89 protein-coding genes, 2 tRNA genes and 1 pseudogene (1 of these 92 running past the window's edge) are annotated in these 115,343 nt (G+C 68.8%); 45 read left to right on the forward strand and 47 right to left on the reverse strand.

The window, feature by feature from the left end; translation table 11 throughout:
* The first annotated feature begins 278 nt into the window (after nt 1-278).
* From BLS85_RS09020 to BLS85_RS09045, 6 genes are all read left to right on the forward strand, one after another.
* A complete protein-coding gene (locus BLS85_RS09020) occupies nt 279-800 on the forward strand; it encodes a hypothetical protein (protein WP_092785454.1) in 522 nt (173 codons plus the stop codon).
* Between the two features lie 170 nt (nt 801-970).
* Complete coding sequence (locus BLS85_RS09025; RefSeq protein ID WP_092785456.1) at nt 971-1,735, forward strand: SAM-dependent methyltransferase; 765 nt, start codon at nt 971-973, stop codon at nt 1,733-1,735.
* Entirely contained in the window at nt 1,722-2,567 is an 846-nt protein-coding gene (locus BLS85_RS09030; RefSeq protein WP_092785458.1) for an ABC transporter permease, read from the forward strand. Before BLS85_RS09025 ends, BLS85_RS09030 begins: the two co-directional genes overlap by 14 nt.
* A 159-nt stretch (nt 2,568-2,726) precedes the next feature.
* Nucleotides 2,727-3,125, forward strand: a complete 399-nt coding sequence (locus BLS85_RS09035; protein ID WP_092785460.1) for a ferritin family protein — start codon at nt 2,727-2,729, stop codon at nt 3,123-3,125.
* A 3-nt stretch (nt 3,126-3,128) separates the two neighbouring features.
* Nucleotides 3,129-3,938 carry a family 1 encapsulin nanocompartment shell protein gene (locus BLS85_RS09040; protein ID WP_092785462.1) on the forward strand — a complete coding sequence of 270 codons (810 nt, stop codon included), beginning with the start codon at nt 3,129-3,131 and terminating at the stop codon, nt 3,936-3,938.
* 8 nt (nt 3,939-3,946) lie between these two features.
* Complete coding sequence (locus BLS85_RS09045; RefSeq protein ID WP_092785856.1) at nt 3,947-4,537, forward strand: GNAT family N-acetyltransferase; 591 nt, start codon at nt 3,947-3,949, stop codon at nt 4,535-4,537.
* Between the two features lie 839 nt (nt 4,538-5,376).
* Here the strand turns inward: BLS85_RS09045 and BLS85_RS09050 are convergent.
* Nucleotides 5,377-5,829 (reverse strand): c-type cytochrome, encoded by a 453-nt coding sequence (locus tag BLS85_RS09050; protein ID WP_176793539.1) that lies wholly within the window; start codon nt 5,827-5,829, stop codon nt 5,377-5,379.
* A 651-nt stretch (nt 5,830-6,480) separates the two neighbouring features.
* On the opposite strand from BLS85_RS09050, the gene BLS85_RS09055 reads away from it, so the two are divergent.
* From BLS85_RS09055 to BLS85_RS09065, 3 genes are all read left to right on the forward strand, one after another.
* On the forward strand, nt 6,481-7,839 hold the full coding sequence (locus BLS85_RS09055; RefSeq protein ID WP_092785466.1) for a class I adenylate-forming enzyme family protein: 1,359 nt from the start codon (nt 6,481-6,483) through the stop codon (nt 7,837-7,839).
* Between the two features lie 267 nt (nt 7,840-8,106).
* The gene (gene dusA, locus BLS85_RS09060) at nt 8,107-9,111 is read left to right on the forward strand and encodes a tRNA dihydrouridine(20/20a) synthase DusA (protein ID WP_092785858.1); all 1,005 of its coding nucleotides are present in this window, start codon (nt 8,107-8,109) and stop codon (nt 9,109-9,111) included.
* A 130-nt stretch (nt 9,112-9,241) separates the two neighbouring features.
* Nucleotides 9,242-10,936, forward strand: a complete 1,695-nt coding sequence (locus tag BLS85_RS09065) for a penicillin-binding protein activator (RefSeq protein WP_092785468.1) — start codon at nt 9,242-9,244, stop codon at nt 10,934-10,936.
* A 143-nt stretch (nt 10,937-11,079) separates the two neighbouring features.
* Here BLS85_RS09065 and BLS85_RS09070 read toward each other — a convergent pair whose 3' ends face one another.
* The gene (locus BLS85_RS09070; protein ID WP_342729436.1) at nt 11,080-12,279 is read right to left on the reverse strand and encodes an ABC transporter substrate-binding protein; all 1,200 of its coding nucleotides are present in this window, start codon (nt 12,277-12,279) and stop codon (nt 11,080-11,082) included.
* Nucleotides 12,280-12,481: 202 nt separating this feature from the next.
* Between BLS85_RS09070 and BLS85_RS09075 the strand changes: the two genes are divergently transcribed.
* Nucleotides 12,482-13,903 (forward strand): hypothetical protein, encoded by a 1,422-nt coding sequence (locus tag BLS85_RS09075; protein ID WP_092785470.1) that lies wholly within the window; start codon nt 12,482-12,484, stop codon nt 13,901-13,903.
* A gap of 42 nt (nt 13,904-13,945) precedes the next feature.
* Here the strand turns inward: BLS85_RS09075 and BLS85_RS09080 are convergent, their stop codons facing one another.
* The 8 genes from BLS85_RS09080 to BLS85_RS09115 all read right to left on the reverse strand — a co-directional run bounded on the left by BLS85_RS09080 (nt 13,946) and on the right by BLS85_RS09115 (nt 27,677).
* Complete coding sequence (locus BLS85_RS09080; RefSeq protein WP_092785472.1) at nt 13,946-15,331, reverse strand: FAD-binding oxidoreductase; 1,386 nt, start codon at nt 15,329-15,331, stop codon at nt 13,946-13,948.
* Nucleotides 15,332-15,377: 46 nt separating this feature from the next.
* A complete protein-coding gene (locus BLS85_RS09085) occupies nt 15,378-16,571 on the reverse strand; it encodes an acyl-CoA dehydrogenase (protein WP_092785474.1) in 1,194 nt (397 codons plus the stop codon).
* Nucleotides 16,572-16,901: 330 nt separating this feature from the next.
* Nucleotides 16,902-19,025 carry an ATP-binding protein gene (locus tag BLS85_RS09090; RefSeq protein WP_176793541.1) on the reverse strand — a complete coding sequence of 708 codons (2,124 nt, stop codon included), beginning with the start codon at nt 19,023-19,025 and terminating at the stop codon, nt 16,902-16,904.
* Between the two features lie 151 nt (nt 19,026-19,176).
* Nucleotides 19,177-20,361 (reverse strand): vWA domain-containing protein, encoded by a 1,185-nt coding sequence (locus tag BLS85_RS09095; RefSeq protein ID WP_092785478.1) that lies wholly within the window; start codon nt 20,359-20,361, stop codon nt 19,177-19,179.
* A gap of 128 nt (nt 20,362-20,489) precedes the next feature.
* Entirely contained in the window at nt 20,490-21,005 is a 516-nt protein-coding gene (gene lptE, locus BLS85_RS09100; protein WP_092785480.1) for an LPS assembly lipoprotein LptE, read from the reverse strand.
* A gap of 76 nt (nt 21,006-21,081) precedes the next feature.
* The gene (leuS, locus tag BLS85_RS09105) at nt 21,082-23,676 is read right to left on the reverse strand and encodes a leucine--tRNA ligase (protein WP_092785482.1); all 2,595 of its coding nucleotides are present in this window, start codon (nt 23,674-23,676) and stop codon (nt 21,082-21,084) included.
* Nucleotides 23,677-23,739: 63 nt separating this feature from the next.
* Nucleotides 23,740-24,342 carry a DUF3576 domain-containing protein gene (locus BLS85_RS09110; protein WP_092785484.1) on the reverse strand — a complete coding sequence of 201 codons (603 nt, stop codon included), beginning with the start codon at nt 24,340-24,342 and terminating at the stop codon, nt 23,740-23,742.
* A gap of 350 nt (nt 24,343-24,692) precedes the next feature.
* On the reverse strand, nt 24,693-27,677 hold the full coding sequence (locus BLS85_RS09115) for a bifunctional [glutamine synthetase] adenylyltransferase/[glutamine synthetase]-adenylyl-L-tyrosine phosphorylase (protein ID WP_092785486.1): 2,985 nt from the start codon (nt 27,675-27,677) through the stop codon (nt 24,693-24,695).
* A 179-nt stretch (nt 27,678-27,856) separates the two neighbouring features.
* Between BLS85_RS09115 and BLS85_RS09120 the strand changes: the two genes are divergently transcribed.
* Complete coding sequence (locus BLS85_RS09120) at nt 27,857-31,060, forward strand: YhdP family protein (protein WP_143027144.1); 3,204 nt, start codon at nt 27,857-27,859, stop codon at nt 31,058-31,060.
* Between the two features lie 55 nt (nt 31,061-31,115).
* Here the strand turns inward: BLS85_RS09120 and BLS85_RS09125 are convergent, their stop codons facing one another.
* From BLS85_RS09125 to rsmG, 3 genes are read right to left on the reverse strand one after another with little or no spacing between them, the layout of a single operon-like run.
* Nucleotides 31,116-32,078 (reverse strand): ParB/RepB/Spo0J family partition protein, encoded by a 963-nt coding sequence (locus BLS85_RS09125; RefSeq protein WP_176793587.1) that lies wholly within the window; start codon nt 32,076-32,078, stop codon nt 31,116-31,118.
* A gap of 5 nt (nt 32,079-32,083) precedes the next feature.
* Nucleotides 32,084-32,896, reverse strand: a complete 813-nt coding sequence (locus BLS85_RS09130) for a ParA family protein (RefSeq protein WP_092785492.1) — start codon at nt 32,894-32,896, stop codon at nt 32,084-32,086.
* Nucleotides 32,877-33,632, reverse strand: a complete 756-nt coding sequence (gene rsmG / locus BLS85_RS09135) for a 16S rRNA (guanine(527)-N(7))-methyltransferase RsmG (RefSeq protein ID WP_092785494.1) — start codon at nt 33,630-33,632, stop codon at nt 32,877-32,879. The genes BLS85_RS09130 and rsmG overlap by 20 nt, the downstream gene beginning before the upstream one ends.
* Before the next feature lie 419 nt (nt 33,633-34,051).
* Here rsmG and BLS85_RS09140 point away from each other — a divergent pair, with 419 nt between their 5' ends.
* The 4 genes from BLS85_RS09140 (at nt 34,052) to moaA (ending at nt 39,807) form a co-directional block, all read left to right on the forward strand.
* Nucleotides 34,052-35,032 (forward strand): quinone oxidoreductase family protein, encoded by a 981-nt coding sequence (locus BLS85_RS09140; RefSeq protein WP_092785496.1) that lies wholly within the window; start codon nt 34,052-34,054, stop codon nt 35,030-35,032.
* Between the two features lie 224 nt (nt 35,033-35,256).
* Entirely contained in the window at nt 35,257-37,221 is a 1,965-nt protein-coding gene (gene mnmG, locus BLS85_RS09145) for a tRNA uridine-5-carboxymethylaminomethyl(34) synthesis enzyme MnmG (protein ID WP_092785498.1), read from the forward strand.
* Nucleotides 37,222-37,444: 223 nt separating this feature from the next.
* A complete protein-coding gene (locus BLS85_RS09150; protein WP_176793543.1) occupies nt 37,445-38,728 on the forward strand; it encodes a DUF2478 domain-containing protein in 1,284 nt (427 codons plus the stop codon).
* Between the two features lie 89 nt (nt 38,729-38,817).
* Nucleotides 38,818-39,807, forward strand: coding sequence for a GTP 3',8-cyclase MoaA (moaA, locus tag BLS85_RS09155; protein WP_218128357.1), 990 nt, complete (start codon nt 38,818-38,820; stop codon nt 39,805-39,807).
* Nucleotides 39,808-39,971: 164 nt separating this feature from the next.
* Here moaA and BLS85_RS09160 read toward each other — a convergent pair whose 3' ends face one another.
* On the reverse strand, nt 39,972-40,448 hold the full coding sequence (locus tag BLS85_RS09160; RefSeq protein ID WP_092785504.1) for an HIRAN domain-containing protein: 477 nt from the start codon (nt 40,446-40,448) through the stop codon (nt 39,972-39,974).
* 150 nt (nt 40,449-40,598) lie between these two features.
* Between BLS85_RS09160 and BLS85_RS09165 the strand changes: the two genes are divergently transcribed.
* Nucleotides 40,599-41,573, forward strand: coding sequence for a sirohydrochlorin chelatase (locus BLS85_RS09165; RefSeq protein ID WP_245699158.1), 975 nt, complete (start codon nt 40,599-40,601; stop codon nt 41,571-41,573).
* Nucleotides 41,574-41,594: 21 nt separating this feature from the next.
* Here the strand turns inward: BLS85_RS09165 and gor are convergent, their stop codons facing one another.
* Together gor and BLS85_RS09175 are read right to left on the reverse strand one after the other, a co-directional pair.
* Nucleotides 41,595-42,974, reverse strand: coding sequence for a glutathione-disulfide reductase (gor, locus tag BLS85_RS09170; protein WP_092785506.1), 1,380 nt, complete (start codon nt 42,972-42,974; stop codon nt 41,595-41,597).
* Nucleotides 42,975-43,440: 466 nt separating this feature from the next.
* Complete coding sequence (locus tag BLS85_RS09175) at nt 43,441-48,042, reverse strand: 2-oxoacid:acceptor oxidoreductase family protein (RefSeq protein WP_092785508.1); 4,602 nt, start codon at nt 48,040-48,042, stop codon at nt 43,441-43,443.
* 505 nt (nt 48,043-48,547) lie between these two features.
* Here BLS85_RS09175 and BLS85_RS09180 point away from each other — a divergent pair.
* Nucleotides 48,548-50,215: a putative transporter gene (locus BLS85_RS09180; RefSeq protein WP_092785510.1), complete on the forward strand. Its 1,668-nt coding sequence runs from the start codon at nt 48,548-48,550 to the stop codon at nt 50,213-50,215.
* On the opposite strand, the gene BLS85_RS09185 is transcribed toward BLS85_RS09180, so the two are convergent.
* From BLS85_RS09185 to BLS85_RS09210, 6 genes are all read right to left on the reverse strand, one after another.
* Nucleotides 50,149-50,670 (reverse strand): hypothetical protein, encoded by a 522-nt coding sequence (locus tag BLS85_RS09185; protein ID WP_176793545.1) that lies wholly within the window; start codon nt 50,668-50,670, stop codon nt 50,149-50,151. The genes BLS85_RS09180 and BLS85_RS09185 overlap by 67 nt on opposite strands.
* Nucleotides 50,667-51,041, reverse strand: coding sequence for a hypothetical protein (locus BLS85_RS09190; RefSeq protein ID WP_092785512.1), 375 nt, complete (start codon nt 51,039-51,041; stop codon nt 50,667-50,669). Before BLS85_RS09190 ends, BLS85_RS09185 begins: the two co-directional genes overlap by 4 nt.
* Nucleotides 51,042-51,173: 132 nt before the next feature.
* Nucleotides 51,174-51,995 carry an alpha/beta hydrolase gene (locus tag BLS85_RS09195; protein ID WP_092785514.1) on the reverse strand — a complete coding sequence of 274 codons (822 nt, stop codon included), beginning with the start codon at nt 51,993-51,995 and terminating at the stop codon, nt 51,174-51,176.
* A 27-nt stretch (nt 51,996-52,022) separates the two neighbouring features.
* Nucleotides 52,023-53,148 (reverse strand): peptide chain release factor 2 gene (gene prfB / locus BLS85_RS09200; protein ID WP_143027145.1). Its coding sequence is split into 2 segments (ribosomal slippage): nt 52,023-53,078 and nt 53,080-53,148, totalling 1,125 coding nucleotides; the frame shifts between segments, so codons are not numbered across the junction.
* 317 nt (nt 53,149-53,465) lie between these two features.
* Entirely contained in the window at nt 53,466-53,879 is a 414-nt protein-coding gene (locus tag BLS85_RS09205) for a hypothetical protein (RefSeq protein WP_245699159.1), read from the reverse strand.
* 39 nt (nt 53,880-53,918) lie between these two features.
* Nucleotides 53,919-54,728: an SDR family NAD(P)-dependent oxidoreductase gene (locus BLS85_RS09210; RefSeq protein ID WP_092785516.1), complete on the reverse strand. Its 810-nt coding sequence runs from the start codon at nt 54,726-54,728 to the stop codon at nt 53,919-53,921.
* Between the two features lie 161 nt (nt 54,729-54,889).
* Between BLS85_RS09210 and BLS85_RS09215 the strand changes: the two genes are divergently transcribed.
* Both BLS85_RS09215 and BLS85_RS09220 read left to right on the forward strand, forming a co-directional pair.
* Complete coding sequence (locus BLS85_RS09215; RefSeq protein ID WP_092785518.1) at nt 54,890-55,825, forward strand: tyrosine recombinase; 936 nt, start codon at nt 54,890-54,892, stop codon at nt 55,823-55,825.
* On the forward strand, nt 55,822-57,081 hold the full coding sequence (locus BLS85_RS09220) for a D-alanyl-D-alanine carboxypeptidase family protein (RefSeq protein WP_092785520.1): 1,260 nt from the start codon (nt 55,822-55,824) through the stop codon (nt 57,079-57,081). Before BLS85_RS09215 ends, BLS85_RS09220 begins: the two co-directional genes overlap by 4 nt.
* 252 nt (nt 57,082-57,333) lie before the next feature.
* Here the strand turns inward: BLS85_RS09220 and BLS85_RS09225 are convergent, their stop codons facing one another.
* The 7 genes from BLS85_RS09225 to BLS85_RS09255 all read right to left on the reverse strand — a co-directional run bounded on the left by BLS85_RS09225 (nt 57,334) and on the right by BLS85_RS09255 (nt 62,641).
* Entirely contained in the window at nt 57,334-58,098 is a 765-nt protein-coding gene (locus BLS85_RS09225) for a TlyA family RNA methyltransferase (RefSeq protein ID WP_092785522.1), read from the reverse strand.
* Entirely contained in the window at nt 58,095-58,961 is an 867-nt protein-coding gene (locus BLS85_RS09230; protein WP_092785524.1) for an SAM-dependent methyltransferase, read from the reverse strand. Before BLS85_RS09230 ends, BLS85_RS09225 begins: the two co-directional genes overlap by 4 nt.
* A complete protein-coding gene (dnaQ, locus tag BLS85_RS09235) occupies nt 58,954-59,661 on the reverse strand; it encodes a DNA polymerase III subunit epsilon (protein WP_092785526.1) in 708 nt (235 codons plus the stop codon). Before dnaQ ends, BLS85_RS09230 begins: the two co-directional genes overlap by 8 nt.
* Nucleotides 59,658-60,260: a dephospho-CoA kinase gene (gene coaE, locus BLS85_RS09240; RefSeq protein ID WP_092785528.1), complete on the reverse strand. Its 603-nt coding sequence runs from the start codon at nt 60,258-60,260 to the stop codon at nt 59,658-59,660. Before coaE ends, dnaQ begins: the two co-directional genes overlap by 4 nt.
* A 67-nt stretch (nt 60,261-60,327) precedes the next feature.
* Entirely contained in the window at nt 60,328-61,161 is an 834-nt protein-coding gene (locus tag BLS85_RS09245; RefSeq protein ID WP_092785866.1) for a shikimate dehydrogenase, read from the reverse strand.
* Between the two features lie 47 nt (nt 61,162-61,208).
* Entirely contained in the window at nt 61,209-61,817 is a 609-nt protein-coding gene (locus BLS85_RS09250) for a Maf family protein (protein WP_218128359.1), read from the reverse strand.
* Nucleotides 61,814-62,641 carry a pyruvate, water dikinase regulatory protein gene (locus tag BLS85_RS09255; protein WP_092785529.1) on the reverse strand — a complete coding sequence of 276 codons (828 nt, stop codon included), beginning with the start codon at nt 62,639-62,641 and terminating at the stop codon, nt 61,814-61,816. Before BLS85_RS09255 ends, BLS85_RS09250 begins: the two co-directional genes overlap by 4 nt.
* A gap of 622 nt (nt 62,642-63,263) precedes the next feature.
* Here BLS85_RS09255 and hemE point away from each other — a divergent pair.
* From hemE to BLS85_RS09280, 5 genes are all read left to right on the forward strand, one after another.
* Nucleotides 63,264-64,334 carry a uroporphyrinogen decarboxylase gene (gene hemE, locus BLS85_RS09260; RefSeq protein WP_245699160.1) on the forward strand — a complete coding sequence of 357 codons (1,071 nt, stop codon included), beginning with the start codon at nt 63,264-63,266 and terminating at the stop codon, nt 64,332-64,334.
* Between the two features lie 57 nt (nt 64,335-64,391).
* A complete protein-coding gene (gene hemH / locus BLS85_RS09265) occupies nt 64,392-65,498 on the forward strand; it encodes a ferrochelatase (RefSeq protein ID WP_092785532.1) in 1,107 nt (368 codons plus the stop codon).
* A gap of 46 nt (nt 65,499-65,544) precedes the next feature.
* Nucleotides 65,545-66,003: a protoporphyrinogen oxidase HemJ gene (gene hemJ / locus BLS85_RS09270; protein WP_245699161.1), complete on the forward strand. Its 459-nt coding sequence runs from the start codon at nt 65,545-65,547 to the stop codon at nt 66,001-66,003.
* A gap of 58 nt (nt 66,004-66,061) precedes the next feature.
* Nucleotides 66,062-69,895 carry a translocation/assembly module TamB domain-containing protein gene (locus BLS85_RS09275; RefSeq protein ID WP_092785534.1) on the forward strand — a complete coding sequence of 1,278 codons (3,834 nt, stop codon included), beginning with the start codon at nt 66,062-66,064 and terminating at the stop codon, nt 69,893-69,895.
* Between the two features lie 310 nt (nt 69,896-70,205).
* A complete protein-coding gene (locus tag BLS85_RS09280; RefSeq protein WP_143027146.1) occupies nt 70,206-70,865 on the forward strand; it encodes a hypothetical protein in 660 nt (219 codons plus the stop codon).
* Nucleotides 70,866-70,930: 65 nt separating this feature from the next.
* Here the strand turns inward: BLS85_RS09280 and BLS85_RS09285 are convergent, their stop codons facing one another.
* Nucleotides 70,931-71,752: a universal stress protein gene (locus tag BLS85_RS09285; protein WP_092785538.1), complete on the reverse strand. Its 822-nt coding sequence runs from the start codon at nt 71,750-71,752 to the stop codon at nt 70,931-70,933.
* A gap of 213 nt (nt 71,753-71,965) precedes the next feature.
* Here BLS85_RS09285 and BLS85_RS19710 point away from each other — a divergent pair, with 213 nt between their 5' ends.
* The 6 genes from BLS85_RS19710 to feoB all read left to right on the forward strand — a co-directional run bounded on the left by BLS85_RS19710 (nt 71,966) and on the right by feoB (nt 77,920).
* Nucleotides 71,966-72,418 carry a Gfo/Idh/MocA family oxidoreductase gene (locus tag BLS85_RS19710; protein ID WP_342729449.1) on the forward strand — a complete coding sequence of 151 codons (453 nt, stop codon included), beginning with the start codon at nt 71,966-71,968 and terminating at the stop codon, nt 72,416-72,418.
* A complete protein-coding gene (locus tag BLS85_RS09290) occupies nt 72,349-73,287 on the forward strand; it encodes an SAF domain-containing protein (RefSeq protein WP_342729450.1) in 939 nt (312 codons plus the stop codon). Before BLS85_RS19710 ends, BLS85_RS09290 begins: the two co-directional genes overlap by 70 nt.
* Nucleotides 73,288-73,571: 284 nt before the next feature.
* The gene (locus BLS85_RS09295) at nt 73,572-74,057 is read left to right on the forward strand and encodes a transposase (RefSeq protein ID WP_092785540.1); all 486 of its coding nucleotides are present in this window, start codon (nt 73,572-73,574) and stop codon (nt 74,055-74,057) included.
* Entirely contained in the window at nt 74,054-74,380 is a 327-nt protein-coding gene (locus tag BLS85_RS09300) for a hypothetical protein (RefSeq protein WP_218128361.1), read from the forward strand. Before BLS85_RS09295 ends, BLS85_RS09300 begins: the two co-directional genes overlap by 4 nt.
* Nucleotides 74,381-74,434: 54 nt before the next feature.
* A complete protein-coding gene (locus tag BLS85_RS09305; RefSeq protein ID WP_092785542.1) occupies nt 74,435-75,223 on the forward strand; it encodes a DUF4198 domain-containing protein in 789 nt (262 codons plus the stop codon).
* Nucleotides 75,224-75,364: 141 nt separating this feature from the next.
* The gene (gene feoB, locus BLS85_RS09310; protein WP_092785544.1) at nt 75,365-77,920 is read left to right on the forward strand and encodes a ferrous iron transport protein B; all 2,556 of its coding nucleotides are present in this window, start codon (nt 75,365-75,367) and stop codon (nt 77,918-77,920) included.
* Between the two features lie 228 nt (nt 77,921-78,148).
* Here the strand turns inward: feoB and BLS85_RS09315 are convergent, their stop codons facing one another.
* From BLS85_RS09315 to BLS85_RS09340, 6 genes are all read right to left on the reverse strand, one after another.
* Entirely contained in the window at nt 78,149-79,033 is an 885-nt protein-coding gene (locus tag BLS85_RS09315; RefSeq protein WP_143027147.1) for an alpha/beta hydrolase, read from the reverse strand.
* A gap of 8 nt (nt 79,034-79,041) precedes the next feature.
* Nucleotides 79,042-81,192, reverse strand: coding sequence for a serine/threonine-protein kinase (locus BLS85_RS09320; protein ID WP_092785548.1), 2,151 nt, complete (start codon nt 81,190-81,192; stop codon nt 79,042-79,044).
* 39 nt (nt 81,193-81,231) lie between these two features.
* A complete protein-coding gene (locus BLS85_RS09325) occupies nt 81,232-83,613 on the reverse strand; it encodes a caspase family protein (RefSeq protein WP_092785550.1) in 2,382 nt (793 codons plus the stop codon).
* Nucleotides 83,614-83,723: 110 nt separating this feature from the next.
* Nucleotides 83,724-84,296 carry an OmpA family protein gene (locus BLS85_RS09330; protein WP_176793547.1) on the reverse strand — a complete coding sequence of 191 codons (573 nt, stop codon included), beginning with the start codon at nt 84,294-84,296 and terminating at the stop codon, nt 83,724-83,726.
* Nucleotides 84,297-84,494: 198 nt separating this feature from the next.
* Nucleotides 84,495-84,974, reverse strand: coding sequence for an Hcp family type VI secretion system effector (locus BLS85_RS09335; RefSeq protein ID WP_092785554.1), 480 nt, complete (start codon nt 84,972-84,974; stop codon nt 84,495-84,497).
* A 40-nt stretch (nt 84,975-85,014) separates the two neighbouring features.
* A complete protein-coding gene (locus BLS85_RS09340; protein WP_092785556.1) occupies nt 85,015-85,668 on the reverse strand; it encodes a glutathione S-transferase family protein in 654 nt (217 codons plus the stop codon).
* Between the two features lie 434 nt (nt 85,669-86,102).
* On the opposite strand from BLS85_RS09340, the gene BLS85_RS09345 reads away from it, so the two are divergent.
* The 4 genes from BLS85_RS09345 to BLS85_RS09360 all read left to right on the forward strand — a co-directional run bounded on the left by BLS85_RS09345 (nt 86,103) and on the right by BLS85_RS09360 (nt 90,381).
* Nucleotides 86,103-86,399 carry an exodeoxyribonuclease VII small subunit gene (locus BLS85_RS09345; protein ID WP_092785558.1) on the forward strand — a complete coding sequence of 99 codons (297 nt, stop codon included), beginning with the start codon at nt 86,103-86,105 and terminating at the stop codon, nt 86,397-86,399.
* A 77-nt stretch (nt 86,400-86,476) separates the two neighbouring features.
* The gene (locus BLS85_RS09350; protein ID WP_425438475.1) at nt 86,477-87,421 is read left to right on the forward strand and encodes a polyprenyl synthetase family protein; all 945 of its coding nucleotides are present in this window, start codon (nt 86,477-86,479) and stop codon (nt 87,419-87,421) included.
* A gap of 57 nt (nt 87,422-87,478) precedes the next feature.
* Nucleotides 87,479-89,407, forward strand: coding sequence for a 1-deoxy-D-xylulose-5-phosphate synthase (dxs, locus tag BLS85_RS09355; protein ID WP_092785560.1), 1,929 nt, complete (start codon nt 87,479-87,481; stop codon nt 89,405-89,407).
* Between the two features lie 14 nt (nt 89,408-89,421).
* Nucleotides 89,422-90,381 carry a DMT family transporter gene (locus tag BLS85_RS09360; protein ID WP_092785562.1) on the forward strand — a complete coding sequence of 320 codons (960 nt, stop codon included), beginning with the start codon at nt 89,422-89,424 and terminating at the stop codon, nt 90,379-90,381.
* On the opposite strand, the gene BLS85_RS09365 is transcribed toward BLS85_RS09360, so the two are convergent.
* Entirely contained in the window at nt 90,371-91,198 is an 828-nt protein-coding gene (locus tag BLS85_RS09365) for a hypothetical protein (protein WP_092785564.1), read from the reverse strand. The two genes, BLS85_RS09360 and BLS85_RS09365, sit on opposite strands and share 11 nt — an antisense overlap.
* Nucleotides 91,199-91,482: 284 nt before the next feature.
* Here BLS85_RS09365 and BLS85_RS09370 point away from each other — a divergent pair, with 284 nt between their 5' ends.
* Complete coding sequence (locus BLS85_RS09370) at nt 91,483-92,853, forward strand: D-alanyl-D-alanine carboxypeptidase (protein WP_245699162.1); 1,371 nt, start codon at nt 91,483-91,485, stop codon at nt 92,851-92,853.
* Between the two features lie 170 nt (nt 92,854-93,023).
* On the opposite strand, the gene rpsD is transcribed toward BLS85_RS09370, so the two are convergent.
* Nucleotides 93,024-93,638, reverse strand: a complete 615-nt coding sequence (gene rpsD / locus BLS85_RS09375) for a 30S ribosomal protein S4 (RefSeq protein ID WP_092785566.1) — start codon at nt 93,636-93,638, stop codon at nt 93,024-93,026.
* A 585-nt stretch (nt 93,639-94,223) separates the two neighbouring features.
* Between rpsD and BLS85_RS09380 the strand changes: the two genes are divergently transcribed.
* A tRNA-Pro gene (locus BLS85_RS09380) sits at nt 94,224-94,300 on the forward strand.
* 75 nt (nt 94,301-94,375) lie between these two features.
* On the opposite strand, the gene BLS85_RS09385 is transcribed toward BLS85_RS09380, so the two are convergent.
* Nucleotides 94,376-95,146 carry a hypothetical protein gene (locus BLS85_RS09385; protein ID WP_092785568.1) on the reverse strand — a complete coding sequence of 257 codons (771 nt, stop codon included), beginning with the start codon at nt 95,144-95,146 and terminating at the stop codon, nt 94,376-94,378.
* A 102-nt stretch (nt 95,147-95,248) separates the two neighbouring features.
* Nucleotides 95,249-97,063 (reverse strand): AMP-dependent synthetase/ligase, encoded by a 1,815-nt coding sequence (locus BLS85_RS09390; RefSeq protein ID WP_245699163.1) that lies wholly within the window; start codon nt 97,061-97,063, stop codon nt 95,249-95,251.
* 246 nt (nt 97,064-97,309) lie between these two features.
* On the opposite strand from BLS85_RS09390, the gene BLS85_RS09395 reads away from it, so the two are divergent.
* The 4 genes from BLS85_RS09395 (at nt 97,310) to BLS85_RS09410 (ending at nt 102,617) form a co-directional block, all read left to right on the forward strand.
* A complete protein-coding gene (locus BLS85_RS09395) occupies nt 97,310-99,169 on the forward strand; it encodes a M3 family oligoendopeptidase (protein ID WP_092785572.1) in 1,860 nt (619 codons plus the stop codon).
* A 3-nt stretch (nt 99,170-99,172) separates the two neighbouring features.
* On the forward strand, nt 99,173-100,570 hold the full coding sequence (locus BLS85_RS09400) for an ABC1 kinase family protein (protein ID WP_092785574.1): 1,398 nt from the start codon (nt 99,173-99,175) through the stop codon (nt 100,568-100,570).
* Nucleotides 100,571-100,807: 237 nt separating this feature from the next.
* Nucleotides 100,808-102,097, forward strand: a complete 1,290-nt coding sequence (locus BLS85_RS09405) for a diguanylate cyclase domain-containing protein (RefSeq protein WP_092785576.1) — start codon at nt 100,808-100,810, stop codon at nt 102,095-102,097.
* A gap of 100 nt (nt 102,098-102,197) precedes the next feature.
* The gene (locus BLS85_RS09410; RefSeq protein WP_092785578.1) at nt 102,198-102,617 is read left to right on the forward strand and encodes a response regulator; all 420 of its coding nucleotides are present in this window, start codon (nt 102,198-102,200) and stop codon (nt 102,615-102,617) included.
* A gap of 56 nt (nt 102,618-102,673) precedes the next feature.
* On the opposite strand, the gene BLS85_RS09415 is transcribed toward BLS85_RS09410, so the two are convergent.
* A complete protein-coding gene (locus BLS85_RS09415) occupies nt 102,674-103,603 on the reverse strand; it encodes an aldo/keto reductase (protein WP_092785580.1) in 930 nt (309 codons plus the stop codon).
* On the reverse strand, nt 103,603-104,364 hold the full coding sequence (locus tag BLS85_RS09420) for a 3-deoxy-manno-octulosonate cytidylyltransferase (protein ID WP_281242529.1): 762 nt from the start codon (nt 104,362-104,364) through the stop codon (nt 103,603-103,605). Before BLS85_RS09420 ends, BLS85_RS09415 begins: the two co-directional genes overlap by 1 nt.
* Before the next feature lie 205 nt (nt 104,365-104,569).
* On the opposite strand from BLS85_RS09420, the gene BLS85_RS09425 reads away from it, so the two are divergent.
* Together BLS85_RS09425 and BLS85_RS09430 are read left to right on the forward strand one after the other, a co-directional pair.
* The gene (locus BLS85_RS09425) at nt 104,570-106,402 is read left to right on the forward strand and encodes an extracellular solute-binding protein (protein ID WP_092785584.1); all 1,833 of its coding nucleotides are present in this window, start codon (nt 104,570-104,572) and stop codon (nt 106,400-106,402) included.
* Between the two features lie 15 nt (nt 106,403-106,417).
* A complete protein-coding gene (locus BLS85_RS09430) occupies nt 106,418-107,536 on the forward strand; it encodes a microcin C ABC transporter permease YejB (RefSeq protein ID WP_092785586.1) in 1,119 nt (372 codons plus the stop codon).
* Between the two features lie 141 nt (nt 107,537-107,677).
* Here BLS85_RS09430 and BLS85_RS09435 read toward each other — a convergent pair whose 3' ends face one another.
* The gene (locus BLS85_RS09435; protein ID WP_092785588.1) at nt 107,678-107,962 is read right to left on the reverse strand and encodes a hypothetical protein; all 285 of its coding nucleotides are present in this window, start codon (nt 107,960-107,962) and stop codon (nt 107,678-107,680) included.
* A gap of 345 nt (nt 107,963-108,307) precedes the next feature.
* Here BLS85_RS09435 and BLS85_RS09440 point away from each other — a divergent pair.
* Nucleotides 108,308-108,382 (forward strand) — tRNA-Gly (locus BLS85_RS09440).
* A 78-nt stretch (nt 108,383-108,460) separates the two neighbouring features.
* Here BLS85_RS09440 and pyk read toward each other — a convergent pair.
* Both pyk and BLS85_RS09450 read right to left on the reverse strand, forming a co-directional pair.
* Nucleotides 108,461-109,876, reverse strand: a complete 1,416-nt coding sequence (pyk, locus tag BLS85_RS09445) for a pyruvate kinase (RefSeq protein WP_092785590.1) — start codon at nt 109,874-109,876, stop codon at nt 108,461-108,463.
* A 15-nt stretch (nt 109,877-109,891) separates the two neighbouring features.
* Nucleotides 109,892-110,902 (reverse strand): DMT family transporter, encoded by a 1,011-nt coding sequence (locus tag BLS85_RS09450; protein ID WP_092785592.1) that lies wholly within the window; start codon nt 110,900-110,902, stop codon nt 109,892-109,894.
* A gap of 295 nt (nt 110,903-111,197) precedes the next feature.
* On the opposite strand from BLS85_RS09450, the gene BLS85_RS09455 reads away from it, so the two are divergent.
* The gene (locus BLS85_RS09455) at nt 111,198-111,500 is read left to right on the forward strand and encodes a hypothetical protein (protein WP_092785594.1); all 303 of its coding nucleotides are present in this window, start codon (nt 111,198-111,200) and stop codon (nt 111,498-111,500) included.
* Nucleotides 111,501-111,514: 14 nt separating this feature from the next.
* On the opposite strand, the gene BLS85_RS09460 is transcribed toward BLS85_RS09455, so the two are convergent.
* Nucleotides 111,515-112,435, reverse strand: coding sequence for a hypothetical protein (locus tag BLS85_RS09460; RefSeq protein ID WP_092785596.1), 921 nt, complete (start codon nt 112,433-112,435; stop codon nt 111,515-111,517).
* Between the two features lie 275 nt (nt 112,436-112,710).
* Nucleotides 112,711-113,820, reverse strand: a complete 1,110-nt coding sequence (locus BLS85_RS09465) for a PA0069 family radical SAM protein (protein ID WP_092785598.1) — start codon at nt 113,818-113,820, stop codon at nt 112,711-112,713.
* A 528-nt stretch (nt 113,821-114,348) separates the two neighbouring features.
* On the opposite strand from BLS85_RS09465, the pseudogene BLS85_RS09470 reads away from it, so the two are divergent.
* Nucleotides 114,349-115,343: pseudogene (locus BLS85_RS09470) on the forward strand (UPF0149 family protein) (its annotated part continues 1,735 nt past the right edge of the window); the annotation flags it as partial.

A 115,343-nucleotide genomic window follows, 5' to 3' on the forward strand; every position in this document is an offset into this window, starting at 1 on the left:
GGAGGATCAGTCGCGACTGCGACGGGGGCACGGCGCCCAGAACATGGCCCTCGTGCGCCGCTTCGCCTTCAATATCATCCGCGCCGGACGCGGCAAGCGATCCATCAAGACTACCCGCAAGGTCGCAGGCTGGGACCCCGCCGTCATTGCCCAGCTCATTGCAGACCCGGTTCATTAACCTGGACTCGTTGCCGTGGAACAGCGGCCTCCGCCGTTGGCGCCGGATTTGCTTATCGGTGGTCATGAGTTGCGGTCTTGTCCAGCCAGGAGAGCGTGCCGTGAGCGTCACCGAACCCATCTCTACCCCCCTCGCGCCCGTCGGCGGAGGACCCGAAGATCCCGCCGCGGCCGCGGCCCGGCGTCACGCCGCGCGGGAGGCGGAACGCGCCGCCGAGGTCGCGGCGATCAAGGAAAAAGGGTTCCGCACCTACGTGGAGGAGCTTGAAAAGGAAAAGATCGAGAAGATGCGCGAGGAACTCCTTCGGACCATGGGTCTGACCGAAGAGGATCTGGAGGAGATGACACCCGAGGCGCGGGCCGCCATCGAAAAGCGCATCGAGTCCGAGATTCAGAAACGTCTTGCCGCCGCGTCGCTCGTCAACGACCAGGACAAGAAAGGCCCTCAAGCGGCCGGCCGTTCTTTGCTGATGCAGACCGTGTTCGGCGCCGGCACCCTGCCCGGCGGGCTCGACACCGGCGCGGGTGCCGGGGTCGGTCGGGACACGCTACTCGCCGTTCAGGAGGTCGGCGACCGCCCCGAGTCCGGGGATCGGACGACACGCGAGCGGGATGGGGCTTAGCCTGCCCGGCGGACAGCGCCCCGGCAGAAAGGGACCCGGCCTAGGCAATTTCGTCCGTGCCGAGCGCATCAGAGACCTGACCAACCGACAGCGGCTGTGCTTCGGGGGATGCCAAGCGGCGCCGAACGTGGCACAGTGACAGTCAGACGCAACCACGCGGGACCACGACCGTGGCCGACTGCACCATCGACTGGGACGCCTTCTTCACCCTGCATCACGAAATGCCCCGCGAGGGACCCGGCAGCGACGCCATGACGGAACAGGTGGCGCGCGCCCTGCCGCCGCTGCCCGACGGGGCGATTCTCGACCTGGGCTGCGGCCCCGGGCGCCAGACTCTGGTTCTGGCCCGTGTGCTCCGACATTCCGTGGTGGCGGTCGATACCCACCGGCCCTATCTGGAGCGGCTGGCCATGGCCGCCGACTACGCCGGTCTGTCCACGCTGATCGAGACCCGCCAGCAATCGTTCTTCAATCTGGCCGACGAGCCCGGGGGCGTGGCCCTGATCTGGGCCGAATGCTGCATCTACATCCCCGGATTCGTGGATGGCCTGCGGATGTGGCGGCCGCTGCTGGTGCCGGACGGCCTGCTGGTGGCCAGCGACGTGGTCTGGTTGACCGACGAGCCGCCGGAGGAGGCGCGCGACTTCTGGCAGGAGGACGGCGCCCAGGTGTGCAGGGTGGAGGAGAAATGCGCCCAGGCCGCCGCCGAGGGGTTCGAGGTGCTCGGCACCCACATGCTGCCGAAACAGGCTTGGTGGGACGAGTACTACGCGCCGCTGGAGGCGCGCGGCGCCGCGTTGCGCAGCGGCGCCGGGCCGGCGCTGACCCAGGTCCTGGACGCCAACGATCACGAAATCGACATGTGGCGGCGCTTCGGCGACAGCTTCGGCTACGTCTTCTTCGTGCTGCGCAAGGTGGGCGATGGCCCGGATTGAGGCCGCCCCGGCCGACCGCGAGCGCCACGCGGCACGGTCCTTCGCGCCGCGCCGGGTTTACGCCCTGATGCTGCGGCACTGGTTCCTGATGCGCGGGTCCATCCCGCGGCTGCTGGAGCTCGCCTACTGGCCGATCATGCAGATGGTCACCTGGGGCTTCATCACGCAGTTTCTGGCCACGGAATCGAGCCTGATCGCCCAGGCCGCCGGCATCTTCATCGCCGCCGTGCTGCTGTGGGACGTGATGTTCCGGGGCAACCTGGGCCTGTGTCTGTCGTTCATGGAAGAGATGTGGGCGCGCAACCTGGGCCACCTGTTCGTCAGCCCGTTGCGGCCCTTGGAACTGGTGGCCGCGCTGATGGCCATGAGTGTGATCCGCACCCTGATCGGCATCCTGCCGGCGACGCTTCTCGCGTACCTGTTCTATGCCTACAACATCTACGAGATGGGGCTGCCGCTGCTGGCGTTCTTCATCAACATGCTGGCCATGGGGTGGGTCATCGGCCTCTTGGTCAGCGCCCTGGTGCTGCGCCTGGGTCTAGGGGCGGAAAGCCTGCCGTGGATCCTGATCTTCGCCTTTTGGCCGATCAGCGGCATCTATTACCCGATGGACGTGCTGCCCGGCTGGCTCCAGGTCGTGGGCTACAGCTTCCCGCCCGCCCATGTGTTCGAGGGCATGCGCCAAGTGCTGTTCGAGGGCACCCTGCACTGGGGTCATCTGGCCGCCGCCGTGGCCCTGAACGGGCTGTATCTGGGGCTCGCCACGCTGTTCTTCCTGCATGTGTTCCGCGTGGCGCGGGTGCGCGGCCTGCTGCTCAGCATCGGGGAGTGATCCTTCCCACGGCTGGAACCAACGACCCGGCCCCGCGTTTTCCCTGGACAGCGTGGGCGCCCGCCCCCAAGTTCCGTAGGGCTTCGCGACCCACAAGACGATTCGGCGGATTGCCGCCACGCCAGACTGACCGTCCCACAACACCGGAGGCCATGACTCATGTCCAGCGAGGGACTCCACGCGCCCCGCGAGCGTCTTTCCCGCGAAACGCTTTCCCTGCACCATGCCATCATCTCCGTGATCGAGGAATTGCATGCGGTGGACTGGTACCGCCAGCGCGCCGACGATTGCGAGGATAGCGCCCTGCGCGACATCCTGCTGCACAACATGCGCGAGGAGATGGAGCACGCCTGCATGGCCCTGGAGTGGATGCGGCGCAACAACGCGGACTGGGCCGAGTACTTGCAGACCTACCTGTTCACCGAGGCGTCGATCACCGAGATCGAGGAAGAAGACACCGGTGGTGGGTCCGAGGCGGCGCCGGCCGCCGCGCCGGCCGCGCCCGGGCGCGGCGGACACTTCACCATCGGGGCCATTCGCGACGGCGGGGAGGGCTGAGCCATGGATTTCCTCAATCGCACCCAAGCGCCGTTCGAGGACGGCATCTGGTCGCTGATCGACGAGGCCGCCGGCGCCGCCGCGCAGGAGTTGATGACCGCGCGCCGCTATCTGGAGGTCGGCGGTCCCTATGGGCCCGGCCTGACGTCCATTGAACTGTCCAACGACGACTATTGCCGCCAGCCGGAGCCGGGCGAGGCCGGGGCGGTGATGAGCCGCGCCGTCTCCGTGCCCATGCTGCGCAAGACGTTCAAGCTGTCGCTGCGCCGCATCGCCGCCTATCTGTCCAACGGCCAGCCGCTGGACCTGTCGCCGGCCGAGGACGCCGCCGAGGCCGTCGCCCGCCTGGAAGAGCAGATCGTGTACTACGGCCGGCCCGAGTTCGGGTTGCCTGGGCTGCTCGACAACAAGGGAAGCTGCCGCATGGACGGGGGCGACTGGACCAAGCCGGAGGATGCGCTCGAGGACGTGCTGGCGGCGGTCACGAAGCTCGATGACGCCGGCTTCCGGGGGCCGCATGCCCTGGTTCTGGCGCCGAAGTACTACAACGCGTTGTTCCGCCGCTATCCGGACAGCGACATGGTGCTGATCAATCACCTGCGCCGGCTGTGCACGCGGGGCATCTTCAAGACCAGCATCGACGGCGCGGCCGTCATCGACCCGCGCGTCGGCAGCCTGGAGATCGGTCAGGACCTGATGTGCGGCTACATCGGCAACGACGGCATCCACTGCGAGTTGTTCATCAACGAAAGCCTCGTTCTGCGCATGCAGGACGAAAGCGCGGTGTGCGTCGTCAAGCCGAAGGACGGATGATTCCGCCCATGGAGTCCATCGCGATCCGCCCGCCCCTGATCGAGGGGGCCGGCAACGACCTGGGCGATGCCACCGCCGTCCGCGACCTGTACGCCCATCATGTGCGCACCGGCATCGCCACGTTCGAGCTGGAGCCACCGTCGGTGGAGGACATGGCCGGGCGCATCGCCGCCGTGCGCGCGGCCGGTCTGCCCTTTCTGCTGGCGCGGGACCCGGCGGACGGGCGGCTGCTTGGCTATGCCTATGCCGGCCCCTTCCGCACCCGGCCGGCCTATCGGCACACGGTCGAGGACAGCATCTATCTTGATCCGTCCGCCATGGGACGGGGGGTGGGAACCGCGCTGCTAGGCGCTGTGATCGACCGATGCGCGGCGACCGATGTGCGCCAGATGGTCGCCGTCATCACCACCCCGGGGGCGGAGGCGTCGGTGGCCCTGCACCGCAAGCTGGGGTTCGAGGAGGTCGGACACCTGCCCGCCGTGGGCCGCAAGTTCGGCCGCTGGCTGGGCACGCTGTACATGCAGCGGGCCATCGGTGCGGGCGAGGAGACGGCGCCGCGTTCAGGACAATCCGACTCTTCTGGTCAACGATCAGGGTGATCCTGCCCGGGCTTGGGAGATCCTTTGAGTCAGACCGGCCGACGATAGAATTGACTCGTCCGGCCTTCGCGACGCCCAGCCGGCGTTGTTGAATCTTTGCTTGTTCGCCGAAGCGACGCCAGAGGCGCGCCGGCCGGCCCGGTGGGACGGGACGGCGCCGCGCCATTGGTCGGGGGGGGCTCTGCGGCGGGTCCGTCCCCCAAACCGAAAGACCCCCCCGGACAGGGTCCGGGGGGGTCCCTCCAACGAGAGGCTGGGGGGCAGTCGGGGGGGGTGCCTCCCGTCGGATTCGGACGCCGCTGTCCTCCACATCTCGCTCCGGGCCGGGAGGGGCGACCGCAGAACAGCGGGCGATGATCGAGTCTCGAGCAAGGTTGGGGAGCAAAGGTATCGAATACTTGGTGGCGCCCCCAATTCCTCACCATACCCCAAAAATACCAAGCCTCCCGGGCCCTGTGCAACACTTTTTTATTTACTCAAGATTTCAACGCAATTACCAATAATTTACGCTATTTTCTCAGCATCGCCCCAGAAACGCCCAGTCGTCGCGGGCCCGGGACCCTTCAGCATGGCAGCAAATCCGGAGCAACCCGACCGGACGTGAAGGCGTTTGGTCCAAACATCAAATGACTAAAGCGCGTTGCGCGGGTCAGAGCGCACGCAAAGTGCTGTCACGCGATCACCGTCACCCCCTGCCATCCGCAAGACGGTGCCAAGGCCGTGACCACGTCATACCGACCACGTCATACACCGGCGGGTAAACGTTTGACATGGAATGAGACCGTCGCGGCCCCGGCCGGCATCGCCCCGCGACACCGGCCGGCCCACGTCCCGACAGCCTATTCGCGGAAGGCGTCGTGGCACTCCTTGCAGGTGCCACCGAGCTTCTGAACCGCCGGCCCCATGGCCGACCGATCCCCCTCGGCGGAGGCCACGGCCAGTTCATTCGCGGCCTCGGTCATGGCGGTCAGACCACCCTCGAACATGTCCCACTTCTCCCAGATGGCGGGCAGGGCCGTGGTCTCGGCCATTGAGTCGGTGGTGTCGGTCTCGAACGCCGCGACGGACGCTTCGCCGGCAAAAGCGATGGCCTTGGCGTTGCGCACAAGAACCTCGTTCGGCAGAGCGCAGTCCCCCTTCATGAAGCAGCCGATGGCCCCCATCGCGGCGCCCGCGACATTCATGACGTCATTGCGGTGCTCGATCGCGGCCTCGCCGTCATCGGCGAGGGCGGGCTGAACGGTCAGGCCGGCGGCCACCAGGGCGGCGGCGGCGGTCAAAGTCTTGCGCATGAGTGATATCTCCCCGTGTTTGCTGCTGGTGCGGCCGTGGGGCCGCGCGTGGTTGAAACGGTCCTCGGCCGGAGGCACGCGACGCGACCGCCACGGCCGAGGGGCCATGACCATAAAACCTATGCACCCATTAGCCCCTGTCAACCGCGCGATATGGACGTGGAAAAACCGTAATATTGAGTCCCGGTGGACGGTCGCGACATCCCTTTTGTCCTTGGACGGGCTTCCCTACCGCCCGACGGCAAAAGTGGTGTTTTTTGTTGGGCGGGATCGGACGAAGGGGGCCGTCAGGGGTGATGCCGGCCGACGATAGACGTGGCTCGTCCGACCTTCACGACGCCCAGCCGGCGGTGTTGAGTCGTTGTTTTTTCTCGCCGCAGCGCCCCTTCGGGGCGCGCGGCTCCACCGCCCCGGCCGCCCAAAGGGCGGCCATCCTTAAATGGGCATCGCGAAGTGATGACAGAGGCGCGCCGGCCGGCCGTCGAATGAAGTCAGGTTATTCGACGGCGGGGATGATGCCTCGGGCCAAGGTTGGACGGCGCGGCGCGGGAGAAGACGGCCTATGATCTGGTCCCTTGACTGGACGGCGATGGGCGCGGGTCGTACCCTCACCGTTGCGGAACGGGGGCACGGACAGGACACGGGGCCGAGATGCCGGAGGCGACGGGGCAAGACGGGCGGTCTGGCGGGATCGAGCCGGGCGTGTGGGCGCGTGACCTCGCGCGGCGGGCCGACGCGGCCGCCGCGCTGCTGCGGTCAAACGGCGCGGCCCCCGGGCGGCCCGTGGCCGTGGTCAGTGGATCGGCGACCGTGGTGGCCGTTCTGGCCCACGCGGCGCCGCTGCTGCCGGTGCCCTTGTTTCCGCTTGATCCCGGATTGCCGGACCCCGCGATCACCGACCTTCTGGGTCAGGCCGGGGTGTCCTTGGTGGTGTCAGACCGTGCGTTCGCCGGCCAACCGCATGTGCCCGCGACGGAGGTGCTGGCCTGTGCCGTGGGCCAAGAAGCCTCGTGGCGGGCACCGGAGGGCGTGGCCCTGCTGATCGCCACCAGCGGCAGTTCGGGCCGGCCCAAGGCCGTCATGCTGACCGGCGCGGCCCTGGCCGCCGCCGCCCGGGCGAGTGCCGCCCGCACCCCGCTCGGTCCGGGAGACGCATGGCTGGCCTGTCTGCCGCTGTTCCACATCGGCGGCTTTTCCATCCTGACCCGGTGTGCCCTGGCCGGCGCAAACGCCCTGATCCACGAGCGCTTCGACGTCACCCGGGTCATGGCCGCGCTGACCGACGCGGGGGTCACCCATCTGTCCCTGGTGCCGGCGATGCTGGCGCGGTTGTGCGATTTCGGCCCGCCGCCCGCGACGCTGCGCCATGTTCTGATCGGCGGGGCGGCGTTGGCAACCGATCTGGCGGAGCGGGCCGCCGGGCTGGGCTGGCCGATCCGGCCCACCTACGGCATGAGCGAGACAGCCTCCCAGGTGGCGACGCTACCGGCGTTGCCGCATCCCTGGCGCGCGGGCCATGTGGGGGCGCCGCTGCAGGGGGCCGAGGTGGGGCTCAATGGCGATGGGCGGCTGAGGGTCAGGGGACCGATGGTCATGGCCGGCTATGCCAACCCCGACCTGAGACCCGGCGACGGTCTCTCCGACGGTTGGTTCGTGACCGCCGATCTCGCCGAGATCAGACCGGACGGCGAGATCACCATCCTTGGCCGCGCCGACGATGTCATCATCAGCGCCGGCAAGAAAGTGTTGCCGGGGATGGTCGAGGATCTGCTCGCCCGCTGCCCGATGGTCGACGCGGTGGCCGTCGCCGGCCGGCCGGATCCGGTGTGGGGCGAACTCGTCGTCGCGGTCTTCACCGGGGCGGGGACGCCCGACGCCGTACTGGACTGGTGCCGGGCGGAAATGCCCTCCACCCTGCGGCCGCGCGCGGCGGTCAAAATCGGGGCCTTGCCGCTGCTGGCCAACGGCAAGCCGGATCGGCATGCCCTGCGCCGGCTGGCTGGATCGTGACGAGGGCGGGGCGGCGGTCACCCGATCATGGCGTGCCCGACCACCGACCACAGGATCAGCACCAGGAACAGGGTGGCGAGTGCCAAGCCCTCGCGCAGGATGTCGGTCATGGTCACGGGACCCTCCATCGACTTATGTTCGTTTTCTGTTCTCCATGAGGGGATGTGAACATACGGGGAACGCCTTGTCAATATGCCTTTCGACCCCTCACGCCGCGCGCCCGCGCCGACGCGTGCAATCCGGCGCCGTCTGGCCTACCATAAGGCCATGAAACCGGAGATCCCGCCGCTCAACCGGCGCCTGTCCGTCGCCCCGATGATGGACTGGACCGACCGCCACGACCGCTATTTCCTGCGGCTGCTGACGCGGCGCACCCTGCTGTATACCGAGATGGTCACCACCGGCGCGCTGCTGCACGGCGACGCGGCGCGGCACCTGGACCACGATCCGGCCGAGCATCCGCTGGCGCTGCAACTGGGCGGCAGCGATCCGAAGGCCCTGGCCGCGTGCGTGCGACTCGCCGAACCCTGGGGCTTCGACGAGATCAACCTCAACGTCGGCTGCCCGTCGGATCGGGTCTCCAGCGGGCGGTTCGGCGCCAGCCTGATGGCCGAGCCGGGGCTGGTGGCCGACTGCGTGGCCGCCATGGCCGAGGCCACCGACCGGCCGGTCACCGTCAAACACCGCCTGGGCATCGACGACCTGGACAACGACGACCATTTGCAGGGCTTCGTGGACCGGGTGGCCGCCGTCGGCTGCCGGGTGTTCATCGTCCACGCCCGCAAGGCGTGGCTGAGCGGCCTCAGCCCCAAGGAAAACCGGGAAATCCCGCCCTTGCAGCCGGAACGGGTGCGGGGCCTGAAAGCGGCTTTTCCAAATCTGACCGTGGTTCACAACGGCGGCGTCCGGGATCTCGCCACCGCCCGCGCCCGGCTTGACGGCCTGGATGGCGTGATGATCGGCCGCGCCGCCTATGAAACCCCGTGGATCCTGGCCGGCGCCGACCGCGAGGTGTTCGGACAGGCCGACGCCGCCGTTCCGGATCGCGCGCGGGTGGCCCTGGCCATGGCCGACTACACCGCGCGGATGACCGCGCGCGGCGTGCCGCTCCAGGCCATCACCCGCCACATCCTGCCGCTGTTCCACGGCGTGCCGGGCGCGCGCGCCTGGCGGCGCCACCTGAGCGAAACCGCGCACCGGCCCGGCGCCGGGGCCGAGGTCATCCGCGAGGCCCTGGCCCGGTGCGCGGCGGCGCGGCCCAACGCGGCGTGACTCCCGTATTCCATGAACACGGTCCCAAACCAGCGGGGCCGAACTGTCGAAGGTGGTCCGACGGCGTGCGTGCGGGTATTGTTCCGGAACGACCAAGGCCGGATCGACGGCGGACAGGGGAGGCAAGACCATGAGGCAACCCAGTGGCGGACGCCATGCCTTGGGGACGGGGCCGGCCCCGCGTCGAGGCCAAACGGCGTGGGGTGGTCTGATCGGCGTGATGCTGGCGGCCGGGCTGCTGTCCGGATGTCAGACGCTGTCCCAGGACGGCACGGCCCCATCCGGGCCGGAGGTGAGCGGGCCGGCGACCACCGAGCCCGACCGGCAGGTTCTCACACCGCCGCCCGCCCCTGCCGTCGTTCCGGTTGCCCTGCTGCTGCCGATGAGCGGCCCCCAGGCGGTCACGGGAGCGCGGTTGCAGTCCGCTGCCTACAGCGCCCTGACACCCGCGCGCGCGGCGACGATGCGCCTGACCGTGCATGACACCGGGAGCACGCCGGACGGCGCCCGCGCGGCCGCCCAGGCCGCCGTTGCCGAAGGCGCGCGGCTCGTTCTGGGGCCCGTGTACTCGGTCACGGCCCAGGCCGCGCGGCCGATTCTGTCGGCGGCCGGAATCCCCGTGGTGGCCCTTTCCAACAACCGAGCGGTCGCTGGCGACGGCCTGTTCCTGCTGGGGCACCTGCCGGGCAATCAGGCGGGCGCGCTGCTCGATCATGCGGCATCGCAGGGTCACGGGCGACTCGTTCTGGTGGCGCCGGATTCCGGCTATGCCCGTCTGGTCGCCGATGTCGCGCGCGAGCGCGCGGCGCGGGGCGCCGTCCAGTTGGCGGAGGTCCGCCTGTTCCCGCCCGAAACGGACTACAACAGTCAGGTCGAGATGGTCCGAGGCATGGCCCGCCTCGACCCGACCGGCGTTCTGATGCCTACGGCCGGCCTGCCGCTGGCTGGACTGGCCGCGCTGTTCGACTACTACGACAAGAGGGCGCCCCGCGTCCGCCTGATGGGCACCGACCTATGGCACCGGCCGGATACGTTCAAGGAAACCTCGCTGCGAGGGGCCTGGTACGTCAGCGCCATTCGGCCCCCGTCCCGCGACGGCCCCGAGGCGCCGGGGGAGGCGGCGACCGCCGAAGACCCGGCAACCGCTCCCGCCCCAGAGACACGGTCGGAGATGGACTCCGAAAAGGACCCCGAAGAGGTTGCCGCCGCAGAGGCTGCGGCGGACGAGCAGGGTTCACTGTCGGACGCGCCGGCCGACACGAACGCGGCGCTGGACCCCCAACCGGACCGGCGCCCGGCCCCGATTTCGGTCGGCCCGAGTCCGCTGGACCGCCTGGTGATGGACGGCGTCGCGCTGGCCGGGGCCTGGGCGCGCGACGCACGGTCCGGCGCCGGTGGCACCGATCCCGTCTCGTTCCTCACCGATCCGGCGGGATTTCGGGGGTTCTCCGGTGTGTTCCGGCTGCTGCGCTCGGGCCTGAACGAGCGCGGCCTGTATATCCTTGAGGTCTCGCCAGAGGGCCCCGTCGTCGTGCGCCCCGCGCCGAACGAGTTCATCCCCGGCCGGCCCGCCCGCGAGATCGTCGGGCCCGAGGATTTCCCCGGTCGCCCCTGGCTGGTGAGCGAGATGAACCGGGCCGCGCCCGCGCCGACCCCCGTTGACGGCGAACCGCCGGAGGATGCGATCTCCGCCGACGGACCCGCGTCGCCGATGGAGCAAGAGCCGTCGTCTGCCGAACCGGGCGCCGCCGACGGCTGCCAGTGGGTGCGCGACTGCTCGGACGGGCCGTGCAAGGTCAAGATGGTCTGCCCCCCGAGCACCTAGGGGAAACCCCGAGCGAACCGATCCGGGTCGCGACGACGATCTGCTGAAATATCAGGGCGCACTCGACCGCCGCCATGCGGCGGGCCGTGCGCCGTGTGGCAGACCCCGGCCGACGAAAAGGGGAACCGTTTCGGAGCCCGCCCCTATTCCATCGGGCATTCGGCCGCGTAGGCGTCCACATGGTCCTCAAAGATAACGCCCTGAACCTCGTTGTGCAGGGTGCCGTCCTCGTCCATCACCGCCTTGCGCAGATAGATGTCCTGGACCGGGAAGTTGTTGGTGCCGAAACGGAAATCGCCGCGCGGGCTGACGAAGTTCGCCTCTTTCAGCGCGGCGGCGAAGGCGTCCAGGTCGGACAGGTCGCCGCCCACCGCCTCCAGCGCGGCGCCGATGGCCAGCGCGGCGTCATAGCCCTGCTGGGAGTAGATGGTCGGCACCGCCTCGTATTCGGCCATGTAGGCCTCGACGAACGCCGTGTTGGTCGGGGTGTCCAGGTCGGGGCTCCACTGCGCCGAGTTCAGCATGCCCTCGGCCGCCGCGCCGGTCGCGTTCAGCAGCTTGTGGTCGGCCGAGAAGCCGGAGCCGATGAGCTGCACGGTCTCGCCCAGGCCGGACTGGTGGAACTGCTTCATGAAGTTGATGCCCATGCCGCCGGGCAGGAAGAAGAACACGGCGTCGGGGGCCGCGTCCCGGATGGCGGCGATCTCGGCGGCGTAGTCCGACTGACCCAGCGTGGTATAGACCTCGCCGACGATCTCGCCGCCGCTGTAGTAGCGCTTGAAGCCGGCCAGACCGTCCTTGCCGCCCGGGTAGTTGGGGGCCAGGATGTAGACCTTGCCCAGCCCGGCGTCGGTGGCGTACTGGCCCATGGCCTCGTGCAGATTGTCGTTCTGCCAAGCGACATTGAAGTGATGCGGATGGCAGCCCGCGCCGGCCAGCTGCGACGGCCCCGAATTCGGGCTGACGTAGACCACACCGTCGTTCAATACCTTGGGAATGACGGCAAGACCAACGTTGGAAAAGATGATGCCGGTCATGATCTTCACGCCGTCGCGCTGGATGAAGCGTTCGGCGATCTCTCGGCCCTTGCCGGGATCGCGGTCGTCATCCTCGACGAGCAGGTCGACCGGCCCCCCCCCCAGCATGCCGCCGTTCTGCTTGATGGCCAGCATGAAGCCATCGCGCACGTCGGCGCCCAGATAGCCGGCCTTGGTGGACAGCGTGGTCACCATGCCGATGCGGACCGGCTCGACGTCGTCGGCAGCGTGGACACCCGGCGCGGCCAGCGCCAGCGGCAGGGACAGCGCGGCGGCAAGCGCGGCGCGGGTGACGGACATGGTCATCGGGTCATCTCCCCCCGTTCGGTCACAGTGGCAATGCGGCGCCTGACATGACATCAGCACAACCCAGACATACCGGAAAGCGATGGAGGATGCCAGCCAACCCGAGATCGCGGAGTCGGAAAAAAGAAGCTGCATTTGGACACTTTGGCGTGTTTAAGGGGAGGTGCCCACCCGTCGGTCCCGACAGGAAAGGAACGCCGTCATGCCCGCCTATCAACTTCCGTCCGACTACAAAAATCCCCCGCTGATGGCCATCGGAGACAGCATGTATCAGGGCGTGCGCTCGCTGACCATGAGCGCGCCCTTGTTCCGCCAGTCGCCGCCGGCCCAGGTGGCGCGCGCCCTGGGGCTCGGCCCGGCCGTGTTCGCCGGTCCCGACCCGGAACGGCCGATCCTCATCGACATGGAGGCCTTCATCCGCCTGCTGCCCGACCTGAGCGCGATCAACGATCAAGTGGCGAAGAACGCCGCCTACTGGACCCGCACACCGCTGTCTCCGTCGGGCCGGCTGACGTTCGAAAACGCCGCCGTGGCCTCGATGGACATCACGGACTTGTACGATTTCGACTGGGACCTGCGGATGCGGCAGGCCGACGCGCTGACGGTCGCCACGGCCTCCAGTCTGCGGGCGCTGGCGACGGCGAAGATCCCGGACGGAAGCATCGGCGATGCCATCCTCGGGCTGAACGCGCGCTACACGCTGAATCCCGCCGGGCGGTCCGACCTGGAGGGCATCCAGCCGGTGGATCTGGTCAAGATCCGTGAACCCGAGACCCTGCTGGTCAACATCGGCAGCAACGAGGGGCTGTTCCATGCCGGCTTCGAGGCCCAGGCCGCCCTGACCGAAGACAGCGTGCGCGAGATCACCAAGAAATATGAAAAGCTCGCCGGTCATCTGCGGGAAGTCGGCCCCGGAACCCGCCGGATGGTGTTCAACACCCTGGTGCTGCCCAGTCAGGTTCCGAACCTGATGCCGGCCCCGGAGTCGGTTACCTATGACGGCATCCCACCCGGGCCGGACGGTTACTTCGACCTGTACGAGAACCGCATGGGCTTTGGCTACGGAACCCTGACCGGTGCCCAGATGAAGCAACAGGACAAACTCGTCCGGGCGCTGAACGCCACCATGATCGAGGTCATGCGCCGCGAGTTGGGCGACCGAGCCGTGTTCGTCGACCTCGCCGAACAGATGGCGCACCTCGACAGAAAGCACCAGGGCCTGACCAAGACCAACGCCATCAAGGTGGTGCGCCGACGCTGGGGCATCTTCCCGGATACCTCTTACATCACCAACATGATGCTGGAGGAGGGACTTGGCAACGCGTTCAAGTGGGGCGGGTTTTGCGGCCTGGACGGCATGCACCCCAGCGTCGTCGGCTACGGCAAGATCGCCAACGAGGTCCTGACGGCGATGGGCGCGACCGGCCGGCGCGTCACCTACAACCGGTGTTTCCGCGAGGATACGCTGTTGTCCGATCTGCCGTGGCTGTGGACCGAGCTGATGTTCCTGTACCGCGACTATCGCAAGCTCAAGAGCCGGCTGAAGGACAAGAGCGATCAGGTCAAGGTCGAAACCCTGAGCGTGGCCGCCCTGACGGCACCCAGCAGCAAGGGGATGGCATAGACGGAAGCACGGGCGCGGCGCGCGTTCAACCGGGCACCGCCATCACACCCGTACGATCTTGCCCGGGTTCATGATCCCGTCGGGATCCAGGGCCTGCTTGACGGCGCGCATCAGGTTCAGGGCATCCGGGCCGTGCTCGGCCTCCAGGAAGGCCATCTTGCCGTAGCCGACGCCGTGCTCGCCGGTGCAGGTGCCTTCCATCTCCAGCGCCCGGCGGACGATGCGATCGTTCAGGGTCTTGGCGGCCTCCATCTCCCCGGGGTTGTCCGGATCGACGATGAACAGCACATGGAAGTTGCCGTCGCCGACATGGCCGACAATCGTCGTCGTCACCGGAGAGGCGGCGCAGTCGGCCTCGGTGGCGGCGAGGCACTCGGCCAGCCGCGAGATCGGCACGCACACATCGGACGAGAACGCCTTTGCCCCCGGCTTCAGGGCCAGTCCGGCGTAATAGGCATTATGGCGCGCCGTCCACAGCCGGTTGCGCTCCTCCAGCGTGTCCGCCCACTCGAAGCCCTTCGCGCCGTGGCCGGTGGCCAGCGCCTCGACCGTCTCCACCTGCTCGCGGGCGAACGCCTCGGTGCCATGGAACTCCAGGAACAGGGTCGGCGCCACGGCATAGTCGGTGCCGGAATAGGCGTTGACGGCGCGCATCTGGTTGGGGTCCAGAACCTCAATGCGGGCGATGGGCACCCCAGACTGGATGGTCTCGATCACCGTATCCACGGCGGCCTTCAGGCTGGGGAAGGGACAGACGGCGGAGAGAATGCACTCCGGAATGCCGTGCAGGCGCAGGGTGACCTCGGTGATGACGCCCAGCGTGCCCTCGCTGCCGATGAACAGCCGGGTCAGGTCATAGCCGGCGGCGGATTTGCGGGCGCGCCGCGCGGTGCGCACGATGCGGCCGTCCGCCGTGACCACGGTCAGGGCCAGCACCGCCTCGCGCATGGTGCCGTAGCGCACCGCGTTGGTGCCGGAGGCCCGCGTTGCCGCCATGCCGCCGATGGAGGCATCGGCGCCCGGGTCGATGGGGAAGAACAGCCCGGTGTCGCGCAGGTACTCGTTGAGCTGCTTGCGGGTCACGCCGGCCTGGACGGTGCAGTCCATGTCCTCCGGCCGCACCGCGACGATCTCGTTCATGCGCGAGACGTCCAGGCAGATCCCGCCTTGCAGGGCGGCAACGTGGCCTTCCAGGGATGTCCCGGTGCCGAAGGGGACGACCGGCACCCTGTGCGCGGCGCAAGCCTTGACGATGGCCGCCACCTCCTCGGTGCTCTGAACGAAGGCCACCGCGTCCGGCGGCATGGGATCGTGGTAGCTCTCGTCGCGACCGTGCTGCTCGCGCACGGCGGCGCTGGTGGTCAGGCGATCCCCCAGAAGGGGCCGCAGGGTCTCGATCACGGCGGACAGGGCGGCGGGGTCGGGCATCGGATGATCCTTGAGCAAGGGGGCAGGGGACGGGCGGCCGGCGCCCCTACCCCACGAACGCCTGCAGGCCCGTCTGCGCGCGACCCAGGATCAGGGCGTGGATGTCGTGCGTGCCCTCGTAGGTGTTGACCGTCTCCAGGTTCAGGGCGTGGCGGATGACGTGGTACTCGTCCATGATGCCGTTGCCGCCGTGCATGTCGCGGGCGGCCCGCGCGATGTCCAGGGACTTGCCGCAGTTGTTGCGCTTGACCAGGGAGATGGCCTCGGGTGCCGCCCGTCCCTCGTCGATCAGCCGGCCCACCCGCAGCACCGCGTGCAGGCCCAGCGTGATCTCCGTCTGCATGTCGGCGAGCTTTTTCTGCACGAGCTGGGTCGCGGCGAGGGGGCGGCCGAACTGGGTGCGGTCCATCGTATAGGAGCGGGCGGCGTGCCAGCAGGCCTCGGCGGCGCCCAACGAGCCCCAGGCGATGCCGTACCGGGCCTTGTTCAAGCAGCCGAACGGCCCGGCCAGCCCGGCGGCGCCGGGCAGCAGCGCGTCGTCCGGCACCTCCACGCCGTCGAGCACGATTTCCCCGGTGATGGACGCGCGCAAGCTGAACTTGCCCTCGATGACCGGCGTGCTGAAGCCGGTCGCGCCACGCTCGACCAGGAAGCCCTTGACGCGGCCGTCGTGCGCATCGGATTTGGCCCAGACCACGGCGACATCGGCGATGGGGCTGTTGGTGATCCACATCTTGGTTCCGGTCAGGCGGTAGCCGCCGTCGATCTTCTCGGCGCGGGTCTTCATGCCGCCGGGATCGGAGCCGTGATCGGGCTCGGTCAGGCCGAAGCAACCGACGGCCTCGCCGGTAGCCAGCCTCGGCAGCCACCGTCGCTTCTGCTCTTCGGTGCCGTAGGCGTGGATGGGATGCATGACCAGCGAGGACTGCACGCTCATGGCCGAGCGGTAGCCGCTGTCCACGCGCTCGATCTCCCGCGTGATGAGACCATAGGCCACATGGTTGACGCCGGCGCCGCCGTAGACCTCCGGCACCGTGGGGCCAAGCAACCCGAGCGCCCCCATCTCGGTCATGATCTCGCGGTCGAAGCGTTCCTCGCGGAAGGCGGAGAGCACGCGCGGCATCAGCTTGTCCTGACAGTAGGCGCGGGCACTGTCGCGGATCAGGCGCTCATCCTCGGAAAGCTGGCCGTCCAGATCGAGGATGTCATCCCAATTGGAAAGGGGAGGGGTCGGGGGCATGGCAAGGGTCCTCATTTGGCAGGAAACCCCTTGCCTATACCGCATGCCGACGCCGGATGTCATCGCTTGAGGGTGTCGGCGCAGGGCAATCGGGTGAAAGGGTGTGTGGTCGCAAAGACACGGCAATGAAGACGTGGGGATCATGTGCCTTGGGGCGGAACGCCCGACCGTTTTTTTTGGTAGGGCGGATTCGCCCCGCGCAGCGGGGCAATCCGCCGCGTGGCGGCGATGCGGCGGGGTGCGCCTTCGGCGCGAACCCGCCCTATGAAGCCTCGCGTTGTTTCGCCAAAGGTGCATTCACCCGATTGCCCTGGCGTCGGCGGTTCCGGATCAGTCGCGATCCAGCACCCGGTCGGGCGGGAAGACGAGCCGCGCCGTGGTGCCCTCGCCGGGCGTGCTGTCCAGGGTCAGGCGGCCACCGTGCATGTCCATCATGCGGGTCACCAGCGACAACCCCAGTCCCGTGCCCCCAACGCCGCCCTGATGCCCGTTGCGCAGTCCGGCCGGGCGAGCCTGGAAGTAAGGTTCGCTGATTCGCGCCAGATCCTCGGGGGCGATGCCGACGCCGTTGTCCTCCACCACCAGGGCCAGTTCGCCGTCCGGGAGGCGCTCGGCGAACAAGGCGATCCGGCCGCCGGCCGGCGTGAACTTCACCGCGTTGGTCATCAGGTTGAACAGCATCTGCGAGAAGAGGCGCTCGTCGGCCCGCAGCGGCGGGGCATCGCCCAGATCCCTCACATCGAGATCCAGGCCGTGGCTGATCGCCCGTTCGCGGACCAACCGCGCGGCCCGCCCGACCACGGCCGCGACGGCGATGGTCTCCTCGTTCATGTCGAAGCGACCAGCCTCGATCTTGGACAGGTCGAGGACATCGTTGACCAGATCGAGCAGCACCTGACCGCTGTCGCGGATGTCGGCGGCGTATTCCAGGTATCGCGAAGGCCCCTGAAGCGGGCCGAAATGCTGCCCCTGGATGATTTCCGCGAAGCCGATGACGGCGTTCAGCGGTGTGCGCAGTTCGTGGCTCATGGTGGCTAGGAACTCGCTCTTGGAGCGATTGGCGGCGTCGGCGGCCTCGCGGGCCTGCTGCGCCTCGATTTCCCGGCGCGCCAGTTCGGTCACATCCTGGACGACTCCGAACAGGGACACGATCCGTCCGCTCGGGTCCCGTTCCGCCTCGCCCCGGGCGTCCACCCACTTGGTCTCGTCGCCCACTGCGGCACGGGCGCGGAACTGGAACGGCTCGCCGGTCTCGGTGCTCGACACGACAAGATCGGAGACACGTTGCCGGTCCTCCGGATGGTAACAGGCCAGCGACATCGCCAAATCCAAGGGGTTCCCCGCGCCTTCGGGGTCCAGGCCGAAGATTCGGAAGACCTCGTCGGACCACATGACCCTCCGGGTGGCCGTAACCAGATGCCAGTGCCCGACGTGCGCCACCTTTTCGGCCCGCGTGAGGCGCTGTTCAAGCTGCTTGCTCTCCGTGATGTCGGTCAGAACGGCGACGAAGTGGCGCAGCCGTCCGCCCTCCCACACTGGCTGGCCGTCCACGGTGGCCCAATAGGGTCGCCCGTCCGGCGTTTGCCAGGCCAGCGTACCGTGAAAGGGGGCTCCGGTCATGAGGCGCGCGCTCAGGTCCGACCCGTCGTCAGGTTTGTCCTCGGTCGAGTCGAACCCGGCCAGCACCGCCGGCAGCGGCTGGCCCACGACCGCCGCCTCGGAGGCGCCGGTCAGGCGCAGGAATCCGGGGTTGGACCATGTCACCCGGCCAGCGGCGTCGGCCATCAGCACGCCGTTGGTGGCGTGTTCCATGGCCAACGCCAGCCGGTCGGCCTCCAGCGCCCGCCGCCCCTGGTAGGCCCAGCGCACGGCGCGGGCCTCCGCAAAGCGCAGCACCAGTCCGATCAGGATGGTGCTCACCACGTTGGCGGTCAGAAGGATGGGCCAAGCCTCGGCCAGGATGGCCCAGCCGGTGGCCCAGTCGGCACTGACGAAGAACGAGGGCAGGACCAGCGCGGTGCCGAAGGCGCCGATCACGGCCAGGGTCACCGGGCCGGGGTCGCGACCCAGGCGGCGCAACGCCAGCCCGGCGAGCAGTCCGGCCAGCCCGTACAGCAGGAATCCCACCGCGCCGCCCAGGGCCACCGGGCCGCCCACGACCCAGTAGCGCACCGCCGCGCCGATGGCGTTGGCCACCACCGCCGCGACCGGCCCGCCGAACACGCCAGCCAAGATGGCCGCCCCGCCCCGCGAATCAGTCACCGCACCGTACGGCAGGGGGATCGGGTCCAGCATCACCACCGACGCCAGGACCCCGAACATGACCCCCAGCAGGATGACGCGCAGAGTCCGGAGGTCGAGCGACTCCGTCAGCGGCTGGACCGCCACAACCCCCAGGCTCAGCAACGCCAGTAGGCCGAAATCCCCGACGATGCTCCGAACCGTGTCGATCATGCCACCCCGCACCCCGGCGGCGCGCGCGCCACCAGCCCGAACACAATATACCATTTTGGGGCTGGCATTACAGCGGTTGCGGACAGACCGAGGTGGAACAACCGGGCCGCACGATGAACCCCGACGGGTGCGGGGCGGTCACGCGCCGAGCCTACCGATTCAACTCTCCCATCGCCCGGTCGAGACCGTCCAGGGTGAGGGGAAACATACGCCCGCCCATCAGTTTTTCGAGCATCTGGACGGACTGGGTATAGCGCCAGTGGGCCTCCGGCACCGGGTTCAGCCACGCGGCGTGGGGGAACTGGTCCAACAGGCGGGACATCCAGACGTGCCCCGGTTCCTCGTTCCAGTGCTCGACCGCGCCGCCGGCGTAGGCGATCTCATAGGGGCTCATGGAGGCGTCGCCGACGATCACCAGCTTGTAGTCGGACGGGTAGGTGTGCAGCACGTCCCAGGTGGGGATCTGTTCCTGCCAGCGCCGCGCGTTGTCGCGCCACAGGCCCTCATAGGGACAGTTGTGGAAGTAGTAGTGCTCCAGGTGCTTGAACTCGCTGCGCACGGCCGAGAAGAGCTCCTCGCACACCCTGACGTGGTCGTCCATCGAGCCGCCGACGTCCAACAACAGCAGCACTTTCACGGTGTTGTGGCGTTCCGGCACCATCTTCAGGTCCAGCATGCCGCCCTGGTGCGCGGTCGAGCGGATGGTGTCGTCCAGGTCCAGTTCCGTGGCCGCGCCCTGGCGCGCGAAGCGGCGCAGGCGGCGCAGGGCGACCTTGATGTTGCGCGTGCCGATCTCGACCGAATCGTCGAGGTCCTTGAACTCCCGTTTGTCCCAGACCTTGACGGCGCGGCGGTGGCGCGAGCGGTCCTGGCCGATGCGGATACCCTCGGGGTTGTAGCCGTAGGCGCCGAAGGGCGAGGTACCCCGGGTGCCGATCCACTTGCTACCGCCCTCGTGGCGTTCCTTCTGCTCCTCCAGGCGCTGGCGCAGGGTCTCCATGAGTTTTTCCCAGCCGCCCAGCGCCTCGACCTGTTTCTTTTCCTCCTCGGTGAGGAACCGCTCGCCCAGGGCGCGCAGCCACTCCTCGGGGATTTCGGCGGTCACGCCCTCCTGGCCTTCGGGCTTCTCCAGGCCCTTGAAGACCTGGGCGAACACCCGGTCGAACTTGTCCAGGTTGCGCTCGTCCTTCACCAGGGTGGCGCGGGCCAGATAGTAGAAGTCGTCCGCGTCGTACTGCGGCACGCGGGCGACCATGGCCTCCAGGAGGGTCAGATACTCGTTGAGCGAGACCGGCACCTTGGCCTGGCGCAGTTCGTAGAACAGGTTGAGGAACATGGCGGCGACGCTCCCTCGGGCCCGGTCGCGGTGTGGGTGTCCGCCCCCCCGGATCGAGGCGCCCGAACGTGCCCACACCATGGCCGATGACATATCGTGCCAACGGCGGTTTTCAATGACCGTCGGCCTCAGAATCCCGGCATGCGGTAGTCCGGTCGGGCGAAATAGGCGCCCAGTCGCGTTTCGATCTCCGAGGCGAGCTGATCCGCGATATCGGCCCGCGCGGCCCGCCGGTTGCGTTCCGTGGCATACTGGTTGTCCAGGATATTGTAGACAACCGAGTTGCGCGCCGTCCCTTGCAGATCGAGGCGCCGCCGCCCGTCTCCCGTGGGCGTCAACAAGCGCCACTGGGCCGTTGCCGTCAATCTACCGAGCGTCGCCTCATCGTTGCTCTGGATCCCCAGACTGGCGTCCGACACCCTCACCGTCGCCGAAAGAACATGCCGGGTCTTGCCGGTCGGACGAAACCGGTCAAGCAGGGCGTTGCGCAGCAACTGCCCTTCCCGCTCCGGAATCGGCTCGACATCGACGGAGGACAACGCGGCCCCGCCGCCGGACCGGCCATACATCGGCCGGAAGCCGCAGCCGGTCAGCAGGCCGGCGACCAAAGCACAGCCAAGGCCGCGCCGGGACAGCAACGCCATCCGGTGTGGTGACCCGGAGACATGCCCTGGGCTGAGTCCGCGCGTCCCTGCTCGCAAAGGCTGTCCTCCTCCTGCCTCAACCCACGACGATGTTGACGATGCGATTGGGCACCACGACCACCTTCCGGATGGTTTTGCCGTCGGTATGGGCGCGCACGTTCTCCACCGCCAGCGCGGCGGCCTCGGCGTCCTCCTTGGGGCAGTCCTTGGGCACCTCGATGTTGCCGCGCAGCTTTCCGTTGACCTGAACGGCCAGGGTCACGGTGTCATCGACGCACATTGCCGGGTCGGCCTCGGGCCAGTCGCTTTCCGCCAGAATGCGATCGTGGCCGAGCAGGGTCCAACACTGCTCGGTGACGTGCGGGACCATCGGATTGAGCAGCCGCACGGCCGTCTCCAGCGCGAAGCGGACCACCGCGTCCGCGCCCTTCACGTCGCCCTTCAGCGCCGGGATGGCGTTTGTCAGCTCGCGGATGCGCGCGACCGCCGTGTTGAAGCGGAACCGCTCCAGGTCTTCGGTGACACCGGCGATGGTCTTGTGGGCGCGCTTGTACAGATCCAGCGCCGGGCGGTCCAGGTCGGCCGCCGACACCGCCGTGCCGACGGGGGCCGGCGCCACCGGCGGCTCCGCCACCAGCCGCCAGACGCGGTTGACGTAGCGCCATGCGCCCTCCAGCCCGGCGTCGGACCATTCCATGTCGCCGTCCGGCGGGTTGTCGGAGACAATGAACAGCCGCGCCGCATCGGCGCCGTAGGTTTCCAGGATCCGTTCCGGATCGACCGTGTTGCGCTTCGACTTCGACATCTTCTCGGCCCGGCCGACGGTGACCGGCGCGCCGTCCGACAGCCGCCGGGCGGTGCCGTCCGGCAACACCTCGACCTCGGCCGGCTCCAGCCACGCGCCGTCGGGCCCCATATAGACCTCGTGCAGCACCATGCCCTGGGTGAACAGGCCCGCGAACGGTTCGGCGAGCCCCAGATAGCCGCAGTCCCGCAGCGCCCGGATGAAGAACCGCGAGTACAGCAGGTGCAGCACGGCGTGTTCGACACCGCCGATGTACTGATCGACCGGCAGCCAGTAATCGACGGCCTTGCGCTCGAACGCCTCGGTCTCGCTCCAGGGCGAACAGAAACGGGCGAAGTACCACGACGATTCCATGAAGGTATCGAAGGTGTCGGTCTCGCGCCGCGCGGGCTTGCCGCAGGTCGGGCAGTCCACATGCTTCCACGTCGGATGCCGGTCCAGCGGATTGCCGGGGGCGGAAAAGTCCACGTCTTCCGGCAGCGTCACCGGCAGCTGGTCCTCCGGCACCGGCACGATGCCGCAGGACTCACAGTGGATCACCGGGATCGGACAGCCCCAATAGCGCTGGCGGGAGACGCCCCAGTCGCGCAGGCGGAACTGGACGGTACCCTCGCCCTTGCCCAGGCTGTCCACCCTCTCGATGGCGGCGCGCTTGGCGTCGGTGACCGACAGGCCGTTCAGGAAATCGGAGTTTACCGCCACGCCGTCACCGACGAACGCCTCGTCCCCGGCCACAAGGTCCGTGGAGAAGGCCGCCACGTCGACGTCCCGCGGCGCCACGACGGTCAGGATCGGCAGGTCGTACTTCTTGGCGAAATCGAAGTCGCGCTGGTCGTGCGCCGGGCAGCCGAAGATGGCGCCGGTGCCGTATTCCATCAGCACGAAGTTGGCCACGTAGATCGGCACGGTCCAGTCCGGGTCGAACGGGTGGACGGCGCGCAGGCCGGTATCGAACCCCTTTTTCTCGGCGGTCTCGATGGCCTCCTCGCTGGTGCCGATGCGGGCGCACTCGGCCACGAACTCTTTCAGCGCCGGATTGGTCTCGGCCAGTTCGGCGGTCAGCGGATGGTTGGGCGACAGTGCGCAGAACGAGGCGCCGTAGAGCGTATCGGGCCGCGTGGTGAAGACGTCCAGGGGGTCGTCGCGGCCCTGGATGTCCCAGCGCAGGAAGGCCCCCTCCGACCGGCCGATCCAGTTGGTCTGCATCAGGCGGACCTTGTCGGGCCAACGCTCCAGGTCCTTGATGGCGGCCAGCAGGTCGTCGGCGTAGCGGGTGATGCGGAACGACCATTGCGCCAGCTTGCGCCGCTCGACCGGCGCGCCGGAGCGCCAGCCCTTGCCGTCGATGACCTGCTCGTTGGCTAGCACGGTATGCTCGACCGGATCCCAGTTCACCCAGGCCTCGGTGCGGTAGGCCAGATCCGCCTTATAGAAGTCCAGGAACATCTTCTGTTCGTGGCGGTAGTAGTCCGGCTCGCACGTCGAGACCTCGCGCGTCCAGTCGATGGACAGGCCCATCGGCTTGAACTGTTCGCGCATGGCGTCAATGTTCTGGCGCGTCCATTGCGCCGGGTGGGCGCCGCGCTGAATGGCCGCGTTCTCCGCCGGCAGGCCGAAGGCGTCCCAGCCCATGGGATGCAGCACGTTGAACCCGCGCGCCCGGCGGTACCGCGCCACCAGATCGCCCATGGTGTAGTTGCGCAGGTGCCCCATGTGGATGCGGCCGGAGGGATACGGGAACATCTCCAGCACGTAGTACTTCTTGCGGGCCGGATCCTCGACGGCGCGGAAGCAGTCGCGCTCGGCCCACACCGTCTGCCAGTGGGCCTCGGTTTCCTTGACATTGTAACGGTCGGCGGCGGCCATGGGCCTGGGGTCCTTTTTCGATGATTCGATCACGAAGCATGGAGACGGCGGAGACCTTGGATCCTACCGCTCCCGCAGTGCCGCCATGCGCAATTGCCGGGCGCGGGTCAGGATGGCGTTTTCCAGATCGGTGGCGACCGTTTCCTCCACGGGAATATCCGCCCAGCCGCCGACGGCCCCGGCTCCGTCAACGTCCGCGGCCTGGCTGCCGCCCGGATCGGCCAGGGCGTTCAGGCCGGCGGCCCGCGCCTGCTTGAACACCGAAACCTCAATCCCATCCGCGCGCAACGCCTTGGCCAGGATGTAGACATTGACCTTGAAGCGCTCGTTGGGCGTTTCCGGCGGTGTGTACCAGTCCGTGATGATGACGCCCCCGAAGGGATCCGCCGACGTCAGCGGCATGAAGGCGATGGTGTCCAGCGACGCCCGCCACAAGAAACTGTTGACGCCAATTCCGCCGCTGCCGTCGGCCGGTCGCTCTTCCTCGCCCGAGCCGAACAGATCAATGCCGCCGGGACCGAACACCGTGTCGCGCTGATAGGGTTTGCTAAGATCGCGCCGCACCGTCCGGTCCTCGCCGGGCGGTCGATCCGGATAGATGGGATCCGCGTACTGGCAGGCGGTGAGCAGTAGGGCCGCCGCCACGGCCATGCCAACGACTTTCATGGTCTCCCTTTCATCGCCCCACGGCGTCCGGCTTTTTTGGCGCGGCGGACGGGCAACACAGCCTCCGCTGCTGATACGATGCTCCTGCTTATAATAGGAGCGCCCCCGGGGCAACAGCGGGGCAACAGCGGGGCGGCACCGTCGGTCAGCGCCAGGGCACCCTGTCGCAACGGCTGGCCACCAGTGTGGCGCGCGGTCGGGTGATGTCGGAGCGAACCGGATCTCCCTCGTTCCGGCACGGGCGTCGCCGTCTCGGCACCGCGAAAACATACGCGTTCGCAAGCAAAAGAGGCCAATGCCACCGGCTGCGTCGGCCCCACGGCGGCCCCGGTCAGGCGGACTCGTTGAGGTCAGGAGCCGCCGCGTCCCCCTTCTTCCGCCGGCGCCAGGACAAGGCGCTCGTACAGCGCCAGGACCCGCGCCGCCGTGTCCGCCATCGCGGCCTTCAGGCCCTCGAAATCGCCGGCGCCGTCCCAGTTGGCGACCAGGCGCGCCTTCAGGCCGGGAGGCAGAGTTTCGTCGTCCGGCACCCCGTCCAGCGAATGGCGGATCATCCCCTGAAGGCCGAGCCAGCGGTCATAGGCCAGACTCAGGAAACCCGCGTCCTCCGCCGTCAGCACGCCGGCCGCGCCGGCCCGGCGCAGCCCCTGCGCCGTGTTCGGGACCACGATGTCCGGATGGTCGTGGGCGTATCGCAACTGGAGATACTGCGCGATGAACTCGACATCGACCAAGCCCCCGCGCACATGCTTGATGTTCCAGGGGTTTTCGTCCCCGTGCTCGGCATCGATGCGGGCCCTCATGTCGGCGACCGCCCGGGCCAGACCACCGGGATCACGAGAACGGCAGATCGTGTCCCGGATGACCTCGGCCACCCGGTCGGCCACCATCGCCGGGCCGGCGACGACCCGCGCCCGCGTCAGGGCCTGATGTTCCCAGGTCCACGCCGCCTCACCCTGATAGCGCCGGAAGGAATCCAGACTGGTCGCCAGCGGCCCCTTGTTGCCGGACGGACGCAGCCGCATGTCCACCTCGTACAACCGCCCCTGGGCGGTGCTGGCGGTGATGGCATTGATGAACCGCTGCACCAGCCGAGTGTAGTACACCGTCGGCGCCAGCGGTTTGGGTCCGTCGGACTGGTCGACGCCCTCGGGCACGTCGTACACCATGATCAGATCGAGATCGGAGGTCGGCGTCATCTCCTGCCCGCCCAGCTTGCCCAGGGCCACCACCACGACGGCGCCGGCCGGCATGGCCCCGTGGGCCTCGGCGAACTGAACCCAGACGTGTTGCAGCAGGACGTCGAGCACCACATCGGCGATGTCCGACAGGAACCGGCCGGCATCCACCGGCGCGCACTGGCCGCGCAGGGTCCGAACCCCGACCAGGAACCGATGATCGTTGGCCCAGCGCCGACAGATGTCGAGCACATCCTCGAACACGCGCGCATCGCGCAGCGCCATCCGCAGTCCGGCGCGCAGGTCCTCTGTCCGAAGCGGCTGCCCCATGGACTCCGGATCCAGAACACCGTCCAGCAGGGACGGGTTGCGGGCCAGACGCTCGGCCAGACGGGGTGCGTCACCCATGATGTCCGCGACCAGGACCAGAAGTTGGGGATTTTCCGCGAACAGGGCGAACAACTGCACCCCGGCGGGCAGGTGGGCCAGGACACTGTCGAAGCGCAGCAGCGCGCCGTCCGGATGCGCCGTATCCGCCAACGTGCGCACCAGGGTCGGCATCAATTCGGTGAGCCGCTCCCGCGCCGTCGTGCTGCGCAGACAGCGGTACCGGCCATGGTGCCAGCCCCGAATGGTCGCGGCCACCGCATGCGGATTGGCATATCCCAGATCCGTGAGGGTGCGCAGGGTCTCGGGGTCGTCCTCGCCGCCGGTAAAAACCAGATTGCCCTCGCCGCCGGACAGCGTCGGCTGATCCTCGAACAGATCGGCGTAGTGGTCCTGCACCCGCATCAGGGTGGCCTTGAGGTCAAGCGCGAACGGCTTGATGCCGTCATACCCCATGAAGGTCGCGAAGGCGCGCAGCTTCTCCTTGTCGCTGGGCAGGGTCTGGGTCTGTTCGTCGTCGATCATCTGCAGGCGGTGCTCGACCCGGCGCAGATGTTCATAGGCGACGGCCAGATCGTCCCGCACGGCGGGCTCCACCAGGCCGCGCTCGGTCAAGGCGTTCAGGGCCGGGAGGGTTGCCCGCGCGCGCAGACGCGGCTCGCGGCCACCCCAGATCAACTGCTGGGTCTGCACGAAGAACTCGATCTCCCGGATGCCGCCCCGCCCCAGCTTGACGTTGTGGCCTTCGACCGCGACCACGGCGTGACCGCGCTGGGCGTGGATCTGGCGTTTGATCGAATGGATGTCCCGGATGGCGTTGAAGTCGAGGGAGCGACGCCACACGAAGGGCCGGATGTGATCCAGAAAGCGCACGCCGGCGTCCCTGTCGCCCGCCACCGGGCACGCCTTGATCATCGCGGCGCGTTCCCAGTTCTGGCCGAAGCTCTCGTAGTATTGCTCCGCCGCCTCGGTGGACAGGGCGAGGTGGGTCGCGCCCGGATCCGGTCGCAGCCGCAGATCGCAGCGGAAAACGTAACCGTCCCCGGTGCGTTCCTCCATCATGCGAACCACATCGCGGGTCAGGCGCACCATGGCCTCGCGAGCGCTCAGCCGGCCCCGGTAGTCGATACGGTCCTCGTCGAACAGGACGATGAGATCGATGTCGGAGGAATAGTTCAGTTCCCGCGCGCCCAGCTTGCCCATGCCGAGCACGAACAGGCCGCTTTCAAAGGTCGGGCGATCCGCCCGGGGCAGCACCAGATCGCCCTTGTCGTGCAGGCGGGTGAGCAGGTGGGCACAACAGTGGTCAAGCGCCTGTTCCGCCATCAGGGACAGCGCCCCGGTGACGGCCTCCAGCGACCACAGCCCGAGAATGTCGGCGACGGCCGCGGTCAGCGCCGTGCGCCGCTTGGCCACGCGCAGCGCGCGCATGACGCGGGCCTGATCGTCGCCGGCCGCCCTCGCGTCGGCGGCCATCGCCCGGAACGCGTCGTCGCGAGCCGCGTCCGGGCCGTCGGTGACGAGCCGGCGCATCCAGGCCGGCTCGCGCAGCACGCAGGCGGTCAGGAACGGACTGTTGCCGAACACCGCGTCCAGAACGGCGCGGCCCGGCGTGTCAGGTTCGGCGAGGTCCCGCATGAAGGCGGCCAGCGCGGGGTCGTCCTCCCGCCCGGCCTGATCCGTCCAGCGCTCCAGCCCGCGCGCGGCGCGCTCCGGGTCCGAGGGACGCGGCGCCGGCACGGCAGGCGCGAGAACGCTGGCGTTCGTCATACCTTCACCTTATTCCAGCGGTCAGATTGGCGGGCCGCTGGTTGATGAGGAGTCCACTGTCGGGCTCCGGCGGATTCAGCGTCGGGGGACGCCCCCGGATCACGGGGCACACTGCGCGAAGCGCCACGTCCGGTCAAGGTGGGTCGGCCGCCGGTATTGGTGGACCAAGGGGAGGTTCAGTGGCGCAACGGGCGGCTCACAAGGTTGCGAAACGGCTCGGTCGGCTGCTGGGACTCCTCATCCTGGGGATGGTCGCTCTCGCCTGGACGGCGGGGCGAGGACCGCTCGACGTCGCGTTCCTGACGCCCCGCATTGAAATGGAACTGACCCGGGCCGTCCGCGACGCCGGCATGGCCGCCGATGTGCGGGTCGGCGGCGCGGCGGTGTCCTGGAACAGGGCGGCCTGGGGGTTCGACATCGACCTGGATCGGGTCCGGCTGGTCGGCCCGGACGCGCGTCCGCTGGCCCGCGTCGGCGCGATCCGCGTCACCCTGGACCTGGACACCCTGCTGTCTGGCCAACCGCGGGCATCCAATCTGGCGCTGGTCGGTCCCGTCCTGCACGCGCGACGACACGAGGACGGCCATTTCACGCTCGACCTGGAAGCCAGCCTGGACGGTGGCGCCGGAACCGGGACGGGGGGCGCGCGACCGCCAACCTCTCCATCAATGGCTCAGGACAATCTGACGGTCGTGTGGGAGACCCTGGCCGATCTGGGCCTCGCCCTGCGCGAGGCCCGATTGGTGGTCGAGGACCGTGTGACCGGCCGGGCATGGCGGCTCGCGGTTCCGGACCTTCAGGTCATCCGGGATCGTACGGCTCTGCGACTGGAAGCCTCGGTGGTTCTCGACGCCGAACCGCCCGCCCCCGTTCTGGACGTGGCGGTGCGCTATGCGCCCGGCGACGACACCGCCTCGGCTGTGGTCGCCGCGCAGGGTCTCAATCCGGCTCGGGATCTCGCGGATCGCCTCGGCTGGCCGGTCCTGGCCGGGTGGAGCCAGTCCCTGGACGCGACCCTGACGGCCGACCTGGACCTGGGCGCGGAGCCGTCCGCCGAGATGATCCGGCAGGCCACCCTGTCGATCAGCGGCGGCCCCGGCAAGGTGTCGCTGCCCGAACCGATCGACCACACATGGGCGCCCCGGAGCCTGGAGGTCGAGGCCCGCCTGACCCGCGCCGGGCGGAACGCCCTCGATCTGACGGTCGAGAGCATGACCCTCGGCCTGCCCGGCGTGTCCCTGGCCGCCGCCGGGCGCCTGACCGGCGGTCCGAACAGCCCCACCTCCGGGGCCGTCGACATTCGCCTGTCGTCCCTGACGGTCGAGACCCTTGTGCGCCATTGGCCGCCCGCCCTGGCCGACGGCGCCCGCGATTGGATCGCGAAAAACATCGCCACCGGCGATCTTCATGAAGGCCGTTTCATGCTGCATCTGGGCGGCGCCGGCCTGAGCGACGTGTCGGTCATCGGGCTGTTCGGCGGCGCCCGCGTCGAGGGCGCGACGGTGACCTATCTGGAGGGATTGCCGGCCGCCACGGAAGCCAGCGGGACCGTGCAGGTCGGCCTGGATGCCGTGACCATCGCCGTTGATGGCGGCGGCGTCGGCGACGTGCGAATCCGCGAGGGAACCGTCGCCCTGACCGCGCTGGACACCGACAGCGAACGCGGCGACATGCTGTTCGAGATCGACACCCCGCTGTCCGATGCGCTCGCCCTGATCGACCATCAGCCGCTCGGATACGCCTCCCGGCTGGGCGTTGACCCGGGCGTGGCCCGGGGCGACGCGCGGGTGACGCTCACGCTGGGCCTGCCCCTAAGGGACGATGTGGCGCTTGATGAACTGGAGGTCGGGGTGACCGCCGATGCCACCGGGGTCGGGCTGCCGGACGTGACCCTGGGGCAGGACCTCAGCGACGGCGACCTGAGCCTGTCCCTGGACGGGACCGGCATGGACGTGGCCGGCACCGCCCGCCTGGGCGACGTGCCCATCACCTTGGAGTGGCGGGAAAACTTCACCGACGGGGCGGCGTTCGACCGCCGCTATCATGTGCGCGGGCGCCTGGACAACGCCGCCCGCGCGCGCTTCCGGCTCAGCGGCCCGCCGTTCCAGCCGCCGTGGATGGATGGTCCGGTGGACGGCGACCTGACCTACACCGACACCGCCGGCGCACCGGCCACGCTGACGGCCCAGATCGACCTTGCGCCCGCCACGCTGGCCATGGACGCGCTGGGGTGGACGAAGCCGGCCGACATTCCGGGGCGGGCCGATGTGGAGGCCCGCTTCACCGACGAGGCCATGACCGTGGACTTCGACGTGACCACCGCCGCCGACGGAAGTGTTCAGGGCGGGCGCGCGCGCCTGACCGGCACCGGCGACATGCTGGACGTCTCCATGGAGCGGGTGCGCCTGGGCGAGACCGATGTCAGTGCCCGCATCGTCGCGCCCGACCGCGCCGGCGACCCCTACGACATCGCTCTCGGCGGCCCCAGCCTCGATGTGCGGGCAGTCTTCAAGCACGACGAGTCCGGCGACGGCCCGGCGTCCGAGACGGGCGGGCCGCCCGGGCGGCCCGGGCCGCCGCTGGCCCTGAGTCTGGATGTCGGGCAAGCGCGCGTGACGGAGTCCATGACGTTCCGGACCCTGCGCGGCACCCTGAGCAGTGACGCCGCCGGGCTGTGGAGCCGGGCCGACCTGCAAACCCGCGCCGGAGACGGCCGTCCGGCCCGCATCGCCATGGCGCCGGACGGCGGCGTGCGCCGCTTTTCGGTCGAGGCGGAGGACGCCGGGGCGTTCGCCAGCGACCTGGGCGTGACCGGCCGAATCAACGGGGGGCGCCTGTCCCTGAGCGGTACCCTGGACCCGGACAACACCGCCGAAGGTGTTCTGCGCATTGATAATTTCAACCTTTACAAGACACCTGTGCTCGCCCGCATTCTCGCGGTGGCCTCGCTGACCGGGATCCTGGACGAGCTTCAGGGCGAGGGCTTGAGCCTGTCCAAGCTGATCGCGCCATTCCGCTATGCCGACGGCGTCCTGACGTTGAGCGAGGCGCGCGCCAACGGGGCCTCGCTGGGCCTGACCGCCAACGGTGTGATCAACCTGCGTCGCTCGACGCTGGACCTGAACGGTGTGGTGGTGCCGCTCTATCTCATCAACTCTTTGCTGGGCGGCATTCCGCTGCTGGGCGATCTGCTGGTCGGCGAGAAGGGCGGTGGCGTCTTCGCCGTCAACTACAGCGCCGAGGGCGCCCTGGGCGACCCGTCGGTCAGCGTCAATCCGTTGTCCGTGGTGACGCCGGGGTTCCTGCGCGGCGTTTTCGACGGCCTGCCCGATGGGGGAGACGATCAAGGCGCGGCAGCGCCGACACCGGGAACCGGGGAGTAACGCCGAACGACGGTGCCACTCCTCACCGAGGCCCGTGCCGGCACGGGAGGGACCGTCAGGTCAGATCACCCTCCGCCGACGGGCCGGCCGACAGGCGGGCCAGAACCTCGTCGAGCTGTTCCAGCGAGCGCCATGTGACCGTGACCGTGCCGCCGCCGTTGGCCTTCATGTCGATGGACACCGCCATGCCCAGCCGCGCGGCAAGGTCGCGTTCCAGCGCCAGGGTGTCGGTATCCTTGTCGGCCGCGCGACCGCCGCCGGACGAGCCGCGCCGGGGCCGCGTCTGCGCCGGGCGCTGCTGGGCCTCCCGCACCAGGGTTTCGGTCTGACGCACGCTGAGGCCCTTGCGCGCCACCTCCTCGGCGAACACGGTTGGATTCTCCAGCGCCAGCAGGGCGCGGGCGTGGCCGGCCGACAGGTCACCGCCGGAGACCATGTCGCGCACCCGCTCCGGCAACTGGAGCAGGCGCAGGGTGTTGGCGACGTGGCTGCGGCTCTTGCCGACGACCCCGGCCAGGGCCTCCTGTCCGTGCCCGAACTCGTCGAGCAGGCGGCGGTAGCCCTCGGCCTCTTCCATCGGGTTGAGATCCTGCCGTTGCAGGTTCTCGACGAGGGCGACCTCCAGGGTCTCGCGGTCGTCGAAATCGCGGGCCAGCACCGGGACCTCGTGCAGTCCGGCGCGCTGGGCGGCGCGCCAGCGGCGTTCGCCGGCGACGATCTCGAAGTGGCCCTCGTGGGTCGGACTGGGCCGGGCCAGAAGGGGTTGGAGCACGCCGCGTGCCCGCAGGCTCTCGGCCAGTTCATCCAGCCCGGCCTCGTCGAACACCCGGCGCGGCTGCAGGGGGGAGGGGGCCAGGCGGTCGATGGGGATCAGGCGCACGCCGCGCCCACCACCACCGCCGCCGCCACCGCCGGTGCCCGCGCCGGCCTCGGTCGCCTCGTTGCCGTCGTCCGCCGCCGCCTCGTCCTCGCCGAACAGCGCGGACAGACCGCGCCCCAACGTCTGTCGCTTGACCATGGCCGTCATGCCGCCATCGGCCGGGGCTGGCGCATCAGTTCGCCGGCCAGTTGGATGTAGGCCTTGGACCCGGCGCAGGAGACGTCATAGAGCAGCACCGGCTTGCCATGGGACGGCGCCTCCGAGACGCGCACGTTGCGGGGGATGACGGTCTGGTAGACCTTGTCGCCGAAATAGCCGCGCACGTCGGCGGCGACGCTGTCGGAGAGGTTGTTGCGCTTGTCGAACATGGTCAGAACGATGCCCTGGATGGCCAGGGCGGGGTTGAAGCGGGCACGCACGCGTTCGATGGTGCGCATCAGGTGGCTGATGCCCTCCAGGGCGAAGAACTCGCATTGCAGCGGGATCAGCACCGCGTGCGCCGCGACCAGGGCGTTGATGGTGAGCAGACCCAGCGCCGGCGGACAGTCGATGAGGATGTAGTCCACGCCGGCCCCCGCCGCGCCCTCGGCACCCGTCAGGGCATCGGCGAGGCGGTGCTCACGCCGCTCGGCGCCGACCAGTTCGACCTCGGCGCCGGCCAGATCGGCCCCGGCGGGCACGACGGACAGGTGCGGGATCTCGGTTTCGGTCGCGGCGCGGGTCAGCGGCAGGTCGCCCGACAGCAGACGGTAGGTGCCGGCGCGGCGGGCCTCGCGGGCGACGCCGAACCCGGTCGAGGCGTTGCCCTGCGGATCGAGGTCGATCACCAGAACCCGCTGGCGCGTGGCGGCCAGGGCGGTGGCCAGATTGATGGCCGTGGTGGTCTTGCCGACGCCGCCCTTCTGGTTGGCGATGGCGATGATGTGCGGGCGGGCCTCAGGCGTCGGAGGGGACACGGCGGATCTCCCGGAGGATGAGGACGCGACCGCCCGGATCGGCCGGCGCGGAGGCGGCGGCCGAGCCCGGGTCCCGAACGGGGGCGGACGCGGGGTGATGCTCGACGCGCATGATCCATTGATTGGCGCAGGCGGTCAATTCGCTCGCGACGTCCCGGCCCTTGGGCAGCAGCGCGACACCGTCGTCGGTGAGGTGTCGGGTCACCAACGGCAGCAGATCCGGTAACGGGGCCAAGGCCCGGGCGGTGACCACGTCGGCGTCGAGGGAGGCCAGGGCCTCGATGCGGGCGGCGTGGACGGTGACCGGCGCGGCGGTGGCGCGGGCGGCCTCGCGCAGGAAAACGGCCTTGCGCTGGTCCGACTCGACAAGGTGGACATCCGGTGCGCCCAGGATGGCCAGCACCAGTCCGGGAAAGCCGGCGCCGGAGCCGAGGTCGGCGAGGCGGCGGGCGCCGGGCGGGATCAGCGGCATCAGCGCGGCCGAATCGAGCACATGGCGCGCCCAGGCGTCGGGCAGGGTGGAGCCGCCCACCAGATTGATACGCCGGGTCCAGGTGTCGAGGCGTTCCAGCAGGGTGGTGAGGCGGTCGATCAGGGCGTCGGGGATCGACTCCGGTGATTGCCCGAGCGCGGTCGCCAGGGTGTCGCGGCGGACGGCGCGGGGCGGCAGGGCGAGGGTCGGGGCGGGCCGGCGCGGGCGGCCGGCGGGTTTCGTGACGGAAGGAGGGCGGGGCATCGGCCGTGGCGTCCGGGTGTGGTGGGACCAGGGACCGCGGATCAAACCACGACGACGCCGGAAGACCAAGCGTGCTCCTTCACCGCCGGCCCGCCTGTCCCGATCGTCATGGCCGACCGTCGCCTTGGGGCCTTGGTGGTGATGCCCGGCGCCGGTGGCGGACCATGGCAGGATCGGGCGGGAGTCATAACGGGCCGGATGTGATAGGAGGAGGCCCGGAATGGGGCCGTGGGATCCGCCTGTCCGGCGCCCCTATATAATGCTGATCGGCCCTGAAACAGACACGTCCGTTTCAGGGCCACCGCCGCTTCGCGGCGCCGGCGCGGTCGCGCCGGCCGTCCGACAAAAGAAGTCCCTTCTTCTGTCGGACGGGTTAAATGGCGTCCGTCCGATTCCGATTCCGAGGGAGATGACCGACCATGTCCACCGTTCATGCCATCCGTTTCCATCAGACCGGCGGCCCCGAGGTCCTGTCATGGGACAGTGTCGAGGTCGGCGATCCCGGCCCCGGCGAGGTGCGGGTGCGGCACACGGCCGTGGGGCTGAACTACATCGACACCTATCACCGCTCCGGCCTGTATCCGGTGACGCTGCCGTCGGGCCTGGGCCTGGAGGCGGCCGGGGTGATCGAGGCCGTGGGGGAGGGGGTCGGCGGCTTGGCGCCGGGCGACCGGGTGGCCTACGGCACGGGCCCGCTCGGTGCCTACGCCGAGGCCCGGGTGATGACGCCGGAGACCCTGCTGCGTCTGCCGGACGCCATCGACGACCGCACCGCCGCCGCCATGATGCTGCAGGGCCTGACGGTGCAGTACCTGATCCGCCGTCTGTTCCGGGTGGAGCCGGGCATGACGGTGCTGTTCCATGCCGCCGCTGGCGGGGTCGGGCTGATCGCCTGCCAGTGGCTGAAGCACCTGGGGGCGACGGTCATCGGCACGGTGGGCTCGCCGGAGAAAGCCGAACTGGCCCGGGCGCACGGGTGCGATCACACCATCCTCTACCGCGAGGAGGATTTCGTCGCCCGGGTGAAGGAGATCACGGACGGCAAGGGCGTGCCGGTGGTCTACGACGGCGTCGGCAAGGATGTCTTCGACGGCTCGCTGGACTGCCTGCAGCGCCTGGGCATGATGGCGACCTACGGCAATGCCTCCGGGCCGGTGCCGGACATCTCGCCGCTGATCCTGAACACCAAGGGCTCGCTGTTCCTGACCCGGCCGAAGCTGATGGACTATGCCGCGACCCGCGCGGAGTTGGTGGCCATGGCGGACGACGTGTTCGGGGTGGTGGCCTCCGGCGCGGTGCGGATCGCGGTGAACCAGACCTACGCCCTGAAGGACGCGGCCCAGGCGCACCGCGATCTGGAGGGTCGGAAGACGACAGGCTCGACGGTGCTGCTGCCGTAGGGGAGGGGGGGGCGTCCGTGTTTCACGTGAAACGCGCCCGCCGTTCCGATCCGTGTTTCACGTGAAACGCACGGGCCGCGGCGATGTCTGTTTCACGTGAAACGTCGATCCGGTGTCCGTTCGCTGTTTCACGTGAAACGCCCGACGCTAACGGACCTTGACGCCGGGAGGGGCCGGGCCGATGTTCGGCCCACTCTCTCCTGCATCCCTGCCGCCCGCCTGCCATGATCGCCCCGCGCTCCGAAGACCCGCTGGCCGAACGCCTGATCCCGCCCGCCGAGGCCCCCACTCGCCGGACGGACGTCCTCGTCGTCGGTGGCGGCCATGCCGGGACCGAGGCCGCCGCCGCCGCCGCCCGTCTCGGCGCGCGCACGGTTCTGGTCACCCACGCCCGGACCTCCATCGGCGCCCTGTCCTGCAACCCGGCCATCGGCGGACTGGGCAAGGGTCACCTCGCGCGCGAGATCGATGCCCTGGACGGCCTGATGGCCCGGGCCATCGACCGCGCCGGCATCCAATTTCGCGTGCTCAACAGGTCCAAGGGGCCGGCGGTGCGCGGCCCGCGCGCCCAGGCCGACCGGTGGCTGTACCGTCTGGCCGTGCAGACGCTGCTGGCCGAGACCCCCAATCTGTCCGTGGTCGAGGGCGCGGTAGAGGACCTCATCACCGACCCCGGGGCTGATCCCGACGGCCGCCCGCGCGCCGCCGGGGTCGTGCTCGCCGACGGCACCGCGCTGCGGGCCGGCGCCGTGGTCCTGACGACGGGCACCTTCCTGCGCGGCGTGATGCACCGGGGGACGGAGCGCACCCCCGGCGGCCGCCTCGGCGATCCCGCCGCCAACGGCCTGTCGGCCGCGCTGACCCGCCTCGGTCTGCCGCTCGCCCGCCTGAAGACCGGCACGCCGGCCCGCCTGGACGGCCGCACCATCGACTGGGCCATCCTCGACGAACAGCCTGGGGACGACCCGCCGGAGCCGTTCTCCACCCTGACCGACCGTATCACCGTGCCGCAGGTCCCGTGCCACATCACCGCGACCACGCCGGCGACGCACGCGATCATCCGCGACAATCTGCACCGGTCGGCCTTGTTCGGCGGCGCCATCGAGGGTGTCGGCCCGCGCTACTGCCCCAGCATCGAGGACAAGATCGTCCGCTTCGCCGACCGTGACCGGCACCAGATCTTCCTGGAGCCCGAGGGCCTGGACGATCCCACCGTCTACCCCAACGGCCTGTCCACCAGCCTGCCGGCCGACGTGCAGGCCGCCTTTCTGGCCACCATCCCCGGCCTGGACCGCGCCGCCATCCTCCAGCCCGGCTACGCCATCGAATACGACGCCGTCGATCCCCGGGTGCTGCGCCCCACCCTGGAGGTCGCCGCCGTGCCCGGCCTGTTCCTGGCCGGACAGATCAACGGCACCACCGGCTACGAGGAGGCCGGCGCGCTCGGCCTGCTGGCCGGTGTCAACGCCGCGCTCAGGGCGGGGCAGGGGGGCGGCGGCGCCGCGCCGGACGCGCCGGCGCCCACCTTCACCGTGGACCGCGCCGAGGGCTACCTGGGCGTCATGATCGACGACCTGGTGACGCGGGGGACCCCCGAGCCCTACCGCATGTTCACCAGCCGGGCCGAGTACCGCCTGCGTCTGCGCGCCGACAACGCCGACCAGCGGCTGACGGATCGGGGGCTGGCGGTCGGCGTCGTCGGCGCGGCGCGCGCCCGCGCCTGGGCGGACAAGAAGCACCGGCTCGCCGCCGCCGAGGCCCTGGCCCGATCCCTGTCCCTGACCCCGGCCGAACTGGCCCGCGCCGGCTGGCCGGTGAAGCAGGACGGCCAGCGCCGCTCCGCCCTCGACCTGCTGGCGGCACCGGACGTCACCGTGGAGCGCCTGTCGGCGCTGTGGCCGGACCTCGCGGCCATCGACGCGGACATCGCGCCGCACATCGAGATCGCCGCCCGCTACGACCGCTATCTGGCGCGTATGGACCGCGACATCGCCGCCCACCGCCGCGACGAGGCCCTAGTCCTACCCGATGATCTCGACTTCGGCGCCGTCGGCGGCCTGTCGACGGAGGTGCGTCAGGTTCTGGCCCGCGCCCGGCCGGCCACGGTGGGGGCGGCGGCGCGCCTGCCGGGCATGACGCCGGCGGCGGTCACCGCGCTGCTGGCCCACGCGCGGCGCAGGTCCGCTTGAGCGATGAAAGAGTCTGGTTCCGCCTTGCCCGGACCAGCATGAGGTCCGCCCGGCCGAACACCTCTCGCTCTGTGGTCTCTGTGTCTCCGTGGTGACCGTCCGCCTCCGGCGCCGGTGCGATTCCGCTCCGACGTCACCCCGGCTCTGGTCCGGGCTCGCCGATATGGTATGCCAGGGACCTCGGAAGCCCCCCGAAGCTGCTCCCATCCCACGGACCCCCCCGATGACCGCCACGCCCGCGACCCTTGCCCCGTCCGATCCCGCGCCTCTGCCCCGGCCCCGCCCCGGGCCGGCGGCGATGCTCTACCGCTCCGGCGAGGGCTTGGCCGAGACCCACCTGATCGCCTTCGCCGCCGCGTTGCGGGCGCGCGGTGTCCGCGTCGGCGGGCTGGCGCAGCGCACCGACCGCGATGCCGCCGGGCGCAAGGTGCGCATGGATGTCATCGACGTGGCCGCCGGGGCCCCGCACGACATCCTGCAGAAGCTGGGCGCGGCCTCGACCGCCTGCGCCATCGACACCCAGGCGCTGGCGGAGGCCAGCACCGTTCTGCGCGCGGCCCTGGACCGGGGCGTGGATCTGCTGGTGGCCTCCCGCTTCTCGCACCTGGAAGCGGAGGGGCAGGGGTTGGCCCAGGAGATGTTCACGGCCATGGCGGCGGGCGTGCCGGTGCTGACCTTGGTGCCGGAGTCCCGGGCGCTGGACTGGCTGACCGCCACGGCGCCCGTCGGCCGGCTGCTGGCCCCCACCCCGGAGGCCTGCTGGCGCTGGTGGGGGCCGCACGGCCTGTACGATGAGCTTCTGAATACGGTCCCGCCGGAGGTCCCGGCGCGGCGCGTGGTCGTGGGCCTCAACTGGACGATGGTCGAGGGACCCGACGGCGTCGGGCTGGCGCAGACGCCGACGCGAGACGGCGCCGGCTGCCGGCCGCCCCCGGGGGCGGGGTCCCTGGCCGGGCGGCCGCTGCGGGAGCTGGCCGGATTCGCGCGTGGACTCGATCCCATGGCGCGCGCCATTGGCGCCGCCGCCCTCAACGCGGCCATCAACCGGGTCGACCGCACGGGCGAGGCCGCCAACGGCCTCGATCTGTTCGCCGAGGGCGCCGCCACGGCCGAGTCCCCGGTGATGGTCGGGGCCTTCCCGAACGTGCGCGAGCGCGTGCCGCACGTCCGCGTCATCGAGCGCGCGCCCGGCCCCGACCGCTTCCCCGAGCACGCCGCCGCATCGCTGATCCCGGCGGCCGACGCCGTGCTGCTGACCGCCTCGACCTTCGGCAACGGCACCCTTCCGGGACTGCTGGCGCAGACCCGTCCGGGGGCGGAGGTGATGATGGTCGGCCCCGGAACCCCGCTGTCGCCACTGCTGTTCGACCACGGCCTGACCGCGCTGGCCGGGCTGGTGGCCACCGATCCCGACGGGCTGGCCCGCGCGGTGGCGGAGGGCTGCGGCGCCCGCGCCCTGCGGCGGTTCGGGCGTGATGTGGTGCTGCGGCGGGCAAGCGATCCGTGATGCCGTCTCCCCTGGTCGATGCGGATCCGGATCGCTATGTTCCGGTCACAAAACACAAACAAACACATCGACACAGGGACATGTCCGGGATGATCGACCCCTTCGGCCGCCACATCACCTATCTGCGCGTCTCCGTCACCGACCGCTGCGATCTGCGCTGTCAGTACTGCATGGCCGAGGAAATGACCTTCCTGCCCAAGCGCGACCTGCTGACGCTGGAGGAACTGGACCGCGTCTGCCGCGCGTTCGTGGCCAAGGGGGTGCGCAAGCTGCGCATCACCGGCGGCGAACCTTTGGTGCGCAAGGACATCATGGTGCTGTTTCGCGGCCTAGGCGGTCTGCTCGACGGCGGCGGCCTGGACGAGCTGACCCTGACCACCAACGCCACCCAGTTGGCCCGCTTCGCGCCCGAACTGGCGGCCTGCGGGGTGCGGCGCCTCAACATCTCCCTGGACACCCTGGACCCCGAACGCTTCCGGCACATCACCCGGCGCGGCGACTTCGACCGCGTGATGGAGGGCATCGCCGCCGCCCGCGCCGCCGGGCTGGACATCAAGATCAACACCGTGGCCCTGCGCGGGATCAACGACGACGAGTTGAGCCGGCTGGTCGGCTGGTGCGGCGAGCGCGGCCTCGACCTGTGTTTCATCGAGACCATGCCCATGGGCGACATCGGCGCCGGCCGCGTGGACCACTACCTGCCGCTGTCCGTGGTGCGCGAGCGCCTGGGCGAGACCTGGACCCTGAGCGACAGCGCCCACCGCACCGGGGGCCCGGCGCGCTATGTCGAGGTGGCCGAGACCGGCCGGCGCATCGGCTTCATCACGCCGCTCACGCACAATTTCTGCGAGGGCTGCAACCGGGTGCGTCTGACCTGCACGGGCACACTCTTCCTGTGCCTGGGCCAGGAGGACGCCGCCGACCTGCGCGCGCCGCTCCGCGCCCACCCGGACGACGACGGCCCGCTGCTGGACGCCATCGACGCCGCCATCGCCCGCAAGCCCAAGGGCCACGACTTCGCCCTCGACCACGACAACCGCCCCGCCGTTGCCCGGCATATGAGTGTGACGGGGGGATAGGGGCCGGCCGGGCAGGGGGATTGCGCGATGCGATTTAAACGAGCCTGCAACCGCTATGCCCTCTTTTCGTCAAACGCACGCCCGCCACGAGGTCCCGACCCCTTCCGGCCTGTCATCAGCCTGGGGCCGCGCGCGCCTGCGTCCAAATCGTCCGGAACGGGCCGTCAGGAGGTCCGCCCCCCCGCCGGCAGCGTCACCGCAATCCGGAACGATATGTCCGGGCGCCAGCCCTCCCGCACCCGCAGGACCGTCGCGACGAGCGTGTGGCCGTCGTCCATCAGCGCGGTGAACGGCGGATTATCGGCCCGGGGGACGTACCCCAGTTTCTCGCCCCGCGCGGTGAAGACCTCGATGGCCAGCGCGTCAAACCGATTGTCGGGCTCCCGCCGCAGGGTCAGGCGATCACCCGGCCGCAGAGTCGGCGCCACCATCTCGGCCTCGTAGTAGGCGGTGCCGGCGACGAAGGTCTCCATGAGGGTGAGCGGACGCGCCGAGGCCGGACGAGGCCGTCTCGGCAGCAACACCGCGAGATCACGGGGGTTCGGGCAGGATAGCCCGAGGGCGACCCAGCCGAACAGGCGGCGACGTGACAGGCGCGGACGCATGGGATCCTCCGGCGAAGCACAGGAGACAATGGCCATCCTGCCCCCTCCGGGTGACGAATTCGGGCACCCGTGAGACACCACCCTTCCTCTCCCTCTCCACCGCGCCTATAGTCCGCGCCGTGACCCAGCCCGCCCGGAGGCAGAGACCAGGCGGCCCGAACGCTCGAAGGCAAGGACCAGGCAACCATGACCCAGGCATCCGTTTCGTCCGCTCCCGCTCCCACGTCCTCCAACGACCGCATCGGCGTCATGATCTGCGGCCATGGCAGCCGCGACGACGCAGCGGTCGAGGAGTTCAACCGCCTCGCCGTTCATCTGCGCGAGCGCCTGCCGGACTTCATGGTGGAAAGCGGATTCCTGGAGTTCGCCCGGCCCATCATTCGCACCGGCCTGGACACGCTGAAGGCCGCCGGGGTGTCCCGCATCCTGGCGGTGCCGGGCATGCTGTTCGCCGCCGGTCACGTCAAGAACGACCTGCCGTGGGAGATCAACAGCTTCGCCGCCGAGAACCCGGATCTGCGGGTCGAATTCGGCCGCGAGCTGGGCATCGACCCCAAGCTTCTGAAGGCCGCCCGCGCCCGCATCGAGGAGGCCGAGGCCGCCGCCTCCACCCCGGTCGAGCGCAAGGACACGCTGTTGATGGCGGTCGGGCGCGGCACCAACGACTCCGACGCCAATTCCAACATCAGCAAGGTCGCCCGCATGCTGTGGGAGGGCATGGGCTTCGGCTGGGCGGAGGTGTCGTATTCCGGCGTCACAAGCCCGCTGGTGGACGCCGGATTGTCACACGCGGCGAAGCTGGGCTATCGGCGCATCATCGTGTTCCCCTATTTCCTGTTCACCGGGATCCTGGTTCGGCGCATCTACGACTGGGCCGACGCGGCCGCCGCCGCCCACCCGGAGATCGAAATCCTCAAGGCGCCCTACCTGAGCGACCACCCGCTGGTCATCGACAGCTTCGTCGAGCGGGTCACCGACATTCTGGCCGGCAACACGGCGATGAACTGCCAGCTCTGCAAGTACCGCGAGCAGGTGATCGGCTTCGAGGGCGATGTCGGCGCCGTCCAGGCCGGCCACCATCACCATGTGCGCGGCGCCGGCACCGACGGTGACCATGGCCACCATCACCATGGCCACGGTCATCATCACCATCATCACTGAGGGCGGAACCCCGGCGCGGAGCTATTCCGTATGCTCGAACGAGGGATCGGGCACCGGCTCGCGCATGGTCACGAACTCCTCGGCCGCCGTCGGGTGAATGCCCACGGTGGCGTCGAAGTGCGCCTTGGTCGCCCCGGCCTTGATGGCGATGCCGAGGCCCTGGATGATCTCCGGCGCATCGGCGCCGACCATGTGGGCGCCGAGCACGCGGTCGGTCCCGCGCGAGACGATCAGCTTCATCATGGTGCGCTCGTCGCGGCCCGACAGCGTCACCTTCATCGGCCGGAAGCGGGAGATGTAGACGTCTACGGGCTCCTTGTCGCGCGCCTGGCCCTCCGTCAGGCCGACGGTGCCGATTGGCGGCTGGCTGAACACGGCCGACGGAATGGCGCCGTAATCCACCGGCGTCGGGGTGCCGCCGAACACCGAGGCAGCAAAGGCCATGCCCTCCTTGATGGCCACCGGGGTCAGGTTGACGCGGTCGGTGACGTCGCCGATGGCGGAGATCGACTCCACCGACGTCCGGCTGTACGGGTCCACGACGACGGCGCCGCCCGGCGCGGTCTCGACGCCCACCTCTTCGAGGCCCAGGTTCGCCGTGTTGGGCGCGCGCCCTGTGGCGTACATCACCGCGTCGGCCTCCATCTCCTCATCGCAGTCGCTGAGCAGGGACAGGGAGCCGTCGGGGCGCTTCTCGATGGAGCGGATCTGGCATTCGCGGCGGATGCGGATGCCCTTCTTCTCCATTTCGGTGGCCAGGGTGGCGCGCACGTCCTCGTCAAAGCCGCGCAGGATCTGGCCGGCGCGGATCACCTCGGTCACCCGCGAGCCCAGCGCGTTGAAGATGCCGGCGAACTCCACGGCGATGTAACCGCCGCCGACCACGACGATGCGATCCGGCCGGGCCGGCAGGTCCAGCGCCTCGTTGGAGGTGATGGCGTGCTCGATGCCCGGAATGTCGGGCAGGGTGGGCCAGCCGCCGACGGCGATGAGGATGTGGCCGGCGGTGACCGTCTTGCCGTCCACCTCCACCGTGTGCGGATCGACGATACGCCCCCGGCCCTCCAGCAGGGTCACCCCGGCGTCCCGCAGCAGGCGGTGATAGACGCTCTCCAGGCGTTCCAGTTCGGTGTTCTTGTTGGCGATCAGGGCGGACCAGTCGTGCCGGGCGCCGTCGATGGTCCAGCCGTAACCGGTGGCGTCCTCCAACTCCTCGGAGACATGGGCGCCGTAGATCAGCAGCTTCTTGGGTACGCAGCCGCGCATGACGCAGGTGCCGCCGACGCGGGTCGATTCGACGATGGCCACGCGGGCGCCGTACTGGCTGGCGGCGACGCGGCTGGCGCGCACGCCGCCCGAGCCGGCGCCCAGGGTGATGAGGTCGTAGTCATAGGTCGCCATGCGTCCGGCCTTTCCTGTCGCGGAAACTCTGGTGCCGGATCTGGCGCAAACGGGCCGTGATGGCAAGCCCGGGCGGGATGGATTGGCAATTCTCGGGGTGGACGCGGACCACCGGTCGCGGCCGGTGCCGGCCTGTTCCCCTCCCCCCTTCGGCTATCGTATTCACACAAGTCCCAACGGCTGCGAGCCTCGAACCGCCTGTCTGGCGCACAAGATCAGTGGGATGAACTGATTCCGGACGGGGATTGAGCCCCCGTCCGACCATGAGCGACCCCGACGCGTCCGGCCCGGTGGATGATACGAAAACCGCTTGATTGGTTCGCGGTCTTCGACCGTCATTCCGTAGGTTGGGGTGAGGTGCCACGCACCGAACCCCAACGTTTCGGCCCCCAGAACCGAATGGCGTTGGGGTTCGCTGCGCTCACCCCAACCTACGCATTTGCGAACGGATCAAACGGGCTTCGTACTACTCCGCCGGTTCGAGGGTTTTGCCGCTTTCGACCTCGGCCTTCAGGGCCTCGATCTCGGCCTTGTGGGCCTTTTCCAGCCGCTCCAGGTCCTGCCCGGCCAGGGCCCGCAGCAGGCGCCAGTAGCGGCGGCGCTCCTCGACCAGGGCGATGATCGGCGCCGAAATCGGCAGCCGCACCAGCGCCTCGCCCTTGACTGCCCAGACGAACGGAATCACGCCCGCGCGCTCGGCCTCCGGCAGGTCGATGTACTCGTGCACCGGCACGCCGGCGACGTCGGCGGCCAGCGGCTTGCCGACAAGCTGGCGGCGGAAACGCCCCTCGATCAGCGCGAAGTCGGCCGGGGTCAGCGGCACTTCCATCTTCTGGGTCTGGCCCGCGTCGTCGGTGTACACCAGTTCGTGCGTGGTCCAGTCCTTGTCCACGTCCGGGTTGCCGATCAGCGACAGGCGCTCGGCCATGCTGTCGCCGGCCTCCGGATCGTGGATGAACACCGGGCAGATGCGGCTGCGCACCGCAACCTTGGCGTGCTCGCCGGCCATGTCGTCGCCCAGGCCCTGCTCGCCCTGACACGGCGTGTAGATGTCGATCAGCGCCGGGGACGAGGTGTGGGCCAGCGCCGCCAGCGTGCCCTTCAGGAAATGGGCCTGCATGCCGACGGCGGTCTGCACAACCATGACGCGAGGGTGCATCATGGCGATGAGACCGAGTTCCTTCCGGCCGTCGGCCTTGCCGGCGTGGGCCGCGCCGACGCGGGCGAGGTCGGAATCCTGCGCCGTCAGGCTGGCCGTGGAGGCCTGCCCGCCGGTGTTGGAATAGGCGCCGGTGTTCAGCACCACCATCTTGACCGGGGTCCCGGTGGCCAGGATGCGCGACAGCGCCCCGAAGCCGATGTCATAGGTGGCGCCGTCGCCGCCCATGCTGATGACGGTCGGCATCTGCGCCCGCTCCGCCGGGGTGAAGTCATCCCAGGAGAAGTGGGTGAACATCGTGCCGTGCTTGGCGGGGTCGTAGGCGTCGGCCAGTTCCATCTCGGCCAGCCGCATGGCCTTGAACTCGGCCGCCGCGTCGGCGGCCACACCCTCGAACAGGCCCTTGGCCACCGCCGGGGTGTCCTGGAACAGGCTGTTGACCCACGGATCCTTGTACTGGGTGAAGGGGAACGTGGACGAGTACACGCTGGAACAACCGGTGGCGTTGGCCACGATGTTGGCCGCCGGGCCGGACCCGGTGGGGCCGCTTTCCAAACGGAACAGGTAAGCCTCCAGGGTCTCGATCAGACCCTCGACGCGGGCGCGCCGCTCGCTCTCGCCGGCCGGCAGCGCCGCCAGCTTGTCGGTCAGGTCCGCCAGCCGGCGCTCGATCTCGGCCATCTGGGCTTCGCGCGCCTTCTGGAATTTGGCGTGGCTGGCGGCGACGAACAGACGCACCGCCGTGGCCTCGCCGCAACCGCGGCAGGCACCGTGACCGCCGGTGGTGGAGTAGTAGGTGTCGTGGTCCAGGATCATACGCTTGGCCTGCCCGCCGGACACGTTCTCGGTGAACCGCGTCGGAGTGTTGGGCTGACGGGTCATGATCTCGAAGCGGTCGCGCAGGGTCTCCAGCACCTCGTCATCCTGCTCGCGCTTGGTGATGGCGCCGGGGGCGCAGACGGTGACGCACTCCATGCAGCCGCTGCACTTCCACGGATCGATGGCGATGGAGAACAGGGCGCCGGTGCCGGGCTCCTTGCGCTCCGGCTGGGTATAGAACGGCGCCGTGCGGGCCACCGGGAAGCCGGCCAGGATGCCCGTGACCTGCTGGATCTCGGCGGACAGGGCGGCGCCGGCCGCCTCGGTGGCGGACTCGGCGAACGCCTCGTGGAACGGCTTGGGTGCCTTACCGACCGCCTTGAAGGCGGCGTGAACGCCGGCGGTGATGGCCTCGGCGTGGGCCTCCAGGGCGGCGCGCGCCTCGGCCGAGTCGAGTTCACTGATCCCCCAGCGCACCAGATCGCCGACCTCGTGCAGGGTCGCCGGCATGGCGGCGTCCGGGCAGATCAGCGAGCATTCCAGGCAGCCGGTGCACTTGTCGAAGTCGATGGCCGGCACCTGACGGCGGAACAGGCCCTTGTCCTTCATGGCGCCGCTGCCCGGCGGCATGAACAGGCCGGCGCCGGGCATGACGGGCGCCTCGCCAATGGTCCCGTCGCGGAAGGCGCGACCGATCATGTCGTCGAAGTAGCCGGGATCGAACATCGCCGTGGGCGCGCAGGACGCGCCCAGGCCGCACGGCGAGGCCGAGATTTCCACCCCGCGCGTGGCGGCGGCGACGTTGGCGCGCTCGGCATCGACGAAGGCGGGCTCGTCATAGGGCACGGCGACCGTGCTGGTCATGCCGTCGCGGATGACGGCCATGTTGCCCTCGACCACGGCCTCGCCCTTGGAGCCGAACTTCTTGGTGATCTGCTGGCGGACGCGTTCCAGCAGGCTGGCCTCATCGCCGCCGGCCTTGGCCCGTTCCTCGTGGCCGCACAGGGCGCCGATGAAGGCGATGCCCATCATGCGGGTCTCGAACTCGGCCGACGGCGCGTGACGGCGGGCCACGGCGAAGGCATCGATCACGTAGAAGTTGATCTTCTTGTCGCGGATGTCGCGTCGTGCGACGGCCGGCAGTTCGCGCCACACCTCCAGCGGGGAGCGGTTGGACTGCACCACGAAGGTGCCGCCCGGCGTCAGCCCGCGCAGCGGGTTGGAGTGCGCGAAGACCTTATGGTCCGGCGACAGCACGATCTCAACGTCCTCGATCTCGGCGTTGGTGATCTTCACCGGGTCGGGGCTGAGGGTGATGTAGTAGTTGGTGGGGGCCCCGCTCTTTTCCGAGCCGTACTTGGGCGCCGCCTTGGAGTACAGACCCAGCACGCCGGAGAGCACGTCTGTCAGCAGCTTGCCGGTGGCCACGGTGCCGTAGCCGCCCACCGAGTGGAAGCGGATGCGGAAGGCGCCGTCCGGCAGCAGGTGCGGGTTGGCGCCGGTCTTCAGCGCCATCAGCTCGGTTTCCGGATAGGCGGCCTTGAGCTTGGCCTGCGCCTCCGCCAACCGCTCCGGCGGATCGGCGTAGAAGAACTGCGAGCCCAGGTAGACCAGCGGCGACGGGCTGCCGGCATCCATGGCATCGAACGCGGCCACCAGATGGCGCGGCTGCAAATCATGCCCGCCCAGGCCGAAGATGGCGGTGGTCAGGCGCGGCGTCTCGGTCATCGCCCGGATGCCCGGGTAGCGCTCTCCGGCCGCGTTCTCGCGCGCCTTGTTCAGCGCCCGGCTCACCAAACCGGTCAGCGCCGTGATGTCGGAGCGCTCCAGCACCGTCATGGCCGTCTTGCCGGCCACGGCGTCGATGAACTCGGCCTCCGGGAACGGCTGCAACAGCTTGATGGAGACGGAGCCGACCTTGCGGCCCTGCTTGCGCAGGTGATCGACCACCGCCTCGACGTCCTGGGTGACGGAACCCAGGCCGATCAGCACGGTTTCGGCGTCCTCGCATTGATAGGTCATGACGGGCGCGTACTGGTGCCCGGTCATCTCGTTGTAGGCGGCCATGGCGGCGCGGGCCAGACGCGGCACCTCGGAGGCGAAGTGGGTGAAGTGGTCGGCGGCGCCGGCCTGGAAGTCCGGCTGGTTCTGCACCGGTCCGGTCAGGCCCGGGTTGTTGACGTCCACCAGGGCGGGAACGCGCTGGCGCGTGCCCTTCTCCCAGGCGTTCAGCCACAGACGGCGCCAGCGCGCTTGCAGGCCGGCCGGGATGTGGGCCAGCGTCTGGCCGATCAGGGCGCCTTCGCTGTCGGTTTCGATGGCGTCCTCGTTGTTGGTGAGGAAGAGGGTCAGGGCGGCCACCGCCGCCTCACCCAACGTTTCCTCATGCCGCTCGACCCAGCCACGCAGCTGATGCACGCGGCCCTTGGCGCCCAGCAGCAGGGCCTGGGCCACGGTCGGCGCCGGCATGCGCCCGGCCGGATCCCCCAGATACTCCTTCAAGAGCTCCGGCGCCGGCAGCACGGTCTCGCTCATCATGTGGCTGGTGGCGAAGCCGTCCATGGCGTTGGCCACCGGGATGAGCGAATCGGCGGCGATCTTGTAGGAGATGGCGGCGAGGTCGGCGGCCTCCTGCGGGGTGGAGCCGAACAGGATGGTGTAGCCCGACGGCAACAGGGCATAGACGTCGTCATGCCCGGCCATGACGTTCAGCGAATGGCGCGAGACCACGCGCGCGGCGATGTGCAGCACGAAGCCGCCCACCTTCTTGCCGACGGTGACGAAGTGCGATTCCAGGCCGTACAGAATGCCCTGGCTGGACGAGGCGTTGGAGATGTACTTGCCGCCGGTCAGCGACGCGCCGAGCGCGCCCGACTGGGCCGAGTGTTCGCCCTCGGGCTCGAAGAAGAAGGGATGGTGGCCCCACACGTTGCAGCCGCCCTTGGCCCGGAAATCCTCGTAGATCTCCGAAATCTCGGTGGAGGGCGTGATGGGGTAGCCGATAACGCCGCCACAGACATGCGACATCACGTGAGCAACGGCGCCGTTGCCGTTCATGACCGTGGAAATCCCTTCAAACGTCGTGCTCATCCGATCCATCCCGTCTTTCATCATCCAGGATTCAGGGCGCGGTCTTTGGCCCTGCCTGAACGCTCCGTGGTGTGAGTCCGGCGGCCCTATCGCATGGCCGCACCCGAACGCCGGACGATTCGGACCGCTGTTTGGCGCGGCCGAATCGTCCGGGGCGCCCGGTTCATTCGGTGGCCGAAACGAGTGTACACTGAGCCGGCCGCCTCTCGCATGCGCAAAGTGCATGCTGCGATGCGAAAGGAACGCACACCATTAATATATTTGACGCAAGAATCCTACGGTCGATTCGTCCGACTGTGGGATGATATGGTACCGTTCGAACGTATCCTTTTGTGCGGCGCACCCTATACGAAAGGCGGTGGCGCAGACGACTCCACCGAACCCCGGCGGACCACCCCCAACAAAACAATCATGGTCCAGGCCCTCCGCGAGGCTGGCACCGCCGCCGCCAAACCTCTACGGTCCCGCCGCAATCTCGCCCCGTCGCCCAATCTCGGTTCACCGCATGGACGTTGCTTTCATTTTCACCGGACTGGATCCCATCACCCGGGGCATCCTCGTGCTCTGTCTGGTCGCCGTGACCGGTCTGCTGATCGGCCGGCTGAAGGCCGGCACGGTTTCGCTGGGCATCGGCGGGGTGCTGTTCGCGGGCATCTTCTGGGGCCATTTCGGTCTGCACGTGGACCCCGAGGTCGGCCATTTCCTGCGCGAATTCGGCCTGATCCTGTTCGTCTACACCATCGGCATCCAGGTCGGCCCAGGCTTCTTTGCCGCGCTGCGGCGGGCCGGGCTGGCGCTCAACGGCATGGCGGCGGCGCTGGTGGCGCTGTCGGTGCTGGTGGCGGCCGGGCTGCATCTGGCGGTCGACCTGCCGGTGCCGGTGATGCTGGGCCTGATGTCGGGCGCCACCACCAACACGCCGTCGCTGGGCGCGGGCACGCAGATGCTGACCAGCGTCGGCGCCGGCCCGGACGCCCTGGCGCTGCCCGGCCTGGGCTACGCCGTCGCTTACCCCTTCGGGATCGTCGGCATTCTGATGACGATGGTGGTGGTGCGGGCGGTGCTGCGCATCAAGGTCGATCGCGAGCAGGAGGCTTTCGAGACCGAACGCGCCGCCGAGCGCCAGAGCCTGGAGACCGTCACCGTCGAGATCAACAATCCCAACCTGGACGGCGTGCCGCTCAAGGACCTGCCCGGTTTGCAGGCGTTGGGCATCGTCGTCAGCCGCCTGATGCGGGACGGCGCCGTCGAGGTGGCGCACGGCGAGACGCCGGTGAAGGTCAACGACGTGCTGCTGCTGGTGGGACGGCCGGATCACCTGCGCGACATGGTGCGGATCATCGGCCACCAGGTCGAAACCGACCTGAAGACGGTGCCGTCGGAGGTCAAGTGGCGGCGTCTGGTCGTCACCCACTCGGCCGTGCTGGGCAAGACCATCGGCGATCTGGACGTGCTGCACCGCTACGACGCGGTTATCAGCCGGGTGACCCGCGCCGGCATCGAGCTGACGCCGAGCGCCAAGCTGCGGCTGCAGTTCGGTGACATCTGCACGGTCATCGGCCACCCGAGCAACCTGGACACGGTCGCCAAGGTCCTGGGCGACCGCGAACAGGCGCTGGCACAGGCGCAGATCCTGCCGATCTTCCTGGGCATCGCGTTGGGGGTGGTGCTGGGGTCGATCCCGCTGATGGTGCCCGGCATGCCGGCCCCGGTGAAACTGGGGCTGGCCGGCGGGCCGCTGCTGGCGGCCATTCTGCTGGCGCGCCTGGGCCACCTGGGGCCGTTCGTGTGGTTCATGCCGCCCGCCGCCAACCATGCCCTGCGCGAGATCGGCATCGTCCTGTTCCTGGGCATCGTTGGGCTCAAGGCCGGCGAGAGCTTCGTATCCATCCTCACGGACGGCGACGGGCTGTCGTGGCTGCTCTACGGCGCGGTCATCACCGCCGTGCCGCTGCTGATCGTCGGCTTCGTCGCCCGGCTGGCGCTGCGCATGAACTACCTGACGCTGTGCGGTCTGCTGGCCGGCGGCATGACCGATCCGCCGGCCCTGGCCTTCGCCAACGCCATCCGCGCGTCCGAGGCACCGGCGCTGGCCTACGCCACCGTTTACCCGCTGGTGATGGTGCTGCGCATCCTGGCGCCGCAAATCCTGGTGCTGATGTTCTGGGTTTGACACCGATGGTCCGGGTCGGGAGCCGGTGACATCGCGGGCGGGGCCGCCCCGCCGGAGGAGCGCCGCGCCGGCTGCACCGCCTGATACAACGCATGGGGCGTCAGGACCCAGCGGGCGTGCAGGCCGAGCAGGCGCTTGACCACCTCGACACAGGTGAAGGGCGCCCAGGGAGCCTCGCGCCGGGGCGGGCGCCGGGTGACGGTCTCCACCACCGTATGCCCCTGGGCGCGGAACCACGCCGCCAGCGCCGGGCCGTCCACCCCGGGCACCAGATCGACCGTGGCCCGGTGCGACAGCGGGTTAATCACCACCCAATGGCCCGGCCGGGCGAGCGCGATCAGCACATGACGAAAGCCGGGGCGCAGCAAGCGCAGCCACCACGGCCGGGTCCCGTCGGTGAAGATCACCAGGGCCGGGGCCGGCGGCGGGTCGTCGTGGTCACCGGGCAGGATCATGCCACGATCCCCTTCGTACGCAGCGGCATCGTCAGGCGGTCCAGCGCCTCGTCCCACAGGGCGGCGTCGGCCTTCTCCTCGGGCAGGCGGGCGTCCGGCGGAGTCAGGCGGCGGCCATGCCGGTCCAGGACACGCAGGTGACGGCGCTCCAGCACGTTGGCGTGGGCCAGACGGCGCACCGCGCGAACGATGTCGTCGGGATCGCAGGGGCGGGCGGTGGCCAGCGGGTCGGCGGCCAGACGGGCGCCCTCGGCGCGGTTGAGACGGGCGCGCTGGAACCAGAACCACGCTTCCTCGGCCGAATCGAAAGGCCGGGTGGCGCGTTGGCTCAAGGGCCGGGGCACATGACGGGCGCGGCGTTCGGCGGGCATGGGCGTCTCCGGGCGGGATGGGGAAGACACCCGACGATGCCGGGGGAAGAGTGCGCTGGCAAACTTCCGACGTCCCTCATCCGGACCCGCTGAGAACGAACACTCCCGGCAACGACGCCGCGTGGCCGAAGGTCATGACGGCCCGTCGAGGAAAGCCCGGACCCGGGCGGCGGCGCCATGCTCGAACAGGTCGACATGGCCGCCCTCGGGGAACAGGGCGAGGTCCACGCGCGGCACGCCCGCGTCCCGCGCGGTCTCGACCAGCGCGGCGGCCATCTCCGGCGGCACCAGATCGTCCCGGGCGCCGTGCATCACCAGCAGCGGCACCCGCAGGGACCGCACGGCGGCCAGATTGTCGAACGGATGGCGCAACAGCCACCCCGCCGGATAGATGGGGTACTGGTGCAGTGCCATGGCGACCATGGAGGTGAACGCGCCCTCCAGCACCACGGCGGCCGCACCCCGGTCCACCGCCAGCGGCAACGCGGTGCCGGAGCCGATGGACTCGCCGTACAGAACCCGCCGCGCCGGACCGATGCCCTCGCCGTCCAGGAAGTCCAGCGCCGCCTCTCCGTCCTTGCGAAACCCCGCCTGCCCGGGTGATCCGGGGTTGCCGTTGTAGCCCCGATACCCCACCAGCAGCACGCCATAGCCGACGTCGATCAGGTCCCGGGCCTTGTAGGCGCGGCCCGCGACGTTGCCGGCGTTGCCGTGGAAGTACACCACCACCGGAGCATCGTCGTCGGGCGGCGGCGCGTACCAGGAGACGAGATCAAGCCCGTCGGCGGTGGTCAGGGTCAGCGGCGCCATGTCGGGCGCCTCGGTCTCCGCCGGGGGTGGCGGCGGCGGGCCGGGCGCGAACAGAAACTGCTCCTGAAACGCCCACAGATAGGCCCCGCCGGCCAGATAGACGGTCAGAACGGCGCCCAGCAGTCCGGCGATCCAGTGCGGCATGACCGCGTCCCTTTCCGATGCCGGCGCCTACCCGGCGGCCGTGTCGCCGCCCATCGCCTCAATGCGCGCGGCCAGGGCGGCGGCCATAAAGCGGTCGAGGTCGCCGTCCAGAACCCCCTGGGTGTCCGACGTCTCAATGTTGGTCCGCAGGTCCTTGACCATCTGATAGGGTTGCAGGACGTAGGACCGGATCTGGTGGCCCCACCCGATGTCGGTCTTGGAATCAGCGAGCGCCTGGGCCTCGGCCTCGCGGCGCTGCAACTCGGCCTCGTACAGACGGGCGCGCAGCATGTTCCAGGCATGGTGCCGGTTCTGGTGCTGCGAGCGTTCCGACTGGCACTGGACGACGATGCCGGACGGCATATGGGTGATGCGCACGGCGCTGTCGGTGCGGTTGACGTGCTGGCCGCCCGCGCCGGAGGCCCGGTAGGTGTCGATGCGGCAGTCCTTGTCCTGGATGTCGATGTCGATGCTGTCGTCGATCACCGGAAAGACCCAGACGGAGGCGAAGCTGGTGTGGCGCCGCGCCGAACTGTCGAACGGCGAGATGCGCACCAGACGATGCACACCGCTTTCCGTCTTTAGCCAGCCATAGGCGTTGAGCCCCTTGACTTGCAGGGTGCAGGACTTGATGCCGGCTTCCTCGCCCTCACTCTCTTCCACGTAATCGACGCTGTAGCCCTGGCCCTCGGCCCAGCGCACGTACATGCGCTGCATCATCCGCGCCCAGTCCTGGGCCTCGGTGCCGCCGGCGCCGGCGTTGATCTCCAGGTAACAGTCGTTGCCGTCGGCCTCGCCGGAGAGCAGGCTTTCCAGCTCACGGCGGGCGGCCTCGTCGCGCAGGCCGCGCAACTGCTCCTCGCCCTCGGCGATGGAGTCCTCGTCCTCCTCGGCCTCGCCCAGCTCGATCAGCGTACGGGCGTCGTCCATTTTGGCCTCCAGGTCGCGGAAGCCGGCGATGGCGCCATCAAGGCGGGTGCGCTCGCGCATCAGCTTCTGCGCGGCGTCGGGCTTGTCCCACAGGGTGGGGTCCTCGACCAGGGCGTTCAGTTCATCGAGACGGCGGACGGCATTGTCCCAGTCAAAGATGCCTCCTCAGCAGTGCCATCGACTGCTGGATCTGATCGACAAGGGCCTGGGCCTCGGCACGCATGCAAGCGCCTCCCTCTGGCTGGCGGGCGGGTTGGGTCAGGGCGAAGGACCATAGTCGCCCCGGCGCGGGGCGTAAAGGGCGGCGCCGGGCTCCTTCAGGGCAATCGGGTGAATACACCGTTGGCAAAACGCGAGACTTCGTAGGGCGGGTTCGCGCCGAAGGCGCAACCCGCCGCATGGCCGACACGCGGCGGATTGCCCCGCTGCGCGGGGCGAATCCGCCCTACCCAAAAAAGTGGTGGGGCGTACCGCCACAAGGCACACGATCCCCACATCTTCATTGCCACGCCTTGCCCGCCCATCGCGCCGGCCGTGGCTTCAGCGTTTCCCCAGCAGCCGGTCCACCTGCTTCTGGGTCAGGCCCCGGTCGCCCGAGCTGATGGTGTTGTCGGGGGGCGGCGGAGACTCGGGCCTCGGCACCGGACGCGCGTTCAGGCGCAATCCATCGGCGGGACGGGCGCTCAGGCGCGAGAGCAGGCCGCGCACCCGACGCAGGCGCTGGCCGGTCGTGTCCTGGAAGGCGCACGACTCCATGACCGCCTCAATGCGCAGCCGCGTGGCGGCATCGGGGGCGCGCTCCATGAGAAGCTCGGCCAGCCCCAGAATACGCGTCGCCGCGCGCTCCTGCTCGGCCAGGACCGTGTCGATCTGGGCCACGGCGGCCCGCAACGCGGCGTCCACCGCCTCCGGATCGTTCAGGGCCGTCGTGGATCGTCCCGTTCCGCGTGCCATGCCGCGCCTCCGCAGCCTGAACCTGAACCGATCCGCAGCCTACTGCGCCGTCCAGCCGCCGTCCACGGGCAGCACGATCCCGGTGATGTTGTGGGCGATGGGGTGGCACAGCCACGTCACCACGGCGCCCATTTCCGACGTGTCGGAGGTGCGCAGCGACGGTTGTTTCTCCGCCAGCAGGCTGCGCACCCCGGCGGCGCGGTCGCCCCCCTGTTCGGCGGCGCGGGCCTGGATCTGGGGCTCGATGATGGCGGTTTCGGTCCAGCCGGGGGCGATGCAGTTGACCGTCACTCCGCCGCTGTCGCGCGATCCCACGTCGGCGTATTCCAGCGCGGCCACCTTGCTCAGCCCGACCAGCCCGAACTTGGCCGAGACATAGGGCGCCTTGTTCTTGGAGGCCACCAGACCATGCACGGAAGCGATGTTCACCACCCGGCCATAGCCCCGCGCGGCCATGCCCGGCAGGGCGCGGCGCATGGTGTGGAAGGCGGCGGACAGGTTGACGGCCAGAATGGCGTTCCACGTCGCGGCGTCGGCCTCGGCCAGCGAAACGGTCTTCTGGATGCCGGCGTTGTTGACCAGCACATCGGCGCCGCCCCAGCGCTCCACGGCGGTCATCAGGTCGTCGACGGCGGCCTCGTCGGCCAGATCCTGCCTGAAGAAGCAGACCTCGGGCGCGCCGGCGGCGGTCACCGCATCCATGGCCGCCTCGGCGGTGGCGGAGTCGGCCAACCCATGGACCGCGACCCGGGCACCGGCCGCCCCCAGGGCCTTGGCGATGGCCAGCCCGATGCCCTGCACCGATCCGGTGACCAGCGCGGTTTTCCCTTCGAGAAACTGTTCGGTCATGGTGCGTTCTCCCTTCGGGCTCTCTGATCGCGTCTAGCACGACCGGCCCGGCCGCGAAACCACCGCGACCGCCCGCGCGGCCACACTGGACAGACCGGGCGCGGATCCTGTCTTGTGGGGGAAGCGGGCGGAGCGGCCCACCCAACGAAGGCGGACGCGCGATGTCACGGCATGTCGAGACCTTCCTGGAGATGATGGCGGTGGACCGGGGGGCGTCACCGCACACCCTGGACGCCTATCGCCGCGATCTGACCCTTCTGGACGAATTCCTGGGCACGACGCCGCTTGAGCGCGCCTCCACCGACGACCTGCGGGCCTTCCTCCAGGATCAGGCGGCGCGCGGCATGGCGCCGCGCACGGCGGCCCGGCGCCGCGCCGCGCTGCGCCGATTCTACGCCTTTCTGGCGGCAGAGGGCCGCCGGCCCGACGATCCCGCCGACGTGCTGGACGCGCCGCGCCTGGACCGGCCGCTGCCGAAACTGCTGGACGAGACCGAAATCGACCGGCTGTTGGGTGCCGCCCGCGCCTGGGAGGGCGCCCACGGCCTGCGCGCGAGCGCGCTGCTGGAACTGGTGTACGCCGCCGGCCTGCGGGTCTCGGAACTGGTGGCGCTGCCGCTGGCGGCGGTGGCGCGCGATCCGGACGTGCTGCTGATCCACGGCAAGGGCGACAAGGACCGCGTGGTGCCCATCGGCCAGCCCGCGCGGGAGGCGGTGCGGGCCTATCTGCCGGCGCGCGAGACGTTCCTGGCGCCGAAAGGCCCGGCGCACCGGGCCGGACAACGCTACCTGTTCCCCTCCCGCGCGACCGCCGGCCACCTGACCCGCGACGGCTTCGCCAAGATGCTGACCGAGCTGGCGGTGCGGGCCGGCCTGCCGCCGGGCCGGATCAGTCCGCATGTGCTGCGCCATTCCTTCGCCACCCACCTTTTGGCGCACGGCGCCGACCTGCGCGGCGTGCAAGCCATGTTGGGACACGCCGACATCTCCACGACGCAAATTTATACACATGTCCTCGACGCGCGTCTGCGCGCCCTGGTCGCCGATCACCACCCGCTGGCCGACGCCGGCCCTGGAACCGGGCAGGACCCGTCATGACACCTCCCTTTCGACGCCGCGCCGCGCGTCCAATTCTCTGGTTGGCGCTGGTGGCCGCCCTGCTGGGTGGAGGGCTGGCCGCACCGCCCGCGTTGGCGTTCGAGGACCGCTCGGCGCATGTGGTCATTGACGCCGCCACCGGTGAGATTCTGTCGGCGCGCAAGCCGAACCACCTGCGCTATCCGGCCTCGTTGACCAAGATGATGACGGTGTTGATGCTGTTCCGGGCGCTGGACGCCGACACCATCACCATGGACACCGAGATCCCGTTTTCCGAAACCGCCGCAGCGGCCAATCCGGTCAAGCTGGGGCTGACGCCGGGCGATTCGATCACCGTCGCCGAGGCGATTCCGGCCCTGATCGCCCGCTCGGCCAACGATGTGGCCGTGGCCGTGGCCGAAGCCCTGGCCGGCACGGAGGAACTGTTCGCGCTGGAGATGACCCGCGTCGCCCGCGAGGAGCTGGACATGACGCGGACGACGTTCCGCAATGCCTCCGGCCTGCCCAATGACGAGCATCTGTCGACGGCGCGGGACATGGCCCGGCTGGCCCAGGCGCTGTGGCGCGATCATGCCGCCCGGTTTCCGGTGTTCGCGACCACCGCCTTCAGCTTCAGAGGGCAGAACCTGCCCACGTACAACCCGATGATGAGCAGCTACCCTGGCGCCGACGGGATCAAGACCGGCTTCACCTGCGCCGCCGGGTACAATCTGGCCGGGACGGCGATGCGCGACAGACGCCGCGTGATCGCCGTGGTGATGGGCGCGGGCTCCAGCGCCGAGCGCCTGTCCACCATCACCGGGCTGATGAACGACGGTTTCGACCGCCTGTCCGGAGACGGCGGCGACGACGAGGCGTCGGCGGACCTCGCCGCGCTGCCGCCGCTCACTCTGGCGGGACTGACCACCCCGCGCCCACTGCGCGCGATGCCGCCGCCCGACACCGCAGGCTGCGGCAGCAGCGGCGTCTACGCGGGCGGCTGGGGCGTCACCCTAGGCGCGTTCGCCAGCCGAGGACACGCGCGCAATCTGGCGGTCAACGCCGCCCGCCGGGGCGGCGGTCGGGCCATGACCGCGCCGATGGGCAGGGGCGGCATGGTCCGCCACCATGCCCTCGTCACCGGCCTGTCCCAAGGACAGGCGCAGACGCTCTGTCGCGCGCACCAGGCCGGCGGCCAGTATTGTCTGGTCCGCAGTCCGCAGATGCTTCGGGGCATGATGCAGGCGGCCACCCGGCTGCGACGGTCGATGCGTTAGCTCGAAACAACGCCGGTGGGCGCACTCGACCGCCGCGTCGCGGCGGATTGCCCCGCTGCGCGGGCCGAATCCGCCCTACGGTCCTGGGGCCACCTGTTTCAACGCCCCGTGTTGGCGAATCCTGTAGGTTGGGGTAAGCGGAGCGAACCCCAACACTGTCAGGATCCGTTGGGGTTCGGTGCCCCGCACCTCACCCCAACCTACGGATCCCCGGGTTTCACACCCTTTTGTTTCAACAACTATGGGTCCGTCTCAAAACGACGGGTCGTCCCGCCGGCCGCCGATGAGGAATTCCGCGTTGCCCTCCGGGCCGTGGATGGGGCTGTCGGTCACCCCCAGCACGGTCCAACCCGGCAGCCCGGCCAACCAGTCCCGGATGGTCCCGCACACCTCGGCGTGCAGGGCGGGATCGCGCACCACGCCGCCCTTGCCGACGCGGTCCCGGCCGACCTCGAACTGCGGCTTGATGAGCGCCACCAGCGCGCCCCCGGGCCGCACCAGCGCCAATGCCGCCGGCAGCACCGTGCGCAGGCCGATGAAACTGGCGTCGCAGACCACCAGATCCACCGGCTCCGGCACCTCTTCGGCGGTCAGGTGGCGGGCGTTTGTGCGCTCCAGCACCACCGCGCGGCCATCGACCCGCAGTTTATGCGCCAGCTGCCCATAGCCAACGTCCACCGCGTAGACCCGCGCCGCGCCCCGGCTCAACAGCACGTCGGTGAAGCCGCCGGTGGAGGCGCCAACGTCCACGCAGACCCACCCGCCCGGCTCCAGCCCGAAGTGATCGAGCCCCTTCACCAGCTTCAGGCCACCGCGCGAGACCCAGGGATGGTCCTGACCCTTCAGCGTCAGCGGCAGATCCGGAGAAACACGCTGGCCCGGCTTGTCCAGACGGCGGGTGTCGGAGAACACAAGCCCGGCCATCACCAGCGCCTGGGCGCGGGTGCGGCTTTCCACCAGGCCCCGATCCACCAAAAGTTGGTCGAGGCGCGGGCGTTCCGTCCGCGTGCCCGTCATGTCCCGTCGTATCGGGCGATGACACCGATCACCGGACTGTCCGGCTGGAGCGGGGCCCCGGTCAGATCGCCGTACAGATCCTCGATGGCGAAGCCGGCGGCTTCCAGTTCGGCGGTAATCTGCGCCGGTGTGAAATGCTGCAGCCAGTTGTGCACGGTCCAGACCTGATCGTCGGCCTCGACGATGGTGTAACGCTCCAGACTGAGGCTCTCGGCGTCATACAGAAAAGTCTCCTGGATGCCGACGTAATCGCCCGGCGACCAGAACCCGTCCATGAAACGCCGGCCGGCGGTCATGTCCTCCGACAGCGTCTCGAACCGCGCGCGGGAGACCACGTCCAGGGCGATCCGGCCACCGGATTTCAGATGCCGACGCCAGACCCCGTACAACGCCCGGCGCTGGGCCGGCGACAGCGCACACACATCCAGGAAGATCAAGGTGATAACGTCGAATCGGTCCTCTGTCGAAAAGGTCAGGTAGTCGGCCTCGTGATAGGTGATCGACAGCCCGGCCCGCTCCGCCGTCGCGCGAGCATGAGCGAGGGACCGCGGCGAGAAATCGACGCCCGTCACCCGGGCGCCGAACCGGGCGGCGAACCGTTCGGTATACAGGCCCGGCCCGCAGCCGAAATCGCACAGCCGGGTTTCAGGGTCGATATCCAGGCGCTTGCCCAACCAAGCCACGCTGGCATCGATCACCGCGACGGGTCGGGAGGCGAGCTGCCCTTCCGGATCCAAATGATAGGTCAGCAATTGCCCGGAAATGTGGGGATCGGTCCATAGAACGCGGGCCGAACTCACCGAGAACGGCGCAGGCCGTTCGCCAAGGTCGGCGAGACCCGGAAAGACGGTCGGCTCAGGCATGATTATCCCGTGTCCAGAGCGGATTTTTTAGACGAGCGACAAACGCCGCGTGGGCGGCGGCTTCCTCCGGCGTGGGAGCATGAGGGCGCGGCGACCGCACCGGCCGTTCGGGTGAGGCCATATCGGCGGCGGCGTTTTCGTCCTCGGTGTCGGTCGATCCCGCGCCCGCCAGGCCCAGGCCGGGTTGCCGGCCACCGATCAGGTGCAGGTAGACTTCGGCCAGGATTTCGCTGTCCAGCAACGCGCCGTGCAGCGTGCGGTGCGCGTTCTCGACCCCGAACCGCCTGCACAGGGCATCCAGCGAAGCCGGTGCGCCGGGATACTTCCGCCGCGCCATTTGAACGGTATCGATGGCTCGGTCCATGAGCAGGGGGTCGCGCCCGATGCGAGCCAGTTCGGCGTTCAGGAACCCCATATCGAAGCTGGCGTTGTGGATCACCAACGGAGAATCGGCGAAGAAGGCCAGCATGTCCTCGGCCACCTCGGCGAACAGTGGCTTGTCGGCCAGAAACTCTTCCGTCAGACCGTGAACGCGCGCCGCCTCCGCCGGCATGTCGCGTTCCGGATTGAGATAGACGTGGAACGTGTTTCCGGTCGGCAGATGGTTGACCAGTTCCAGGGCTCCGATTTCCACGACCCGATCACCGTCGGCGTGCTTGAACCCGGTGGTTTCCGTATCGAGAACGACTTCGCGGGTCATGATCCGCCTCCCCGGGCGCGCAACCGGCGCACCAGACGACGCACCCGGCGGTAGGCCGGCGCCATGCCGAGTCCCGTGTTGACGACGATATCCGCGCGGCGCCGTTTGTCTGGTTCCGCCATCTGCTTGGCCCGGATGCCCTCAAAGCGCGCCCGGGTCATGCCGGCCCGTTCCAGCACCCGCTGGGCCTGTAGGAAGGCCGGGGCCGTCACCAGCATGACGACATCACAGCGTCGTTCACCGCCGGTTTCGAACAGAAGCGGCACATCCAGAACCACCAGCCGCCGCCCGTTCAGGGCATGACGACGCAGGAACCGGTGCTCCGCCGCCCGGACCCGGGGGTGAAGAATGGCCTCAAGCCGGCGCAAGGCCGCGCCGTCGCCGAACACCCGCGCCCCTAGGGCGGCCCGATCCACCGCACCGTCCCGCACCACATCGGGGAAGGCCGCCGCGACTTCGGCCACCGCCGCACCGCCGGATCCCAGCAGGCGATGAACCACCGCGTCGGCGTCGTGGCAGGGCACATGCAAACGCCGCATCATCCGCGCGGCCGTGCTCTTGCCCATGCCGATGGATCCGGTCAGGCCCAGCACCGTCATACGCCGACCGCCGATGCGCGGCCCGTGCCGACGTCGACGCTGATCCGCGCCGTTCGGTCCTCTGGTCTCAGTCATTAAGAACCACCTGCCGGAGCGTGTCCGTCACCTCCGGATCCTGACCGAACCACGCCTTGAATCCCGGACGCGCCTGATGCAGCAGCATGCCCAGCCCGTCTACCACCGGGTTGCCACGATCGCGGGCCATGGCGAGAAGGGTCGTCTCCAAAGGCGCATACACCAAATCCGTCACCACCGCATCGTTGGGAAGCGGTTCCAGGTCCAGATCCAGCGGCGGCTGGCCCGTCATGCCAAGACTGGTCGTGTTGACCAGCAACGCCGCGTCGGCCATGGCCCGGGAGCATTCCGAGAGCGGCGCACAGCGGATGGCCGGCCCCAGAGCCTCCGCGATCGCCTCCGCTCGTGACAGGGTTCGGTTCAGCAACCGAACCTCCCGCGCGCCCGCCTCCAGAAGCGCGGCACAGACCGCGCGGGCCGATCCTCCGGATCCCAGGACGAAGGCGGGACCGTTTGCCGCGCGCCAGTTCGGCACCTGTTGCCGCAGGTTCTCGATGAAGCCGTATCCGTCCGTGTTGTCGCCATGCAGGACACCATCCCGCACCACCAGGGTATTGACGGCCCCGATCCGGCGGGCGCGGTCGGTCAGCGTCTCGCAGACCCGTGCCGCCGCCTCCTTGTGCGGCAGCGTCACATTCGCCCCCACGAACCCCAGCGCCGGCAGAGCCCGCAGGGCCTGTTCAACGGCCTCTGGCGGCACCGCGAGCGGCACATAAGCGCCGTCAATGGCGTATTCCCGCAGCCAGTACCCATGCAGGCGCGGCGACCGCGAATGGGAGATCGGCCAGCCGATCACGGCAGCGACCCGCGCCTGTCCGCTCAACAGGGGAAGACCGCCAAGAGCGGTCAGAGGCATGTTGTCGTTGGCTTCCGTCATGCCGTGATCACACCCTGGTCACGCAATTCGTCCAGCAACGGCAGAAGCGGCAGGCCGAGAATGGTGAACACATCGCCCTCCACCCGGGAAAACAATTGCACGCCCGGCCCCTCCAGCCGGTAGCCGCCCACAGTTTCGGTCACGCCCGCACCGACTGTCTCCAGGTAGGCGTCAAGGAACGCATCGGAGAACACGCGCATGGTCAGGCGAGCCTCATCCACACCCTGCCATACCACGGTGCCGTTCCGCACCAGAACACCGGCCGACACCAGTCGATGGGTGGTGCCGCGCAAGCCCTGAAGATGACGTCGGGCGGTGTCGCGATCCGCCGGCTTTTCCAGCCAATCCCCCTCGGCGCTCACGAGGATCTGATCGCCACCCAGAATGAGGTCTCCCGGATGGCGGGGCGCGATCTCCTTGGCCTTGGCTTCCGCCAGGGCGAGCGCGACCTCCTCGGCCGTGCCACCCTTCGTCGTCATCTGGCGACGCAGGGCCGCCTCATCCACCGTCGGCGTTTCGGACTTGATGACCGGTACCCCCGCGTTCGCCAGCATGGCTCGTCGGGCCGCGCTGCCGGATGCCAAAATCAGCCCGATGCCCGTCACCAGAACGTGCTCCTGTTGCGCTGAATTCGCTGAATGATGCCGGCCGCAACCTCCTCGATGGACTTCCGCGTCACGTCGATCACGGTCCAGCCCCGCCGGGCAAACAACCGGCGCGCCCGGGCGACCTCGGCCCGCACCATTTCCTCGTTGGCGTAGTCACTGTCGGTCGGTTCGTTCATCACCCGCAGGCGATTGCGCCGCAGATCGGACAGGCTCTTGGCCTCCCGCGTCAGACCGACCACCAGCGGCTGAACTCCCTTGAGTGCCAAGACCTCGTCCGGCACCGGAATCTCGGGGACAAGAGGAATGTTGACCGCCTTGTAGCCCTTATTGGCCAGATACATGCAGGTCGGCGTCTTGGATGTCCGCGACACCCCCAGAATCACGACATCGGCGTCGTTCAGTCCCTCCAGAAGCTGCCCGTCATCATGCGCCAGGGTATAGTGAATCGCATCGATGCGCCGGAAATAGGCATCATCGAGCGTATGCTGGCGCCCCGGATCGGACCGGACCTCCACCTGGAAGTAATGCTTCAACGTGTCCATCACCGGATCGAGGATGGACACGCACGGCACGTTCAACTCCCGGCAGGCATCCTCAAGGACGGCCCGCACCTCGGGATCCACAAGCGTGAACAACACCACGCCGGGATTGTTCTCGATACCCTCGATCAAACGGCGAATCTGCCCGGGTGTCCGCACCAACCACCACAAATGCTGATGAACATGCGGCACCGTGTCGAACTGCACCAGACAGGCACGCACGGCGCTGCTCACCGTCTCGCCCGTGGCATCCGAGACCAGATGGAGATGAAAATCGGTCACGGCGACATCCGACTCACGCTGGCAGATTCGACGGGGCGCCTCTTTCGCGCGACACGACCGGACCGCTCTGTCCCGATTCGATCGGCAACAGTTCGGCGGACGATGGCGACGGCACCCACCACTGCCCCCTGTGGATCAATCCTGAGGGAAACCCTGTGGGCAAACGGTGAACTCTGTGGGCAAACCGGGGACCTGTGGACCCCTCGTTCTTTTAACGGGTTTGAGAGTCCCGGTCACCCCCTGGATATCCTTGCGTGGATATCCGGACTCGAAACACCGGGATCCTGGGGATCACCGCATCCCCGAACCGACCTGTCCCCGATATCCCCGCTTTTCCCCCGCGCCGACAAAGACCCGATCACCGGCGGATCGACTCGGGCAACCGCGCCTGTTGTTCCGGGCTTTGTCCCCACCCACGGACCACCGATGGACCGCAAGCCGCTGACTCGGGATAAGAGTCGGGATCCCCATGAATCCCCGTTTTTCCACCCCCCAACAACCTCTCCATCCCTTTCTTTTCATCTTCTTCCTGTTTAGAAGGAGGGACCTCGCGCGGATCGGGCCCGATGCCCGGAGCCCGTGCCCAAGCCAATCGTTCGATCCCGTATTTCGGAGCCGGCCCGTGTCCCAGTCCTCTGTCTCGTCCTCCTCCAAGCCGTTTCTGCGCACGTTGGCCGGTGAGGCGGTTTGGCCGCCGCCGGTGTGGCTGATGCGCCAGGCCGGCCGCTACCTGCCGGAGTACCGGGAGACCCGACAGACCGCCGGCGGCTTCCTCGATCTCTGCTATACGCCCGATCTGGCCGTTGAGGTCACCTTGCAGCCGTTGCGGCGTTACGGGTTCGATGCCGCCATCCTGTTTTCCGACATCCTGGTGGTGCCGCACGCCCTGGGGCAGGACGTGGCCTTCAAGGAAGGCGAGGGACCGGTCCTGGATGCGTTGAAGTCGGAAGCCGATCTGGCGCGGCTGGATGTCGGCCGGGTGCTGGATCACATGCGGCCGGTGCTGGACACGGTTGCCGGGCTGTCGCGAGCGATTCCAGAGACGACGGCGCTGATCGGCTTCGCCGGAGCCCCCTGGACCGTTGCCACGTACATGATCGAGGGCGGAGGGTCGAAGGACTTCGCGACCACCAAGGCGTGGGCTTACGGACGGCCGGATCTGTTCGCCCGTCTGATGGAGACGCTCGTCACGGCGACCGGAGATTATCTGATCGCACAGATCGATGCCGGCGCCGAGGCGGTGCAGATCTTCGATACCTGGGCGGGGGCCCTGCCCGAGGCCGAGTTCATGCGCTGGGTGGTGGAGCCCATCGGCAGTCTGACCCGGCGGATTCAGGCCGAGCGTCCGGGTGTTCCGGTGATCGGGTTCCCCCGTGGGGCCGGGGTGATGTATCCTCGGTTCGTGACGGAAACCGGTGTCACGGCGGTTGGTCTGGATACGGCGTTGCCGTGTGCCTGGGCGGCGGAGAACATCCAGCCGCTTGCGGTGACCCAGGGCAATCTGGATCCCATTCATCTGGTGGTCGGTGGCGAGTCCCTGGATGCGGCCACGGACCACGTTCTGGGAACGCTGTGCGGGCAGCGGCCCCATATCTTCAACCTGGGTCATGGCATCGTTCCGAAGACGCCGCCGGAAAACGTGGCCCGCATGATGGAACGCATTCGCAACGCGCCCCGTCCGGGGCACACCTAAGGCAACGGACGCGGGAACGGTCCAGGTTGCGTGGGACCAAAAAGTGCGGGAGAGGTTATGAGCCGTCTGGCGGTTGTCGTCTTCAATCTGGGTGGACCGGACAGCCTGAAGTCGGTCAAACCCTTTTTGTTCAATCTTTTCAATGATCCGGCGATCATCGGATTGCCGACCATACCGCGATGGCTGATCGCCAAGGTCGTGTCCGCCCGACGCGCGCCCATTGCCCGGGCGATCTATGAGAAGATCGGGGGACGATCGCCCCTGGTCGAGCAGACCGAAACCCAAATGACGGCCCTGAAGACGGCCCTGGACCGGCGCGGCATCGCTGGAGAGGTTGGCGTCTTCATGGCCATGCGCTATTGGCATCCGATGACTCGGGCTGCCGTGGATCGGGTCAAGGCCTTCCGGCCCGACACGGTGATTCTCCTGCCGCTGTATCCGCAGTATTCCACCTCCACCAGTGGATCGTCCCTCAACACCTGGGTGCGCACGGCACAGGCCCGGGGGTTGTCGGCAGAAACCCACACCATCTGTTGCTATCCCACGGAAACCGGGTTCGTGGCTGCGCTGGCGGATCTGACCAAGGCCGGCGTGGAGCAGGCCCGACCGCACGGTCCGCCCCGCGTGCTGTTCTCGGCGCACGGTCTGCCCAAGGCCAACATCGAAAAGGGTGATCCCTATCAGAGCCAGGTGGAGATGACGGCGGCGGCCATCGTCGAAACGATGGGGATTCCAGATCTGGACTGGGTGGTGTGCTATCAAAGCCGCGTTGGCCCGCTGGAGTGGATCGGCCCGGACACGGATTCGGAAATCGAACGCGCGGGTCGCGACGGGGTGCCGGTGGTCGTGGTTCCGCTGGCGTTCGTCTCGGAACACTCGGAAACCCTGGTCGAACTGGACCTGGAATACGGCGAACTGGCCGAGGAACGAGGTGTGCCGGCGTATGTTCGGGTGCCCACCGTGCAGGCACACGACACCTTCATCGACGGGCTGGCCGATCTGGTGACCCGGGCGATGACGGCGGAAGCGGGCGACGGCTGTTTAATCGAGGCAGGGCCAGCCGGGGGCCGGTTGTGTTCCCAGGTTGGGGCTCGCGTGTGTGGCGGAGAATGGTCGATGTGCCCGCATGTCCCGGATCAGAACTCCGACAAACAGGGACAATGAGCACGCTGGGATAAGATAACGACAGTCGGAACGAGAGGCGCGACGGATGGAATTCCTCGACTTTATGACTTTGTTCAACCTCTGGGGCTACATGCTTTGGATCAAAGCCCTGCATGTTATTAGTATTATTACCTGGATGGCGGGCCTTTTCTATCTCCCGCGTCTCTATGTTTATCATGCCATGGAGGAACCCGGTTCCGCCACATCTGAACGGTTCAAGGTCATGGAGCGCCGTCTTCTCAAGGCGATCATGAATCCATCCCTGATCGTTGCCGTGATCACCGGTATGTTGTTGTGGGGTCAGTTCCTCACCGACGGTTGGTTTCATGTGAAGCTGTTGGCGGTGGTCGGCCTGCTGGTCTGCCACGGGCTCTACGCTCGTTGGCGCAAGGACTTCCTGGAGGACCGCAACACCCGGGGACACCGCTTCTATCGGGTGTGGAACGAGGCGCCGACCTTGATGATGCTCATCATCGTGCCCATGGTGATTGTCAAACCCTTCTGAGCCGGCGCGCCGTCCGGCGTCTCGGCGCGTGCCCGGATCGCGGAGATGAATCGCTGGCATGGCCGAGGCCGCCGACCGACCAGGATATGCACCGGAGTCTGGACCGCCCGCCCCGCGTTCGCGGGGGCGGCGGCGCAAGCGGCTGATTCCTGTTCTGACGCTGATCGTCGTCCTCGTGGGCGCCGGGGTGGCTGGCAGCGGAGGATGGATATTCCGCACCGAATCGGGACGGGACTGGCTCCGCGGAACCATCGTCGATCTGGTCAACGGAACCGGGGTCGTGTCCGTCGAGCTTGAGGCTCTGAACGGCGATCTGCCCTTCTCCCTGGAGCTGGTCGGCCTGACCGTCTCCGACGCCGAAGGGATGTGGCTGGCCGTCGACCGGGTCGCACTGGCCTGGGATCCGGCCCACCTCCTGGATCCGCGCTTCCATATCGACAGCGTGCATGCCGAGGGCGTTTTGTTGAACCGGCTGCCCGTCTTTCCGGCCTCCGAGCCGGCGGAAGAGACCTCCGGCGGGTTCGATTTCGGGCTGCTGGGGCTGCTGACGGTGGCGGACCTGCGGCTCGACGGCGTCTTCGTGGGGTCGTCCATCATCGGTGAACCGGTACTGCTGGATCTGGCGGGCCATCTCGGCAGCGAGGGCGAGGCCCTGGACCCGACCGCGATCACGGCCGCGCTTCAGGCGCGGCGGATCGACGGTGACCTGGCGGAGCTTGACGCCAAGGTCCGACTAGAGGGTCCGTCGTTCGACCACGTCAACGTGGACCTGGAGGCCCGCGCCGACAGTCGCCGGGCGCCGGATGTGGTTCAGGCGCTGATGCCGCATCCGGTCACGGTCTCCGGACGAGTTCGCTACGGACTGTCCGATTCCACCATCGCGGTGAACGCCCTGCGGATCACGGACGATCACGGCGTGACCCTGACCGCCAAGGCCGACGCCGCGCTGTCACCCCTGACCGCGCGGGCGGAGGCGGGCCTGAATCTGACGCGCCTGGACCGGCTGACCCCGATTCTAGGATCGCTGTCGCCTGCCGGATCCGGCACGCTGACCCTGGACGACATCACGCTCGACGAGACGTTGATGGTGTCGGCGAACGCCCGGCTGACCCTGACGGACGCGGCGCTGGGTCTGCCCCAGGTGGAGGCCCTGTTGGGTTCTCGTCCGGACCTGACCGCCGGGGTCACGTTCGATCCGGCAGCCGGTCTTTCGGTGGCCGATCTGACCCTATCCGGTGCGCTTGTGTCCCTGGCTGGGGCAGTCTCTATCCCGGCGGATTTCGAGACTCTGGATGCCGACCTTTCGGCCCATCTGGCGACGCTCGACCCCCTGACCGGGGGTGCGCTGGTGGGCGCGGCGACAGTGCGGGCGCGCGCGTCCGGTGCGCTGGGCAATCCCGATGTGTCGGCCACGGTCCAGGTTCCGACGACCCAACTGGCCGGACAGGTCTGGCATACCCTGAACGTCTCGGCCACGGCCGCGGGCGTGGCCAGCGGCCCGTCCGGCACCCTGGAGGCGACGGCGACGGGTCCGGCCGGGCCGGTGTCGGTGTCCGCCGCCTATGCGCTGCCGGGGTTCGCGGTAGCGGAGGTGTCTGATCTGAGCGTCGAGGCCCCGGGGTTGCGCCTGGATGGGACCGCGCGGGCCGATCTGGCCACGCTGTTGACCGAGGGATCGGCGCGGCTGTCCATCACGAACGCGAGAACACTGGCGGCCTGGGGCGCGCCGGGGCTGGCGGGGTCCCTGAGCGCGGACGTGACCCTGGACCCGTCGGGGGATCGCCAGCATGTGACCGCGACGGCGCGGGGCACCGATGTCTCCTTGTCCGACGGCGCGGTCTCTCTCGGTGCGCTGACGGTGGACGCCACGGTGGACGACGCCTTCGGCGGCGCGGCGATCACGGCCAAGGTTCGATCCCAGACCGGCGGCGCCGGCGCGGTGCAATGGGACACTCTGGCGGCGGACCTGAACGGAACGGCGGACGATCTGACGGCGACCGTGGATCTGTCCGGCACGGGACCGACCGGGCCGTTGACGCTGGCGGTGGCGACGCGGGTCCAGCCCGGCGAAAGCCGGGCGACCCTCACCCGCCTGACGCTGGACAATGCCGGCCGCACCCTGGCGGCGCGGGAGCCGGCCGCCGTGACGTGGGTCGATGGCGTCCGGGTGGATCGGCTGGCCGTGGATGTGGAAGACGGCGTGGTGACCGTCCAGGGCGGGATGACCGGCGATGCGCTGGATGTCTCGGTTTCGGCGGAGGCAGTGCCGCTGACCTTGGCTGAGCTGGCGGCGCCGGACCTGGGGCTGTCCGGGCGACTCGACGCCACGCTCACGCTGTCGGGGCGCCTGCCCACGCCGGAGGGAACACTGCGGGTGGGCGTGCGCGACGTGTCTTTCGCCGACGCCCAGGATGCTCCTCCGCTGGCCGCCGACGTCTCGGGACGACTCCGCGGCGGGCGTCTGACGGCGGAGGCCACCCTCTCGGGCTTCGCCGAGCGGCCGACGCGGGCCACGGCCGACCTGCCTCTGGTGCTGGGCGCGGACGGGCCGATCCCCCCCGACGCGCCGCTGTCGGCCAGCGTGGACTGGGACGGCCCGGTGGGGCGCGTCTGGGAGATGCTTCCGCTCATCGACCACCGGCTGTCCGGCAATCTGGTGCTGACCGCCACCGTGGACGGCACGCTGGCGGCGCCCGGCATCGCGGCCGACGTGCGTCTGACCGGCGGCGAATACGAGCACCTGACGGCGGGCACCCTGATCGACGATCTCAGCGTCACCGCATCGGCCGCCGGAACGGATCGGCTGACGGTCTCGCTGTCGGGCACCGACGGCGGCACCGGGCGTCTCAGCGGCGAGGGCGACGTGCGTCTTGGCGCGGAGGGTCCGGAGGGCACGGTGTCCGTACGTCTCGACAAGGCCATGGTGGTCCGGCGCGACGACGTGACGGCCTCGGCCGACGCCGACCTGACGCTGGATCTGGCGGGGGCGGCGGGGTCCCGTCTGTCCGGCTGGGTCCAGACCGGAGAGGTGCGCGTGCGTCTGGTCGGGGGCGGCGCGGCGGCGGTGCCGGATCTGGAGACCGTCGAAATCCGCGACGAGACCGGAACCGCCATGGCGGCGCTGGAGCGCGCGGCGGCGGAGCGCGGGAGCGACGAGGCGGCGGCCACCGGGCCCGACGTGGCGCTGGACATCGCGGTGCGGATGCCGAACCGGGTCTACGTGACCGGACAGGGCCTGGACTCGGAATGGGGCGGGGATCTCCAGGTGGGCGGCACGGCGGCGGCGCCACGCATCAATGGCACCATCGACATCCGGCGCGGCACCATCGAGGTGATCGGGCGTACGCTGACCATCCGCACGGGCCAGATCCGCTTTGCCGGGGGCCGGCGCATCAATCCCCTGATCGACATCCTGGCGGCCTATGAGACATCGGATGCGGAGGCCCGGATCGGGCTGCGCGGTCCGGCGGACGATCCCCAGTTCGTGCTGGAATCCACGCCGCCCCGGCCTCGGGACGAGGTGCTGTCGCTGATCCTGTTCGACAAGCGCACCGGCGAACTGACCACCCTGGAAACGGTCCAGCTGGCGCGGGCCCTGGCCGCGCTGACCGGCGTGGGCGGTGGGACGCAGACGGGGATTCTGGACACCGTCCGTCAGGCCACCGGGCTGGACGTGCTGCGCTTCGGGCAGGGCGGCGAGGGCGGGGGGCCGGGTGTCGAGGCCGGCACCTACCTGGGCGATGACATCTATGTCGGCGTGGAACAGGGCATTGACGCCGGCGACGGCGGCGTCAGTGTCGAGGTTGATCTGGGCGCGGGATTCCGCGTGGAAAGCAAGGCCCGGCGCTCCGGCGCGGGCGAGGTGGGGGTGCTGTGGCGCAGGGACTACTAAGACCGGCCGACAAGGTCGGCCTTTCAGAAGACCGCGACCGTCCAGCGAAGGCGCGCTCTTTTCTCCTCCCTCCTTCGGGGCTATCCGATTCACACAACTTTACTCCTGCTCGTCATTGCGAGGAGCGCAGCCCAAATAAAATATATGGGGCAATCCCGGGCGAATACTGGTGTCCTACGCCCTGGATGGCTTCACCTTCGTCTTGCGACGAGGGTTCGCAATGACGAGTCATATTGTCGCGCGAGCGAAGAGCCGCATCCAGGGGAGGGAGTTCGGGCGGCGAGCACCTCCCGGGCCGGATGATCCGGATTTGTCATCAATTTCCCTGTTGATCGGGATTAACCGTCGCCGGCTGGTGATGGCCGGCGCGCTGGCGCTGGCGGCGCCCGGTCTGGCCCTGGCTGCGACCGATCCCCGCCCGCCGGGATCAAAGCCCGCGCCGCCATCGCGCCCCACGGGTGCCTTCAAGCGGTTCGCGCCGGAGACCTGGGGCTACCGCTTTGACCTGCCGGGGGATTGGATCGTGGCCACGCCGGCGCCCTATACGGTGGTGGTCTCGGGGCCGGAGGGCACCGACGCCTACTACACGCCCGTCGCGGTGCGGAACCTCAGGGCGCCGGAGGCGGAGACTCCGGCGGACGCCGCGCGCCTGCTGATGCAGGCCTATCGCCGCGACCTGGAGGCACGCCACGAGTCGTTTCTGATGCTGCGCGAGACCATGTTTCGACCGGGCGCGGGGGCAACCGACGGCGGCCGCGCGGATCTGCCGCGCGGGCGGCAGATGGTGGCGGAATGGACCGGCGCGGACGGGATCATGCGCCAGTGGGCCGTCGCGCGGCCCCGGCCCCGGGCGGCGGTGGTCCACCTGTGGACCTACACGGCGGAGGACAGTCTGTTCGACGTGTACTTGCCGACCGCCCGCCTGATCCTGGAGTCGTGGAGTCTGGCCGGGGTTGAGTCGGGCGGGTGACCGAAGGGTCCCCGCCGTCGTCCGCGCCTCAGCCCGGTTGATCCGTGTCCGAGCGGATCAACCGTCTACCGCGACAGCAGCAGGGGCAGGGTCAGTTCGGGCAGCAGCGACTTGATGACACCCCCGCGCAGCAGGCGCGGCGCGTCATAGCCGCCGTGCGCGCCCATGGCCAGCATGTCGGCCGCCAGATCGGCGCACCGCGACAGGATCAGGTCGGAAACCGGAATGTCGTTCGGCACCTCGTGCTCGATCTCGGCGCGGATGCCGTGGCGGCCCAGGGTGTCGCGGTGGGCCTCCCACCGCCATTGCTGGGCCACGGGATCGCGGCTGACGGCGAGCAGGGTGACGGACTCGCATCCGGTCAGGAACGGCAGCGAGTCATGCAGCGCGCGGGCGCTGGCGCCGTCTTCGTTGAGGGCGATCACGGCCCGGCGGGGCTTTGGGAACTCGCGCGTGATGTACGGCAGCACCAGCAACGGACGGCCGGCGTTCACCGCCACCTGCTCCACGACCTCGTGGGTGAGGGTGTGGCCCATGTCGTCCTGACGCGGCTGGGCCACGATGCCCAGATCGGCGGTCTGGAGGTTGGCGGAGATCTGCGCCGCGATCAGGTTGGTATCGGCGCCGTGGATGCCGTGCCAGCCGCAACGCAGGCCGCGCTCCTCGCAGGCGGCGCGGAACGGCGCCTCGGCGGCGTCGACCTTGGCCAGGAAATCCCCGGAGACCTGACGGCTGTAGGGATGCCGCTCGGTCTGATCCACCACCCCGTAGATCCCCATGACGTATCCTGAATCGGCACCGTCGCCCAGGATCGTCCGTGCAACGTCCAGGCGCGTGTGCCAGGCGTCGGTATCGTCCACGTGAACCAGGATGGTGCGCGGCGTCATCAGGTGTCCTCCGTCTCTTCTGGCCGGCGCGGTTGATTCCGGCCGGAACTTGGGGTGGCGCTGGGCCAACGTTACCGTTACGGCCCCGCTTATAGCACGGCTGTATCGGGCGCGGTAAGAGTGAAGGACAGCCGACGGCACGGTCTTGTCACAGCCCTCTCCGTGCCCGAAACTGCGGGCTTCGGCGGACACAGGAGAGGGGGAGGGGACGTCATGGGGCTCACCGGTCTGACCACGCGCAGGCTCGCGGCCGGGGACGGGCCGGTTCGGGTCGCCCTGATCGGGGCCGGCAAATTCGGCGCCATGTTCCTCGCCCAGGTTCCCAGCAGTCCCGGGGTGGTGGTCGCCGCCATCGCGGACCTGGACCCGGCACGGGCCCGCGCCAACTGCGAGAGCGTGGGCTGGAGCGCCGAGCACATCGCCGCCACGCGCATCGGCGACGACCCGATGGCGGCGATCTGCGCCGATGACGTCGATGTGGTGGTGGAGGCGACCGGTGATCCGTCGGCCGGCATCCGGCATGCCCGGGCCGCCCATCGGGCCGGCAAGCACGTGGTCATGGTCAACGTCGAGGCGCCGATACCCTCGCCGGGCCGATGCTGGCCCGCGAGGCCGAGGCGGCCGGCGTCGTGCACTCCATGGCCTACGGCGACCAGCCGGCGTTGATCTGCGAACTGGTGGACTGGGCGCGCGCCTGTGGATTCGCGGTCACGGCGGCGGGCAAGGGCACCAAGTACCTGCCGGCCTATCACGACTCGACCCCGGACACGGTTTGGGCGCACTACGGGCTGGACGCGGAGCAGGCGGCGGCGGCGGGGATGAACGCGCGCATGTTCAACTCGTTCCTCGACGGCACCAAGTCGGCCATCGAGATGGCGGCGGTGGCCAATGCCACCGGGCTGGGGGCGCCGGAAGGCGGCCTTGTCTTTCCCCCGTGCGGCCGCGACGACCTGCCCCACGCCCTGCGCCCGCGCGCCCTGGGCGGCCAGCTTGAGGGGCCCGGCATGGTCGAGGTGGTCTCGTCCCTGGAGCGTGACGGTCGGCCCGTGTATCGGGATCTGCGCTGGGGCGTGTACGTGACCATCGAGGCTCCGACCAACTACGCCGCCGCGTGCTTCCGGCAGTACGGCCTGACCACGGACGCGACCGGCCGCTTCGCCGCCATGTACAAGCCATTTCATCTCATCGGTTTGGAACTGAACGTCTCGATTCTGTCGGCGGCGCTGCGCGGTGAGGCGACGGGAACGCCCCGGTCCTTTACGGCCGACGTGGTGGCCGTGGCCAAGCGCGACCTGACGGCGGGCACCGAACTCGACGGCGAGGGCGGCTTTACGGTGTGGGGGCGCCTGACCACGGCGGCGCGCTCCCTGGCCGATGGCGCGCTACCGATCGGGCTGGCGCACGGGGTGCGGCTGACGGCGCCGGTGACCAAGGGACAGGTGGTGCGTTGGTCCGATGTGGCCATCGACGAGGCGGATGAGGCCGTGAGCCTGCGCCGCGCCCTGGAGGCGCAGGCCCGCGCCGCCGCGTCGTAAGCGCGCCACATGCGGCGGAATTGGACCCGGGCGTCATCGGAGGCCGCCGGGCCCGGTGTATATCACTTCTGGTACCCCATTTTTCTGCTCGGGCTTCGCGGCGCGGGCTGCGTCGTACCGCCTACCGCGCTGAAATTTCAGAAGATAGTGGCACAGGCAGTATCCATTGGGTCGATACGGGAAATTATTGCGATTGGTTCTTATTTTTAATACGGTGCGGGGCATCAGCTGTCGGGCGGCGCGCCCGTCCGACCCGCATCTCCCTGCACCCCACCCGGATCGCCATGCCCGCCGCCGCTCTAGCCCTCGAATCCCAAACCGGTCGCACGGCGCCGGACAATCGCGCCGCCGCTGAAGCCCGCCTTGAAGCCTTGCGCTGGCCCCGGCGCGGGCCGGTATGCCCCCACTGCGGCGCGCGGCACGTCTACCGGATGATCTGCACGCGCTCGGGTGGGGTGCGCTTCAAATGCGCATGCTGCCGCAAACCGTTTTCGGCGCGGCGCGGGACGGTGCTGGAACGCTCGAACATCCACACCGCCGCTTGGTTGCGGGCCATGGCGCTGTTTCTGGACGACCCCGGGCGCGGCCTGCCGGCGCGCATCCAGCGCGCCTGCGCGGTCAGCTACAAGACCGCTTGGTCCATGACCCAACGTCTGATGGCGGCGCCCGACGACCCGGTTCTCAGCGCCCTGCGCGACGAGCGCGATGAGCGGGGCGAGTCCCCGCCGTGCCATCCCGACCCCCTCCGTGAAGACAGGAGATTACCATGACACCGTTCCGCCGACTGTCCGCCCTGACCCTGGGTGCCGCCCTGATGCTGGCCCCGGCCGGCGCCGCCCTGGCCCATACGCCGCTGTTCTCCTGCTACGACAACGGCGATGGCACCGTGTTGTGCGAGGCCGGGTTCTCCGACGGATCCTCCGCCTCCGGCGTGCCCGTTCAAGTGCTCGACGGCACCGGCGCCGTCATTGAGGAAAGCAAGATGGACGCCAATAGCGAGTTCATCTTCGAGATGCCCGAGGGCGACTACAGCGTGCAGTTCGACGCCGGGGAAGGCCATCGCATCAAGGTCCCCGCCGCCGAGATTTACTGAACCCATTGCGACTCGGCGTGCTCGAAAAAACAAGAGAGAAGAGGAGATCCCCGCATGACCCGGACCCTGACCATGGCAGCGGCCGCCCTGATCCTGTCGGCCGCGCCCGCGCTCGCCCACTTCCAGCTTGCCTACACGCCAGAAGTCAACCTGGAGAAGCCCGGCGAGGTGTCCATGAAGTTCTTCTTCTGGCATCCGATGGAGAACGGCCACGCCATGGACATGGGCGCGCCGTCGGAACTGGCCCTTTACTTCAAGGGCGAGAAGACCGATCTGACCGACAGGCTCGCTCCGGTGACCTTCCACGCCGCCCACAACGAGGCCCAAGGCTATGAGGCGACGATCCCGGTGAAGCGCAACGGCGATTACATCGTCGCGTTCACCCCTGCGCCCTACTACGAGGAAAGCGAGGACATCTACATTCAGCAGATCACCAAGAGCTATCTCAACAAGGGCGGCGCGCCGACCGGCTGGAACGAGCCCGTCGGCCTGCCGACCGAGATTGTGCCCCTGAACAAGCCGACCAACGTGATCGCCGGATCGACGTTCTCCGGGGTGCTGCTCTCCGACGGCGAACCGGTCGCCGGCGCCGAGATCGAGATCGAGTACATGGCCGCGCCGCCGGACATGGAAACCAACCGGCCCACCGAGCCCACCGCCGGGCCGATGCCGGGCGGCACCGTGGTGGCCATCACCGACGCCGACGGCGCGTTCACGTTTGGCATTCCCAAGGCCGGGTTCTGGGGCTTCGCCGCGCTCGGGTCCGGCCCCGCCACCGAGTTCGAGGGCAAGGAATTGAGTCAGGACGCGGTCCTCTGGGTCCGCGCCTACGATATGGAGTAAGATCGCTTCAGTCCGGTGGTCTCGGGACGGGTGACCCCGCAGGGGGTTGCCCGTTCCGTGGTGCCGGTTTCCACAGTCCCGCCCGTTTCGGCCCGTCTGTTCGTTGGCGGGCTTGTTCTTCCGGTTCCGAGAGGTCTTCTGATGTCAGACCCGACCGTCGCTTCAGCCCCAGCCCCGGCCGCGCCCGCCCGCCTTCGCGTCGCGCTGGCGGGCCAGCCCAATTGCGGCAAGTCCACCCTGTTCAACGCCCTGACGGGTCTGAGCCAGCACATCGCCAACTATCCCGGCGTGACGGTGGACAAGAAGAGCGGCGGCTACCGGCATAACGACCGCACGGTGGAGATCGTCGATCTGCCCGGGACCTACAGCCTGACCTCGTTCTCGTTGGAGGAACGGGTGGCGCGCGAGTACCTGCTCAACGCCCAGCCCGATGTCGTGGTCAACGTCGTCGACGCCAGCAATCTGCGGCGCGGCCTGTATCTGACGTTCCAGCTCTTGGAACTGGGCTTCCCGGTGGTGATCGCGTTGTCGATGATGGACGTGGCCAAGAGCCGCGGCCTCACCCTGGACCTGGAGACCCTGTCCCAGCGCCTGTGCGTGCCGGTGGTGCCGGTGGTCGGCCACAAGGGGGTCGGCCGGGAAGAGTTGCGCGAGGCGATCTCGCGCGCGGCGGAGGCTCCCACGCAGGTGCCTGCGACCCTCAATTACGGAGACCTGGAGGAGGCGGTGGCCGAGCTTCAGGCGCGCATCGCCGCACTGCCGGGGCTGTCCGAGGTGGTCTCGGCGCGGTGGATGGCGGCCCGCCTGCTCGAACAGGACAGCGAGGCCGAACGCCTGCTGCGCCAGAACGTCAACAACGCCCACGGCATTCTCGATCAGGCCCAGGCGGCGGCGACCGCCTTCCAGGCGCGCAAGGGGATCACGCCCGGGGATCATATCGCCGCCTGTCGCGACCATCTGGCCGGCGAGATCCTGGCCACAAGCGTTCACCACGCCCACCGCGACCGTGTGCCGCTGACCGAGCGAATCGACCGTTTTCTGCTGCACCGGTGGCTGGCGCCGGCGTTTCTGGTGCTGACGGTTTGGGTGATCTACGAGTTGTCCATCGTCCAGGGCTACGAACTGACCAAGGTGACGTGGCCCCTGCTGGCCGGGTTCCGCGATCTGGCGGGCGACCTGTTGCCGTCGGCCGGCTTCCTGCACGATCCCACCGTCCGCTCCATGGGGCTGTGGATGGTGGATTCGGCCAACGCGCTGCTGAACTATGTGCCGGTGTTCCTGATCCTGTTCGCGCTGATCGCGATCCTGGAGGATTCGGGCTACATGGCCCGCATCGCCTTCATTCTGGACCGTATTCTGCACCGCTTCGGCCTGCACGGGCAGTCCACGCTGCCCTACATCCTGGGCGGCGTATTTGCCGGCGGTTGCGCCGTGCCCGGGGTCATGGCCACCAAGGGCATCCCGGACCAGCGCGCGCGCATGGCGACCATCCTGACCGTGCCGTTCATGAACTGTCTGGCCAAGGTGCCGCTGTATACCCTGCTGATCTCGATCTATTTCCCCGACACCAAGGGGCTGATCCTGTTCTACCTGTCCACCATCACGGTGATCTTCGCCCTGTTGGTGGCCAAGCTGCTGAGCGTCTCGGTGCTACGCCACATGGAGACGGCGCCGTTCGTGATGGAACTGCCGCACTACCATCTGCCCACTGTGACGGGGGTGGTGCGCCGCTCGGTGGACCGGACCTGGATGTACATCAAGAAGGTGGGCACGGTCGTGGTGGCGGTGGCGACCATCGTCTACGTGCTGTTGCAGTTCCCGGGCCTGACACCGGAGCGGCAGGCGCACTATCATGACCGCGCCGAGGCGGCGATTGTGGATTTCCGCGCCACGTTGGCCGGCAATCCGCTGCTGGCGGCGGTGCCGGACCAGGACAGCCTGACCCGTCTGGTGAACCTCTACACGGACTACCGATCCGACCGCATGATGGTCGGCAGCCGCGAGGCCGCCGAGGCGCTGGACGCCCGCCTTCAGGACAACCACCCGGATCTGGCGCCCTTCTTGGTGCGCTCGCGCGATCCGAACGCCCGCGCGGCGCAGGGAGCGCTACGGGATCTGGCGAGCACGCGCAAGGAAATCCGGCGCCAGATGAAGGACGAGCGCATCGTCAACAGCGCGCTCGGTCAGTTGGGCCGCGCCCTGGAGCCGGTCACGCAGTTCGCCAACTTCGACTGGAAGATCAACGTCGCGCTGCTGAGTTCCTTTGCCGCGCGCGAAAGCTCCGTGGCCACCCTGGGCGTGCTGTTCGACCAGCCCGAGGGCGACAACCAGACCCTTGAGGAACGCATGGGCGCCGAGCAGAAGGCCGCCGGCTATACCGCGCTGACGGCGGTGGCGCTGATGCTGTTCTTCGCGCTGTATCCGCCGTGTCTGGCCACCACCATCATGATCCGGGTGCAGACCCACTCGTATGCCTGGATGACCTTCTCGATCATCTTCCCGACCGCCCTGGCCCTGGCGGTCGCCAGCGTGACCTACACCACAGGCGTGGCGCTGAACCTGACGGGCCTGGAGATGATGACCGGAATCTACGTCGTGGCGCTGACCTTGTTGATCCTGGTCGGCCTGTTCAAGGCGCCGTTCGGCCGGTCGTTGCCGCGTCCGGGCTACCGCGTCCCCGAGGGCGGGGCGGAGTAGTCCGGAACCCGCTTGGGTCCTTCCCCAGTCGTGGGTGAAGACCCGTGGACACGGTTGGGGTGAGCGGGGCGAACCCCACCGTCGGCCGATCTGCGCGACCCCATCAAGCGGTTTCGGTGTGATATCGGCCGGCCTCCGCAGACACCCGTCCGGTCGGAACAGGGAACACACTGCGGCGGGAGATCCCTCGCGGCCTGACGGCTGCTTCGGGATGATGGAAAAGCCTTGCTATGAAACGGAAGACGTCCGGGACATCAGACGCAGGGCGTTCCACACCCATGGCTCCAACGTCGGCCAGAGCGTGACCCAGCAACAGCCGTGATCGGCGGTCTCCATGACCCGCACCGCATGCGCCGGCGGGCCCAGCCCCAGGCGATCCAGCACGTCGTCTGCCCAACCGGCCGGCACGATGTCGTCGTCCGCGCCCAGGACATGGACCTGGGGCAGCGCGGCCAGCCGCTCCGCCGTGTGGCGGTCCATGGCCGGCAGCGCGCTGACCCGGTGGTGGCGTGCCCAGTCGGCCGGATCCAGGACCCCGGCCACGGTGACCAGTCCGCGCACATCGTCGCGGATGACCGCCAGCCGAGCCGCGAGGAAGGCGCCTCCGGAGTACCCCACCAGAACGAGGTGATCGGCACCCGCGCGGCGTTTGAGATCCTCCAGGGCCGCGTTCATCCGGCGCACGGCGGTGTCGGAAAAGCGCTCCGTGGTCCAGTCCTCGATCCGGCAGGCCGCCGGGCGCTCGAACTGGCAGGGCCGGGCCAGGGCGGCGACGTGGGGCAGACCGGAGGCAAGCGCCAGCCCCAGCGCCTGCGGCCGGCGCGGGGTGGGATCGGCGGGCGGACGGTCGCGGCGCGGCCAGGCGGCGCCGTCGCCTTCCACGAACACGGTCAGTGGCTGGGTTCGGTCGCCGGCCGGCGCGCGGTTCGGCCCCAGCCAGCCGACAACGGTCAGATCGGCCGCGTCGAGGCGCAGGCGGGAAAACGAGGCCTCTCCGGCTTGGTGTTCCAGGTCGGCGCGCGACGGCGCGGTGGGGCCGGCGCAGGCCCACAGCGCGGCGAGGGTGGCGCCCACCAGCACACCTCGCCAGCGGGGCGTTTCGTGCCGAGACACGCGTGCCCTCACCGCACGATATCGACGAAGGCATGGGACAGATGCATCTGCTCCCCGAACTGCGCCTTGCGTCGCAACAGGGCCTCCAGGAAGGCCTGGAGCGGTTCGATTTCCGGGCGCAACTCCGTGAACGTCGGCTGGGGCGCCTCGATGGCCAGGATCATGTTGCGCCCGTAGGGCTCGGTCAGCTCGTAGACCCGCCCGCCGTCGCCGCCCCTGGACCCGATGCTGACCGCCCGTCCGGCGACGGCGGCGGTCTCGGGACGCGCGGGATTGGGCAGCAGATGGATCACCAGCCCCTTGTCCGAATCGATGAAGACGACGTGCAGGTGACCGCGCGGCTGGCGGGGCACAATCTCCATGCGCAGATAGTCGCCCGGTCTGTATTCGCCGCCCGCCTGACTGAGGTCGATGCGCGGGCCGTCTGTCTGGTTCCAGATCTCCAGCGTCGCCAGGGTGGCGCACAGCGGGCGTGGCGCGATCTCCACCGCCGTGCTGTCGATGGCCTCGACGCCCGGTGATTCCGCAATGCGCATGCGTAGGCGGTCGAGATCATTGGCGGATCCGACGAACCCGGTCACCCGCGCGGTTCCACCGGCCTCCCGCGCGATCGACAGCGAACTGCACGGAACCTGCTCGGCCAGACGGTTCAAGTCGGGCAGGGGAGGGCGCACCGCGACCTGGGAGCCCGTGTCCGGCGCGGCGCCCGGATCGGTGCCCGGATCGGTGCCCGTGGAGGGTGACGGCGCGGAGGACGAAGCGGAAGACGATGCGGCGGGTGATGCGGCGGGTGATGCGGCGGGCGGTTCGGGCGGATCGGGCTCCGGTCGATCATCCGGGACCGCGGTGGTCGTACTGGCCACCGGCGCGGTTCCATCGACGTCGTCCGGTGAGCCGCCCGGGAAGGAGGGAATGGCGCCGCTTCCGCCGGCCGGTTGCTCCGGCCCGTCCGTGCCGCCCGGATCCGGCGCGTCGGACAGGCCCATCATGGCCAGAATCCGCGTGGCCGGCTCCGGCAGGGATCCCGTGCTCCACATCCACCATCCGGCGCCGCCGCCGGCGAGCAGGACCATCAGCACGAGGACCAGGACCACGATACCACCACCGCTGCCCCGGCCCCGCTGTTTGTTCTGACCGCCCCGGGCCGCCGCGCTCCGGGCGTCCCGCTCCCGCTGGCGCCGATGGCTGCTGGTTTCGGTCCCCAGGCGGATCTCGGCGCCGACCAGATCGTTGGCCCGGTCCGGGCGGTCGTCCGGCTTGGGTTGCAGCATCCAGGTCAGTTCGGCCCGCAGTGCCTGGGGCACCTTGCTCAGGTCAGGCACCCGGCGGCGCAGGTCCAGGATTTCGGTCAGGCTGCCGCCGATGTCCATCAGCTCACCCTGGGCCGCCGTCGCCAGCACGAGGCCGAGACTGTAGATATCCGAGCGGCCATCGACCTGACCGCCGTACTCGCCCATCTGTTCCGGCGAGGCGTATCGATACTTCCCGGCGAAGCTGCCACCGATCACGGTGGCGACGGCCTCCTGGCGGGCGATGCCGAAATCGATGATGCGAGGCTGATCGACCCGGCCGTCCTGGAACAAGATGTTGTCGGGCGAGATGTCCCGATGGACGACGCCGCGCTGGTGGACCTCGTCGAGCGCCTTGGCGAGCAGGTCGCGCATCAGACGGATCTCGTCCACCGAGAACTCGCGCTTGCCGATCAGATCGCCGAGCGACGGGCCGTCCACATACTCCATGATGATGAACGGATGCTGATTTTCGTCCAGCAACAGGCCCCGGTAACTGACGATCACCGGGTTCTCGATCGACTCCAGAATACCGGCTTCGCGCCGGAACAGCTCGACGATGTCGGCGTCGCTGGCGAACTCCGGCCGGATTTTTTTAATGGCGTAAGGACGGCTGTTGAAGAGGTGCTCGGCACGATACACCTCCCCCATGCCGCCGGCGGCCACGAGGCTCTTGATGACATAGGTGTGAGAGATGATGGTCCCGGTGGGAATGGTGCCACCTGATGGCCGGAGGGGAGCGGCCGCGCCGCTCCCGCTCGGTATCGAGACGATCGTTTCGTCGTCGCCGTCGTCGCCGGCCTCGCCGCGACCCCCCGGCCCGCCTGTCGTGTTCGCCGTCGTCGCCTCCCTCGTCTCGCCGCCGGCCACGGCTGCCCGCGATCAGTTTCGCGGACCATGGATACCATATCAGCGCGCGAGCACGAAGTCCGCTCCCTGGCTGATCCCGACCGGCGTCACCATGGTGCGTCCGGAAATGCCGCCACGCGTGGCGGCATGGGCGAGCAACTGGTCTTCCAGCTTCTGCACCACCACCGGCACCGCGTCCTCAACATAACTCTTGATCTCCGCCACGGTCACCTGTCCATCGCGAGGGGCGCGGTCGGCGCGTTGCGCGCTGCCTCCCTCCCCGAGGCCCTGAAGGAACGCGTAGGTGAACAGCCCGTGCCCCAGGATCTCATATTCCGGGGCTTCCTGTCCGGCGCGTGTCGCGGTCAGCACATGCACCCCGGTTTCGCGGCTCAGCGAGTCGAGGAAGCGGCGTTGCTCGAACCCATCGAATTGCGCCAGCGCGGCGCCGGCGCCGCAGGCATCGACGAGAAGAAGCATCTTCTGCGCCGGGATGCGGCGCAACAGGTCGGCCAACTCCCGTGCCGAGACGCCCTGGCTGCGCACCCCGGATTCCGTCGCGCTCGAAAGATCGGCGGGCAGGAAATACCAGTCACTGCCCAACGCCTTGCCGTGCCCCGCAAGGTAGAGAATCAGGACGTCATTGCCGGTCAGGGTCTGCAGGCTTTGCAGATGGGCGCGGATCCCGCCCTTGGTCGCCTGACCGTCGGTCAGGAGGGTCTGGCGCACACCGGCGTAGGGCGTCCGCACGCCGCCCTGGAACAACCGCGACACCGACCGGGCATCGGCGACGGCGAACGTGAGGGGCTGAAGGCCGCTGGCCCGGTAGGCGTTGACGCCCACCGACGTCAGGTAGAGCTGGCCGCCGGACGTGGCGCCGGCCGCCTGCACCGACGCGGTGGCCGGGTCGCTGGTGATGCCCTGCCAGCCCGCCGCCACGGCGGACAGGGCATTGGCGCCGGCCGTCGCCGGCACCGCGAACGTCATGGTGCGGCTGACGCCGTCGGACGACTCGCTGATGTCCCCGACCACGGCCTCCGGCCGCACGCGCTTGTCGTTGTTGAACAGCCGGATGTCCGGGCGGGTGCTGTCGCTGCGGTTCACGGCGGTCACGGTCACGGTCAGGGTCTGGCCGGGCGAGACTCCCTGGGACGGCGACACGGACATGGTCACCTCCGGCGGCAGTCGAATTTCTTCACTGATCGAGCCCGCCGGCCGCGTCGACAGGGTCATGTTCGGCTGCACGGATTTGGTGAGAAGGCCCGGCTCGTAGTGGGTGCTGGCGAGGCGATCAACCGGCAGATCGGCGACCGGTGTGCTCCAGACGATGTCCTTGTAGGTGTCGATGGCGCCGTCATAGCGCCCCTCCGGCGAAACCACGACCCAGCCGCCGGCGTTCGAGATCATGCGGGCAAGCTGGCGAAAGCTCTGGCCGTCCAGCACATGCACGGTGCCGTCGGCGCTGGCCGCCATGATGCGGTCCGGGCCGGAGCGGATGGCCACGTCGTTGATCGGGCCGGGGACCGGGGACGGCGCGCTCGTCGCCTGTCCGCCGCGATGACGGGCAAGGCCGCCGGCCTCGTCACCGGAAACCGCGAGCCCACCCGGGGCGGCGGCCACCGCCGTCACGCGTGCCGAATGCGGCCGCGACGAAGAGAGCCGCTGTCCACCGGCGGCGTCCCAGATTTCGACGGTTCCGTTGGCGGTTCCCACCACGACGCGACCGTCGGAGGCCATGGCCAGGGCGCTGACCGTCGCGGCGGGTCGAACGGCGCGGGCAGCGCCGGCCTGACCCAGAACAAGCGAGCCATCAGCGAACGCGGCCGCGAACAACGGGCCGTTCGCGCTGGCCACATGGGTGACGGCGCCCGTGCCCCGGTGCAAGGTCTGCATCTGGCCGCTGGCGATGGTCACGCCCAGCACGGTGCCGTCCGAGCGCCCGATGACCGCCTGACGTCCATCCGGCGAGATGTTGACGGCGCCAACGCCGGACGCCGCCGCCGCCGGCAGGGCGGCGATGGCGCCGCTGCCCGGCGCCGGGACCAAGCGCGCCTGTCCGCTGGTCGAGCCGACCAGGACGAAGCGGCCGTTGGGGCCGACGTGGATGTCGCGGACGGGACCGACCGCGCTGGCCGGCAGCCGCTGCGCCTCCGCCCCCTCGCGCAGGTCCCACAGGGCGAGGTCGCCGTTGCCCAGCACGGTGGCGCCGTGCGTCCACTCGGGATTGATATCCAGGCCCCGCACCGGCCCGAGATTGCCGCGCACCTGAAGCGTCGGACGGAAGATGGTGCGGGTTTGGCTCTGGATCGTCCGGCCCAGCGTCCGGGTGCTGTTGCGCAGAACGCTGGTCTGTGCGTCCGCCGATTCCGGAACGGCCGTTCCGGCTGTTGCCATCAGGATGACGGCAAGGCAGGCAAGCGCGCGCGGCATATCCCGTCTCATGGCGAGTCCTCCGGTGTGGCTTGGTACGCGCAATCTTCACGCCCTGCATCCGTCGAACCGCGCGGCTTCAACGCGGCATCGGCGAGACAGGGCGTGCCGTTGTGAAGCCGTCAGGAATCGAGGTTCACCAGTTCGACGCGCCGGTTCACCGGCGAGTCGGGCATCGCGGGATTCTTCAGCCGCTGCTCGCCGAAGCCCCGGGCCTGGAGGCGGGAGGATTCGATCCCAAAGTTGTCCATCAGGTAACGCCGCACCGCTTCGGCGCGCTGCTGCGAGAGACTGGCGTTGTAGGTCTCGGCGCCGGAAGCATCGGTGTGGCCGTAGACGCCGAACCGGTAGGGCTTGAGTTCCTCCGACGTCAGCGCGCGGCCGATCTGATTCAGGATCGGAAGCGACTGGGACAAGATCTGGGCCGAGTCGAACTCGAACAGGATACTGTCGAACGAGGCCGACAACTGGCTGAGATTCTCTTCCTGCGAGGGTTTTTCCTCCTCGGTCGTGCGCACCCGCAGTCCCCGGGTCTGCGGCGACAGCATCTGGATGATTTCGTCCGAGTTCATCTCGGCGCCGGACACGTCGGGAACGTCGATCAGATCGTCGTCGGCCAGCGCGGGAACGGGCCCGGCACCGATCGCGGTTCCCAGACCGATGATCAGGGCCAGGGTCATGGCACGCGGCTTCATGGTTGCACTCCTTTGATCGGGTGTGAGCGCGGACGCCCGCGGGTCGCCGACACGCCGCCAATCCATAGTCCCATAGTGCGGAACAAACGGCCTGTTGTCACCCCTGGGCACCGTGGGCGGCCGGGGCCGCGCCGACATGGACTCCGACATCATGACGGACAAGGTGGGGCAGGATTGTGACGGATGCCGCCCGGCCCATCACATCCCGGCCATCCTGGCCGTCGCCAGATCGTATTCGCCGGTGACCGGCCGCGTCTTACCGGCCTCGTCAACGACGGTGAAGTTGAAGGCGATCTTGGTGAAATTGAACGAGATCGTTTCCAGGGGGCGGTCGCCGGTCGATGTCGTCACGTACTTCGTGATCAAGGCATTGGAAAAAACATATTCCACCACGTTCAGGCCCTGCACCGCCGTCGACAATTGATGCACCTTCAAATCCGCCTGGGACTTGCGGGTGAAGGCCTCCATGAGCAGGGATGCCGAGGCCTCGTCCAAAGTCTTTGACAGCGTCAGGTCCCAGACCGTGGTTTCCGAGGCCACCCGGCTCGCGATGGAACCGGTGGGCGTGTTCACCGACCGCTCAAGGCCCCAATCGAAGGCCTGGATGTCCATCCAGTCCTTGTGCCTCGCATCAGTCGCGTTGCCCTTCACGTTTCCGTATTTCGCGAAAATCGCCATCGCCTTGTCCCTCTCTCCTCGATATGGCCCGCGGGCCTGTCTAGATCTCGCTGCGGTCCAGAACCCAGTCTTCCCGCGCCGCGTCGGCACACCACTCGACCATCGCCGGCAGGACGTGGACCGCCTCGACGTAGCCCGCGCACACCTCGTCCAGCGCGACCCCATAGCTGCGGAAGCGGCTGGCCACTGGGGCGAACATGGCGTCGGCGATGGTGAAACGCCCGAACAGGAACGGGCCGCCGGCCCGGTGGTTGGCGCGGCAATCCCGCCACAGGGTGGTGATCCGGTCGATGTCGGCCTGGACCTGGGGCGCGATGTCCAGGGGCGGCCGGTCCCGTCGCGTGTTCATCGGCAGGTCCCGCCGCAGGGCGGCGAATCCGGCGTGCATTTCCGCCGCGACGGATCGGGCCACCGCCCGCGAGGCCTCGCTGTCGGGCCACAACCCGGCGTCGGGATGGCGTTCGGCGACGTATTCCAGAATGGCGAGCGAATCCCAGACGGTCAGCGCGCCGTGACGCAGCACCGGAACCATCCCGGCCCCGGAGTGCGACAGGATGCGCGCGCGCGTGTCGTCCTGATCCAGGGGGATGACCTCCTCCCGGAACGGAATGCCGGCCACGCGCAGCGCCAGCCAGGGCCGCAGCGACCAGGAGGAGTACGTCTTGTTGCCAATGACGAGAACGTAGTCTGACATGTGTGTCTGCCTTGAGAAGCTCGGAAGTGGCCTACAATACCAGGACGGGCGGCGGCGGGCACGCGTCTCGACATCGGGCAGGGCAATCGGGTGAACGCCCTGTTGACGACATGCGAAACGTCGTCGGGTGGGTTCGCGCCGAAGGCGCACCCCGCCGCATCACCGCCACGCGGCGGAGCGCCCGCTTCGCGGGTCGAATCCGCCATGCCATCATAAAAAATGGTGGGGCGTGCTTTCACCCGATTGCCCTGCGACGTCGGGTCGCCGGTGTTGCGAATCAGTGACGGCGGAGTATTATCCGCCGGCTGGGCGTTTCCCGTCACCCGTCTTTCCTGTTAAAGGGGCGTGACGGTGGCGGATCGGCACCGCCTCCGCCGCCGCGCCGCCCCGCCTGTTCGCGCCTCCGTTTCCCGCACGGCTTTCCACGGTTCCGCATGGCCTCTAAGACCTCCCAGCCCGCCGCCGACGGCAACCCGGATCCCCAGTCCTCGGGTCCCCCGGCGGACATCGCCCGGCTGTCGTTCGAGGACGCGATGAGGGCCCTTGAGGAGATCGTGCAACAGCTGGAGGCCGGCCGGGTCGATCTGGAGACCGCCGTCGCCGCCTATGAACGGGGGGTGTGGCTGCGCAAGCACTGTGAGGCCCGGCTGGCCGAAGCCCGGGCCAAGGTCGAGCGCATCGGGGTCGGCGCCGACGGCGCCCCCTCGACCGCACCCCTGGATGTGGAGTAACACTCGCCGCGCGGCCGATCCGAGCGCCGCGTCCCTTTCGTCTTCCGTGATGCCCCCGTACGCTCAAGGATGATCCGATGCCCGATCCCGGGACCCTGACAGAAGTCGCCAACGACCGCCCCGGCCCCGCCCTGAACGCCGCCATGGCCGAAACCAGCGAGGCCGTCAGTGCCCGCCTGTCCGAGTTGCTGCCCGAGGTGGACGCGCCCGAGGGCCGTGTCGCGGCGGCCATGCGGTATTCGGCGCTGGCCGGCGGCAAGCGGTTGCGGCCGTTCCTGGTGGTGCGCTCGGCGGCGCTGTTCAACGTCTCGCCCCATGCCGCCCTGACCGTCGCGGCGGCGCTGGAGATGATCCACACCTATTCGCTGATTCACGACGATCTGCCGGCGATGGACGACGACGACCTGCGGCGCGGCCGTCCCACCTGCCACAGGCAGTTCGACGAGGCCACCGCTATTCTCGCCGGCGACGGCCTGCTGACCCGGGCCTTCGAGGTGCTGGCCGATCCGGTCAGCCACGCCGATCCGTCGGTGCGCTGCGAACTGGTGCGCGAACTGGCCGAGGCCGCCGGGGCGCACGGCATGGTCGGTGGCCAGATGGTGGACCTGATGGTCGAGCGCGGAATCGGCTCGCCCGAGATCGACGTCGCCGGCATCACCCGCATGCATCAGATGAAGACCGGCCGCCTGATTCTGTTCGCTGGCATCGCCGGACCGATCATGGGCAAGGCCTCCAGCCGCATGCGCGCCAGCCTGCACGCCTATGCCCGCGACCTGGGGCTGGCCTTCCAGATCGCCGACGATGTGCTGGACGAAACCGGCAGCGCCCAGGACCTGGGCAAGACCCCGGGCAAGGATGCCGCCGCCGGCAAGAGCACCTTCGTCACCCTGCTGGGCCTGGAGGAGGCGCGCTCCCGCGCCAAGCTGCTCTCCGACCAAGCGGTGGCGCATCTGGACGTGTTCGGCCCCGAGGCCGATCTCCTGCGCGCCGTGGCGCGCTTCGTGGTGGAACGGGATCGTTGAGGATCAACGGCGGTTGGTTTCCGCGACCGCCCGAAGACAGACAGAAGGACCAGAGCGTTGCCAGGACGCCCCGAGACGCCGGTGCTGGACACCGTGACCTTTCCCCAGGACATCAGGCACCTCTCGCTCGATGATCTGACCCGGCTGGCCGATGAGGTGCGCGGCGAGGTCATCGACGCCGTCTCCTGTACCGGCGGCCATCTGGGCGCCGGGTTGGGCGTGGTGGAACTGACGGTGGCCCTGCATCACGTGTTTGAGACACCCCACGACCGGCTGATCTGGGACGTCGGGCACCAGTGCTATCCGCACAAGATCCTGACCGGACGGCGCGACCGCATCCGCACCCTGCGCCAGCCCGGGGGCCTGTCGGGGTTCACCCGCCGGGCCGAGAGCGAATACGATCCCTTCGGCGCCGGCCACAGTTCCACGTCGATCTCGGCCGGCCTGGGCATGGCCATCGCCCGGGATCTGGCGGAGGAGACGCGCAGCGTCGTCGCCGTGATCGGCGACGGGTCGATGAGTGCCGGCATGGCCTACGAGGCCATGAACAACGCCGGCGACACCAACACGCGGCTGATCGTCATCCTCAACGACAACGACATGTCGATCGCCCCGCCGGTGGGCGCCCTGAGCGCCCACCTGTCGCGCCTGCTGTCCTCCAAGCCGTGGCTGTCGGTGCGCAACATGGCCAAGGACCTGGTGGCCCATCTGCCCCGCCCGATGGAGCGCGCGGCGGCGCAGTTGGACGAGTTCGCGCGCGGCTTCGTCACCGGCGGCACGCTGTTCGAGGAACTCGGCTTCTATTACGTCGGCCCCATCGACGGCCATCGGCTCGACCATCTGGTGCCGGTGCTGCGCAATGTGCGCGACACCAAGCAGGACGGCCCGGTGCTGGTGCACGTGGTGACCAAGAAGGGCCACGGCTATCCGCCGGCGGAGACGGCCCCGGACAAGTATCACGGGGTGGGGCGCTTCAACGTGGTGACCGGTGCCCTGCACAAGCCGGCACCCCAGGCGCCCAGCTATACCAGCGTGTTTGCCAAGGGCCTGATCGCGGAGGCCGAGGACGACGACCGCGTCGTCGGCATCACCGCCGCCATGCCGGCCGGCACCGGCATCGACAAGTTCGGCGACCACTTCCCGGAGCGCTGCTTCGACGTCGGCATCGCCGAGCAGCACGCGGTGACCTTCGCCGCCGGTCTGGCGTGCGAGGGCTTCAAGCCGTTCGTCGCCATTTATTCATCGTTCATGCAACGGGCCTACGACCAGATCGTGCATGACGTAGCCCTGCAGGGTCTGCCGGTGCGCCTGTGCATGGACCGCGCCGGCTATGTCGGGGCCGACGGCGCCACCCACCACGGCGCGTTCGACCTGCCGATGCTGCTGTGCCTGCCGGGGATGGTGGTCATGGCGCCCTCCGACGAGGGCGAGATGATGCACATGATGGCCACCCTGGCCGCGTACGACGACGGCCCGAGCGCCATCCGCTACCCGCGCGGCGAGGGCGAGGGCGTCGACCTGCCCGAGCGCGGCACGCCGGTGCCCATCGGCAAGGGCCGCGTGGTGCGCGAGGGCAAGGTGGTGGCGCTGCTGTCCCTGGGCACGCGGTTGTATCCCTGCCTGGAGGCGGCCGAGGATCTGGCGCAGCGCGGCCTGAGCCCGACCGTGGCCGACGCCCGTTTCGCCAAGCCGCTGGATATGGACCTGTTGCGCCGCCTCGCCACGGAGCACGAAGCCCTGGTGGTGGTCGAGGAGGGCTCGGTCGGCGGCTTCGGCGCCCATGTGGTGCAGACGCTGGCCGCCGAGGGCCTGCTCGATCACGGGCTGAAGGTCCGTACCCTGTGCATGCCCGACTGCTTCGTCGAGCAGGGCAAGCCGGAACAGCAGGCGGTGGACGCGGGCATCGCCGCCGCTGGCATCGCCGCCACCGCGCTGTCGTTGCTGAACGGATCGACCATCCTCGCCGAACAGCCCGCGCGGGCGTAGGGCGGGGGCGGAGAATGGCCAACGCAGGTGGGGCCGACCGACGGGGACCGCTGGCGCGCGTGGCTGACTGGCCCTATCTGCTGCTGCTGCTGACCGTCATCTTCTGGTCCGCCAACTCGATCGTCGGCCGGGCGGCCAGCGGTCACGTGCCTCCGATTGGCCTCGCGTTCTGGCGCTGGACGGCGGCCGGTCTGATCATGCTGGTGTTCGCCTGGCCCCGGCTGCGGCGGGAATGGCCGGTCGTTCTCGCCCACTGGCGGATCCTGGCTCTCCTGGGCTTCCTCGGTGTCAGCACCTTCAACACGCTACTTTACATCGGGCTGCAGTACACCCAGGCCGTCAACGCGCTGCTGATCCAGACGGCCATGCCGATCCTCATCATCCTGTGGACCTTCTTTCTGTTCGGCGAGCGGGTGACGGCGCGGCAGGGTCTGGGGGTTCTGATCTCCATGGCCGGCGCGGCGGTCGTCATCACGCGCGGCGACCCGTCGCTGCTCCTGGCCCTGGATCTGAACGTGGGCGATGCGTGGACGCTCGCCGCCGTGACCTGTTACGCCGGCTACACGGCCCTGCTGCGCCTGAAGCCGGCGCTTTCGGCGCGCGTGTTTCTGGCCGTAACCTTCCTGGCCGGCACAACCCTGCTGCTGCCGGCGTATCTGTGGGAACTGCTGGCGCAAGGCCGCGTCATGCCCCTGGACCTGGGTACGGTGGCGGCGGTGGGCTACGTCGCGCTGTTCGCGTCGATCGCCGCCTTCGCCTGCTTCAACCGGGGTGTGGCCCTGGTCGGGGCCACCGTGGCCGGGCAGTTCCTGTACCTGATGCCGCTGATCGGGGGCCTGATGGCCGTGGTCTTCCTCGGCGAGCGGCTCTTGTGGGCGCACGGGGCGGGCCTGGTGCTCATCCTGGCCGGCCTGTGGCTGGCGGCGCGGAGGCCGCCGGCCCGGGACCGGGTCAGGGCCAAGGTCAGGGATTAAGCCCGTCCGGTCCCACGGACAGCCGGAACCGCACCTCACGACTCGCGGCATCGCGGTCCATGACCGCCGGATTGGCGTGCGCGGGCTCGTCCGCCGGTGTGCGAAACGGCACGCCGCTGCCGTCGCGCGCCAGAAGCACGGCCGGAAACGTCAGGTCGTCGTAGCCCCGGTCCGGATACCCCCGGAACGGTCGCGCCCAGACCTGGAACCGCATTTCTCCATCAAGGCAGCCGACCGCCAGCCACCAGTAGTTCTGGGAAAACACCTCCGTTCCCGCCGGCGCCGGCCGGCTCAGGCCGTCCCGGGCCAGCGAGATCCGCAGCACCGACATCACCCTCTGGGCGAGGACGGTTTGGCTGGCCTGCCCCGCCCAGGGCGCGAACAGGCTGGAGGGATCGCCGGCGTCCACAAGCCAACGGTCGGTGGGGCCGCCGATGACCCGGGTGGTCAGGCTCAGCGTGCCGGGCGCCGGCCCATCGGGCCGGTCCGGGCTGGCGGCCATGATGTCGTATATCCGCACCTGCCGGCTGTAGTTGGCGTTGTGGACGAGCCGAAGATGGTCGGGCGCGGCGGCGTGGCACCGGGCGCGGATGTCATCCCCGTTGAGGAAGGAAAACCAAGCGGCTTTGCGCAGCAGGGGATTGGCCATGGCCTCGACCGGCGGATCGGATACGTCGGTGGTCGAGGTACAGGCGGCCAGCCCCAGCGGCCCAAGCAACAGGATCGCCAGGGTCCGCGATGCGCGCCGAGGCCCAAGACCGGGGCGCGCCGGACGCCGCCCCAACACCCTTTCGCTGACACGGAAAATGCGTCTCATCGCGTTCTTTTTCCTTTCCCGATGGATCGGCCCGCGCCCCCCTCGCCCGGCCGATTCTTTCTTTAAAACGAAACGGCTATGGACAACCACTCACCGATTTTCTATGCTGTTATTCATTGCCCCTTGAATCGTTTCTGAAACCTGCGGCGACTGTGGCGGCCGGTGTCAGAAGGGGTTCCGGGGATGGTGGGACGGCCCGCCGGCCGGTTCGGAATGGGCCGCGCCGGGGTGAAACCCCAGGGACCATCCCACGGGTCCAGCCTCAGTCCGACAGGAGAGGATTCGTGTCCACGCGTGTGTTCCGTCCCGTGTTGGCCCGCCCCCTGGCCCGCCTTGGCGTGGTGCTCGGACTGGTGATGGTTCTGGGCCTCATCATGCCCGCCGAAGCCATGGCGCGCTACGCCTCGATTGTGGTGGACGCCACATCGGGCCGCATCGTGCATGCCCGGCACATCGATGCCCAGCGGTATCCGGCGTCACTGACCAAGATGATGACGCTCTACCTGCTGTTCGAGGCCGTGGATACCGGCAGGCTGTCGATGACCTCGAGTCTGCGGGTTTCGACCCGTGCCGCCGGGCAGCCGGCCTCGAAGCTCGGCCTGCGGGCCGGCTCCAGCATCACGGTGCGCGATGCCATCCGCGCCCTGGTCACCAAGTCGGCCAACGACGTCGCCACGGTGGTGGCCGAGGCGCTGGGGTCGACCGAAATCGGCTTTGCTCGCCTGATGACGCAAAAGGCGCATCAACTCGGGATGAACAACACCACGTTCCGCAATGCCTCCGGCCTGCCGAATTCCGGCCAGAAGAGCACGGCGCGCGACATGGCCACCCTCTCGTTGTCGTTGATGAGGCATTTCCCCCATCACTACCATTTCTTCTCCACGCGCTCGTTCCGATACAACGGCCGCACCTACACCGGCCACAATCACCTGATGGGGCGTTATGCCGGCGCCGACGGCCTCAAGACCGGCTATATCCGCGCCTCCGGCTTCAACCTCGCCTTCTCGGCGACCCGGCACGGCCGCCGCCTGATCGGCGTGGTGTTCGGCGGGCGCACCGCGCGCAGCCGCGACGACCACATGGCCGAACTGATGGACACGGGCTTCCGCACCGTCATCCAGGCCGGCTATTCCCCGTTCGCGGGGGGCGACCGCATCCGTGTGGTCGCGCGCCCGGATCTGCCCTCCGGTGCCCCCCCCATCCCGCCGCAGCTGCCGCCGGGGAAAGCCCGCACGCCCCAGGTGGCCAGCGTGGTCACTGTGCTGCCGCAGGTCGTCGAGCGGCTTCTGATGGCGCCGAAACCGGACGATGCCGCCGCATCCGCATCCGCTCCCACCCCCGGGGCCAGCGGCGGCGCCACGGGCGGCGGCCAGCCCGCGTCCGACGGAACCTGGGGGGTGCAGGTGGGCGCCTTCAGTGCTCTCGAACCGGCCCGCGAGGCGGCGCACGACGCCGCGCGCCTGCTGGCCGGCGAGTTCGACGCGGTGCGCGTCCACATCATTCCCCACGCCGTGGCGCAGGGGCAGTTGTTCCGGGCGCGCGTTGTCGGCATGGCCAACGAGGCCGAGGCCCGCGCCGCCTGCCGCGACCTACGCGCGCGCCAGCGCTCGTGTCTGGTGGTGGTGCCGACCGGCTGGACCGTGGCGGCACGCTAGGGCGCGTTGCGTGCGTTCTGCCTCCTGCAAACACGTTCGAATTGCTTGACGCTGTCGCAGCCCAGCGTCGCGACCCGTGCCGGATCGCGCGGCATTCGCCCCATAAAAAACGGGGCGCGCCCTCTTGGACACGCCCCGTCTTCCATTCGTTCCCGTGAGAGTCCCGCGCCTCAGCGCGAGTAGTACTCGATCACCAGGTTCGGCTCCATCTGCACCGGATAGGGCACGTCGGCCAGCTTCGGCTGGCGCAGGAAGGTGCCGACGGTGCCTTTGTCGTCCATCTGGATGTAGTCCGGCACGTCTCGCTCGGGCGAGCCGATGGCCTCCAGCACCAGGGGCAGCTCGCGGGACTTTTCCTTGACCTCGATGACGTCGCCCTCGCGCACTTGATAGGAGGGGATGGTCACCGTGCGGCCATTGACCTTGATATGGCCGTGGTTGATGAACTGGCGCGCGGCGAACACCGTGGGCACGACCTTCATGCGGTAGACCACGGCGAGCAGGCGGCGTTCCAGCAGGCCGATCAGGTTCTCGGAGGTGTCACCCTTGCGGCGCGTGGCCTCTTCGTAGGTGCGGCGGAACTGCTTCTCGCTGATTTCGCCGTAGTAGTTCTTCAGCTTCTGCTTGGCCATCAGCTGCACGCCGAAGTCCGAGGGCTTGCGGCGGCGCTGGCCATGCTGGCCGGGGCCGTATTCACGGCGGTTGATGGGGCTCTTCGGCCGGCCCCAGAGATTGACGCCCAGGCGGCGGTCGATTTTATACTTGGCGGAATGACGCTTGCTCATCGGTCGGAACACCTTCGTCGAGGTTGTTGTCTGGGGGCCGCCGGGGTTTCTTGTCGGGCGGCCAGTTCGTGTCCCGGGGGCCGGGCCTTTTCGTCGAAAAGGCCGGAGGGCGCGATCCCGTCCCTATCGGGCGGGATCGAGCGGCACGGGCCGGACGCGTGCGCGTCGGCCAACCCTTTCGGGCTCCGCCTGTCCGGGAAGGAAAGGGGGTGTGTACGCTTCCCCGCCGCCGGGGTCAAGAGCGGGCGCGGCAAATGTTCCGGTCAAACGGATCGAACTTGGCCGTCAGGGCAATCGGGTGAATGCACGGTTGACGAAAAGCGAAGCGTCGTAGGGCGGGTTCGCGCCGAAGGCGCAACCCGCCGCATCACAGCCACGCGGCGGATTGCCCCGCTTCGCGGGTCGACCCCGCCCTACCTGCATAAAAGATAGTGGGGCGTTCCGCCCCAAGCCACACGATCCCCCGCGTCTTTGCGACCACACACCCTTTCACCCGATTGCCCTGACTTGGCCGTGATCGCGTCTTGCGCGGCAGGATCGGAGGCACTATACAGTCCCTCCCGTTCCCGACGGGTCAGCGACGGCCGGAGTGTAGCTCAGCCTGGTAGAGCACTGTCTTCGGGAGGCAGGGGCCGGAGGTTCGAATCCTCTCACTCCGACCAAGCGCACAAAAAAAGCCCGACAGTCTCTGGGACTGCCGGGCTTTTTTGCGTCCGTGGCCCCGGCTGCACGAGCGGCTACATGATTCGCCGCGCCGCGCGTTCGGCCTGCCAGATCACGTCGCCCGGCGATTCGCCGGCGCGGATCACATGCAAGCCGATCAGCGCATGCGCCGGCACCGTCAAGCCGCGCCAGGGGATGGCGATATCGGCGGCATGGCCAAGGGCGCGCGCCCGGGCCCGCAGTCTGTCAACGTTCCCGTCATAGGGGATCAGCACCAGGACGCTGGCGCCGCCGGCGGTGCTCATGATCTCTCCCGCCTCCCCCACGGCCAGGACCGCGTCGGTCATGGCGGCCCGGGCGGCCTCGGCGGCGGCCAGTCCGTGACGGGATCGAATCTCCTCGTGATTGGTCATATACAGGAAGGCCAAGGCGAGGGTGGAGGCGCCGTGGTCCATGTCGCGCAGGCGATCCCGCATCAGTTCATCGAACGTTTCCGCGTCCAGCAGCGCCGGCCTTTCATCGAAGGGGCCTTCGCCATCGAACGGATGCGGCTCCACTAAGGTGGGGCCGCCCTGCTCCGCGACCATCTGGCGCAGGCGGTCGACCTCCCCCATGAGGCGATTGAGCGCGCGTCGCACGGCCGGCGTCAGGTCGCGCGCCGGAATGCCCTGGACCGACACCGGATCCTCCGGATCGGCTCTGTCATCGGACGCCAGAAGTTCATAGACGCTGGCGGCATGCGCGAAGTCCGCGCGGGAGCGCGCCTCGCCATGCTGGTCCTGGCGTTGGCCTTGCCGCCACATCACGGGGCGGACCGGCGCTGGCTGTTTGATGTCTTCGGCCACGGTGCCTCCACCCGGTCGCCGACCGGAGCGGACCATTCTGGTCCCGGAAACACCATAACACGTTTTCCGCGTTGCGGGAGCGGAAATGGCACAGGCCGCCCCTCACCCTCGGTACAGGGCCTCCAGGCACTGGCCGTACACCGCCTTCAGGATGTGCCGGCGCACCTTCATGGTGGGTGTCATTTGGTCGTTGTCCACGGTGAACGGCTCGGGCGCGACCATGAACTTGCGCACCTTCTCGATTTGGCCGAGTTTGGCGTTGACGCGGCCGACGGCCTCGGCCATGGCCTTGCGCAGGTCAGGGTCCTCGGCCAGTTCGTCAAGGCCGCTCTGCTTGCCGGTCTTGGCGGACCAGGACCGCAGCCAGTCGTCGTCCGGCACCAGCAGGCCCACCAGATGCGGCCGGCGGTCACCGTACACCATGGCCTGACCGATCTCCGGTTCCAGGCACAGCAGGCCCTCGACCCGCTGCGGCGAGATGTTGTCGCCGCCCGAGTTGACGATGATGTCCTTCTTGCGGTCGGTGATCTGGATGCAGCCGCGCTCGTCGATCACGCCGACATCGCCGGTGTGCAGCCAGCCGTCGGCGTCGATGGTCTCTCGCGTCGCGGCCTCGTTGTTCCAATAGCCCTTCATGACCAGTTCGCCCTTGACCAGGATCTCCCCGTCCTGGGCGATGCGCACGGCGGTGTCCCGCAGCGGCGGGCCGACGGTGTGCATGCGCACCCGGCCCGGCACGTTGCAACTGATGACCGGGGCGGATTCGGTCTGGCCGTAGCCCTGGAGGATCGGGACGCCGAGCGCGTGGAAGAACAGGCCGACCTCGACGTTGAGCGGTCCGCCGCCCGAGACCATGGCCTTCAGGCGGCCGCCGAAGCGCTTGGCTACCTTGCGGCGCACCAGCAGGCTCAGCACCCCGTCCGTGATGCGCTCGCCCAGGCTCATCGCCTCCGGGGTGTGGTACTTCTTCAAGCCCAGGTCGAGCGTGCGGCGGAACAGCTTACGCTTGCCCTCGCTCTGGCTCTCCAGGCCGCGCAGCACCCGTGTTCGCATGGTTTCGTACAGGCGCGGCACGGCGGTCATGATGGTCGGGCGCGCCTCCGCCATATTGGTGGCGAGGCGTTCTATGCTCTCGGCGAACCAGACCTCGGCGCCGATCGAGATCGGGAAGTGCATGCCCGCCGTGTGTTCGTAGGAATGCGACAGCGGCAGGAAGGACAGAAACACCTCGCGGCCCAGGCCGATCCCCTTCAGCACCGTGTAAGCGCCCCGGCAGTTGTGCAGGATGTTGCGGTGGCTGAGCATCACCCCCTTGGGCGCGCCGCCGGTGCCGCTGGTGTAGATCAGGGCGGCCAGATCGTCGGGCTCGATGGCCGCCAGGGTGGCGGGGCGCGGGCGGTCGGCGTGGCGAGCGATCAGGGCATCCCAGGCCACCAACACGTCGATGCCCGTGTTCTGATGCAGCGCCGGGTCCTCGATGGCGATGGCCCACGGTGTCACCCGCGCCTGACCGGCGGCCTCCAGCGCCCGCTTCGCCAGCTTGGGTGTCGAGATGATCATGGCCCGTGCCCCGGAATCGTCCAGCACATGCAGGTGATCGGCCACGGTGTTGGTGACGTAACAGGGCACGACGACCGCGCCGGCCATCAGGATGGCGAGGTCGGCAATAAACCATTCGGGGCGGTTCTCGGAGATCAGCGCCACGCGGTCGCCGGGTTCGATCCCCTGGTTGATCAGGGCGTTGGCGATGGCCAGGGCGGAGCGTTCCACGCCGCGCCAGGTGACGGGCAGATAGCGCCCGTCCACCTTGCCGCGCAGCAGCGGTTCGTTCCTGAATCGGGCGGCTTGGGTCAGAAAGACGTCGACGAGGTCGGTGGCGGCCTCGAAATCGACGGCGCGGCGGCTGTCGGCTGGCACGGACGGATCTCCCCCGGTTGGTCTTTGCCATGGCCCGCGCGGCGGATCGGGCGCCGGCGGATTGTATTGACGTTGCTTTGTGTTTTTCTGTGTCCCATGCCCTTTCTTCTCCGGGTGACGGCATGAAGGCAAGGGTGAAGTGAACGTTGGATGACAGGCACGGGCGTGCTTGCCCGGGGACGGGCTCGGGGAGTGGATCCCGGACCGGCCCATCCCCATATGGCCAGCGTGCAAAGGAGTGACCCCATGGCCCAGTTCGTTTCCGTTCCGCCCCTGTCCCCGTTGTCCGCGCGCCTGCCCGAGGGCGGCGCGTCGGTGCCGCCGGCCGCCGAGGCCCCGGCCCCCGGCGACCTGCCCACCTGGGACCTGGGTGACCTGTACACGGGACCCGATGACCCGCGCCTGACGGACGATCTGGACGCGGCGGCGCGCGCTGCCGACGCCTTCCGCGAAGGCCATGTGGAGCGTGTCGGCGCGCTGTCGGGTGCGGACCTGGGCAAGGCCGTCGCCGAATTCGAGCGCATCAGCGAGACCCTGTACCGGGTGATGTCCTACGCCCAGCTGCTGCATGCCGGCGATCAGACGGACGCGGACATCGGGCGCTTCTATCAGGGTGTGCAGGAGCGCGTGACCGACATCTCGGCGCGGATGCTGTTCTTCACCCTGGAACTCAACCAGCTCGACGACGACGCGCTGGCCGGGCGGATGGAGGCGCCGGAGGCGGGGCATTACGCCTCGTGGATCCGCGACCTGCGGGTGTTCCGCGACCACCAGCTTCCGGAGGCGATGGAGCGCCTGTTGCACGAGAAGGACGTGGCCGGGCGATCCGCCTGGGTGCGGTTGTTCGACGAGACGCTGGCCCACCTGCGCTTCGACATCGATGGCCGCCCCCACACCATGACGGAGGCGCTGGACCAGCTCTCCGACCGCGACCGGTCGCGCCGCGAGACCGCCGCCCGCGCCATCGGCGCCGGCCTGAACGCCAACAGCCGTCTGTTCGCCCACATCACCAACACCCTGGCCAAGGACAAGCAGATCGAGGACCAGTGGCGCAACTACGCGCACCCCATGGCCCCGCGCAATCTGGCCAACCAGGTCGAGGACGCGGTCGTGGACGCGCTGGTGACGGCGGTGCGGGAGTCCTATGCCGAAACCTCCCACCGCTATTACACGATGAAGGCCAAGTGGTTCGGCCTCGACACACTGGCCACCTGGGACCGCAACGCGCCGCTGCCCGACGCTGAGGACCGGCGCTTTTCCTGGGACGAGGCGCGCGGGGTGGTTCTGGACGCTTACGGCGCCTTCAGCCCGCGTCTGGCCGACCTGGGGCGGCGGTTCTTCGACAATGCGTGGATCGATGTCCCGCCGCGCCCCGGCAAGGCGTCGGGGGCGTTCGCCCATCCCACGGTGCCGTCGGCACATCCCTATCTGCTGCTCAACTTCATGGGGCGCACGCGCGATGTGATGACGCTCGCCCACGAGTTGGGCCATGGCGTGCATCAGCTTCTGGCCGCGCCGAAGGGCGTGCTGATGGCGGATACGCCGTTGACGCTGGCCGAGACCGCCTCCGTGTTCGGCGAAATGCTGACCTTCCGGGCGATGCTGGACGCGGAAACCGACCCGCGCCGGCGCCGTACCATGCTGGTCGGCAAGGTCGAGGACATGCTCAACACCGTGGTGCGCCAGATCGCCTTCCACGAGTTCGAGCGCCGCGTGCATACGGAACGCCGCGACGGCGCCCTGTCGGAGGAGCGCCTGAACACCCTGTGGATGGACGTGCAGCGGGAGAGCTTGGGACCGGCCTTCGACTTCGATGACGGATACAGGGTCTTCTGGGCATACATTCCGCATTTCGTGCACACGCCCTTTTACGTCTACGCGTACGCCTTTGGCGATTGCCTGGTGAACAGCCTGTACGCGGTTCATCAGTCTGGAACGGTGCCGAACTTTCAGGACGCGTACCTGGAGATGCTGGCCGCTGGCGGCACGCTGCGGCATCGCGACTTGCTGGCGCCGTTCGGGCTGGATGCCGGTGACCCCGGCTTCTGGCGCCGGGGCCTGGACGTTCTGAAGGGTTTCATCGACGAACTGGAACAGGTGGCCTGAGTCATGGCGGAGAACAGCAGACGGGAATCGAACAACCTGGGCGGCCGCGTGCGCCGCTATGCCCAGGTCTCCACAAGCATGGGCGGGTTCGCCGCGAAGGCCGCCGGCGAACGCTATCTGGGCATGAAGTTCGACAAGAACCGGCAGGCGGAGGAGTTGCGCGCGGCCCTGGGCGGTCTGAAGGGGCCGCTGATGAAGGTGGCGCAGCTTCTATCTTCTATTCCGGAGGCGCTGCCGGAGGAGTTCACGCGGGAACTCTCGCAGCTTCAGTCCGACGCGCCGCATATGGGCGGCCCGTTCGTGCGCCGGCGCATGCGCACGGAACTGGGCGCGGACTGGCAGGCCCGGTTCGGCTCGTTCGAGCCGACGGCGGCGGCCGCCGCCTCGCTGGGGCAGGTCCACCGAGCGACGCTGCACGACGGCACGCCGTTGGCTTGCAAGCTGCAGTACCCGGACATGGCGTCGGTGGTCGAGGCCGACCTCAGTCAGCTCAAATGGATCATCACCCTGGCCCGGCGCTACAAGACCGGAATCGATCCCAGCGAGGTTCACGCCGAGTTGAGCGAACGCCTGCGCGAGGAGCTGGACTATGCGCGCGAGGCCCGCAACATGGCGCTTTACGCGCACATGCTGAGCGACGTGCCCGCCGTGCAGGTGCCCCGCCCGATCCCGGAGTTGTCCACCCGTCGCCTGCTTACCATGACGTGGCTCGACGGCAAGCGGATGCTGTCGTTCGTGGACGCGCCGGCCGAGGTGCGCAATCAGATCGCCATGAACATGTTCCACGCGTGGTACGTGCCGTTCTACTGGTACGGCGTGATTCACGGCGACCCGCACTTGGGCAACTACACGGTGCGCGAGGACAACAGCATCAATCTCATGGACTTCGGCGGCATCCGGGTGTTCCGGCCGCGCTTCGTCAAGGGGGTCATCGACCTGTTCTTCGCGCTGCGCGACGACGACACCGACCGCGCGGTGGAGGCCTACACGGACTGGGGCTTCGAGAACGTCGACAAGGAGTTGATCAAGGTCCTCAATATCTGGGCGCGGTTCCTGTATGGGCCGCTCATGGACGACCGCGCAAGGCATATCCAGGACGAGAAGCTGGGCGGCCCGGTCAGCCGCGAACTCGCCGAGGACGTGCACGTGAAGCTGCGGGAGGCCGGCGGCGTCAAGGTGCCGCGTGAGTTCGTGCTGATGCACCGCGCGGCCATCGGCCTGGGATCGGTGTTCACGCATCTGAAGGCGGAAATCAACTGGCACCAGATGTTCCGCGACCTGATCGACGATTTCGATGTCGATGCCCTGGCCGCGCGACAGGCGGCGGCCCTGGAGGCGGCGCAACTCAATCTGGCAGACGATGCCGGCGAGTCGCTGGGGCGCGAGCCCCGGTCCGCATGATCGGGGATGCATGGCGCGGGTTGTTACAATTGCGCCGTTCGCGCTTTCGCCTTGACCACGTGCGCCGGAATAGCGTTCAGTACGGTAACGGTGCGGAACGACACTGCGGAGACTTGGCATGTTCCAATCTACTCCAGGGTGTGCTTTCCGGTAAGGGTGTGGGGTTCCGTGACGTGAGCATCCGGCGATCGTGAGCCCACGGGTGGGGAATAAGGTTGGTGGCATCGAAGTGGGACCATGGATGAGCATGACACCCTTTCGTGCCTCTTGATTGAGGACAACGTCGCGGACGCGCGTCTGATCCAGTACATGCTGGACGACGCCGACGGCGCGCGCCTGACATTTACCCAGGCGTTCGCTCTGTCCGAGGCCCTCGACCTGCTGTCCCGTGACTCCTACGACGTCATCCTGCTCGATCTTTCCCTGCCCGACTCTAGCGGCCTCAAGACCCTGGACAGCGTGCATCGGGCGCGGGCCGATATCGCCATCGTCGTGCTGACGGGCATGGATGCCACCGACGTCGCCATCGGCGCGGTGCAGCGCGGCGCCCAGGACTATTTGGTCAAGGGGCACGGCGACGGACAACTCGTCAAACGCTCGATTCTGTACGCGGTCGAGCGCCACCGGGCCAACCAGCGCCTGCTGCTGGCCGAAGCCGCGTTTCGCAACATCGATACCGGCCTCATGGTGACCGACGCGGCCGGCAAGGTCGTACGCGTCAACGCCGCCTTCTGCCGGGCCACCGGATACGACAGCGCCGACGTTGTTGGGGGGCAGCCCAACATCCTGAAATCCGGTGTCCACGACCCGGCGTTCTACGAAGAGCTGTGGCGGGAGTTGCGCGAGACCGGAGCGTGGGAAGGCGAGATCTGGAACCGCCGCAAGGACGGCAAGGTGTATCCCGAATGGCTGCGGATCAATGTGGTCCGGGACGAAGGCGGCGGTATCGCCGGGTATGTGGCCATCTTCAGCGACATCACCTTCCGGCGCCGGGCCGAACAGGAGTTGTTGCGCCAAGCCACCACCGACCCGCTGACGGGGCTGGCCAACCGCCAGCTTTTTGCCCGCCTCCTGACCAGCACCATCGAGCAGGCGACCCGCTATCACCGCAGCGCGGCCCTGCTGTTCATCGACCTTGACGGCTTCAAGCAGGTCAACGATACAGCCGGTCATGCCGTCGGTGATGCCGTGCTGCGTGAGATCGCGACGCGACTGCGGGGCGCGGTTCGCATTTCCGACGAGGTGGCGCGCCTGGGCGGAGACGAGTTCGTGGTTATCCTGCCGGAGGTTCGTGACCGCGAGGTGGCTTCCAGCGTGGCCGAAAAGCTGTTGCAGGAGGTCTCACGGCCGTTCACGCCGGACCTCGACGCGGCCTCCCTGACCGCGAGCATCGGCGTCGCCATGGTTCCGGATGACGGCGTGACCTATGAAAGCCTGTTGCGCGCCGCCGATACAGCCATGTATAGGGCCAAGAGAACGGGGAAGAACGGGATCAGTTTCTTTTCAGGCGAAGCCGCCGCATGCTAGAAACCGATTAATTTGTATGGCAACATGATTCGTATGGGCGAGGTCGGCTTGGCGCCGTCCCGCCCCAAGAACAGGTCCTCGTTCGGGGCAAGAGGAATTCATGGACATTCTGTTGGTCGAGGATAATCCGGGTGATGCCCGGCTCGCCTCGGAAGCGTTCAAGGAGGGCGGATCGCAGACCCGCCTCCATGTGGTTCAGGATGGGATCGAGGCCCTGGCCTTCCTGCGCGGCGAGGGCCGGTATGGGGCTGAGCCCAGGCCGGACCTTGTTCTTCTGGACCTCAATCTTCCGCGCAAGGATGGCCGCGAGGTGCTGGCCGAGATCAAGCGGGACGAGGCCTTGAGAAGCACCCCGGTGATCGTCCTCACCACCTCCCAGGCCGAATCCGACATTCGCTATGGGTACGAGCAGTACGCCAACTGTTATATCGTCAAGCCGGTGGACTTCGACCGCTTCATTGATGTGGTCAAGGGCATCGACAGCTTCTGGAGCAAGATGGTGCGGTTGCCGCCGCATTGAGCCCGGGGCGCATGGCGCCCTTCGTCCCGGGGCGCATGGCGCCCTTCGTTATGGCGTCACGACTTCAGCACCCGGGCGATGGCCGTCCGCGCGGTGTCTGGCAGCGGTCGGGCGGCGGCCTTGGCCAGTCCCGTCACATGATCCGGTGAGGTGGTGCCGAACACCGCCGAGGAGACGCCGGGCTTTTCCAGCACCCAGGCCAACGCCAGTTCCGCCGGAGTCCAGCCGGGCGCCTGCAACGCCGGTCGCAGGGCGCGCGCGCGCAAAAGCGGCGCCGGCCCGTGGCGCAAGGCGCGCGCGAGATACCACATCCCGCTGGGCCGGGTGAGCCAGTGCGCCAGCGGTGGGGCGAAGGCCATGCGGCCCAGCGGTTCGCCGACCAGCACGCCCTGTCCGGCGTCGGCGGCGGCCTGCATCAAGGGCACGTTGTCCGGCCGCATCACCGACACGAAGGGCATGAACACGTCGAACGGCGCCCGTCCGGTGGCATGGCGGATCACCGCGGGATCGCCGTTGATGCCCAGCAGGTCCACCAAGCCGTCGGTGCGCAGGCGCTCCAGCGCCGTCAACAGATCGTCGGTCAAGTCGGCCGTGGTCGGGCCGTGAAGTTGCAGCAGGGGCAGCCGCTCCAGCCCCAGGCGGTCCAGGCTCTCCCGCACCTGGGCGGTCACCGTCCGGGGGCTGAAATCCTTCACCAGACGGCCCTGGGAATTTCGGATCGAACCGGCCTTGGTCCCGATCAGCAGCGCGTTCGGATCGGCGCCCAACTCCCGCAGAAGCCGCGCCAGCCGCTGTTCCGCATGACCATTGGCGTAGGACGCGCCGGTGTCCAGCACCGTGATGCCGGCTTCCAGCGCCGCCGCCAGCACGGCCCGCGCCCGGGCCTCCGAGAACCGGGGCTTGGCCCAGTAGCTCGCGCAGCCGAGTCCCAGGACCGAAACGGTCCGCCCGGTCCTTCCCAGGGGGCGGTGCTCCATCTCTGCCATCACGCCCCTCCGCCGGCCAGCAGGCGGCGCGCTTTCTCAAGGTCTTCCAGGGTATCCACGCCCAGGGGGACGGTGTCCACCAACACGGCGTCGATGCGCATGTTGTTCTCCAGGGCTCGCAGTTGTTCCAGCCGTTCCCGCTGCTCCAGGATCGATGGCGGCAGTCGGACGAACTGCGCCAACGCGGCGCGGCGGAAAGCATACAGGCCGATGTGATGATAGTGCGGACCGTCTCCGCCGGGGACCGGCTGGCGGCTGAAGTACAGCGCGCGACTGGCCTTCCGCCCGGGCGGAAAGGCGACCACCGCCTTGACGACGCCGGCGTCGGTGATCTCGTCCGGATCGACGATGCGGGCCACCGGGGTGGCGATGTCCACCGACGGATCGGCCAGCGGCGCCAGAACGTCGCGAATCAGCACCGGGTCGAGCGTCGGCAGGTCGGCCTGAAGGTTGATGATCAGATCATGATGGCCCTCCGGATCGACCGCCTCGACGGCGGCCCAGGCCCGATCCGAGCCGGACGGCAGGTCGGGGTCCGTCATTACCGCCCGGGCCCCGGCGCGCGTGGCGGCGCGGGCCACCTCCTGTTCGCAGCAGGCCACCACCACGGGTCCCAGGTGCGCCTCCAGCGCGCGGGCCACCACATGCGCGATCATCGGCTGACCGCCGATGTCGGCCATCGGCTTGCCGGGCAGACGGGTGGAGCCCATGCGCGCGGGCAGCACGATCAGGGGCGGGGCGGAACGGGAAAGGGGGGCGATGGCGCTGGACTCCGGGCGATGGCAGAGGGCCGCGCGGCGACCGTCCTGATGTCGCCGTTGTGGCACAGGCGGACGCCGGAGGGAAGACGGTGCGTGGTTTCGAGGTTGGAACGGTGGCCGGTGTCGTGATGCCTTGATCGCGCCACGCCGCGCCCTCAGTATCGGGGGCGTCGAACCGTTCAATCGTCCCGACTGGAGGGCTCCCATGGTCCGTGCCGGCCTCGCCGCTGTCTTCGTTCTCGTGCTGTTCGTCGTCGTCGCGCCCCTGGCCCGGGCCGAGCCGACCCACGCCATCGCCATGCACGGCGACCCGAAGTACCCGCCGGACTTCACCCATTTCGACTACGTCAACCCGGACGCGCCCAAGGGCGGGACGCTTCGCCTCGCGTGGCGCGGTGGCTTCGACAGCCTGAACCCCTACATCATCAAGGGGCGGCCGCCGATCGGCATCGGTCTGACCTATGACACGCTGATGACCGCCTCGGCCGACGAGCCATTCTCGCACTACGGCCTCGTCGCCGAGAGCATCGAGACGCCGGACGACCGTTCCTGGGTGATCTTCCGCCTCAACCCGGACGCCCGCTTCCACGACGGTCATCCCATCACGGCCGAGGACGTGCTGTTCAGCTTCGACGTGCTGCGCGAGCACGGGGCACCCCTTTACCGCTTTTACTACAAGGACGTGGATGGGGCCGAGGCGCTGGACGACCACACCATCAAGTTCACGTTCTCCACCGACATGAACCGGGAACTGCCGCTGGTGCTGGGACAGGTGCCGCTGCTGCCCAAGCATTACTGGGAGGGCCGGGACTTCGCCGAGACCACCCTGGAGCCACCGGTCACCAGCGGCCCCTACCGGATCGCCGACTTCGAGCCCGGCCGTTTCATCCGCTACGAGCGGGTGAAGGACTACTGGGGCAACGATCTCCCGGTGACGGCCGGGACCTATAACTTCGACGCGATCGTGTACGACTACTACCGCGACGAAACCGTCATGGTGGAAGCCCTGAAGGCCGGCGACTACGATTTCCGGTCCGAATATGTCGCCAAGACCTGGGCCACCGCCTTCGACGGCGAGGACCTCGAAGCGGGGCGACTGGTCAAACGCGTCTTCGAAACCAGTCAGGTCGCACCCACGCAGGGATACGTCATGAACATGCGCCGGCCGCCGTTCGACGACCCGGCGGTGCGTGAGGCGATGGCCTATGCCTTCGACTTCGCCTGGGCCAACCAGAACCTGTTCTACGGGTCGTACACCCGCACCCGCAGCAACTTCGACAATAGCGAACTGGCCGCCACCGGGGTGCCGGAGGGCGACGAACTGGCCCTGCTGGAGCCGTTCCGCGACCAGTTGCCGCCGCGCCTGTTCACAGAGGAATACAATCCGCCGTCCGTCGAGGAGGCCGGCAACATCCGTTCCAACCTGCGTCGTGGCCTGGAGATCCTGCGCGAGGCCGGCTGGACGGTCCAGGACGGTGTGATGACGAACGCCGAAACGGGGCAGACGCTGGCGTTTGAGATCCTGCTCAGGCAGCCCTCGATGGAACGCCTTACCTTGCCGTATGTCCAGAACCTGAAGCGCATGGGCGTTGAGGCCACGGTCCGGATCGTCGACACCGCGCAGTTCGTCAACCGCGTCAATACGTTCGACTTCGATATGATCTCGGCCATCTGGGCGCAGTCGGACAGCCCTGGCAACGAGCAGCGCGACTTCTGGAGCAGCGAGACCGCCAACGTCGAGGGCAGCCGCAACCTGCCCGGCGTGACCAGTCCGGTGGTCGACGCCCTGGTCGAGGAGGTGATCCGCGCCGATAGCCGGGAGGATCTGGTGACCGCCGTCCACGCGCTGGACCGCGTGCTGCAATGGACCTTCTATCTGGTCCCCCACTATCACGAGGAAAACGACCGGGTGGTGTTCTGGAACCGCTTCGGCATTCCCGAGGTGACGCCGGACAGCGGCGCCGCGGTCATGACCTGGTGGATCGACCCGGAGAAGGATGCCGCCCTGCGGGCGGCCGGCGTGCTGACCGACCGCTGACCGGGAGCACCCACCATGCTGTCCTACATTGTCCGGCGCCTTTTTCTGATCCCGCTCACCCTGCTGGGGATCATCACCATCAACTTCTTCATCGTCCAGATCGCGCCCGGCGGTCCGGTCGAGCAGATGCTGGCCCAGATCCAGGGCACGGACGTGGACGCCACCGCCCGGTTTTCCAGCAGTTCCGGCGGCGATGTCGGCGGGGGAGGCGGGGGAGGCGGGTCCGGCGCGACCGGAGGCGGCGGCAGCAGCAAATACCAGGGGGCACGGGGACTGGATCCCGCCTTCATCGCCGACCTCGAAAAGCAGTTCGGCTTCGACAAGCCGATCCACGAGCGCTACCTGACCATGCTGGTGGACTACGCCAGCTTCGACCTGGGCGAGAGCTACTACCGCAGCACCGGGGTTCTGGCGCTGATCTTCGAGAAGATGCCGGTGTCGGTGTCGCTCGGTGTCTGGTCCACGCTCATCATCTACCTCGTCTCCATCCCGCTGGGCATCGCCAAGGCGGTGCGCGACGGCAGCCGCTTCGACATGGTGACAAGCTGGGCGGTCATCATCGGCTATGCCGTGCCCGGGTTCCTGTTCGCCATTCTGCTGATCGTGCTGTTCGCCGGCGGGCGGTATTTCGATCTGTTCCCCCTGCGCGGGCTGGTCTCCGATAACTGGGAGGACCTGACGTGGGGCCAGCAGATCGCCGACTACGCCTGGCACCTGACCCTGCCGGTCACGGCCATGGTGATCGGCGGCTTCGCCAGCCTGACCATGCTGACCAAGAACTCGTTCCTGGAGGAGATCAACAAGCAGTACGTCATCACCGCGCGGGCCAAGGGCCTGACGGAACGCCGGGTGCTGTACGGTCACGTCTTCCGCAACGCCATGCTGCTGGTGGTCGCGGGGTTCCCGGCGGCGCTGGTGTCGATGCTGTTCACCGGTTCCCTGCTGATCGAGGTGATCTTCAGCCTGGACGGGCTCGGCCTGCTGGGCTTCGAGGCGGTCATCAACCGCGACTATCCGGTGATGTTCGGCACGCTGTATGTGTTCGGGCTGCTGGGGCTGGTGCTGAACCTGATCTCCGACCTGACCTATCACGTCATCGACCCGCGCATCGACTTCGAGAGCCGGGAGGTCTGATCCGGTCGCGACGGGCGTATGATGAGTGGCGCGGGGGCGACGGCGTCCGCGCCCCTTCCCCCGCATCCCGCGACGCGCGCCCATGATTGATCTTCAAGCCCATCGTCGTCGCGATCCGGTCCGGATCGCCCGGAATCAGCTCTAGGTCTTCGGGGAGATCATCACCATGAACGGGATCTCGCCGTGCGCCAGCCGCAGCGCGCCCATGGCGGTCACCACCTTCAGGTCGCGGTTCTTGAACGCCGAGTAGATTTCGTAGCCGATGTCTTCCTTGGGTAGTTCCACATGATCAACGTGCTCCATGAAGCGCGCGATCAGTTCCATGCGGGGCCGGTCGAACAGGGTTTCGTCGGCCTCGAACTCGTAACTGGCGTCCGGACCGTCGGCGGCGTCCATCATCTGGGCCACATAGGTGATGTTGGCCATGGGTTCGGCTATCCTCCTGCATTAAGGTGGATCGGGCGCGACCGCAACGCCGCCGCGCGCCACCTCAAAAAACGCCAAACTAGAGCAGTCGGCCCGACGACTCCAGCCACCAATGCGACGGCGGATCTGGAATTCACGAAACCGAAACAGGATCGGGGTCCGTGCGTTTGGTCACAGCAGTTCTCATTTTGGCCGCGCGGCCTCCGAAGGGGGAGGAGAACAGGCCGGCACTGGCCGCAACCGGTGTTCTCCCTCCATCCTGAGACTTGCTGGTTTGGTCACGGCCCTCTTGCCGGCCCGGTAGGGCGCGCGTATAAACGAGGGAGCGCCTTCGGGCGTGATCGCGCGGGTGTAGTTCAGTGGTAGAACGACAGCTTCCCAAGCTGTATGTCGTCGGTTCAATTCCGATCACCCGCTCCAATTTTGGCAAAAAAACAACGCCCTGCCGGCTTCGGCGGGGCGTTGTCGCGTTCTGGACAGGCGTTTCGCCGCCCCGGCTCACTCCACCCAGGCCACGCGCAGGCTGTTGGTGGTGCCCGGGCGGCCGAACGGCACACCGGCGATCAGCACCAGACGCTGGCCGCTCCGCGCCAAGCCGCGCTCGCGGGCGATCCGCGTGGCGCGTTCGGTCATTTCGGTAAAGCCCTCCGGCTCCTCCATCTCCAGGGCCATGACGCCCCAGACCAGGGCCATACGCCGAGCCACGGCCGAGCTGGGCGTCAGGCACAGGATGGGCACCGACGGGCGTTCGCGCGCCGCCCGCAGCGCCGTGGATCCCGACGTCGTGAAGCTGACGATGAGGGCGGCGGAGAGGGTCCGGGCCACCTGCCGGGCGGCAGCACAGATGGCATCGGCGGCGCTGTTTTCCGGTTCGTGGCGGCCGGCATCGACCAGATCGCGGAAGTGCTCGTCCCCCTCCACCTGGGTGATGATGCGGTCCATGAGGCCCACGGCCGCCACCGGGTATTCGCCGACAGAGGTTTCGGCGGACAGCATGACCGCGTCCGCCCCCTCATAGATCGCGCTGGCCACGTCGGAGGCCTCGGCGCGAGTCGGGGTCGGGGCCTTGATCATGCTCTCCAGCATCTGCGTGGCCACGACCACCGGTGTTCCGGCGGCTCGGCAGGCCTGGATGATGCGCTTCTGGACGATGGGCACCCGTTCCGGCGGAATCTCCACCCCCAGGTCGCCGCGCGCCACCATGACGGCGTCGGACAGTTCGATGATCCGGGTCAAGTCGTCGAGCGCGCTGGGTTTCTCCAGTTTGCTGACGACGGCGGCGCGACCGGCCACCAGCTTGCGGATTTCGGCGACATCCTCCGGGCGCTGCACGAACGACAGCGCCACCCAATCCACGCCCAGATCCAGCGCAAAGGCGAGGTCGGCCCGATCCTTCTCGGTCAGGGCGGAGATCGGCAGCATCACGTTGGGTACGTTCACGCCCTTGTGGTCGGACAGCGCACCGCCGGTCAGAACCCGGGTTTCGATGGCTTCCGCGCCGATGCTCTCGACCCGCAGGCGCAGCTTGCCGTCATCCAGCAGCAGATCGGTTCCGGGTTCGAGGGCAGCGAAGATCTCGGGATGTGGCAGGCGGACCCGGCTGGCGTCTCCCAGGTCCGTCGCCAGATCGAGCCGGAAGGTCTGCCCCGTGGTCAGGCGCGTGCCGCCGCCCAGAAACCCGCCGACGCGCAACTTCGGTCCCTGCAGGTCGGCCAGCACGGCCAGCGGGCGGCCCAGGGTCTCCTCAACCCGGCGCACGGCGTGAAAGCGGCGCTCGTGCTCGGCGTGGGTGCCGTGGCTGAAGTTGAGACGGAACACGCTGGCCCCGGCGTGGGCCAAGGCCTCGATGGTCCCGTCCGTGGTGGTCGCCGGCCCCAGGGTGGCGATGATCTTGGCACAGCGGCAACAGGTCATGCGGCAACACCCCGATCAGGCGGACGATGACGGCTCTCTGGTCGGACGCTCGGGGGGGCGGGCGACGATGCCGGCTTGGTGGGCGCTCCCCCGACGGGCGACCACGATTCCGAATAGAATGACCACGCCGCCGGCCGCCTGCAAGGGGGTCAATGGCTCGGACAGCACCAGCCATCCGAGAAACGCGGCGACGGCGGGCTGAAGCAGCAGGCTGACACTGCCGAACGCGGGCGGCAGATGGGCCAGGGCGAAGGCGATGGCGCCCTGTCCGCCGGCATGGGACAGCCAAGCCAGCCCGAGCAGGATGGCCAGCGCGGACAGCGACGGAATGCCCAGCCCCTCGCCGTTCAGCAGGCTGAACAGCAGCAGCACCCAGGCGGTGTGCAGCGTGCTCCAGGCCATGACGACGGCGGTCGGAAAGCACGACCGGCACCAGCCGATGCCCAGGATGTAGGCGCCGTAAAACACGGCCGTCATCACGCCCAGGCCATCGCCCACAATCTGATCCGGCGCGCCGACGCTCAGGCTGTCGGCGACCAGCAGGGCCACACCGGCCACCGCCGTCAGCAGTCCGCCGACGAACACCCAGGTGGGTCGCTGGCCGAACAGTGCCCAGGCGCCGGCGGTCACGAACACCGGCGCCAGATTGGCCAGCACGGTGGAGTTGGCCACGGACGTGTACTGCAAGGCCCAGTGCCAGCAGGCCAAATCGCCCGAGAAGGCCACCCCCGGCACCGCCAGCATCAGGTGATCGCGCACCGTTTCGGGTTTGGTCTTGCGACGTCCCTCCGAACCGCGCCGCCCCGTCGCCAGCGCCACCGCCATCAGGATCGGCCACGCCAGCCCGGCCCGGTAGAACGCCGTGGCCGTCGGCTCCAGCACCGAGAGCTTGGCGAACACCGGCGAAAAGCCGATCAGTACCGCGCCCAACAGCAACAGCGGCAGGGCGCGGCCCGCCGTGGAATCCTCGCCCAGGACGGCGTTCGCCAGATCTGGGCCTGGACCATGGGACGGCGATTGGGACATGCGGGTGTCGATCTCGCGACGGGATGGAGGGGGCCACTATGCCTGATGTCGGCCCCAAGACAACAGGGCCTCAAGCGGCCCCGGCCACGCTGCCGGACGCCTCGCAGCTGTGCATGACAGACATGCCGAGTCACCACTGGAGTGCATGGCGGATCGGCGCGACAATTAAGGGTCAAGGTGGGCTGGGCCGGCGGTGTCCGAGCCGTCCGGCCCGGCCGTCCCTCCCGGCCGGCGCATGGCCCCGCGCATGGACTGCGGGCCTCCCGACCGAGAGCACAATCAACGGGAGGGTGACATGATCACGCTTCGCGATTGCTGTGGTCTGAGCGACGCGGGAGACGAGGAAGTCGTCGTTGTTGCCAGCCATGAACACCTGCCGCCGGTGCTGGCGGCCGGCAAGACTTACAGCACGCTGACGAAAGCCTGGGGTGCGCCGGCCATCCGGCAGATGATCCTGGATGAATACTGCCGGGCCGGCGCCCAGGGCGATTTGCTGTATGCTGCGCAACTGGCCGAGTTGTACGACAAGGCCAGGACGCTGCATCCGGGCGGCCGGGATCGGCGTCGGCTGCGCCGGCCGGCGGTGCGAGGGCACTGATCGGGTGATGCCGATCAGGTCCCGTGGATCGTCATCCACTTCACCGCCCAGTCGCCGCCGGTGTTGACGATCATCACGCCGGCAAACGGATCGTTGAAGCTGCGGTCCTCGACGTTCATGACGCGGGTGTCGTTGACCGAGACCGACGTGCGCCCGCCGGGATGCCGCGCCCACACCAGAGAGATGGCCTCATCCTTCAGAAACGGTGCGTCGATTTCGGCGCTGTCCAAGAGGCGCGCCGAGCCCCGGCCTGACACGGCGATCAGGTCGATCCGGCCGCGCCGACCGCTTTCGGCCGGTTGCAGCACCAAACGATAGCCGGCATTGCCGGGCTGGTAGACTCCCAGTTCGAGGCCGCCGTCTGCGGCGCCGGGCATGTCGCGCCCGCTGATCTCCGCCTTGAGGCGGAAGGCGTTGGTGATCGACAGATCGGCCACGGCGAGCGCCGGCTGAGTGGGGTCGGGCTGGTTCGCGTCCTGCTGTTGCGACCGGCTTTGCCCCGCTCCCAGGGCCTGTCCGAGCAGCCCACCGACGATCTCCCGCACGACCTCCTCATCACTCGGCCGCGACGAGTCCTGGGCGGGGCGTGCGGCAGCCGTCTCGACCTGCGACCGCAGACCGCGCGTCCAGTCCACCTGCATCGCCCCCTGCCGTACGCGCCAGGGGGCGTCCGGCGTGCCGCTTTGGGAATCGAACGTGTGGTCCATCAGCACGCGCGGCCAGGTCTCGCCGTACCGCCCCGACAGCCCGCGCAGTTCGTCCAGATACCAGGGATCGGCCAGATTCCGCTGCGCGCCCTTGTCGATCAGGCTGTTCAGGTCGCGGATCAGGGCGTCAAGCTTCTCCTGTGGCCCCTGCGCCTCGGCCGGGGTCACGAGAAGGACCAACGCCACGGCGGGCGCGAGCGCGGACAGGACAGGCAGACGGACAGGCATGATCGATCGAGTCCTCCGGAACATTGGGCCGCCGCGGTCATTGTCGACATGACGGACGCCCTTAAGTATCCGACTCATTCTGTCGAATTTGGGACGGCCGACGCGGCCCGAGCGGTATCATACGAAAACCGCTTGATTGGTTCGCGGTCTTCGACCGGCTTTCCGTAGGTTGGGGTGAGGTGCCACGCACCGAACCCCAACGTTTCGGACGATGTTGGGGTTCGCCGCGCTCACCCCAATCTACGCATTGGCGAACGGATCAAACGGACTTCGTATCACAACAACCGCAACTGATCGCCCGGCCGGGGCGGTGGGGCGAAGCGCGTGCAATCCAGATCGTAGCGCCGCTTCGTCAGCCCCAGCCGACGCGCGGCGACGGCGAAGCGGCGGGACAGCAGCGCGGCCTCCGCCCCGGTACCCGTCATACGCTCATGGAACCGCGCGGAGGAGGCCTGCCCACCGCGCACCGCGCCGATCCGGCTCATCACCCGGCGAGCGCGGCCCGGCGCATGGGCCTCCAGCCAGTCCCGGAACAGGCCCTCGACCTCGCCCGGCAGGCGCACGACGATGTAATCCGCCTGCCGGGCCCCGGCCTCGGCGGCGGCCTCCAGGATGCGTTCGATTTCCGGGTCGGTCAGGCCGGGGATGACCGGCGCCACCATCACCGAAACCGGCACGCCCGCCGCCGCCAGCGTCCGCACCGCCCGCACCCGCGCGGCCGGAGGACTGGCGCGCGGCTCCAGTCGGCGCGCAAGGTCGCGGTCCAGCGTGGTGACGGACAGCGCCACGGCGGCCAGATCGCGGGCCGCCATGTCGGCCAGAATGTCCGCGTCGCGCTCGACCATGGCCGACTTGGTGGTGATGGTGACCGGATGATGGAAGGCCGACAGCACCTCCAGCACGTGTCGCATCAAGCCGAAGCGCCGTTCGACCGGCTGATACGGATCGGTGTTGGTGCCGATGGCCAGGGGCGCGGGACGATAGCCCGGCTTGCGCAGCTCCGCATCCAGCAGCGCGGCGGCGTCGGGCTTCATGAACAGCCGCGTTTCGAAGTCCAGGCCCGGCGACAGCCCCAGATAGGCGTGTGTCGGCCGAGCATAACAATAGGCGCAGCCGTGCTCGCAGCCCCGGTACAGGTTGAGCGAGCGGTCGAACGGCACGTCGGGCGAGGTGTTGCGGGAGATCACCGAGCGGCTGGCGTCCACCTCCACCCGCGTCTCCGGCGCCGGCAACGGACCCCAGCCATCGGGGTCGCCGTCATCGCGCGGGGCCAGCGTGCCCCAGCCGTCGTCCTCGACCTCGTGGCGCACGGGCTCATAGCGGCCGTCCGGGTTGGACAGCGCGCCCCGGCGGGCGGGCGGCGGCGGGTTCGAGGGCGGGCTCATGACGCCATGATGCGCCAAGCGCGGAACACTTCAAGAACAAAGTGCCCGATCCGCCGTGACCCCCGGACGGCAGGCGTCCGCGTCGGCCCGCGCCTGAAAAAAGCCCCGCCGCATGAGCGACGGGGCTAAGGCCCAGCATGAGGAGATGCCTGATCGACCACGGAAATCGAAAAATCCGATGTCTCGACTAGACCTACGAGTCATCGCGCGAAACGCGCCTCGATGCAAGCTGGCCGTCCGGTATAGACCGTCCGATCAGGTTCCCTCGTTTCGGCAGACCTGGAAGTGTGATGGAATTACAAGGCATTGCGAAGCGACGCAGGGGGCGGCGGCGGGGCCGCTTGACGGGGCTTCCGGGGCCGGTGACGGCGGCTCCCCGTCTGCCGGGGCCGCCATTTCCGCCGCGACTCCAGACCCGTTGCCCTCCGGCATTGACCGCCACCGTCGATGCTTTAAACACGAACGCTGGCAGCCAGACGAGAAATGCACTTCCGCCTCCTTACGGGCGAGATGGACAGGGGATACGCCATGGCGAGCATCGTTCAGCTGAAGGTCGCGCTGCGGGACGTGCGCCCCCCGGTGTGGCGGCGCATTGAGGTTCCCAAGGATTGTACGCTGGGTGATCTGCACGATGTCATTCAGGCTGCCATGGGGTGGAGCGACTGTCACCTGCACGACTTCGAGATCGCCGGCCGGCATTACAGCGCCAACAGCTTCAGGCTGGAAGACACCTTTGGGGAGACGGTCCACGATGCGGATCGGTACCGGCTGGAAACGCTGCTCAAGCAGGGGGTCAAGTCGTTCTCCTACACCTACGACTTCGGCGACGACTGGCTCCACAAGATCACGGTCGAGAAGGCGCTGGAGGCCGAGCCCGACGCCGACTATCCGCGCGTGGTGAAGGGCAAGGGCGCCTGCCCGCCGGAGGATGTCGGTGGCCCGCCCGGATACGACATGTTCCGGGACGTCATCGCCGATCCCGACCACCCCGAGCATGAAGAGATGCTGGAGTGGGCCGGCGTGGACGCCGAGGACTTCGACGACACGGCCTTCGACATGGCCGTGGCCAACCTGCGGCTGGAACCGCTGCGTGCTTCCCGCCGCAAGAAGACGGCGTCCAAGCCCAAGGCCAAGCCCAAGACCCCCAAGACCGCCTCATCCCCCCGGACAAAGAAAGCGAAAGCCCCTGAACTGCCTATGGAGACCCCCGGGGAACCGGATGACAGCCCCGATGCCCTGATCGACGGTGTTCTGGTGCCGCTGCGGGACGCGCCGGACACCGGGACCCTGCCCGTGCGCGTGCTGCGCGGGCTGGTGGCGCATCCGGGCCTGGCCTTCCGCCTCGTTCATCGCGTCCTGACCGCCGACGCCCCGGACCTGGCCGAGCAACGCCTCTGCGTTCTGCTGCTGGACGAGGCGCGCATGGACGCGGAAGGAAACGGCGCGCGCGGCCAAGCCTTTCTGACCGCCTTCCAGAGCGCCATTGAGAACCGCATGGCCAACGACAGGGCCACCTTGGCCGG

Source organism: Rhodospira trueperi (assembly GCF_900101965.1).
Lineage (GTDB): Bacteria > Pseudomonadota > Alphaproteobacteria > Rhodospirillales > Rhodospirillaceae > Rhodospira > Rhodospira trueperi.

Coding starts and splice junctions, on each gene's coding strand:
- BLS85_RS09030 (WP_092785458.1), top strand. CDS start 1,722: ATGGCCCGGATTGAGGCCGCCCCGGCCGACCGCGAGCGCCACGCGGCA.
- BLS85_RS09035 (WP_092785460.1), top strand. CDS start 2,727: ATGTCCAGCGAGGGACTCCACGCGCCCCGCGAGCGTCTTTCCCGCGAA.
- BLS85_RS09040 (WP_092785462.1), top strand. CDS start 3,129: ATGGATTTCCTCAATCGCACCCAAGCGCCGTTCGAGGACGGCATCTGG.
- BLS85_RS09045 (WP_092785856.1), top strand. CDS start 3,947: ATGGAGTCCATCGCGATCCGCCCGCCCCTGATCGAGGGGGCCGGCAAC.
- BLS85_RS09050 (WP_176793539.1), bottom strand. CDS start 5,829: ATGCGCAAGACTTTGACCGCCGCCGCCGCCCTGGTGGCCGCCGGCCTG.
- BLS85_RS09055 (WP_092785466.1), top strand. CDS start 6,481: ATGCCGGAGGCGACGGGGCAAGACGGGCGGTCTGGCGGGATCGAGCCG.
- dusA (WP_092785858.1), top strand. CDS start 8,107: ATGAAACCGGAGATCCCGCCGCTCAACCGGCGCCTGTCCGTCGCCCCG.
- BLS85_RS09065 (WP_092785468.1), top strand. CDS start 9,242: ATGAGGCAACCCAGTGGCGGACGCCATGCCTTGGGGACGGGGCCGGCC.
- BLS85_RS09070 (WP_342729436.1), bottom strand. CDS start 12,279: ATGACCATGTCCGTCACCCGCGCCGCGCTTGCCGCCGCGCTGTCCCTG.
- BLS85_RS09075 (WP_092785470.1), top strand. CDS start 12,482: ATGCCCGCCTATCAACTTCCGTCCGACTACAAAAATCCCCCGCTGATG.
- BLS85_RS09080 (WP_092785472.1), bottom strand. CDS start 15,331: ATGCCCGACCCCGCCGCCCTGTCCGCCGTGATCGAGACCCTGCGGCCC.
- BLS85_RS09085 (WP_092785474.1), bottom strand. CDS start 16,571: ATGCCCCCGACCCCTCCCCTTTCCAATTGGGATGACATCCTCGATCTG.
- BLS85_RS09090 (WP_176793541.1), bottom strand. CDS start 19,025: ATGATCGACACGGTTCGGAGCATCGTCGGGGATTTCGGCCTACTGGCG.
- BLS85_RS09095 (WP_092785478.1), bottom strand. CDS start 20,361: ATGTTCCTCAACCTGTTCTACGAACTGCGCCAGGCCAAGGTGCCGGTC.
- lptE (WP_092785480.1), bottom strand. CDS start 21,005: ATGGCGTTGCTGTCCCGGCGCGGCCTTGGCTGTGCTTTGGTCGCCGGC.
- leuS (WP_092785482.1), bottom strand. CDS start 23,676: ATGGCCGCCGCCGACCGTTACAATGTCAAGGAAACCGAGGCCCACTGG.
- BLS85_RS09110 (WP_092785484.1), bottom strand. CDS start 24,342: ATGAAAGTCGTTGGCATGGCCGTGGCGGCGGCCCTACTGCTCACCGCC.
- BLS85_RS09115 (WP_092785486.1), bottom strand. CDS start 27,677: ATGACGAACGCCAGCGTTCTCGCGCCTGCCGTGCCGGCGCCGCGTCCC.
- BLS85_RS09125 (WP_176793587.1), bottom strand. CDS start 32,078: ATGGTCAAGCGACAGACGTTGGGGCGCGGTCTGTCCGCGCTGTTCGGC.
- rsmG (WP_092785494.1), bottom strand. CDS start 33,632: ATGCCCCGCCCTCCTTCCGTCACGAAACCCGCCGGCCGCCCGCGCCGG.
- BLS85_RS09140 (WP_092785496.1), top strand. CDS start 34,052: ATGTCCACCGTTCATGCCATCCGTTTCCATCAGACCGGCGGCCCCGAG.
- mnmG (WP_092785498.1), top strand. CDS start 35,257: ATGATCGCCCCGCGCTCCGAAGACCCGCTGGCCGAACGCCTGATCCCG.
- BLS85_RS09150 (WP_176793543.1), top strand. CDS start 37,445: ATGACCGCCACGCCCGCGACCCTTGCCCCGTCCGATCCCGCGCCTCTG.
- moaA (WP_218128357.1), top strand. CDS start 38,818: ATGATCGACCCCTTCGGCCGCCACATCACCTATCTGCGCGTCTCCGTC.
- BLS85_RS09160 (WP_092785504.1), bottom strand. CDS start 40,448: ATGGCCATTGTCTCCTGTGCTTCGCCGGAGGATCCCATGCGTCCGCGC.
- BLS85_RS09165 (WP_245699158.1), top strand. CDS start 40,599: ATGACCCAGGCATCCGTTTCGTCCGCTCCCGCTCCCACGTCCTCCAAC.
- gor (WP_092785506.1), bottom strand. CDS start 42,974: ATGGCGACCTATGACTACGACCTCATCACCCTGGGCGCCGGCTCGGGC.
- BLS85_RS09175 (WP_092785508.1), bottom strand. CDS start 48,042: ATGAGCACGACGTTTGAAGGGATTTCCACGGTCATGAACGGCAACGGC.
- BLS85_RS09180 (WP_092785510.1), top strand. CDS start 48,548: ATGGACGTTGCTTTCATTTTCACCGGACTGGATCCCATCACCCGGGGC.
- BLS85_RS09185 (WP_176793545.1), bottom strand. CDS start 50,670: ATGATCCTGCCCGGTGACCACGACGACCCGCCGCCGGCCCCGGCCCTG.
- BLS85_RS09190 (WP_092785512.1), bottom strand. CDS start 51,041: ATGCCCGCCGAACGCCGCGCCCGTCATGTGCCCCGGCCCTTGAGCCAA.
- BLS85_RS09195 (WP_092785514.1), bottom strand. CDS start 51,995: ATGCCGCACTGGATCGCCGGACTGCTGGGCGCCGTTCTGACCGTCTAT.
- BLS85_RS09205 (WP_245699159.1), bottom strand. CDS start 53,879: ATGGCACGCGGAACGGGACGATCCACGACGGCCCTGAACGATCCGGAG.
- BLS85_RS09210 (WP_092785516.1), bottom strand. CDS start 54,728: ATGACCGAACAGTTTCTCGAAGGGAAAACCGCGCTGGTCACCGGATCG.
- BLS85_RS09215 (WP_092785518.1), top strand. CDS start 54,890: ATGTCACGGCATGTCGAGACCTTCCTGGAGATGATGGCGGTGGACCGG.
- BLS85_RS09220 (WP_092785520.1), top strand. CDS start 55,822: ATGACACCTCCCTTTCGACGCCGCGCCGCGCGTCCAATTCTCTGGTTG.
- BLS85_RS09225 (WP_092785522.1), bottom strand. CDS start 58,098: ATGACGGGCACGCGGACGGAACGCCCGCGCCTCGACCAACTTTTGGTG.
- BLS85_RS09230 (WP_092785524.1), bottom strand. CDS start 58,961: ATGCCTGAGCCGACCGTCTTTCCGGGTCTCGCCGACCTTGGCGAACGG.
- dnaQ (WP_092785526.1), bottom strand. CDS start 59,661: ATGACCCGCGAAGTCGTTCTCGATACGGAAACCACCGGGTTCAAGCAC.
- coaE (WP_092785528.1), bottom strand. CDS start 60,260: ATGACGGTGCTGGGCCTGACCGGATCCATCGGCATGGGCAAGAGCACG.
- hemH (WP_092785532.1), top strand. CDS start 64,392: ATGAGCCGTCTGGCGGTTGTCGTCTTCAATCTGGGTGGACCGGACAGC.
- hemJ (WP_245699161.1), top strand. CDS start 65,545: ATGGAATTCCTCGACTTTATGACTTTGTTCAACCTCTGGGGCTACATG.
- BLS85_RS09275 (WP_092785534.1), top strand. CDS start 66,062: ATGGCCGAGGCCGCCGACCGACCAGGATATGCACCGGAGTCTGGACCG.
- BLS85_RS09285 (WP_092785538.1), bottom strand. CDS start 71,752: ATGACGCCGCGCACCATCCTGGTTCACGTGGACGATACCGACGCCTGG.
- BLS85_RS19710 (WP_342729449.1), top strand. CDS start 71,966: ATGGGGCTCACCGGTCTGACCACGCGCAGGCTCGCGGCCGGGGACGGG.
- BLS85_RS09290 (WP_342729450.1), top strand. CDS start 72,349: ATGCTGGCCCGCGAGGCCGAGGCGGCCGGCGTCGTGCACTCCATGGCC.
- BLS85_RS09295 (WP_092785540.1), top strand. CDS start 73,572: ATGCCCGCCGCCGCTCTAGCCCTCGAATCCCAAACCGGTCGCACGGCG.
- BLS85_RS09300 (WP_218128361.1), top strand. CDS start 74,054: ATGACACCGTTCCGCCGACTGTCCGCCCTGACCCTGGGTGCCGCCCTG.
- BLS85_RS09305 (WP_092785542.1), top strand. CDS start 74,435: ATGACCCGGACCCTGACCATGGCAGCGGCCGCCCTGATCCTGTCGGCC.
- feoB (WP_092785544.1), top strand. CDS start 75,365: ATGTCAGACCCGACCGTCGCTTCAGCCCCAGCCCCGGCCGCGCCCGCC.
- BLS85_RS09325 (WP_092785550.1), bottom strand. CDS start 83,613: ATGAGACGGGATATGCCGCGCGCGCTTGCCTGCCTTGCCGTCATCCTG.
- BLS85_RS09330 (WP_176793547.1), bottom strand. CDS start 84,296: ATGAAGCCGCGTGCCATGACCCTGGCCCTGATCATCGGTCTGGGAACC.
- BLS85_RS09335 (WP_092785554.1), bottom strand. CDS start 84,974: ATGGCGATTTTCGCGAAATACGGAAACGTGAAGGGCAACGCGACTGAT.
- BLS85_RS09340 (WP_092785556.1), bottom strand. CDS start 85,668: ATGTCAGACTACGTTCTCGTCATTGGCAACAAGACGTACTCCTCCTGG.
- BLS85_RS09345 (WP_092785558.1), top strand. CDS start 86,103: ATGGCCTCTAAGACCTCCCAGCCCGCCGCCGACGGCAACCCGGATCCC.
- BLS85_RS09350 (WP_425438475.1), top strand. CDS start 86,477: ATGCCCGATCCCGGGACCCTGACAGAAGTCGCCAACGACCGCCCCGGC.
- BLS85_RS09360 (WP_092785562.1), top strand. CDS start 89,422: ATGGCCAACGCAGGTGGGGCCGACCGACGGGGACCGCTGGCGCGCGTG.
- BLS85_RS09365 (WP_092785564.1), bottom strand. CDS start 91,198: ATGAGACGCATTTTCCGTGTCAGCGAAAGGGTGTTGGGGCGGCGTCCG.
- rpsD (WP_092785566.1), bottom strand. CDS start 93,638: ATGAGCAAGCGTCATTCCGCCAAGTATAAAATCGACCGCCGCCTGGGC.
- BLS85_RS09395 (WP_092785572.1), top strand. CDS start 97,310: ATGGCCCAGTTCGTTTCCGTTCCGCCCCTGTCCCCGTTGTCCGCGCGC.
- BLS85_RS09400 (WP_092785574.1), top strand. CDS start 99,173: ATGGCGGAGAACAGCAGACGGGAATCGAACAACCTGGGCGGCCGCGTG.
- BLS85_RS09405 (WP_092785576.1), top strand. CDS start 100,808: ATGGATGAGCATGACACCCTTTCGTGCCTCTTGATTGAGGACAACGTC.
- BLS85_RS09410 (WP_092785578.1), top strand. CDS start 102,198: ATGGACATTCTGTTGGTCGAGGATAATCCGGGTGATGCCCGGCTCGCC.
- BLS85_RS09415 (WP_092785580.1), bottom strand. CDS start 103,603: ATGGCAGAGATGGAGCACCGCCCCCTGGGAAGGACCGGGCGGACCGTT.
- BLS85_RS09425 (WP_092785584.1), top strand. CDS start 104,570: ATGGTCCGTGCCGGCCTCGCCGCTGTCTTCGTTCTCGTGCTGTTCGTC.
- BLS85_RS09430 (WP_092785586.1), top strand. CDS start 106,418: ATGCTGTCCTACATTGTCCGGCGCCTTTTTCTGATCCCGCTCACCCTG.
- BLS85_RS09435 (WP_092785588.1), bottom strand. CDS start 107,962: ATGGCCAACATCACCTATGTGGCCCAGATGATGGACGCCGCCGACGGT.
- pyk (WP_092785590.1), bottom strand. CDS start 109,876: ATGACCTGTTGCCGCTGTGCCAAGATCATCGCCACCCTGGGGCCGGCG.
- BLS85_RS09450 (WP_092785592.1), bottom strand. CDS start 110,902: ATGTCCCAATCGCCGTCCCATGGTCCAGGCCCAGATCTGGCGAACGCC.
- BLS85_RS09455 (WP_092785594.1), top strand. CDS start 111,198: ATGATCACGCTTCGCGATTGCTGTGGTCTGAGCGACGCGGGAGACGAG.
- BLS85_RS09460 (WP_092785596.1), bottom strand. CDS start 112,435: ATGCCTGTCCGTCTGCCTGTCCTGTCCGCGCTCGCGCCCGCCGTGGCG.
- BLS85_RS09465 (WP_092785598.1), bottom strand. CDS start 113,820: ATGAGCCCGCCCTCGAACCCGCCGCCGCCCGCCCGCCGGGGCGCGCTG.